The organism is Sphingobium agrisoli (assembly GCF_041877245.1).
Classification (GTDB): Bacteria; Pseudomonadota; Alphaproteobacteria; order Sphingomonadales; family Sphingomonadaceae; genus Sphingobium.
Window position 1 is genome coordinate 1 of record NZ_JBHDJI010000004.1, and the last position, 109,753, is coordinate 109,753.

109 protein-coding genes, 1 tRNA gene, 2 pseudogenes and 1 riboswitch (1 of these 113 cut by a window edge) are annotated in these 109,753 nt (G+C 65.6%); of the genes and pseudogenes, 49 read left to right on the forward strand and 63 right to left on the reverse strand.

Annotated elements, in window-relative coordinates; translation table 11 throughout:
* Nucleotides 1-74: 74 nt before the first annotated feature.
* From ACETPF_RS08250 to rplL, 3 genes and pseudogenes are all read left to right on the forward strand, one after another.
* Nucleotides 75-203 (forward strand): annotated as a pseudogene (locus ACETPF_RS08250) (type II toxin-antitoxin system RelE/ParE family toxin); the annotation flags it as partial.
* Between the two features lie 388 nt (nucleotides 204-591).
* A complete protein-coding gene (rplJ, locus tag ACETPF_RS08255; protein WP_373933982.1) occupies nucleotides 592-1,107 on the forward strand; it encodes a 50S ribosomal protein L10 in 516 nt (171 codons plus the stop codon).
* A gap of 72 nt (nucleotides 1,108-1,179) precedes the next feature.
* Nucleotides 1,180-1,560 (forward strand): 50S ribosomal protein L7/L12, encoded by a 381-nt coding sequence (rplL, locus tag ACETPF_RS08260; RefSeq protein WP_373933983.1) that lies wholly within the window; start codon nucleotides 1,180-1,182, stop codon nucleotides 1,558-1,560.
* Between the two features lie 244 nt (nucleotides 1,561-1,804).
* Here rplL and ACETPF_RS08265 read toward each other — a convergent pair whose 3' ends face one another.
* The gene (locus tag ACETPF_RS08265) at nucleotides 1,805-3,040 is read right to left on the reverse strand and encodes a hypothetical protein (protein WP_373933984.1); all 1,236 of its coding nucleotides are present in this window, start codon (nucleotides 3,038-3,040) and stop codon (nucleotides 1,805-1,807) included.
* 132 nt (nucleotides 3,041-3,172) lie between these two features.
* Here ACETPF_RS08265 and ACETPF_RS08270 point away from each other — a divergent pair, with 132 nt between their 5' ends.
* The 3 genes from ACETPF_RS08270 to ACETPF_RS08280 are packed head-to-tail and all read left to right on the forward strand — an operon-like array spanning nucleotide 3,173 to nucleotide 6,512.
* Nucleotides 3,173-4,558: a carboxylesterase/lipase family protein gene (locus ACETPF_RS08270; protein WP_373933985.1), complete on the forward strand. Its 1,386-nt coding sequence runs from the start codon at nucleotides 3,173-3,175 to the stop codon at nucleotides 4,556-4,558.
* Between the two features lie 41 nt (nucleotides 4,559-4,599).
* The gene (locus tag ACETPF_RS08275) at nucleotides 4,600-6,066 is read left to right on the forward strand and encodes an ABC transporter substrate-binding protein (RefSeq protein WP_373933986.1); all 1,467 of its coding nucleotides are present in this window, start codon (nucleotides 4,600-4,602) and stop codon (nucleotides 6,064-6,066) included.
* Nucleotides 6,067-6,089: 23 nt separating this feature from the next.
* Nucleotides 6,090-6,512, forward strand: coding sequence for a DUF4112 domain-containing protein (locus ACETPF_RS08280; protein WP_373933987.1), 423 nt, complete (start codon nucleotides 6,090-6,092; stop codon nucleotides 6,510-6,512).
* Nucleotides 6,513-6,518: 6 nt separating this feature from the next.
* Here the strand turns inward: ACETPF_RS08280 and ACETPF_RS08285 are convergent, their stop codons facing one another.
* Together ACETPF_RS08285 and nadC are read right to left on the reverse strand one after the other, a co-directional pair.
* Nucleotides 6,519-7,226: a ribonuclease T2 family protein gene (locus tag ACETPF_RS08285; RefSeq protein WP_373933988.1), complete on the reverse strand. Its 708-nt coding sequence runs from the start codon at nucleotides 7,224-7,226 to the stop codon at nucleotides 6,519-6,521.
* The gene (gene nadC / locus ACETPF_RS08290) at nucleotides 7,219-8,067 is read right to left on the reverse strand and encodes a carboxylating nicotinate-nucleotide diphosphorylase (RefSeq protein ID WP_373933989.1); all 849 of its coding nucleotides are present in this window, start codon (nucleotides 8,065-8,067) and stop codon (nucleotides 7,219-7,221) included. The genes ACETPF_RS08285 and nadC overlap by 8 nt, the downstream gene beginning before the upstream one ends.
* An 83-nt stretch (nucleotides 8,068-8,150) precedes the next feature.
* Here nadC and ACETPF_RS08295 point away from each other — a divergent pair, with 83 nt between their 5' ends.
* Together ACETPF_RS08295 and ACETPF_RS08300 are read left to right on the forward strand one after the other, a co-directional pair.
* A complete protein-coding gene (locus tag ACETPF_RS08295; protein ID WP_373933990.1) occupies nucleotides 8,151-8,399 on the forward strand; it encodes a type II toxin-antitoxin system Phd/YefM family antitoxin in 249 nt (82 codons plus the stop codon).
* A complete protein-coding gene (locus ACETPF_RS08300) occupies nucleotides 8,396-8,782 on the forward strand; it encodes a type II toxin-antitoxin system VapC family toxin (RefSeq protein WP_373933991.1) in 387 nt (128 codons plus the stop codon). Before ACETPF_RS08295 ends, ACETPF_RS08300 begins: the two co-directional genes overlap by 4 nt.
* Here the strand turns inward: ACETPF_RS08300 and nadA are convergent.
* The 6 genes from nadA to ACETPF_RS08330 all read right to left on the reverse strand — a co-directional run bounded on the left by nadA (nucleotide 8,779) and on the right by ACETPF_RS08330 (nucleotide 14,787).
* Nucleotides 8,779-9,759 (reverse strand): quinolinate synthase NadA, encoded by a 981-nt coding sequence (nadA, locus tag ACETPF_RS08305; RefSeq protein ID WP_373934283.1) that lies wholly within the window; start codon nucleotides 9,757-9,759, stop codon nucleotides 8,779-8,781. The genes ACETPF_RS08300 and nadA overlap by 4 nt on opposite strands.
* 87 nt (nucleotides 9,760-9,846) lie before the next feature.
* Entirely contained in the window at nucleotides 9,847-10,620 is a 774-nt protein-coding gene (locus ACETPF_RS08310; protein ID WP_373933992.1) for a hypothetical protein, read from the reverse strand.
* 354 nt (nucleotides 10,621-10,974) lie between these two features.
* Nucleotides 10,975-11,757, reverse strand: coding sequence for an MAE_28990/MAE_18760 family HEPN-like nuclease (locus ACETPF_RS08315; RefSeq protein ID WP_373933993.1), 783 nt, complete (start codon nucleotides 11,755-11,757; stop codon nucleotides 10,975-10,977).
* Complete coding sequence (locus tag ACETPF_RS08320) at nucleotides 11,757-12,980, reverse strand: GmrSD restriction endonuclease domain-containing protein (RefSeq protein WP_373933994.1); 1,224 nt, start codon at nucleotides 12,978-12,980, stop codon at nucleotides 11,757-11,759. Before ACETPF_RS08320 ends, ACETPF_RS08315 begins: the two co-directional genes overlap by 1 nt.
* A gap of 233 nt (nucleotides 12,981-13,213) precedes the next feature.
* A complete protein-coding gene (locus ACETPF_RS08325; RefSeq protein WP_373933995.1) occupies nucleotides 13,214-13,924 on the reverse strand; it encodes a DUF4230 domain-containing protein in 711 nt (236 codons plus the stop codon).
* The gene (locus tag ACETPF_RS08330) at nucleotides 13,909-14,787 is read right to left on the reverse strand and encodes an MBL fold metallo-hydrolase (RefSeq protein ID WP_373933996.1); all 879 of its coding nucleotides are present in this window, start codon (nucleotides 14,785-14,787) and stop codon (nucleotides 13,909-13,911) included. The genes ACETPF_RS08325 and ACETPF_RS08330 overlap by 16 nt, the downstream gene beginning before the upstream one ends.
* A 160-nt stretch (nucleotides 14,788-14,947) precedes the next feature.
* On the opposite strand from ACETPF_RS08330, the gene ACETPF_RS08335 reads away from it, so the two are divergent.
* Nucleotides 14,948-15,838, forward strand: coding sequence for a tyrosine recombinase XerC (locus ACETPF_RS08335; protein ID WP_373933997.1), 891 nt, complete (start codon nucleotides 14,948-14,950; stop codon nucleotides 15,836-15,838).
* Here ACETPF_RS08335 and ACETPF_RS08340 read toward each other — a convergent pair.
* The 4 genes from ACETPF_RS08340 to rsmI form a co-directional block, all read right to left on the reverse strand.
* On the reverse strand, nucleotides 15,835-16,434 hold the full coding sequence (locus ACETPF_RS08340) for a DedA family protein (RefSeq protein WP_373933998.1): 600 nt from the start codon (nucleotides 16,432-16,434) through the stop codon (nucleotides 15,835-15,837). The two genes, ACETPF_RS08335 and ACETPF_RS08340, sit on opposite strands and share 4 nt — an antisense overlap.
* Nucleotides 16,435-16,495: 61 nt before the next feature.
* Nucleotides 16,496-17,470 (reverse strand): glutathione synthase, encoded by a 975-nt coding sequence (gene gshB / locus ACETPF_RS08345; RefSeq protein WP_373933999.1) that lies wholly within the window; start codon nucleotides 17,468-17,470, stop codon nucleotides 16,496-16,498.
* 144 nt (nucleotides 17,471-17,614) lie between these two features.
* Nucleotides 17,615-17,968 (reverse strand): YraN family protein, encoded by a 354-nt coding sequence (locus ACETPF_RS08350; RefSeq protein ID WP_373934000.1) that lies wholly within the window; start codon nucleotides 17,966-17,968, stop codon nucleotides 17,615-17,617.
* Nucleotides 17,965-18,801: a 16S rRNA (cytidine(1402)-2'-O)-methyltransferase gene (rsmI, locus tag ACETPF_RS08355; protein ID WP_373934001.1), complete on the reverse strand. Its 837-nt coding sequence runs from the start codon at nucleotides 18,799-18,801 to the stop codon at nucleotides 17,965-17,967. The genes ACETPF_RS08350 and rsmI overlap by 4 nt, the downstream gene beginning before the upstream one ends.
* 11 nt (nucleotides 18,802-18,812) lie before the next feature.
* Between rsmI and ACETPF_RS08360 the strand changes: the two genes are divergently transcribed.
* Nucleotides 18,813-20,018 (forward strand): penicillin-binding protein activator, encoded by a 1,206-nt coding sequence (locus ACETPF_RS08360; RefSeq protein ID WP_373934002.1) that lies wholly within the window; start codon nucleotides 18,813-18,815, stop codon nucleotides 20,016-20,018.
* Here ACETPF_RS08360 and ACETPF_RS08365 read toward each other — a convergent pair.
* Together ACETPF_RS08365 and ACETPF_RS08370 are read right to left on the reverse strand one after the other, a co-directional pair.
* Nucleotides 20,015-20,785, reverse strand: a complete 771-nt coding sequence (locus ACETPF_RS08365) for an ABC transporter ATP-binding protein (protein ID WP_373934003.1) — start codon at nucleotides 20,783-20,785, stop codon at nucleotides 20,015-20,017. The two genes, ACETPF_RS08360 and ACETPF_RS08365, sit on opposite strands and share 4 nt — an antisense overlap.
* On the reverse strand, nucleotides 20,779-21,774 hold the full coding sequence (locus ACETPF_RS08370) for a FecCD family ABC transporter permease (RefSeq protein ID WP_373934004.1): 996 nt from the start codon (nucleotides 21,772-21,774) through the stop codon (nucleotides 20,779-20,781). Before ACETPF_RS08370 ends, ACETPF_RS08365 begins: the two co-directional genes overlap by 7 nt.
* 38 nt (nucleotides 21,775-21,812) lie before the next feature.
* Between ACETPF_RS08370 and ACETPF_RS08375 the strand changes: the two genes are divergently transcribed.
* Nucleotides 21,813-22,619, forward strand: a complete 807-nt coding sequence (locus ACETPF_RS08375; RefSeq protein WP_373934005.1) for an ABC transporter substrate-binding protein — start codon at nucleotides 21,813-21,815, stop codon at nucleotides 22,617-22,619.
* A 37-nt stretch (nucleotides 22,620-22,656) separates the two neighbouring features.
* Here ACETPF_RS08375 and ACETPF_RS08380 read toward each other — a convergent pair whose 3' ends face one another.
* A complete protein-coding gene (locus tag ACETPF_RS08380) occupies nucleotides 22,657-24,501 on the reverse strand; it encodes a TonB-dependent receptor plug domain-containing protein (protein ID WP_373934006.1) in 1,845 nt (614 codons plus the stop codon).
* Between the two features lie 172 nt (nucleotides 24,502-24,673).
* Nucleotides 24,674-24,890: riboswitch (cobalamin riboswitch) on the reverse strand.
* Nucleotides 24,891-24,950: 60 nt separating this feature from the next.
* Nucleotides 24,951-25,751, reverse strand: a complete 801-nt coding sequence (locus ACETPF_RS08385) for a formate dehydrogenase accessory sulfurtransferase FdhD (protein ID WP_373934007.1) — start codon at nucleotides 25,749-25,751, stop codon at nucleotides 24,951-24,953.
* A 59-nt stretch (nucleotides 25,752-25,810) separates the two neighbouring features.
* Between ACETPF_RS08385 and mobA the strand changes: the two genes are divergently transcribed.
* Nucleotides 25,811-26,347: a molybdenum cofactor guanylyltransferase gene (mobA, locus tag ACETPF_RS08390; RefSeq protein ID WP_373934008.1), complete on the forward strand. Its 537-nt coding sequence runs from the start codon at nucleotides 25,811-25,813 to the stop codon at nucleotides 26,345-26,347.
* Here the strand turns inward: mobA and ACETPF_RS08395 are convergent.
* From ACETPF_RS08395 to ACETPF_RS08405, 3 genes are read right to left on the reverse strand one after another with little or no spacing between them, the layout of a single operon-like run.
* Complete coding sequence (locus ACETPF_RS08395) at nucleotides 26,344-27,873, reverse strand: DHA2 family efflux MFS transporter permease subunit (RefSeq protein WP_373934009.1); 1,530 nt, start codon at nucleotides 27,871-27,873, stop codon at nucleotides 26,344-26,346. The two genes, mobA and ACETPF_RS08395, sit on opposite strands and share 4 nt — an antisense overlap.
* A gap of 13 nt (nucleotides 27,874-27,886) precedes the next feature.
* Entirely contained in the window at nucleotides 27,887-29,035 is a 1,149-nt protein-coding gene (locus ACETPF_RS08400) for an EmrA/EmrK family multidrug efflux transporter periplasmic adaptor subunit (protein ID WP_373934010.1), read from the reverse strand.
* Nucleotides 29,028-30,542 carry an efflux transporter outer membrane subunit gene (locus ACETPF_RS08405; protein WP_373934011.1) on the reverse strand — a complete coding sequence of 505 codons (1,515 nt, stop codon included), beginning with the start codon at nucleotides 30,540-30,542 and terminating at the stop codon, nucleotides 29,028-29,030. The genes ACETPF_RS08400 and ACETPF_RS08405 overlap by 8 nt, the downstream gene beginning before the upstream one ends.
* A gap of 156 nt (nucleotides 30,543-30,698) precedes the next feature.
* Between ACETPF_RS08405 and ACETPF_RS08410 the strand changes: the two genes are divergently transcribed.
* The gene (locus ACETPF_RS08410) at nucleotides 30,699-31,280 is read left to right on the forward strand and encodes a TetR/AcrR family transcriptional regulator (RefSeq protein WP_373934012.1); all 582 of its coding nucleotides are present in this window, start codon (nucleotides 30,699-30,701) and stop codon (nucleotides 31,278-31,280) included.
* Here ACETPF_RS08410 and ACETPF_RS08415 read toward each other — a convergent pair.
* From ACETPF_RS08415 to ACETPF_RS08430, 4 genes are read right to left on the reverse strand one after another with little or no spacing between them, the layout of a single operon-like run.
* Nucleotides 31,259-31,855, reverse strand: a complete 597-nt coding sequence (locus ACETPF_RS08415; RefSeq protein ID WP_373934013.1) for a winged helix-turn-helix domain-containing protein — start codon at nucleotides 31,853-31,855, stop codon at nucleotides 31,259-31,261. The genes ACETPF_RS08410 and ACETPF_RS08415 overlap by 22 nt on opposite strands.
* 53 nt (nucleotides 31,856-31,908) lie before the next feature.
* On the reverse strand, nucleotides 31,909-32,847 hold the full coding sequence (locus ACETPF_RS08420; RefSeq protein WP_373934014.1) for a transposase: 939 nt from the start codon (nucleotides 32,845-32,847) through the stop codon (nucleotides 31,909-31,911).
* Nucleotides 32,835-33,632 (reverse strand): hypothetical protein, encoded by a 798-nt coding sequence (locus ACETPF_RS08425; protein ID WP_373934015.1) that lies wholly within the window; start codon nucleotides 33,630-33,632, stop codon nucleotides 32,835-32,837. The genes ACETPF_RS08420 and ACETPF_RS08425 overlap by 13 nt, the downstream gene beginning before the upstream one ends.
* Before the next feature lie 11 nt (nucleotides 33,633-33,643).
* The gene (locus ACETPF_RS08430; protein WP_373934016.1) at nucleotides 33,644-33,781 is read right to left on the reverse strand and encodes a hypothetical protein; all 138 of its coding nucleotides are present in this window, start codon (nucleotides 33,779-33,781) and stop codon (nucleotides 33,644-33,646) included.
* 148 nt (nucleotides 33,782-33,929) lie between these two features.
* Here ACETPF_RS08430 and ACETPF_RS08435 point away from each other — a divergent pair, with 148 nt between their 5' ends.
* Nucleotides 33,930-34,544, forward strand: a complete 615-nt coding sequence (locus ACETPF_RS08435; RefSeq protein WP_373934017.1) for a response regulator — start codon at nucleotides 33,930-33,932, stop codon at nucleotides 34,542-34,544.
* Here ACETPF_RS08435 and ACETPF_RS08440 read toward each other — a convergent pair.
* Genes ACETPF_RS08440 through argH form a run of 4 tightly spaced genes read right to left on the reverse strand, consistent with a single transcriptional unit; the run spans nucleotide 34,530 to nucleotide 38,187 of the window.
* Nucleotides 34,530-35,285, reverse strand: coding sequence for a precorrin-2 dehydrogenase/sirohydrochlorin ferrochelatase family protein (locus ACETPF_RS08440; protein ID WP_373934018.1), 756 nt, complete (start codon nucleotides 35,283-35,285; stop codon nucleotides 34,530-34,532). The genes ACETPF_RS08435 and ACETPF_RS08440 overlap by 15 nt on opposite strands.
* Nucleotides 35,285-36,550, reverse strand: coding sequence for a diaminopimelate decarboxylase (lysA, locus tag ACETPF_RS08445; RefSeq protein ID WP_373934019.1), 1,266 nt, complete (start codon nucleotides 36,548-36,550; stop codon nucleotides 35,285-35,287). Before lysA ends, ACETPF_RS08440 begins: the two co-directional genes overlap by 1 nt.
* A 12-nt stretch (nucleotides 36,551-36,562) precedes the next feature.
* On the reverse strand, nucleotides 36,563-36,820 hold the full coding sequence (locus tag ACETPF_RS08450; protein ID WP_373934020.1) for a hypothetical protein: 258 nt from the start codon (nucleotides 36,818-36,820) through the stop codon (nucleotides 36,563-36,565).
* On the reverse strand, nucleotides 36,817-38,187 hold the full coding sequence (gene argH, locus ACETPF_RS08455) for an argininosuccinate lyase (protein ID WP_373934284.1): 1,371 nt from the start codon (nucleotides 38,185-38,187) through the stop codon (nucleotides 36,817-36,819). Before argH ends, ACETPF_RS08450 begins: the two co-directional genes overlap by 4 nt.
* 19 nt (nucleotides 38,188-38,206) lie before the next feature.
* Between argH and ACETPF_RS08460 the strand changes: the two genes are divergently transcribed.
* Both ACETPF_RS08460 and ACETPF_RS08465 read left to right on the forward strand, forming a co-directional pair.
* Nucleotides 38,207-38,824 carry a TlpA family protein disulfide reductase gene (locus tag ACETPF_RS08460; RefSeq protein WP_483475727.1) on the forward strand — a complete coding sequence of 206 codons (618 nt, stop codon included), beginning with the start codon at nucleotides 38,207-38,209 and terminating at the stop codon, nucleotides 38,822-38,824.
* 78 nt (nucleotides 38,825-38,902) lie between these two features.
* Nucleotides 38,903-39,337, forward strand: coding sequence for a RidA family protein (locus ACETPF_RS08465; protein WP_373934021.1), 435 nt, complete (start codon nucleotides 38,903-38,905; stop codon nucleotides 39,335-39,337).
* Between the two features lie 2 nt (nucleotides 39,338-39,339).
* On the opposite strand, the gene ACETPF_RS08470 is transcribed toward ACETPF_RS08465, so the two are convergent.
* The 8 genes from ACETPF_RS08470 to ACETPF_RS08505 all read right to left on the reverse strand — a co-directional run bounded on the left by ACETPF_RS08470 (nucleotide 39,340) and on the right by ACETPF_RS08505 (nucleotide 46,734).
* Entirely contained in the window at nucleotides 39,340-39,519 is a 180-nt protein-coding gene (locus ACETPF_RS08470) for a Trm112 family protein (RefSeq protein ID WP_373934022.1), read from the reverse strand.
* The gene (locus tag ACETPF_RS08475; protein WP_373934023.1) at nucleotides 39,516-40,130 is read right to left on the reverse strand and encodes an LON peptidase substrate-binding domain-containing protein; all 615 of its coding nucleotides are present in this window, start codon (nucleotides 40,128-40,130) and stop codon (nucleotides 39,516-39,518) included. Before ACETPF_RS08475 ends, ACETPF_RS08470 begins: the two co-directional genes overlap by 4 nt.
* Nucleotides 40,131-40,135: 5 nt before the next feature.
* The gene (locus ACETPF_RS08480; protein ID WP_373934024.1) at nucleotides 40,136-41,047 is read right to left on the reverse strand and encodes a tetratricopeptide repeat protein; all 912 of its coding nucleotides are present in this window, start codon (nucleotides 41,045-41,047) and stop codon (nucleotides 40,136-40,138) included.
* A gap of 230 nt (nucleotides 41,048-41,277) precedes the next feature.
* Entirely contained in the window at nucleotides 41,278-41,715 is a 438-nt protein-coding gene (locus ACETPF_RS08485; protein ID WP_373934025.1) for a DUF2141 domain-containing protein, read from the reverse strand.
* Entirely contained in the window at nucleotides 41,712-42,440 is a 729-nt protein-coding gene (locus tag ACETPF_RS08490) for a sterol desaturase family protein (RefSeq protein WP_373934026.1), read from the reverse strand. Before ACETPF_RS08490 ends, ACETPF_RS08485 begins: the two co-directional genes overlap by 4 nt.
* A 122-nt stretch (nucleotides 42,441-42,562) precedes the next feature.
* Entirely contained in the window at nucleotides 42,563-45,793 is a 3,231-nt protein-coding gene (locus ACETPF_RS08495; RefSeq protein ID WP_373934027.1) for a hypothetical protein, read from the reverse strand.
* A gap of 203 nt (nucleotides 45,794-45,996) precedes the next feature.
* Complete coding sequence (locus tag ACETPF_RS08500; RefSeq protein ID WP_373934028.1) at nucleotides 45,997-46,389, reverse strand: hypothetical protein; 393 nt, start codon at nucleotides 46,387-46,389, stop codon at nucleotides 45,997-45,999.
* 39 nt (nucleotides 46,390-46,428) lie between these two features.
* Nucleotides 46,429-46,734: a hypothetical protein gene (locus tag ACETPF_RS08505; protein WP_373934314.1), complete on the reverse strand. Its 306-nt coding sequence runs from the start codon at nucleotides 46,732-46,734 to the stop codon at nucleotides 46,429-46,431.
* Between ACETPF_RS08505 and ACETPF_RS08510 the strand changes: the two genes are divergently transcribed.
* From ACETPF_RS08510 to ACETPF_RS08525, 4 genes and pseudogenes are all read left to right on the forward strand, one after another.
* Nucleotides 46,651-47,442: a D-amino-acid transaminase gene (locus ACETPF_RS08510; RefSeq protein WP_373934286.1), complete on the forward strand. Its 792-nt coding sequence runs from the start codon at nucleotides 46,651-46,653 to the stop codon at nucleotides 47,440-47,442. The two genes, ACETPF_RS08505 and ACETPF_RS08510, sit on opposite strands and share 84 nt — an antisense overlap.
* A 230-nt stretch (nucleotides 47,443-47,672) precedes the next feature.
* Nucleotides 47,673-48,677, forward strand: coding sequence for a winged helix DNA-binding protein (locus ACETPF_RS08515; protein WP_373934029.1), 1,005 nt, complete (start codon nucleotides 47,673-47,675; stop codon nucleotides 48,675-48,677).
* Nucleotides 48,678-48,726: 49 nt separating this feature from the next.
* A tRNA-Val gene (locus ACETPF_RS08520) sits at nucleotides 48,727-48,802 on the forward strand.
* Nucleotides 48,770-49,132 (forward strand): annotated as a pseudogene (locus tag ACETPF_RS08525) (SPFH domain-containing protein); the annotation flags it as partial. The gene ACETPF_RS08520 and the pseudogene ACETPF_RS08525, both read left to right, overlap by 33 nt.
* A gap of 107 nt (nucleotides 49,133-49,239) precedes the next feature.
* Here the strand turns inward: ACETPF_RS08525 and ACETPF_RS08530 are convergent.
* Nucleotides 49,240-55,980 carry an autotransporter domain-containing protein gene (locus tag ACETPF_RS08530; protein WP_373934030.1) on the reverse strand — a complete coding sequence of 2,247 codons (6,741 nt, stop codon included), beginning with the start codon at nucleotides 55,978-55,980 and terminating at the stop codon, nucleotides 49,240-49,242.
* 501 nt (nucleotides 55,981-56,481) lie between these two features.
* Between ACETPF_RS08530 and ACETPF_RS08535 the strand changes: the two genes are divergently transcribed.
* The 5 genes from ACETPF_RS08535 (at nucleotide 56,482) to ACETPF_RS08555 (ending at nucleotide 60,748) form a co-directional block, all read left to right on the forward strand.
* Complete coding sequence (locus tag ACETPF_RS08535; protein WP_373934031.1) at nucleotides 56,482-56,709, forward strand: zinc-finger domain-containing protein; 228 nt, start codon at nucleotides 56,482-56,484, stop codon at nucleotides 56,707-56,709.
* Nucleotides 56,710-56,753: 44 nt separating this feature from the next.
* The gene (gene tldD, locus ACETPF_RS08540; RefSeq protein WP_373934032.1) at nucleotides 56,754-58,196 is read left to right on the forward strand and encodes a metalloprotease TldD; all 1,443 of its coding nucleotides are present in this window, start codon (nucleotides 56,754-56,756) and stop codon (nucleotides 58,194-58,196) included.
* A gap of 40 nt (nucleotides 58,197-58,236) precedes the next feature.
* Nucleotides 58,237-58,812, forward strand: coding sequence for a DUF924 family protein (locus tag ACETPF_RS08545; protein WP_373934033.1), 576 nt, complete (start codon nucleotides 58,237-58,239; stop codon nucleotides 58,810-58,812).
* Between the two features lie 153 nt (nucleotides 58,813-58,965).
* Nucleotides 58,966-59,304 (forward strand): P-II family nitrogen regulator, encoded by a 339-nt coding sequence (locus tag ACETPF_RS08550; RefSeq protein WP_004209785.1) that lies wholly within the window; start codon nucleotides 58,966-58,968, stop codon nucleotides 59,302-59,304.
* 13 nt (nucleotides 59,305-59,317) lie between these two features.
* Entirely contained in the window at nucleotides 59,318-60,748 is a 1,431-nt protein-coding gene (locus tag ACETPF_RS08555; protein ID WP_373934034.1) for an ammonium transporter, read from the forward strand.
* Between the two features lie 110 nt (nucleotides 60,749-60,858).
* Here ACETPF_RS08555 and ACETPF_RS08560 read toward each other — a convergent pair whose 3' ends face one another.
* The 4 genes from ACETPF_RS08560 to crtY all read right to left on the reverse strand — a co-directional run bounded on the left by ACETPF_RS08560 (nucleotide 60,859) and on the right by crtY (nucleotide 65,147).
* On the reverse strand, nucleotides 60,859-61,806 hold the full coding sequence (locus tag ACETPF_RS08560; protein WP_373934035.1) for a phytoene/squalene synthase family protein: 948 nt from the start codon (nucleotides 61,804-61,806) through the stop codon (nucleotides 60,859-60,861).
* Nucleotides 61,807-61,935: 129 nt separating this feature from the next.
* On the reverse strand, nucleotides 61,936-62,517 hold the full coding sequence (locus ACETPF_RS08565) for an LOG family protein (protein ID WP_373934036.1): 582 nt from the start codon (nucleotides 62,515-62,517) through the stop codon (nucleotides 61,936-61,938).
* Nucleotides 62,518-64,005, reverse strand: a complete 1,488-nt coding sequence (locus tag ACETPF_RS08570) for a phytoene desaturase (RefSeq protein WP_373934037.1) — start codon at nucleotides 64,003-64,005, stop codon at nucleotides 62,518-62,520.
* Nucleotides 64,005-65,147, reverse strand: coding sequence for a lycopene beta-cyclase CrtY (gene crtY, locus ACETPF_RS08575; protein ID WP_373934038.1), 1,143 nt, complete (start codon nucleotides 65,145-65,147; stop codon nucleotides 64,005-64,007). The genes ACETPF_RS08570 and crtY overlap by 1 nt, the downstream gene beginning before the upstream one ends.
* Nucleotides 65,148-65,242: 95 nt before the next feature.
* Here crtY and ACETPF_RS08580 point away from each other — a divergent pair, with 95 nt between their 5' ends.
* A complete protein-coding gene (locus ACETPF_RS08580) occupies nucleotides 65,243-65,515 on the forward strand; it encodes a metal/formaldehyde-sensitive transcriptional repressor (protein WP_373934039.1) in 273 nt (90 codons plus the stop codon).
* Nucleotides 65,512-66,474: a CDF family Co(II)/Ni(II) efflux transporter DmeF gene (gene dmeF, locus ACETPF_RS08585; RefSeq protein ID WP_373934040.1), complete on the forward strand. Its 963-nt coding sequence runs from the start codon at nucleotides 65,512-65,514 to the stop codon at nucleotides 66,472-66,474. Before ACETPF_RS08580 ends, dmeF begins: the two co-directional genes overlap by 4 nt.
* A gap of 169 nt (nucleotides 66,475-66,643) precedes the next feature.
* Here the strand turns inward: dmeF and ACETPF_RS08590 are convergent, their stop codons facing one another.
* From ACETPF_RS08590 to ACETPF_RS08605, 4 genes are all read right to left on the reverse strand, one after another.
* Nucleotides 66,644-67,234 carry a histidine phosphatase family protein gene (locus tag ACETPF_RS08590; protein WP_373934041.1) on the reverse strand — a complete coding sequence of 197 codons (591 nt, stop codon included), beginning with the start codon at nucleotides 67,232-67,234 and terminating at the stop codon, nucleotides 66,644-66,646.
* Nucleotides 67,234-68,043 (reverse strand): 3-deoxy-manno-octulosonate cytidylyltransferase, encoded by an 810-nt coding sequence (locus tag ACETPF_RS08595; protein ID WP_373934287.1) that lies wholly within the window; start codon nucleotides 68,041-68,043, stop codon nucleotides 67,234-67,236. Before ACETPF_RS08595 ends, ACETPF_RS08590 begins: the two co-directional genes overlap by 1 nt.
* Nucleotides 68,040-68,999: a KpsF/GutQ family sugar-phosphate isomerase gene (locus ACETPF_RS08600; protein ID WP_373934288.1), complete on the reverse strand. Its 960-nt coding sequence runs from the start codon at nucleotides 68,997-68,999 to the stop codon at nucleotides 68,040-68,042. Before ACETPF_RS08600 ends, ACETPF_RS08595 begins: the two co-directional genes overlap by 4 nt.
* Before the next feature lie 348 nt (nucleotides 69,000-69,347).
* Entirely contained in the window at nucleotides 69,348-70,346 is a 999-nt protein-coding gene (locus ACETPF_RS08605) for an NAD-dependent epimerase/dehydratase family protein (protein ID WP_373934042.1), read from the reverse strand.
* 139 nt (nucleotides 70,347-70,485) lie between these two features.
* Between ACETPF_RS08605 and ACETPF_RS08610 the strand changes: the two genes are divergently transcribed.
* Together ACETPF_RS08610 and ACETPF_RS08615 are read left to right on the forward strand one after the other, a co-directional pair.
* Entirely contained in the window at nucleotides 70,486-71,610 is a 1,125-nt protein-coding gene (locus ACETPF_RS08610) for a GNAT family N-acetyltransferase (protein ID WP_373934043.1), read from the forward strand.
* Nucleotides 71,607-72,476, forward strand: coding sequence for a cupin-like domain-containing protein (locus ACETPF_RS08615; RefSeq protein WP_373934044.1), 870 nt, complete (start codon nucleotides 71,607-71,609; stop codon nucleotides 72,474-72,476). Before ACETPF_RS08610 ends, ACETPF_RS08615 begins: the two co-directional genes overlap by 4 nt.
* Here the strand turns inward: ACETPF_RS08615 and ACETPF_RS08620 are convergent.
* Genes ACETPF_RS08620 through ACETPF_RS08630 form a run of 3 tightly spaced genes read right to left on the reverse strand, consistent with a single transcriptional unit; the run spans nucleotide 72,454 to nucleotide 75,030 of the window.
* A complete protein-coding gene (locus tag ACETPF_RS08620) occupies nucleotides 72,454-73,521 on the reverse strand; it encodes a GNAT family N-acetyltransferase (protein ID WP_373934045.1) in 1,068 nt (355 codons plus the stop codon). The genes ACETPF_RS08615 and ACETPF_RS08620 overlap by 23 nt on opposite strands.
* Nucleotides 73,522-73,565: 44 nt before the next feature.
* Nucleotides 73,566-73,931 carry an Mpo1-like protein gene (locus tag ACETPF_RS08625; RefSeq protein WP_373934046.1) on the reverse strand — a complete coding sequence of 122 codons (366 nt, stop codon included), beginning with the start codon at nucleotides 73,929-73,931 and terminating at the stop codon, nucleotides 73,566-73,568.
* Between the two features lie 46 nt (nucleotides 73,932-73,977).
* Entirely contained in the window at nucleotides 73,978-75,030 is a 1,053-nt protein-coding gene (locus tag ACETPF_RS08630) for a serine hydrolase (protein ID WP_373934047.1), read from the reverse strand.
* 201 nt (nucleotides 75,031-75,231) lie between these two features.
* Between ACETPF_RS08630 and ung the strand changes: the two genes are divergently transcribed.
* The 4 genes from ung to ACETPF_RS08650 all read left to right on the forward strand — a co-directional run bounded on the left by ung (nucleotide 75,232) and on the right by ACETPF_RS08650 (nucleotide 81,153).
* Nucleotides 75,232-75,921, forward strand: a complete 690-nt coding sequence (gene ung / locus ACETPF_RS08635; protein WP_373934048.1) for a uracil-DNA glycosylase — start codon at nucleotides 75,232-75,234, stop codon at nucleotides 75,919-75,921.
* A gap of 43 nt (nucleotides 75,922-75,964) precedes the next feature.
* Complete coding sequence (locus ACETPF_RS08640; RefSeq protein ID WP_373934049.1) at nucleotides 75,965-76,636, forward strand: queuosine precursor transporter; 672 nt, start codon at nucleotides 75,965-75,967, stop codon at nucleotides 76,634-76,636.
* 46 nt (nucleotides 76,637-76,682) lie between these two features.
* Entirely contained in the window at nucleotides 76,683-78,200 is a 1,518-nt protein-coding gene (cysS, locus tag ACETPF_RS08645) for a cysteine--tRNA ligase (protein ID WP_373934050.1), read from the forward strand.
* 61 nt (nucleotides 78,201-78,261) lie between these two features.
* Nucleotides 78,262-81,153, forward strand: coding sequence for a CHAT domain-containing protein (locus ACETPF_RS08650; RefSeq protein WP_373934052.1), 2,892 nt, complete (start codon nucleotides 78,262-78,264; stop codon nucleotides 81,151-81,153).
* A 1-nt stretch (nucleotide 81,154) separates the two neighbouring features.
* On the opposite strand, the gene ACETPF_RS08655 is transcribed toward ACETPF_RS08650, so the two are convergent.
* The 5 genes from ACETPF_RS08655 to ACETPF_RS08675 form a co-directional block, all read right to left on the reverse strand.
* Nucleotides 81,155-83,023 carry an ABC-F family ATP-binding cassette domain-containing protein gene (locus tag ACETPF_RS08655; protein ID WP_373934053.1) on the reverse strand — a complete coding sequence of 623 codons (1,869 nt, stop codon included), beginning with the start codon at nucleotides 83,021-83,023 and terminating at the stop codon, nucleotides 81,155-81,157.
* A 247-nt stretch (nucleotides 83,024-83,270) separates the two neighbouring features.
* Nucleotides 83,271-84,248, reverse strand: a complete 978-nt coding sequence (locus ACETPF_RS08660) for a fatty acid desaturase family protein (RefSeq protein WP_373934054.1) — start codon at nucleotides 84,246-84,248, stop codon at nucleotides 83,271-83,273.
* Nucleotides 84,249-84,387: 139 nt separating this feature from the next.
* Complete coding sequence (gene mltG / locus ACETPF_RS08665) at nucleotides 84,388-85,386, reverse strand: endolytic transglycosylase MltG (RefSeq protein WP_373934055.1); 999 nt, start codon at nucleotides 85,384-85,386, stop codon at nucleotides 84,388-84,390.
* A gap of 156 nt (nucleotides 85,387-85,542) precedes the next feature.
* Complete coding sequence (gene fabF, locus ACETPF_RS08670) at nucleotides 85,543-86,802, reverse strand: beta-ketoacyl-ACP synthase II (protein ID WP_373934056.1); 1,260 nt, start codon at nucleotides 86,800-86,802, stop codon at nucleotides 85,543-85,545.
* A 177-nt stretch (nucleotides 86,803-86,979) separates the two neighbouring features.
* Nucleotides 86,980-87,213, reverse strand: a complete 234-nt coding sequence (locus tag ACETPF_RS08675; RefSeq protein WP_007689016.1) for an acyl carrier protein — start codon at nucleotides 87,211-87,213, stop codon at nucleotides 86,980-86,982.
* A 206-nt stretch (nucleotides 87,214-87,419) separates the two neighbouring features.
* Between ACETPF_RS08675 and ACETPF_RS08680 the strand changes: the two genes are divergently transcribed.
* Nucleotides 87,420-88,661: a glycosyltransferase family 87 protein gene (locus ACETPF_RS08680; protein WP_373934057.1), complete on the forward strand. Its 1,242-nt coding sequence runs from the start codon at nucleotides 87,420-87,422 to the stop codon at nucleotides 88,659-88,661.
* Here ACETPF_RS08680 and fabG read toward each other — a convergent pair.
* From fabG to fabD, 3 genes are read right to left on the reverse strand one after another with little or no spacing between them, the layout of a single operon-like run.
* Complete coding sequence (fabG, locus tag ACETPF_RS08685; RefSeq protein ID WP_373934058.1) at nucleotides 88,615-89,355, reverse strand: 3-oxoacyl-[acyl-carrier-protein] reductase; 741 nt, start codon at nucleotides 89,353-89,355, stop codon at nucleotides 88,615-88,617. The two genes, ACETPF_RS08680 and fabG, sit on opposite strands and share 47 nt — an antisense overlap.
* A 2-nt stretch (nucleotides 89,356-89,357) precedes the next feature.
* Nucleotides 89,358-89,789 (reverse strand): GxxExxY protein, encoded by a 432-nt coding sequence (locus ACETPF_RS08690; RefSeq protein WP_373934059.1) that lies wholly within the window; start codon nucleotides 89,787-89,789, stop codon nucleotides 89,358-89,360.
* A 37-nt stretch (nucleotides 89,790-89,826) separates the two neighbouring features.
* Nucleotides 89,827-90,762 (reverse strand): ACP S-malonyltransferase, encoded by a 936-nt coding sequence (fabD, locus tag ACETPF_RS08695; protein ID WP_373934060.1) that lies wholly within the window; start codon nucleotides 90,760-90,762, stop codon nucleotides 89,827-89,829.
* A gap of 157 nt (nucleotides 90,763-90,919) precedes the next feature.
* Between fabD and ACETPF_RS08700 the strand changes: the two genes are divergently transcribed.
* The 6 genes from ACETPF_RS08700 (at nucleotide 90,920) to ACETPF_RS08725 (ending at nucleotide 97,078) form a co-directional block, all read left to right on the forward strand.
* Nucleotides 90,920-92,392 carry an efflux transporter outer membrane subunit gene (locus ACETPF_RS08700; RefSeq protein WP_373934061.1) on the forward strand — a complete coding sequence of 491 codons (1,473 nt, stop codon included), beginning with the start codon at nucleotides 90,920-90,922 and terminating at the stop codon, nucleotides 92,390-92,392.
* Nucleotides 92,382-93,905, forward strand: a complete 1,524-nt coding sequence (locus ACETPF_RS08705; protein WP_373934289.1) for an efflux RND transporter periplasmic adaptor subunit — start codon at nucleotides 92,382-92,384, stop codon at nucleotides 93,903-93,905. Before ACETPF_RS08700 ends, ACETPF_RS08705 begins: the two co-directional genes overlap by 11 nt.
* A gap of 4 nt (nucleotides 93,906-93,909) precedes the next feature.
* On the forward strand, nucleotides 93,910-94,608 hold the full coding sequence (locus tag ACETPF_RS08710; RefSeq protein ID WP_373934062.1) for an ABC transporter ATP-binding protein: 699 nt from the start codon (nucleotides 93,910-93,912) through the stop codon (nucleotides 94,606-94,608).
* 190 nt (nucleotides 94,609-94,798) lie between these two features.
* Nucleotides 94,799-96,004 (forward strand): ABC transporter permease, encoded by a 1,206-nt coding sequence (locus ACETPF_RS08715; RefSeq protein ID WP_373934063.1) that lies wholly within the window; start codon nucleotides 94,799-94,801, stop codon nucleotides 96,002-96,004.
* Between the two features lie 155 nt (nucleotides 96,005-96,159).
* Nucleotides 96,160-96,537: an RcnB family protein gene (locus ACETPF_RS08720; protein WP_373934064.1), complete on the forward strand. Its 378-nt coding sequence runs from the start codon at nucleotides 96,160-96,162 to the stop codon at nucleotides 96,535-96,537.
* A gap of 139 nt (nucleotides 96,538-96,676) precedes the next feature.
* Nucleotides 96,677-97,078, forward strand: a complete 402-nt coding sequence (locus ACETPF_RS08725) for a BLUF domain-containing protein (RefSeq protein WP_373934066.1) — start codon at nucleotides 96,677-96,679, stop codon at nucleotides 97,076-97,078.
* Here ACETPF_RS08725 and ACETPF_RS08730 read toward each other — a convergent pair.
* Nucleotides 97,075-98,475 carry a GntP family permease gene (locus ACETPF_RS08730; protein ID WP_373934067.1) on the reverse strand — a complete coding sequence of 467 codons (1,401 nt, stop codon included), beginning with the start codon at nucleotides 98,473-98,475 and terminating at the stop codon, nucleotides 97,075-97,077. The two genes, ACETPF_RS08725 and ACETPF_RS08730, sit on opposite strands and share 4 nt — an antisense overlap.
* 321 nt (nucleotides 98,476-98,796) lie before the next feature.
* On the opposite strand from ACETPF_RS08730, the gene rpsF reads away from it, so the two are divergent.
* The 3 genes from rpsF to rplI are packed head-to-tail and all read left to right on the forward strand — an operon-like array spanning nucleotide 98,797 to nucleotide 100,064.
* Nucleotides 98,797-99,216 carry a 30S ribosomal protein S6 gene (gene rpsF, locus ACETPF_RS08735; RefSeq protein ID WP_373934068.1) on the forward strand — a complete coding sequence of 140 codons (420 nt, stop codon included), beginning with the start codon at nucleotides 98,797-98,799 and terminating at the stop codon, nucleotides 99,214-99,216.
* Nucleotides 99,217-99,229: 13 nt separating this feature from the next.
* A complete protein-coding gene (rpsR, locus tag ACETPF_RS08740; protein WP_004212076.1) occupies nucleotides 99,230-99,454 on the forward strand; it encodes a 30S ribosomal protein S18 in 225 nt (74 codons plus the stop codon).
* A 13-nt stretch (nucleotides 99,455-99,467) separates the two neighbouring features.
* Complete coding sequence (gene rplI, locus ACETPF_RS08745; protein WP_373934069.1) at nucleotides 99,468-100,064, forward strand: 50S ribosomal protein L9; 597 nt, start codon at nucleotides 99,468-99,470, stop codon at nucleotides 100,062-100,064.
* A gap of 1,298 nt (nucleotides 100,065-101,362) precedes the next feature.
* Here rplI and ACETPF_RS08750 read toward each other — a convergent pair.
* The gene (locus tag ACETPF_RS08750; RefSeq protein WP_373934070.1) at nucleotides 101,363-102,124 is read right to left on the reverse strand and encodes a methyltransferase; all 762 of its coding nucleotides are present in this window, start codon (nucleotides 102,122-102,124) and stop codon (nucleotides 101,363-101,365) included.
* Between the two features lie 58 nt (nucleotides 102,125-102,182).
* Between ACETPF_RS08750 and ACETPF_RS08755 the strand changes: the two genes are divergently transcribed.
* The 3 genes from ACETPF_RS08755 (at nucleotide 102,183) to bfr (ending at nucleotide 104,262) form a co-directional block, all read left to right on the forward strand.
* Nucleotides 102,183-103,403, forward strand: a complete 1,221-nt coding sequence (locus ACETPF_RS08755) for a DUF418 domain-containing protein (RefSeq protein ID WP_373934071.1) — start codon at nucleotides 102,183-102,185, stop codon at nucleotides 103,401-103,403.
* A 59-nt stretch (nucleotides 103,404-103,462) separates the two neighbouring features.
* A complete protein-coding gene (locus ACETPF_RS08760; protein WP_373934072.1) occupies nucleotides 103,463-103,633 on the forward strand; it encodes a (2Fe-2S)-binding protein in 171 nt (56 codons plus the stop codon).
* A gap of 149 nt (nucleotides 103,634-103,782) precedes the next feature.
* On the forward strand, nucleotides 103,783-104,262 hold the full coding sequence (gene bfr / locus ACETPF_RS08765; RefSeq protein WP_373934073.1) for a bacterioferritin: 480 nt from the start codon (nucleotides 103,783-103,785) through the stop codon (nucleotides 104,260-104,262).
* A 36-nt stretch (nucleotides 104,263-104,298) separates the two neighbouring features.
* Here bfr and ACETPF_RS08770 read toward each other — a convergent pair whose 3' ends face one another.
* Nucleotides 104,299-104,706, reverse strand: coding sequence for a (deoxy)nucleoside triphosphate pyrophosphohydrolase (locus ACETPF_RS08770; RefSeq protein WP_373934074.1), 408 nt, complete (start codon nucleotides 104,704-104,706; stop codon nucleotides 104,299-104,301).
* 82 nt (nucleotides 104,707-104,788) lie between these two features.
* On the opposite strand from ACETPF_RS08770, the gene ACETPF_RS08775 reads away from it, so the two are divergent.
* Nucleotides 104,789-104,974, forward strand: a complete 186-nt coding sequence (locus ACETPF_RS08775) for a Flp family type IVb pilin (protein WP_373934075.1) — start codon at nucleotides 104,789-104,791, stop codon at nucleotides 104,972-104,974.
* A 140-nt stretch (nucleotides 104,975-105,114) separates the two neighbouring features.
* Nucleotides 105,115-105,273 carry a Flp family type IVb pilin gene (locus ACETPF_RS08780; protein WP_373934076.1) on the forward strand — a complete coding sequence of 53 codons (159 nt, stop codon included), beginning with the start codon at nucleotides 105,115-105,117 and terminating at the stop codon, nucleotides 105,271-105,273.
* Between the two features lie 69 nt (nucleotides 105,274-105,342).
* On the opposite strand, the gene ACETPF_RS08785 is transcribed toward ACETPF_RS08780, so the two are convergent.
* The 3 genes from ACETPF_RS08785 to ACETPF_RS08795 all read right to left on the reverse strand — a co-directional run bounded on the left by ACETPF_RS08785 (nucleotide 105,343) and on the right by ACETPF_RS08795 (nucleotide 107,952).
* Entirely contained in the window at nucleotides 105,343-106,812 is a 1,470-nt protein-coding gene (locus tag ACETPF_RS08785) for a M48 family metalloprotease (RefSeq protein ID WP_373934290.1), read from the reverse strand.
* A 106-nt stretch (nucleotides 106,813-106,918) separates the two neighbouring features.
* Nucleotides 106,919-107,740: a DUF4163 domain-containing protein gene (locus ACETPF_RS08790; protein ID WP_373934077.1), complete on the reverse strand. Its 822-nt coding sequence runs from the start codon at nucleotides 107,738-107,740 to the stop codon at nucleotides 106,919-106,921.
* Nucleotides 107,740-107,952 (reverse strand): hypothetical protein, encoded by a 213-nt coding sequence (locus ACETPF_RS08795; RefSeq protein WP_373934078.1) that lies wholly within the window; start codon nucleotides 107,950-107,952, stop codon nucleotides 107,740-107,742. The genes ACETPF_RS08790 and ACETPF_RS08795 overlap by 1 nt, the downstream gene beginning before the upstream one ends.
* A 144-nt stretch (nucleotides 107,953-108,096) precedes the next feature.
* Between ACETPF_RS08795 and ACETPF_RS08800 the strand changes: the two genes are divergently transcribed.
* The gene (locus ACETPF_RS08800) at nucleotides 108,097-109,497 is read left to right on the forward strand and encodes a leucyl aminopeptidase family protein (protein ID WP_373934079.1); all 1,401 of its coding nucleotides are present in this window, start codon (nucleotides 108,097-108,099) and stop codon (nucleotides 109,495-109,497) included.
* Between the two features lie 4 nt (nucleotides 109,498-109,501).
* Here the strand turns inward: ACETPF_RS08800 and ACETPF_RS08805 are convergent, their stop codons facing one another.
* Nucleotides 109,502-109,753, reverse strand: the 3' end of a protein-coding gene (locus ACETPF_RS08805; protein ID WP_373934080.1) for a gamma carbonic anhydrase family protein. Its footprint extends 336 nt past the window's final position; the window shows 252 of its 588 coding nt (coding positions 337-588); its start codon lies off the right edge, out of view; the stop codon is at nucleotides 109,502-109,504.

Below are 109,753 nucleotides of genomic sequence, written 5' to 3' on the forward strand. Positions count from 1 at the left end.
CGTGCCTGCTACGTCGAATCAGATTTTCACGAGCTTGGGAATCCCCCGCGTGAGTCAGCCTCAACGCACCTTAGTATTACACCCGATACGAGCACCACTATATTTATTGGCGTGTGCTGTCCGATGGCGCGGTGGGTATCGTCACGATCCTGCATGAACGCATGCACCAAATCGACCGCTTTCGTGAAGACATGCTGGGGTGACTGGATGAGCCCGATGCTTCGCGCCATGGCCCGACAAGGATGTGAACGTCGCGGGAGACGCGCGACCGCGATCCTTCGCCCACTTTCCGCGTGACACCGCCCGCCTTTTCCCCTATGCGCCCGCCAGCAGACCGGCGGGCAGCCCCCGCCTGTCTTCCGTCCGAGACAGTTGGTGAAGGGAATCTGCCCTTCTTAATCTCCAGCCTAGACGGGGAAAAGCTCTTTGCCGGACGGGCGGACACGCCCGATTCGGCGTCCGCCTGTTCCTTGGATACGGGCCGGTCGATCTCTCCCCTTCGGACCAAACACCCCGTGCCTTCCGGCGCGGGTTTGAAGCCGTCCGCGCAGGGCCTCACCGCCCCAAGCGGACATGAAGTGGAGTAATGGCATGGATCGTAATCAGAAAGCTGAGGTCGTTTCCGCGCTGAACGCAGAGCTGGCACAGGTTGGCGTGGTCGTCGTGACCCGCAACCTTGGCATGACCGTCGCCCAGTCGACCGTCCTGCGCCAGAAGATGCGGGAAGCCGGCGCGTCCTACAAGGTTACGAAGAACCGCCTCGCCCGCATCGCCCTGGATGGCACCGCCTATACTGGCCTGAGCGACCTGCTCACCGGCCCGGTCGGCCTTGCCACCTCGGCCGATCCGGTCGCCGCCGCCAAGGTTGCGATCGATTTCGCCAAGACCAACGATCGTCTCGAGATCGTCGGCGGCGCGATGGGCGAAGTGCTGCTCGACGCGGAGGGCGTGAAGGCCCTGGCGTCGATGCCGTCGCTGGATGAACTGCGCGCCAAGCTGGTCGGCCTTATCGTCGCCCCGGCTACCAAGCTCGCAACCGTCACCCAGGCGCCGGCCGCGCAGCTTGCGCGTGTCTTCAACGCCTATGCGGAGAAGGAAGCGGCCTAAGTCGCCGCGACCCTCCGGTTTTGTACCCAAATCTGACGGGGCATTTCGCCCCACATTCAAGGAAATAGACAAATGGCAGACATCAACGCTCTGGTCGACCAGCTCTCGGCCCTCACCGTCCTCGAAGCCGCCGAGCTGTCGAAGGCTCTGGAAGAAAAGTGGGGCGTTTCGGCCGCCGCTGCCGTCGCCGTTGCCGGCCCGGCTGCCGGTGGCGCCGCCGCCGCTCCGGCTGCTGAAGAGCAGACCGAATTCGACGTCATCCTGACCGGCGACGGCGGCAAGAAGATCAACGTCATCAAGGAAGTCCGCGCCATCACCGGCCTGGGCCTCACCGAAGCCAAGGCGCTGGTCGAAGGCGCGCCGAAGGCCGTCAAGGAAGGCGTCAGCAAGGACGAGGCCGAGAAGGTCAAGAAGCAGCTTGAAGAAGCCGGCGCGACCGTCGAGCTCAAGTAAGCTGTTTTTCCGGTCCGCCGGATAGACACATGGAAGGCGGCTCCCACCGGGGGCCGCCTTTTCCGTTTCTTGGTGGTTCCGTCTCAAGCCAAAACATTCCGTTCGTGCTGAGTAGGGACTGAGGGAAGTCGAACGCCCGTATCGAAGCATCTATGCCAAGGCCCGGTACTCCGACCGCCCTTTCGACGTTGCTCAAGGGCTACTCAGGACGAACGGATTACACTCAAGACCCAGTGACCTGGAGTCAAAGGCTCACGATCAGCACCGCCCCCGCCAGCGTCATCATCGCCATCGGCACCGCCACGATCCAGGGCGCCGGCCGCCACCGCAGCTCCGCCGCCGTCAACCCCGCCGCGATGCCGAGCGCGACGCCCGGCCAGAGGATGTTGTAATAGCGCGCCTGCGCGATAGTGAGATCGCCGAGCGCCTCGAAACTCCGCCAGCCAAAGATCAGGTGGATGGCGAACAGCATGGCGGTCCCGAAGCCATAGGCCAGCACCGGCAGTCGCGCCACCCGCGCCCGCGCGCCCAGCACCGCCGTCCCCGCCATCAGCGCCAGCACCGCCGCCACCACCCAGACCGGGAACGCCCCCTCCGCCGCCGACCATTTATGCGCCACGGTCCGCAGGAAATACGCCACGAAGCCCGGAAAATCGAGCGCCGCCCGCTCGCCCGGCGGCACATACCAGGTCGCGGCATGGACCCAGACGAGGCTTCCCGTCCGCGCCAGCGTGACCAGATAAGGCACCGCCCCAATTATCACGCCCGCGCCCGCGCACCCGATCAGCGGATCGGACCAGCGCACCTCCCCCCGCACCATCCGCAGCGCCAGCCAGCAGCCCGCAACCGCGCTCAGCGCCACGAAGGCGGTCAGCTTGGTCCAGCCGGCCATCGCAAGTCCCGCCAGCAGCCACCACCCCGCCCCCGGCATCCCCATGACGCCCGCGAACAGGAAGGATGCGGCGAGCATCGCAAGATTGTCGTTGTTGATCGCCCCGCCCACCACGACCGCCTTGGGAAAAGCCGCCGCCGCGAAGCCGAACCAGACCGGCGACACCGCGTCCCCGCACCGCCGCCGCACCGTCACCAGCATCAGCACCAGCGCGCCGGCCGCCATCGCCGCATTGACCAGCCGAAACAGCAGCGGATCGGCGCTGAGAGCGAAGAGCGGCGCGAGCAGCAGATAATAGAGCGCGGGATGATTGATATAATTGGGATCGTCCGACCAGCGCGAAAGGTCCGCGACGTCGAGCATCCGATAGCTGCTCCAGTCAGGGAACAGCGTGGGCGCGTCGACGTGCGCGCGGATCATCGAGAAATGCCCCAGCTCGTCGATCCAGTTGGGAAAGGGCACCGCCAGCGCCACGCCGATCAGCATCGCGGCATAGACGGCGACGATCGCCCAAGCCCCGCCAGGCAGGTCGATCCGCCAGGCGCGCGGCAGGCGGCGCATCGGCGGGGCAAGGGCAACGGTCTCCATCCCGCCCTTATCCCGCAATTCCCTTGATATCCCGTTGCCGGAACATCGGATAAGCCGATGGTCGTAGAACCGTTGCGTTTCACAGGCCAGGCGCCTCTAAAGGCGCGAAGATCAAATGTCGGAGACCCGATCATGTCCTCCACAAAGGCCGCCCTCTTCGCCCTCCTTACCCTCGGCGCGTCCCCCGCCCTCGCGCAAACGCCCACCAGCCCGCTGACCGTCGCCACCGATCGCGGCGCGGTGCGCGGCGTAGCGGGGGACGGGGTCGAAAGCTGGAAGGGCATTCCCTTTGCCGCGCCCCCGGTCGGCGCGCTGCGCTGGCGGATGCCGCAACCCGCGCAGGCGTGGGACGGGGTGCGGGACGCGGCCGCCTATCGCAACGACTGCATGCAGCTTCCCTTCCCCAGCGACGCCGCCCCGCTCGGCACCCCGCCATCGGAGGACTGCCTGTATCTCAACATCTGGAAACCCGCCGGCGCGCCGGCGACGCTGCCCGTGATGGTCTGGATCTATGGCGGCGGCTTCGTCAATGGCGGCTCCTCGCCGCCGACCTATTCGGGCGCGCCGCTGGCGAAGCAGGGCATCATGGTCGTCAGCTTCAACTATCGGCTCGGCCGCTTCGGCACCTTCGCCCATCCCGCGCTGAGCGCCGCCGCAGAGGACAAGGGGTTCACCGGCAATTATGGCCTCATGGATCAGATCGCGGCGCTCCAGTGGGTGAAGCGCAACATCGCCCGCTTCGGCGGCGATCCGGCGCAGGTGACGATCATCGGCGAAAGCGCTGGCGGCATGTCAGTCCATGCGCTGCTCACCTCGCCGCTGGCGCAGGGCCTCTTCGCGCGCGCCGTCATCCTGTCCGGCGGCGACGGGTCGCTCCGCGGCGATGCGGGCAATGCAGCGGCGGAACAGGCGGGACAGGCTTTCGCAACCGGCAAGGGCGTGCCCGCAAACAGCCCCGACGCCCTCGCCCGCCTCCGCGCCCTGCCCGGCGAACAGGTGATCGACAATCTCAATCTCGCCACCCTGTCGCAGCCGCGCGCCGACTATGTCGGCCCCTATGCCGACGGGACGGTCGCGGTGTCGCCCACCGCCGCCTATGCCGCCGGCCGCTTCGCGCAAGTGCCGGTGATGGTCGGCGCAACCAGCGCCGATATCGGCGGCCCGACCGGCTTCATGATCGCCGGCGCGCGGCAGGTCGCCGGCACGCTCGCCGCACGGAAGGTGCCCGTCTATGCCTATTATTTCGATTATGTCGCGCACAGCATCGCCACGCCCGGCGCGCAACATGCCAGCGACATCCCCTATTTCTTCGACACCCAGCATGTGAAATATGGCAACGCCACCACCGCTCGTGACGACGCCATGGGCCGCACGATCAGTACCTATCTCGTCAATTTCGTGAAGTCGGGCGATCCCAACGGATCGGGCCTGCCCGCCTGGCCGCGCTTCGAGAGGGCGGGGGACGCGGTGATGATCTTCGCCCCCGCCGGCAAGGCGATCGCCGCCCCCCATCCTTGATGGTTGGCGGCGCGGGCGGCACGGGCTAAACCTGATCGCCCATGCCCACCGTCTTCGCCCTTGTCCGCTGCCTTGCGCTTGGCGCCACCCTGACGCTTGCCGCCTGCTCGGACGAAGGGCGCGGGCCTGTCGTCGTCAGCGTCATCGGCGACCGCGATGATTTCGCCAAGCCCCTCCCCAACCTCCCCGACCCCGGCGCGAAGCTGATCCTGGAGGCGACCGCGCAGGGGCTTGTCGGGTTCGACGCGAATGGCGAGATATTGCCCGCGCTCGCCCAGCGCTGGATCGTGCAGGACGACGGGCGCAGCTACATCTTCCGCCTGCGCCGCGCCTCCTGGGCGGATGGGTCGCGCGTCACCGCGCCCGATGTCGCGCGGATGCTGATGGCGCGGATCGACATGCTGCGGAAACTCGACCCCAACGGCCCGCTCGATGCGGTACAGGCGGTGGTGCCCATGACCGGCGAAGTGATCGAACTGCGCCTCGCCGCGCCCCGCCCCTTCGTGCTCCAGATGCTGGCCCAGCCGCAGATGGCGATCCTCTCGCGCGACGGCGGCACCGGCCCCTATCGCCCGCTGTCCCAGGGCAAGGCGCTGTTCCTGACCCCCATCGACCGCACCGGCCTGGAGGAGGACGCGGCGATCCCGGCCTGGCAGACCCGCGTGCTGCGCGCCGAACGGGCGGCGCTCGCCATCGTCCGCTTCCGCGAAGGCGACGCCGCACTGGTCCTGGGCGGCCGCTATTCGGACCTGCCGCTGCTGGTGCCGGCGGGGATCGATCGCAAGGATGTGCGGATCGATCCCGTGCAGGGACTGCTCGGCCTCGCGGTCACGGGGACGAGCAAGCTCATGGACGATGGCGGCATCCGCGCCGCGATCAACATGGCGATCGACCGCAGCCAGTTGCCCGCTGTTTTCCCCCTGGGCGGCTGGGCGACCAGCCAGCGCATCCTGCCCGACCAGATGGACCTGCCGCGCCCGCCCACCGATCCCGACTGGGCCGCGCTCCCGCTCGACCAGCGACGCGCGCTCGGCGCGGCCAGCGTCCGGCGCTGGCGCGCCGACAATGGCGATGCGCCGCCGATCCGCATCGCCCTGCCGAAGGGGCCGGGATCGACCTTGCTCTACGCGCTGCTGGCGCGCGACCTGGCGGCCATCGGCCTCGCCACGCAGCGGGTGGACCGCCGCGCGCCGGCAGACCTGCGCCTCGTCGATGAAGTCGCCGCCTATGACAGCGCGATCTGGTATCTGGGCCGCGTCGGCTGTGCCCGGAACGTCCATTGCAGTCCCCTTGCCGACGCGCAGCTCCAGGCCGCCAGCCTCGCCAGCACCCTTGAGGAACGCGCCGCCCGCATGGCGGAGGCCGAAGCGCTGATGGTGGCGCATAACGGCTATATCGCCTTGGGCGCGCCGGTGCGCTGGTCGCTCGTATCCCGCCGCCTCAGCGGCTTCCAGCCCTCGCCCCGCGCGCGCCACCCATTGAACCACCTCTTCCGCAGCACCAACTAGGGGCTTGAAGGAGAAGAGGCATCATGGCGATTTCGCCCAACCAGTTCGACCAGATGGTGCGCGACATGCCCGGTTTCGGCAGCGATCCCGCCTCGGTCCGCCGCCGGATCGAGGCGATGGAGGCGATGCTGGAGGGGCTGTTCGTCATCCCCGGCACGCAGCGCCGCGTCGGCCTCGACAGCCTGATCGGCCTCGTACCCGTCGTAGGCGATCTCGCCACGGCGGCGATGGGCGCCTGGATCGTGTGGGAAGCCCGCAACCTCGGCATGTCGAAATGGCAACTCACGCGCATGGCCGCCAATGTCGGCTTTGACACGCTGGTCGGCGCGATCCCCTTTGCCGGCGATGTGTTCGACTTCTTCTACAAATCGAACACGAAAAACCTCCGCATCATCCGCCGGCATCTCGACCGGCACCACCCCTCGACCGTGACGATCGACGGCTGAGGCGCCTCAGGCCGGCGGTGCGATCATCACTCGCGCGCGATCGCGCACCCCGCCCTGCTGCGGCGGGCAAGCGATGTAGCGATAGCGCTTGTCCATGCAGATCCACACTTCGCTAAGCGCCCCGTCGCGCGTCAGGTTGAGCCGCAGCCCGTCGGCGACCATCCCCTTGTTCTCCGCCGCGAACGCCTGAGCGAAATCGCGCGCCGACAGCGTATCCCGCCGCGCCAGCGCCGCCATGTCGGGGTAGCGCAACGCATGGTAGAGCTTGCGCGACAGCGTAAAGAACTTCGTCGGCGTCGTCGGCATGCAGGTGCCGTGCTTCACCCACTCATGCTGGATCAGCTGGACCGATGGCGTCGCGCACAAATGGTCGCGCACCACTTTGCGCGGCAGCACGCCCGCCGGCTTGCAATATTGCGGCCATTCCTTGCCATAGCCGTCGGGCCAGAGGCCATGCAGGGTGAAGCCGAACCGATTGCCCGACCCGCACTGAAACGCATCGCGCGCCCCGCCGCGCGACGTCCTGCAATATTGCGGGGTCCAGCTGACCGCCAGCGTATAATAGCCGATCGGCAGCACCCGCTTCGGCTCGTCGGCGGTCGGCCCCTCGACATGCGGGCGCGGGATGACCGACGGCAGCCGGCACTGCCCCGCCTGCGCCAAAGCAGGCAGAGGCGCAGCCAGCGCAAGCAGGGCAAGCAGCGCCTTACGCATAGGCGAAATCCAGCCCGATATCGGCGGCCGGCGCCGACTGGGTCAGCCGCCCGACGCTGATATAGGTGACGCCCGTCTCCGCCTTCGCCCGGATCGTTTCCAGCGTCACCCCGCCCGACGCCTCGGTCGGCACCCGCCCATCGACCTGGGTTACCGCCTCGCGCAGCATCGCCGCGTCCATATTGTCGAGCAGCAGATGCGTCGCCCCCGCGCCCAGCGCCGGCTCGATTTGGTCGATCCGGTCCACCTCCACGATGATCCGCGCGACCCCCGCGTCGACCGCGCGGCGCACCGCTTCGCCGACCGACCCGGCGACGGCGACATGATTATCCTTGATCATCGCCGCGTCCCACAGCCCCATGCGATGATTGGTCGCCCCGCCCATCCGCGTGGCATATTTCTCCAGCACCCGCAGCCCCGGTATCGTCTTGCGCGTGTCGAGCAGGGTCGCCCCCGTCCCCGCGATCGCATCGACATAGGCGCGGGTCATCGTCGCGATCCCGGTCAGATGCTGCACCGTGTTGAGCGCCGACCGCTCCGCCGTCAGCATCGCCCTCGCCCGGCCCCGAATACGCAGCAGGTCGGTGCCGGCCGCGACCTGTTCGCCATCCCGATGCAGCATCTCGATCTCGACACCGGGATCGAGCGCGCGAAAGAAAGCCACCGCGATCGGCAACCCTGCCAAAGTCACCGCGTCCCGGCTATCCATCACGCCATCGAACAGCGCATCGGCCGGGATCACCGCCTCACTGGTGAGATCGCGCCCATCGGGCCCTAGGTCTTCGGCAAGCGTGGCGGCAATAAAGGCGTCGAGGTCGAAACCGGGGAGGGAGAAGGTCATGGTGAGGTCTGTAGACGGACAAGCCACGCCACCGCAACCCGCTTCCCATTGACTTAGTCCATGACTTAGTCCACCTTTGCACCATGAACGCGATCATCAACGTCCATGAGGCGAAAACCCATTTCTCCAAGCTGCTCGCGCGTGCTCACGCCGGCGAGGAGATCATTTTGTCAAAAGCGGGCAAACCCTATGCGAAGCTGGTGCCGATCGCCAGTAAACGCCCGGATCGCAAGCCCGGACGTTTCGAGGGGCAGATGGTTTATGACGACTCCGCGTTCTTCGATCCCTTGCCCGAGGAAGAGCTACGCCTTTGGGAGGGGCGAGGCGATTGAACCTGCTGCTCGACAGTCATGTGCTGATTTGGTGGTGGGCAAATGATCGCAAGCGGCTCGGCAAGTCTATAGACCATTTGGTCCGCCCTGCCGGCAAGCTGTTCGTCAGCGCCGCTTCAGGTTGGGAAATCGCCACCAAGCACCGGCTGGGCAAATTGGACCCTGGCGTCGCGATGGACGCCTTTGCGGAAGCGTTGGAAGCAGATGGCTTCGTCGCGCTGGATGTGACCCTGGCGCACGCGCTACGCGCCGGACGCTATACTATGCTCCACGGCGACCCGTTCGACCGCCTTCTCGCTGCGCAGGCGGAAATCGAAGGTCTGACCCTGCTGACCGCCGACCCCGCCTTCTCCGCCTTCCCCTGCATGACGCTCTGGGATTAGGGCCGCGCCCCCAAATCCCCCTGCCCCACGGTCCCGCTCGCCATGTCCAGCATCCGGTCGAGGCTCTTCTTCGCCGCCAGCCGCAGCCCTTCGTCCATCTCGATCCGCGGGGTCAGGTCGCGCAGCGCCAGATACAGCTTCTCCAGCGTATTGAGCGCCATATAGGGGCACACATTGCAGTTGCAGTTGCCGTCCGCCCCCGGCGCCCCGATGAAATTCTTAGTCGGCTCGGATTTCCGCATCTGGTGGATGATATGCGGCTCGGTCGCGACGATCAGCGTGTCGCCCGGCATGGTCCGCGCATAGGTCAATATGCCGCTGGTCGACCCGATATAGTCGGCATGGTCGGCGATATAGGGCGGACATTCGGGGTGAGCGGCGACCGGCGCGCCGGGATGCTGGGCCTTGAGCTTCAGCAATTCGGTCTCGCTGAACGCCTCGTGCACGATGCACACGCCTGGCCACAGCAGCATGTCGCGATTGAGCTTGCGCTTGAGATACCCGCCCAGATGCTTGTCCGGGCCAAAGATGATCTTCTGATCCTTGGGCAGCTGCGCGACGATCTTCTCCGCCGAAGACGACGTGACGATGATGTCGGACAGCGCCTTCACCTCGGTCGAGCAGTTGATGTAGCTGAGCGCAATATGATCCGGGTGCGCCTCGCGGAATGCCTTGAACTGGGCGGGCGGGCAGCTGTCCTCCAGGCTGCATCCCGCGTCCATGTCGGGCAGGATCACGATCTTTTCGGGGCTGAGGATTTTGGCCGTCTCCGCCATGAAGCGCACGCCGCAAAAGGCGATGACGTCCGCATCGGTCTCCGCCGCCTTGCGCGACAGCTCCAGGCTATCGCCGACGAAATCCGACAGATCCTGAATCTCAGGCTTCTGGTAATAATGGCCCAGGATGACGGCGTTGCGCTCCTTGCGGAGGCGGTCGATCTCCGCGCGCAGGTCCAGCCCCTGCAATGATCCGCCCATGCCGCCGCGTGCGTCCACCCTGCTTACTCCGTCTCGCTTCTCTGCCGGCGCAGATAGGCCGGAGCGCCTAAGGGATCAAGGACGCGATCAGGGTTGCTTGGGCCAATCCGCATAGAGCGGCCGCGCCCCGCCCGGCGTGCCGGCGGTCACCGCGTCGCCGATCGCCCGGCCCACGGGGCTGAAGGCGATTCCCTCCGCGACGATCTGCGTCCCCGCGAGCAGGCCCAGCCCCCAGAGATAAGCGGGATGCACCCGCCCGATCCGCCGCTTGTCCCGCACCATCCCCGCGAGGATGAACAGCGCGGGAAACACCACCGCCGACATCACCCAGGCAAGCGGCATCATCAGCGGCAGCGGCAGCAGCCGCCCGAACCCCGGCCCGGTCACGGAGGCCATCGCGCACAGCATCAGCCGGCTATGCCAGTCGGTGCGCCGCCGCAGCCGGATCGCCCAGAACACGGTCCCGGCAAAGGTCAGGATGCCGATCGGGTTGCCGATCAGAAACTCGTCGCGCGCGAAGAAGAAGGGGCCGCCTGTGGAGCGGATGACGGTCAGCGTGATCGCGATGCCCAGCACCACCATCGCCGGCACCCACGCCAGCGCCAGCCAGCCCAGCCGCTTGTGCAAGCCTCGCGATCCGGTCGCGACAAGGCCGGTCTGGAGCAGATACAGCACCACCCAGCCGAAGAAGGTGACGGCATGTATATGGTAAAGCGCCGGCACCGCGAAGCTCGACCGCTGAAACAGGATATTGGTCGAAAATCCCGCCACCAGCACCAGCGCCATGAGACAGGCGCTGACGAAGAAGAAGCGATGCTCGGAGTTAAACACGACCCCCGCCCCCGATACCCGCGTCGCCATGCCGCCCCCGCCTCTATTTGCCTGACGGGAAAATGCTACCATCGCGGGCGACAAACGCCAACATCTTCCTGAAACGGAACCGCTTTGAGGGAGATCGAGTGCCCAACTTCAATTCCCCGTCATCCCAGCGAAGGCTGGGATCACCCTTTTCTTCAAGCGCTCCCCAAGAACAAATATGCCAGCCATCGCCGGCATGACGGAAGGGGTGGATTTGCGGACATTCCGTCAGTCGAAAAGTTAGAGCCGCAACGCGCCAATTGCGGCCATTCGCGCAACATCGTCCAAATCCTAAAACCTGCCCCTACGCACCGGAGACTGGTACAAACAAAAGTTGCTTGCTACCTTGGATCACTTTTACAATGTTTTCGAACGTGCCTTCGCAATCATGGCGCTGCTCAGAACTGTAAGGAATACAGCGGCTTCCTCAACTTGCGAGTCGAGAACTTCCGGATCGCCAGATCCATGCGCGATCTGATTCCGAAGCCGTACGAGTTCGTTTAGGCCGTCGCGCGCTAGCTTATAGGATTCCCGAGCGCCTGCGTTTTTCGCCCATGATTTGATGGTCGAATACCTTCCTAGATCATCATCAAACGCTTTGCCTATGCCTAGAGCTTCAAACAGCGAATCAACACGTTCCGAGGTGCACACGCCTAGCAAGGCAGTAAAGGCATCCGCGCCGAGCCGATATTTCGGGTCATCACTGAAGCATGCCGCTAAATTTAGCTGGAGGTTATCGAAGTTGAATGGAACGCCATTGATGTTTCGATCTTGAAGCTTCGACAGGAGACGCGCTGAGCCGACAGTGTGAGCATTTCGCAAACTTTCGTTCAAGTCGCTATAGCGCGCAGCCTTTCCCTGCAGCACGTTCAGGACTGCTCCCGCCAAATCCGCGACGAACCGCTCAAAGGCGCCATATAGCTGAAGAACAAGACCGCGATAAACTACCGTTTCGGAAGCACCTTTGAGGTTAATGGTGGCTTGCAGCTCGGCCTTAAGATGCGAAGGTATGGTGCTGTATGCAAAAAGCTGGGCGTGATTTCGAACGAAAAAGGCGTGGGATTGGCGAACACGTAGGTTGCCACGGACCTCATCGATCCTAGCGCAGAAGACAGCCTCTACCCGGTCATACCCATCCATCAGAGCTGACTAGTGATCGTTTTTTGAACTAGCGTGATGCGGTCCTTGATCAACGCTGCCGTGTTGCCGCGGCCGACTATTAGGTCATACGTTGTCGCGTTAGGTGAGGCCAACGCCGACACGGCAGCCGCGATTGCTCCACTTTTCGCTAAAATTTCGTCCCGTCGATCGCGAAGTCGAAAGAGCGCCACCATTTGCGCGTCGTAAAGAGGTCTTGAGAGAAGACCCTTCGATCTATTCCCAAGCGGCGGCAGTCGGAAAACAGTATCGCCAAACAATGAGCGAGCCAGCGCGAGCGCCTCGACAAACTCATTTCGCATTGCTGCAATGGATGCATCGTCAGCACCGCGATGCACCTTCATCGTGTTGTCGAGCATCGCGCGAACCGAGCCAGAAATTGATTTATCGTCGCGAAATGCAAAGAAACGGAGGACGATCTCGACATCGAGCATTCGCTTAAATAGGTTATTGTCACGGAGGGCTTGATCGGGAGTGCCGTCACTCGTGGTATGCTCTTCGTGCGACGGAATATCCCATGCACTCGTGAATTCGGGTCGCCTTGCCAGATCAACAATTAACCGATTGAAAGATCCTGAGAAGAGAGAGTTGCGAAGTTCCTGAGGGTTCAATCGCTCGCCGCCAGTATTCAAGCGTTCGAACACCTGGGCGCGGAGATCCATGTCGTCGCCGGTTGACGCGATCGAGTCAGACATAAGCGTGATGGATGATACCTTCGCCCGTTCTAGTCCCCTTCTTACCATTGGAGGCAATCGAGCAAAGGTACGTCCATTCAGGCTCGGCCAGATTTTAAGACCTGTGAGAGCGAACCTTCCCTGTAGGAAGTCAACAATTGCGTTCAGCCTTTGTTGACCGTCCATAACTTCATACGAACCAAGATTTACCTCATATAGAAACACCGGCGGAACCGGCACGTTCATAATGAAACTTTCAATTAAACGCGACTTTTTGGTATCGTCCCAGCGTAGACGTCGCTGATATTCCGGACGAAGGTTGCCCCATTTATCTTTTTCAATGAAGTCCACTACGTGGGGCAAGAAAAGTTCGCTTCGTTCCTGTACAACGCGCAGCCTACCGGTTTCAAAGTGTCGCTCTATGGCCCTATCAGTCCCGTCCGCAGCAGCAAGGACGGGTGCAGCGATGTCCTCCGGTTCGTCGTCAAATCCAACGGGTGCATCAGAATCGGCCACATAACCTCCACTCATCGTCGAAATGCGTTACGCGGGCCGGTGTGCTTCAAGCAATACTCAATCGCAATGCGGGTTAAGGCAGCTATCAAGCGTATGCCGCCATAAACCCGCCATTCCACTATCGGCCAATTTCGGTCACTGCAACGCAGCCTTTTTAGCGTCTCATCCTCGTCGTCTGAGGATATTCCCCTCCCGCCTGCGGAGGGGGAAAAAGCGCGACGCAGACAGGCCACCTTATCAGCCTGCCCCTATCGCTCCCGCGCCAGCACCTCGTTAATAGGCGTCGTCACGTCCCACCGATCGCGCACATCCCCGCGCCGCTCGGGCGGGAAGGTCACCAGCACCCGCGCGTCGCCATAGCCCATCGCCCCCAATGGCGCGGCCATGATCTTCGCGACGGCGGCGCGGCCATATTCGCGCGCCTGCGCCATCCGCTCGGGCGATCGCGCCGATTTCTCGGCCCGCGCCGCAGCATGGGCCGACACCTTGCGGCTGAGTTCCTCCCCTGCCTGCCGCGTCACGAACACGCCATTGGTCCGCACCAAGGTCCGGCGGCTCTCGTCCACATTGGGCCGGTCGGGCGTCACGTCGGGCGCGTTGACGATCAGGGTGCGGCTCTGCGCGTTCCATTCCAGATCGCGCGCGGTCAGCCCCGACAGGTCGACGACATAATCGACCGTATAGGGCATCTTCACCACCTGATCGGACTTGAGCAGGCCAAAACCGCGCACATCCTGCGCCGTGCTCTGGATCGTGCCGGTCAGCCGCGACACCCGCAGCGAAGCGGTGCCTCCGATCTTCTCCGCGATGATCTTCGTCACCGCCGACCCGTCATCCTCCACGCTCACCACATAGTCGCGATTATAGCGCTGCCACCCCACCAGCATCGTCGCCCCGACGATCAGGATCAGCAGCGCGGCGGCAATCTGCCCGGCATAGCGCCTCACGCCATCCGCCATTGCCCGTCCCCGGCGGGCGCGGCGACGCCCCGGCCCGCCAGGTCGATCAGATGCGCCAGCACCGATCGCCCCGCCGCGCCATAGAGGCGCGGGTCCACGCCCTTGTACATCTCGGCCACCATGTCGGGGATCGCACTCACGCCGTTGCGCTCCAGGAAGCGCAGTATCTGCCCCTCGCGCTGCTTGCGATGCCCCATCATGCCGCGCACCAGCCGTTGCGGCTGCTCGACCGGATCGCCATGGGCGGGGTAATAGATCGCGTCGTCGCGCTCCAGCAGCCGCTGCATCGAGGCCATATAGGCGGTCATGTCGCCATCGGGCGGGGAGATGACGCTGGTGGACCAGCCCATCACATGATCGCCGGTGAAAAGCGCGCCCTCCTCGGCCAGCGCGAAGCAGAGATGGTTGGAGGTATGCCCCGGCGTCGCCACCGCCTCCAGCGTCCAGCCTTCGCCGCTCACCCGATCGCCATCGCCCAGCACCCAGTCGGGCCGGTAATCCGCGTCGAAGGCCGCATCGGCGCGCGGCCCGTCATCCTCCAGCGTCAGCGGCGCGCAGCCGATGATCGGCGCGCCGGTCGCTTGCGCCAGGGGCCGCGCCGCCGGGCTGTGATCGCGATGGGTGTGCGTGCACAGGATCGCGACCACCGGACGGCCGGCGATGGCGACGGTCAGCGCCGCCAGATGCGCCGGTTCGGCCGGGCCGGGATCGATGACCGCTACGTCATGAGTGCCCACCAGATAGGTCTGCGTGCCGGAATAGGTGAAGGGCGACGGATTGGGCGCCAGCACCCGGTTCACCAGAGGGGACAGCGGCATCGCTATGCCGGTCGGCAGATCGGCCGGGTCGAAGGGAGTCGCCATCCGTTCCATGTGCCCATATCCGCCGGATTTTCAAGGGGCAGGCTTTCCGCCGGATTTCATTAGTTAGCTACCTAATTAATTTCGATAGCGCGTATAGGTGTCCAGCTCGCTGTACAAATCGCCCTTCCGCGTCACCGTAGCGCCGGCTAAACCTTCGGTCATGACCCACCCGCTCCTCGACCGCTGGCGCCAGCATCTCGCCCTCGACCGGCGGCGCTCGGCGCATACGGTCCGCGCCTATGTCGCCACCGCCGAACGGCTGGTCGGCTTCCTGGAGCAGCATCGGGGCGGCCCGGTCAGCGCCGCCACCCTCGCCACGCTGGAGCAGGCAGACCTGCGCGCCTTCCTGACCCACCGCCGGATGGACGGCATCGGCAACCTGTCGGCCGCCCGCGAGCTATCGGCGGTGCGCGGCTTCCTACGCTTCGCTGGCGGGGAGGAGGCGCGCGTGCCCCAGATGAAGGGACCACGGGTCAAGCGCGGCCTCCCCCGCCCCGTCTCCCCTGACGAAGCCGTCGCGCTGGCCGCCGACATCGCCGAAACCGCCCGCGAAGGCTGGATCGGCGCGCGCGACTGGGCGGTGCTGCTGCTGCTCTACGGCGCCGGGCTCCGCATCGGGGAAGCGATGGCGCTGACCGGCGACGTCCTGCCCTTGGGCGATACCCTCCGCGTCACCGGCAAGCGGGGCAAGACCCGGATCGTCCCGCTCCTGAGCCAAGTGCGCGACGCGATCGACGCCTATCTCGCGGCCTGCCCCTACCCGGCGGCGAAGGGCGAGCCCTTGTTCAGAGGCGCACGCGGCGGCCCGCTCTCGCCCGCCGTGATCCGCCGCGCCGTACAAGGCGCACGCGGCCGGCTCGGCCTCTCGGACCGCACCACCCCCCACGCGCTACGCCACAGCTTCGCCACCCACCTGCTCGGCCGCGGCGCCGACCTGCGGAGCTTGCAGGAACTGCTCGGCCACGCCAGCCTCTCCTCGACCCAGGTCTATACCCAGGTCGACGCCGCCCACCTGCTCGACATCTACCGCAACGCGCACCCCCGCGCCTAACCCTTGGGCCGCCACGTCGCCAGCCGCCAGAGGTAGAGCAGGACCGCCCCTATGACGCAGACCGTGGCGGCCGGCCCGACATAGCGGTCCACCTCATTGAAGTTCCGCCCCAGCAGATAGCCGGCATAGGCGAGGATGACGTTCCAGACCAGCGCCCCTCCCGCCGTCCACAGCAGGAACCGCATATGTCCCATGCGGAAAAGGCCAGCCGGCAGCGAGATCATCGTTCTGAACGCCGGCAGAAAACGGAAGACAAACACCACGATTTGCCCATATTTCCCGAAAAGCCGGTCGAGCGCCTCGACATCGCGCCACTCCAGCGTCGCCCAGCGGCCATAGCGGTCCACCAGCGGCTTGAGCCGGTGAAACCCAAGGATATGCCCCACCAGATACCAGAAATAATTGCCGATGGTCGTCCCGATCGTCCCGGCGAGCAGCAGCCACTCCATCGCCATCCGCCCCTGTCCCACGCGGATGCCGCCGATGCCCATGATCAGTTCGGACGGGATGGGCGGAAAGACATTCTCCAGCACCATCAGCAGCCCGATGCCCCAATAGCCGCCCGCATCGATCAGGCGCAGCACCCAGTCGGTCATGTCAGCGGCTCATTGTCTGGAAAAGTATCACGCCTGCCCAACGCGCGACACGCGCGTCCGTTCAGTCGGCCGCTCGCGCCGCCAGCCGCGCGTCGATCGCGTCCCAGATCAGGCCGCCCGTGTCCGTCCCGTCGAACGCCTCGATCGACACGATGCCAGTGGGGGAGGTGACGTTGATCTCGGTCAGCCACTCGCCCCCGATCACGTCTATCCCCACGAACAGCAGCCCTCGCGCCTTCAGCTCCGGCCCCAGCGCCGCGCAAATCTCCCGCTCCTTGTCGGTCAATTCGGTCTTGGCCGCCGACCCGCCGACCGCCAGGTTCGACCGGATCTCGCCCTTGCCCGGTATCCGGTTCACCGCGCCCATGACCTCGCCGTCCACCAGGACGATGCGCTTGTCGCCTTCCGCGACGCCGGGAATGAACGCCTGCACCATGAAGGGCTCGACCCACTTCTCCTTGAACAGCTCGACCAGCGAGGAGAGGTTCGCCCCGTTTGCGCCGACATGGAACACCGCGACCCCGCCATTGCCGTAGAGCGGCTTCACCACGATCTCGCCATGCTCGGCGAGGAAGGAGCGGACCTCCGCCAGGTCGCGGGTGATCATCGTCGGCGGCATGAAGCGCGCATAGTCGAGCACGAACAGCTTCTCGGGCGCATTCCGCACGCTGGCCGGATCATTGACCACCAAAGTCTCGTTCTGCACCCGCTCCAGCAGATGCGTGGCGGTGATGTAGCTGAGGTCGAACGGCGGGTCTTGCCGCATCAGCACCACGTCCACGTCCCGGCCCAGGTCCAGCATCTCTTCAGGGCCATAGGCGAAATGGTCACCCTCCACCTTCTGCACCTTGACCGGCCGCGCCTTCGCCAGCACCCGCCCATCGCGGAACGTCAGGTCCGGCGCGAGATAATGATAGAGCCGATGCCCCCGCTTCTGCCCCGCCAGCATGATGTGAAAGGTCGAATCGCCCGCGATCTTGATGCCCGCCATCGGGTCCATCTGCACCGCTACGGTCAGGGGGTTGAGGTTGGTCATGCATATTGATCCCATGAACCGTTCGGTTCGAACCGCTTCGAGCCTGTCGAGAAGCGTCGGTCGAGAATGCCTTCTCGACGTCGGTCCTCGGCTTCGCTCGAACCTTCGCTCGAAACGAACGGGATTAACTGATGGGGCAGATCATCACCCCCCATGCCAGACATTCGCCAGATGGCGCGGCATGTGTCCCGGCGCAAGCAGGATCACATCGATTCGCATGTCGTCACCCGGCCGGCCCAGTTCATGCCAGAGGATATCGGCCGCCGCCGCGACCCTTGCCAGCCGCCGTTCGTCGATGGCGAGGTCGAGGTCCGCCGCGCTCCCCCGCGCCTTGACCTCGACAAAGGCGAGCATCGCATCCTTGCGCGCGACCAAATCCACCTCGCCCGCCGGCGTGCGGAGCCGGCGGCCGATAATCTCCCAGCCCTTGAGGCGCAGCCACCAGCCCGCGATCCGCTCCGCCTGCCGCCCGCGTTGCTCGGCACGCTGCTTCTTCACGCCTTGAGTTCCATCGCCCGGTCATAAAGCGCGCGCCGGTCCAGCCCCAGCTTCTTCGCCACCTCCCCCGCCGCCTTGGACACCGGCAGGCGGGTCAGCGCCTCGCGCAGCGCAGCGTCGGCATCCTCGGCGCTGGCCGGCGGCGCGTCGCCCGGCGGGCCAACCGTCACCACGATCTCCCCCTTGGGCGGCGCATCGGCGTAGCGGGCGGAAAGTTCGGACAAGGTGCCGGTCGCCGTCTCCTCGAACGCCTTGCTGATCTCCCGGCTCACCGCCGCCTCGCGGTCGCCCAGATGCGCCGCCATGGCGGACAGGCTCTCGGACAGGCGCGGCCCGCTTTCGTAGAAGACCAGGGTCGCCCGCACCCCCGCCACCTCGTCCAGCGCGTCGCCCCGCGCCTTGGCCTTGGCGGGCAGGAAGCCCATAAACAGGAAGCGATCGGTCGGCAGGCCCGACAGCGTCAGCGCCGCGATCGCCGCGCTCGGCCCCGGCAGCGTCGTGATCGCCCGCCCCGCCGCCCGCGCGTCCCGCACCAGCTTGTAGCCGGGATCGGAGATCAGCGGCGTGCCGGCGTCCGACAGCAAGGCGACCGATTCGCTCGCCATCCGCTCCACCAGCCGCGCGCGCACATGGTCGGCGCTATGGTCGTGATAGGGCAGCATCGGCCGGTCGGACCCGGCATGGCGCAGCAGCCGCGCGCTGACCCGCGTATCCTCCACGGCCACCACGTCCGCCCGGCGCAATATGTCGGCCGCGCGCGGGGTCAGGTCTCCAAGGTTGCCGATTGGCCCTGCGACGATGTAAAGCCCCGGCTCAAGAGGTTCGATTTCCATAAGGACGCCAGATGACAGAGACGGATGCCCCCCGGCAAGCAGATGTGTTCGCCGTCCTGAAACGCGGCGCGCGGATCGCCTTTGCCGCCAGCGCCCTGGCGCTCGCCGCCTGCCAGTCGATCGTGCCCAAGGGCGATGTGCCCACCACGCCCACCGGCCCGGCGCAGCCGACGACGCCCGAAGTGGTGCAGGGCCTGCCGACCGACGCGACCCGCCACCGCGTCGCGCTGCTGGTGCCGATGAGCGGCAGCAATGCGGGCGTCGGCCAGTCGATCGCCAACGCGACGACATTGGCGCTGCTGGATACGAAGACCGACAAGGTCCGCATCACAACCTATGATACGGCGCTCGGCGCTGCGGCTGCGGTCAACCGGGCGCTGGCGGACGGCAACCGCCTGATCCTGGGGCCGCTGCTGGCGGAGGACGCCCGCGTGATCGGCCCGATCGCGGCGCGCGCCAATGTCCCGGTCATCAGCTTTTCCAACGACACCAGCGTCGCGGGTGCGGGCGTCTATGTGATGGGCTATAATCCCGGTCAGTCGATCGAGCGGGTGGTGGAGTTCGCCCGGTCGAAGGGACTGTCCCGCTTCGGCGCGCTGGTGCCGCGCGGCACCTATGGCGAACGCTCGGGCAACGCGCTGCTGCGCGCGGTCGAGCAGGCCGGCGGCACGGTCGTGTCGATGCAGAATTTCGATCGCTCCCCCGCCTCCATCACCGCGGCGGTCAAGAAATTGCAGGCATCCTCCAGCTATGACGCGCTGCTGATCGCCGACAGCGGCCGAGTCGCGCTCCAGGTCGCGCCGGTCGTCCGCAAGAACGGCGGCGCGACCGCGCGGCTGCTCGGCACCGAACTCTGGAACGCAGACACGTCGCTCGCCGCCAGCCCGGTGCTGCGCGGCGCCTGGTTCGCCAGCGTTTCGGACACGCTGTACCGCCAGCTCGCCGGCAAATATCGCGCCCGCTACGGCAGCGCGCCCTTCCGCCTCTCCTCGCTCGGCTACGACGCGGTGCTGCTGACCGTTCGGATCGCGCAGGACTGGCGGCCCGGCACCCCCTTCCCCGCCGCGCGGCTGCGCGACGGGGGCGGCTTTTCCGGCATCGACGGCGCGTTCCGCTTTGGTCGAGGCGGCGTCGCCGAACGCGCGCTGGAGGTGAACGAGGTCGGTGCGGGCGCCTATAATGTGGTCGATCCCGCGCCGCGCGGCTTCGGCAACTAAAGCCGGCCGGTCGGGATCACCAGCGGCGCGCCGCCCTCCTCGATCCGGGCCGTCACGCCATAGACCCGCGCCAGATTGGCATGGGTCAGCACGTCGAGCGGCGCGCCATCGGCAACCAGAGCGCCGCCGTCCATCAGCAGCAGCCGGTCGCACCAGCGCGCGGCGATGTTGAGATCGTGCAGCACCGTCACCACCAGCGCCCCGCCCCGCGCCTGGTCTCGCAGCAGCGTCATGACATCGATCTGATGCCCCGGATCGAGCGCCGCCAGCGGTTCGTCGGCGATCAGCGCCGGCGCGCCCACCGCCAGCGCGCGGGCGAGCAGGACTCGGGCGCGTTCGCCCCCTGACAATTCGGTCGCGATCCGGTTCTTCAGATTTAGCGCGTCGGTCTGCGCCAGGGCAGCGTCGATCGCCGTCGCATCCTCGCTCGACAGGCGCGAGAGCGGACCAAGATGCGGCAACCGCCCCAATGCCACCAGTCGCTCGGCGCTGAGCGGCCAGTGCAGCGTCTGCCCCTGCGGCAGATAGGCGATGGCGCGGGCGACGGCGCGGCGGTCCAGCTTGGCAATATCCGCCCCGTCGATCGTCACCCGCCCCGCCGTCGGCCGCGCCAGCCCCAGCAGCGCGCGCATCAGCGTCGACTTGCCCGCGCCATTGGGGCCGATGATCCCGACCAGTTGGCCCGGCGTCAGGCGCAGGTCGATGCCCGTCACCGCCGGATGCCGCCCCAACCGCACCGACAGCCCCTCCGCCGCGATCGTCACCATAGCCGCCGCGCCCGGATCAGGTGGAAAAGGAAGAAGGGCACGCCCAGCAAGGCCGTCACCACGCCCAGCTTCAGTTCGCTGGTCGTGGGGATGAGCCGAACGCCGATATCAGCCAGCGTCAGCAGGATCGCCCCGCCCAGCAGCGAGGGCAGCAGCACGGCGGACGGCGACCGGTCGGTCAGCGGACGGACGAGATGCGGCACGATCAGCCCGACGAAACCGATCGCCCCCGACACGGCCACCGCGCCGCCGACCCCGATCGCGATGCCCAGCATCATCCGCCACCGCATCCGGCCCGGATCGACGCCCAGCGCCTGCGCGCCCTCTTCCCCCAGCGTCAGCGCATCGAGCGCGCGCCCATCGCTCAGGAGCAACGCACCGCCGATCACGACACACGGAATAGCAACCCACAGATGCGCGCCGCTGCGGTTCTCAAGGCTCCCCATCAGCCAGCTCATGATCTCCATCGCCGCGAAGGGATTGGGCGACAGGTTGAGCGCCAGGCTGATCCCTGCCCCCGCCAGCGTCGCGACGGCGATGCCCGCCAGGATCAGCGTCAATGGACTTTCCGCCGTGCCCGACAACAGGAACAGCGCCCCGGCCGCGACCAGCGCCGCCATGATCGCGAGCAGCGGCAGCATGACGGGATGAAGCTGCGACAGCCCGAAATAGAGCGCGCAAACCGCCCCCAATGCGGCGGCATTGGACAGACCCAGCACCGAAGGCTCCGCCAGCGGATTGCGAAGATAACCCTGGAGCGTCGCTCCTGACAGGCTAAGCATCGCCCCGACTACAAGGCTCAGGACCGTGCGCGGCAGGCGCAGGTCGACGATGATGGTGCGCGCCACCGGATCGCCGCCGCCGGCGAGAACCGCAAGGATGCGATCCGGCGCGATCGGAACGGTGCCGAGCATCAGCGACGCCAGCGACGCGACTATCAGCAACAACATAAGCGCCGGCAGGAGCAGCGGAGAACGGGCGCGCATCATGGCTTGACCCGTCCGCCACGGTTCGCGAAGCAGCAAGCGTGCTCCGCTCTTTGCTCCTTGCGACTTTCGCCCTGCCGCTGCTGACCGGCGCGACAGCGCCATCCGCGCCCCGGCGGATCGTGTCGCTCAATGTCTGCGCCGACCAATATCTGCTGGCCCTCGCCGATCCGGGCCAGATCGCCGCACTCAGCATCAACGCGCGCGATCCCGAATTGTCGGCAGCAGCGGACAAGGCGCGCGCCTTTCGCAGTCTGCGGCGCGGGCCGGAGGAAGTGCTGGCGATCCAGCCCGACCTGCTGATCGGCTATCCCGTCGGCGGCGGCGCGCTGGCGGCAGCGCCGCCGGGCCGCTGGCGGACGCTGGGGGTGGCGGACGCGACCAGCTATGCCGCGATCCTCGGCCAGATACGGCAGGTGGCCCGCGCGGTCGGGCATACCGATCGGGGGGAGGCGCTGATCGCGCAGATGAACCGCGACCTTGCCACGCTGCCCCGCACCCGGCACGGCGGCATCGCCGCTTATTATCAACGGCGCGGCTATCTGACCGGCGCGGGCACTTTGGTGGATGACCTGATGCGCCGGGTGGGACTGACCAATCTCGCAGGAAAGCTCGGCAAGCCGGCGCTGGCGCAACTCTCGCTGGAGGAAATGGTCGCCGCCCGCCCCGACTGGCTGATCGTCGAGCAGGCCACCGACCGGGTGCAGGATCAGGGCACCGAAATGCTGCATCATCCGGCGCTGCGTACCATCAAGCGCATCAGCCTGCCGCAGGCCTGGACCGTGTGCGGCGGCCCGGCCTATGTGCAGGCCGCGCGCGCCATGACCGCGCGCCTGAACACGCGATAGCGGGGCGGGCACAGCGCCCGCCCCTTTCCGTTGTTCGTCAGAAACGGACACGCACGCCGCCATAGGCGGATCGGCCGTAAGTGCTGTAGCCATAGGCGGTGGCGTAGGCTTCGTCGGTCAGATTGTCGATCCGGCCATAGACTTCCAGATGCTCACCGATCGGCAGCGACGCCCGCACACCCAGCAGCGCGTAACCGTCCAGCCGCCGCGTGTTCGCCGCATTGTCGAAGCTGTCGCTGACCATCGTGACGGTCGCACCGGTGGACAGGCCGAACGACCAGTCATAATCGGCCGACACGCTCACCTGATTGGCGGCCCGCCGCGCGAGGCGATTGCCATGGAAGGCCGATCCCGGCGAACGGTCCCGCGCATCGGCATAGGAGTAGCTGCCCGTCACCGTCAGCGCGTCCACCGGCTTCAGCGCCACCGATGCTTCCACGCCCTTGGCGCGGGTGCGGTCGATGTTGCCGTAAGTGAAGGTGGCGCTGTCATAGTTGATCTGGTTGCGCGTATCCCGTCGGAACGCCGTGACCGAGAACACCGCGCGGCCGCCGTCCAGCCGCTGGTCGAAGCCGATGTCATAGCTCTTCGACCGTTCCGGCCGCAGCGCCGCATTGCCGCTGAAGCTGTCATAAAGCTGGTAGAGCGACGGCGCCTTGAATCCCTCGCCATAGCTTAGCCGCACATTGGTCGCGCCGCCATTGGGCGAATAGTTGGCATTCGCGCCGAACGTGGTTGCGCCGCCAAACTGGCTATGGTCGTCATGGCGCACGCCGCCGGTCACCGCCAGACCCTCGAACGGCTTGACGATGGCGAGGCCATAGACGCTGTCGATGTTGATCCGCGCGCTGCTGGTCGATCCGAAGCCGAAGAAATCATAGTCCGGCCGCTCATGCTCATAGCCCAGGATGAACCTGGCCGCATCGACCGGCGCATAGACGCCCTCATATTCGAAGCGCAGGTTCGTGCCCTTGTAGCCATAGTCGGGGTCGGTCCCCCGCACGAAATAATAGTCGCGGTCGTTGCGAAGATAAGTCACCGCCGCCCGGTTGGTGAGCTTTCCGTCGAGCAGCGCCAGGTTGATCCCGGCATAGCCGACATATTGATCAAGCTTCGACACGTCGCTGCTGTCGGCCGGCGCGCCGAAGAAGCTGTCATAGTCGAGATCGGCATGGATATAATAGCCGCGCAGGTCGAGGCTGAGCGCATCGGTGAAGTTGAGCGTCAGCCGGGCATTGGTGGCGATATTCTCCGTCCCGTCCCGCTCGGTGCCACCCGCCGCCGACGATATGCCGTCGGTGCGGAAATAAGCCGCACCGATCCCACCTGCCGCGATGCCGCTGCTGCCGGACACGTCCGCCTTGGCGCTCCAGGTGTCGCTATAGCCATATTCGGCCGAGGCGTTGGCGGCAAAGCCGTCGGCCGGCACGGCGGTCATCAGGTTGACGACGCCGCCGATCGCCTGGCTGCCATAGACGACCGAGTTCGATCCGCGCAGGATTTCGATCCGCCGGATATTGCCGGTCAGCAGCGGGCCGAAATCATAGCCATCGCCGATGCCGCTCGGGTCATTGACCTTGACGCCGTCGATCAGCACCAAGGTCTGCGTCGTCTCCGCCCCGCGCAGCGACACGCCGGTGGTGCTGCCGATCGTGCCGGTGCGGTTGAACCGCACGCCGGGAGTCGTCGCGAGCAGATCGACCACGTCGATCGCCTGCCGCCGCTGGATCGTTTCCGCATCGATGATCGTGACCGCCTGGCCGACCTCGTCGCGCGGCTGGGCGATGCCGACGGCGGTGACGATGATCTGCTGGTCATCCTCCTGCGCCACAGCAGGATGCGCGACCAGAATGGCCGCGAAGGATAGTCCGTACTTCAACATGATGAACCCCAAAGGCGTCGGGTGCGACTTGGGGCCTGGGGCTTCCGCCTTGTCGACGGTCGGATACGCAAGGGGACGACGCCAGATCCCGCCCGCAACCCGATGCGGCCCCGGCCGCATGGCGTCGCTCGACGGAAAACCACCGTGCCCCGGCCATCCCCTGGACCAAAGCAAGAGCGACCAAGCGCCGGCAGGTCTCCTGGCTCGCGGGTCGCAGCATCGATGCACGAGCCTTCCCGGAGCGTTGCTCCAGTGGCCGGTCTTTCGACCCATGTGCATCGCGCTATCCGCTTACAGTTGCAGGGACAGCCGCGGATTTGGGCGACGGATCGCCCGCACCGCATTCCCGATTAAGCCCGTTTCCGGGCACCGGCGCGATCATCACGGATGGGCTATGCGCCCGTCCGCGCTGCGGCCTCTAGGGGAAAGGCGGGCGCTTGCCAAGCACCTCATGCGCCGGCGATGTGGCCCTGCAGCAACAGCGCGTCGCGGCGCGCCAGCACGACGAGCGGCAGGCCGGCGGCGGCGGCGCGGTCGGCGGCGAGCCGGGTCGGCGCGGACATGGTGACGAGCAACGGGCAACCGCTCAGCACCGCTTTCTCCACAAGCTCGAAGGAACAGCGCGATGTAAGCAGGGCAAAGCCGCCGTCCCACCCTTCCCCGGAAGCAGCCATCGCGCCGATGAGCTTGTCGAAGGCATTATGCCGCCCGACATCCTCCCGCACCAGCCGGATCGCACCGTCCGGCCCGGCCCAGGCGGCGGCATGGGCTGCACCGGTCGCCTTGTTAAGCGGCTGATGCGCCGACAGATCGTCGAGGGCGCGAAAGATGGCGGCCGGCGTGGCTGCGGATCGCGCCGTCACGCGCGGCAGAGGCCGGATCGCCTGTTCCAGATTCTCGATCCCGCACAACCCGCAACTCGAATCGGACACGCGATGCCGCACCCGGTCCAGCAGCGCGTCGGTCCGCGCGGGCGGCAGCGTGGCGCGCGCGATCAGTCCTTGGTCGGCCCGATGCACATCGACATCGAGCGGCAGGTCTTGGGGCTCCGCCAGCCGTTCGGCCAGGGCAAAGCCGTTGACGAGATCGCCTATGTCGGCGGGCGTCGCCATCAGCACCGCATAACCGACGCCGTTGAATTCGATCGCGACGGGTACCTCCTCGGCGATCGGCCGATCGATGAAGGAGGACTCGCCATCCGGCGTCAGGCGGTCGAAGCGGAGCGTTGCGAGCGGGTCGGGCTTGTGCATCGCCCGGCTATAGGCAATGCCGGCTTGCCCCGACAGGGGGCGCAGACAAGGACGATGCGATGCAGCCGTCACCGTTATTGGGGGCGATATTGGCCGGCGGGCGGTCGCGCCGTTTCGGCAGCGACAAGGCGGTCGCCCTGCTGCCGGACGGGCGGACCTTGCTCGACCATGCGGTGGCCGGGCTGGCGCCGCATGTCACGCAGGTCGTGATCTGCGGCAGGCCGGGCGGTCTGGCGGATCGACCGCAACCGGACTTGGGGCCATTGGGCGGGCTCAATGCGGCGCTCCATCATGCCCGCACCCACGGATTTGCGGGGGTGCTCAGCAGCGGGTGCGACATGCCGGTCTATCCCGCCGCGATCCCCGCACTGCTGCTGGGGAGCGGCCCCGCTTTCGTCGCCGGGCAGCCGCTGATCGGATGGTGGCCATCGACGCTGGCAGATGAACTGGACGCCCATCTCTCGGAGCCGAACAGCCGCTCGATCCGGGGCTGGGCAGAGCGGATCGGGGCGCGCGCGGTCGCGGCGGATGGCCTCGACCTCCCCAATATCAACCGGGCCGAAGACCTGGCGAGATGGGGATCAGGGAGCGCCTAATGGGCGGCCGATGTGTCCACGTTGGCGCGCGGCTTGGGCGCGATCCACACGACCACCGCGGCGGCGAACAGGATGATCGCCGACAGGAAGAAGACATGATCGACCGCGATGACGATCGCCTCCTGCTCGACGATGTTGGAGATGGTCTGGCGCGCCTGCTCGGCCGACAGCCCGATCCCGGTCAGCGCCGACTGTGTCTGGTCGGGCTGCAAGACCCCCGCCATGTCGTTGCGCGCCACCCGTTGCGAATCGCTCCATGTGGTGAGGACGAGCGAGGTGGCGATCGCAACCGACATCGTGCGGACGAAATTCTGAAGGCCGGCGGCGGACGCCGTTTCGCTCGGAAGCACCGATCCGAGCGTCAGAGTGGTGAGCGGGATGAAGAAGAAGGGGAGCGCAAAGCCCTGAATGAACTGGGGCAACGCCATGGAGCCGAAGTCGACGCCACTGGTCCAATGCGCGCGCCAAAGCGAAATGATGCCGATCCACGCGACCGCGCAGGATATCATCAGTCGTGGATCGACCCTGGTCATGAGGCTGGCTGCGACCGGCGCCGTTAACAGCGCCGCCATCGCCGTCAACGCCGTGACGATCCCCGCCCAGGTCGCCGTGTAGCCCATCGATATCTGCAACCATTGCGGAATGACGACGATGCTGGCGAAATAGGCACCAAAGCAAAGCGACAGGGTGAAGACCCCCGAACTGAAGCCGACATGGCGGAACACCCGCAGATCGACGACCGGATGCTCCTCGGTCAGTTCCCAGATGACGAAGACCAGGAAACCGACCAAAGCCAGGATCGAGAGCGCGATGATCATCGGGTCGGCGAACCAGTCATGGTCACGGCCGATGTCCAGCACGATCTGAAGGCAGCCGATCCAGAAGACAAGCAGAGCCAATCCCACCTTGTCGATCGGAACGCGCGCCGTATCCGTTTCAACCGGGCGCAGCAGCGCCTGGGCGGCGAACACGCACAGCACCGCGATCGGCAGGTTGATGAAGAAAATCCAGTGCCAGCTCCAATTGTCGCTGATATAGCCGCCAACGATCGGACCAAGCGCCGGCCCCATCAGCGTCGTCATGGCCCAAAGCCCCATCGCCCTTCCCCGCGTTTCCGGCGGGAATATCCGTATCAGCAGCGTCTGCGACATGGGCATGATCGGACCGCCGCAAATCCCCTGGCCTACCCGGCACGCCACCAGCATCATCAGCGTGGAGGACAGGCCGCAGAGTACCGAAAAGAGACCGAAGCCCGCCATAGCCAGCGTGAACATCCGCACGACGCCGAACCGCTGGGCGAGCCAACCGGTCAGCGGCACGCAGATCGCCTCCGCCACCGCGTAGGAGGTGATGATCCATGTGCCTTGGTCGGACGATATGCCCAGATTGCCGGCAATGTGCGGCACCGACACGTTGGCGATGGTGAGGTCGAGCACCACCATCAGATTGCTGAGCGCCAGCACCAGTCCCGCCAGGACGCGCACGCGCGGCGAAAGCCGGGAGAAGATGTCGTCGTCGCCGCTCATGCCGGAAGCGTCCTTATCTTTCGGAAAGGTCGAGTTCGACGTCCATCGACAGCCCGACGCGCAACGGATGCGCGGCAAGCTCCTTGGAGTCCAAGGCTATACGGAGCGGCAGGCGCTGCACCACCTTGATCCAGTTGCCGGTCGCGTTCTGCGCCGGGATCAGCGACATGGACGATCCGGTGCCGCCGGAAAAGCCCACCACCCGGCCATGATAGACGACATCGCTGCCATAAAGGTCAGACGTGACCTTTGCCGGCATGCCGATCTTCACGTCGCGCAGCTGGCGCTCCTTGAAGTTGGCGTCGACATAGAGGCGGTTCAGCGGGACGATGGTCATGATCGAGTTGCCCTGCGCCACGCGCTGCCCCACCTGGACCTGCCGGCGCGAAATGACGCCGTCGATCGGCGCGCGGATGATGCTGCGCGCGACATCGAGACGGGCGGATTCGAGCCGCGCCTTGGCGGCCAGCACTGCTGGGTCTGTCTCCACCGTCGCGCCGCGCACCAGCGCTTCATTGGCCTGATATTGGCCGCTGGCGGCGTTGCGGGTCGCCTGCGCGGTGTCGACGCCGGCGCGCGCCTGATCCAGCGCGGCGCGGGCGCTGGCGAACGCCTGCCGCGCCGCCGTCACCTCATCGCCCGACACCGCGCCGTCATCGACCAGCGCTTCGCGCCGCTGGAGATCGACGCGCGCTTTCTCATATTCGGCCTGCGCGGTGGCAAGCTGCGCCCGCGCCTGAACGATGTCGGCACCGCGTGCCGCGACCTGGGCCGACAGCGATTCGCTTGTCGCAGCCGTCTGGCGGAAGCGGCGGCGCGCCTCGGCGAGGTCCGCTTCCGCTTGTGCGACGGCGATCTGTGCGTTGGTCGGGTCGAGCTTGACGAGAATGTCGCCTTTGCGGACCGTCTGCGTGTCGCTGACCAGCACTGCCACGACCTGGGCCGACACGAGCGGCGTGACCTGCGCCATTTCGGCATTCACATAGGCATTGTCGGTGCTGACATGATTGCGGCCGAACAGCAGATACCAGGCGCCCCACAAAAGGCCGATGACCATCACGGCCATCCCCAAACGGATGAGCCAGGTGCGGCGGGCAGAGGCGCGATCGGCCTGCTTGTCCTGCGGGGCCATGTCGGTCGTTTCCAGCGCGGCGTCAGCCATGGGGTGTGTCCTTCGAGATGCTGTCCGGGGCGCCGAACCCGCCGCCCAGCGCCCGCACGAGCGCGATGTCGTTTGAGAATATGCCCGCTTCCAGCCCCGCGAGCGACTGGCGGGCGGCAAGCAACTGGTCCTCGACGGTCAAAACGTCGAGATAGGTAGAGAGGCCGCCGCTATAGCGCTTCTGCGCGACGGCATAGGCGTCCTCCGACGCGGCCACAGCGGCGCGGGCGTCGACTAGACGCTGGTCGAGGGTGCGGCGCATCGTAACGGCGTCGGCCACCTCCTGATAAGCGGCGAGCACGGTACGGTCATAGGTCGCGACGGCTTCGTCATAGGTGGCGCGTGCGCCGCGATACTGGCCTTGCAATGCGCCGCCACGGAAGATCGGCAGGCTGATCGCCGGGCCGACATTGCCGAAGATCGAATCCTTGCTGAACAGATTGTCGAGGAACGGCTTCGGCCCGCCGGCCGCGCCCGTGCCGTTGAAGATGGTTTCATAGCCGAGCGACTGAACGCCGACGAGCGCGCCCAGGCGGATCGCGGGAAAGAAATCGGCGCGGGCAACCTTCATCCGTTTGGCGGCGGCTTGCGTACGAGCGAGCGCCGCAGCGACATCTGGGCGGCGGGCTACAAGATTGGTGGTGACGTCCGCAGGAAGGCCCATGGGCGTCGATATGGGCAGGCTGGGACGGGTGATGGTGAGGCCGCGATCCGGGCCGGCACCAACCAGCGCCGCGATCTGATGCTGGCGCAACTCGATCGCCATCGCCGCAGCGGCGAGCCGGGCGCGGGCCGAAGCAGCAGTGGCGTCCGCCTGGCGCACGCTGCCGCGCGTCTCGAGTCCGTTCTTGCGGCGCTCGGCCACCAGCATCTGGGTGGCAACGCGGATGTCCAAAGTGCGCTTCGCAATATCGGCTTCGTCATGCAGGCGGGCAAGGTCCGCATAAGCGTCGGCGATCGCGGTCGTGAGCGCGAGCCGCGCCTGCTGCGAGTCAATGTCCGCCGCGCGGGCTTCGGATGTCGCGGCAGCGAGCGCCGCCCTGTTCCGTCCCCAAAGGTCGAGGTCGAAGCCGAGATCGAGCGCCACCCGCCCTGTCCCGAGCCAGCCCTGGGGCACGAACTCCTTGGGCAGGCCCATATTATAGCTTTGCCTGACCGCCTGCGCGCTCGCTTCCAGATCGGCCGATGGCAGCAGAGCCGCGCCGGCCTGCTGCGCGGCGGCGGCGGCGCGGCGGAACCGCGCGCCGGCCGCCGCCACGTCTGGCGACGCGCGCAGACCTTCCTCAACCAAGGCGTCAAGCTGCGGGTCGCCATAGGCTTTCCACCAGCCGTCGCCCGGCCAAGCGGCAGGTGCGGCGGCAAGGCTGCGCGCAGAGGCGATCGATTCCGGGCTTCGCGCAGTCGGCTGAGGCCCCAGGTCCGGGACTGCGGCGCAAGCCCCCAAACCGAGCAGGACAGCGATAACTCCACCGATCCGGGCGGCGGGGGTCAAGCGACTCAAGGACATAGTAAACCGTACCACTGAGTATGGAAAATCGCCATTGCGCCTGCCGCTCAACCTTGTCAACTACACAATCATACTATAGGGTACGATTTTATGACGGAGCCCTGCGTCCCTGTAAGTCTGAGCCGACGCGAAGCGCGAAAGCAAGATCGGCGAGACATGATCGTCTCAGTGGCGCAGCGTTACTTCCTTGAGCATGGCTATGCCGCCACGACGATGTCCGGAATTGCCGCGGCGCTCGGCGGGTCCAAGGGCACGTTGTGGACCTATTTCCGGTCCAAGGAGGAGTTGTTCGCGGCGGCTTTGGCGGACAAGGCCGATCGGTATCGGGCGGAATTGTCCCAGTTGCTGGACCCGTCAGTCCCGTTGCCAAGCGCGCTGGAGCGCGCTTGCATGAGTTTGTTCAAACAAATCACGTCGCCAGAGGCGATCGCAATCCACCGACTCGTCATCGCGGAAGGCAGTCGCTTTCCCCAACTCGCCAAGATGTTCTTCGATCTGGCGCCTAAAAACACCAAGACTCTGATGGCGGGATTCATCGGCGTTGCAATGGCGCGCGGGGCGTTGCGGCAGGCAAACCCGGCGGAGGCGGCGCATGCCTTGACGGCATTGCTGATGGCGGGCAGCCACAAGCAATTGCTGATGGGCGGCATAGATCGGGTCGACCCGGAACAGGCAGAGGCCGAGGTGCGCTTTGCGGTCGACTTGTTTCTGCGCGCCTATGCGCCGGTCGCGGAATAAGGGCTGAGAACCGCGGGCTCCCGCCCCTCATCTCTCGGATGCAGCGCATAGCCGCGACCCTTTACGGTTCGCAGCATCTTCGTGGCAAAACCCTGATCCAGCTTACCGCGCAAGCGCGATATGTGCACCTCGACGCTGTTGGTGCCGGGATCGAAATCCAGCCGCCAGACGGCGCGCAGCAATTCGCTGCGGCTGACAGCCTGCCCCGGATGGCGGGCGAGGTGGAGCAGCAGCGCATATTCGCGCGCCAGTAGCGGAACCGGGCGACCAGCCCGCGTCACACTGCGATCCACCAACCGGATCACGAGATCGCCCAGCCGGAGTTCAGGCTGCGCCGCGTCGGCGAGACGGATGATGCGCGCGACTGCCTCCGCCTCATGCATCCACGGCCCGACCACCTCTTGCATGCCCCCTTCCAGCGCACGAGCACGGGCATAGGGATCGTCCTCGTCCTGCCATAGGATCAGGGCATCCCCGGCCTGCACCAGCGGCGCTTGATCCTTGCCCGCCCGGATGGCGAGGTTCACCCCGCGCGCGGCGAGAGCGCGCGCTACAGCGACAAAATCGGCGCCCATGTCATGGCGTTCCAGTCGCCTGCCCACATCCCGCCTTCATGTTTCGATCAGGCTCATCCCACCGCCAGAAGCGCATCGGAACAAGCCCTTTCCTCTCCGATCTGGACCAATCTCGATCGACTGGCGTGCCGGATAAGCGGACTGGAAGACGACGCGCCCCGCTCCAGATGGTCCAATCGGGCCTGTTCGTCAGCCATGGCCCCGCCGATCGCCCGCCAAGCTGTGAGGCGCATCGGATCGACCGGATGGCGCAACGCGAAGTCGTGGGCGAGGTCCAGTGCGTTCCCGTTGCCACTCCCCACCGCCAGTTCAAGCAGCAGTTGCGCGCTCGCAACCGTCATGCACTGGGCGATGAGGCCCTGGGCGGGATCGAAGCGATATTGCCGCCGCCACCCCTGATCGGGCGCGGTGGCGAGAATGTTGAGGCTGACCGACAGCGAAGTCGGCGGCAACTGGGCATGAATATCGCGGTTGGCGCAATAGAGCAGCATCCGCCCCTCGCTCAGATGGCTGCACTCGATGAAACGAAGCGAAACCGGCTCGCCATCCGCGCCGGCGACGTCACTATGGTCATATTCATAATAATCCGATCCATAGCCGGGGCCAAGATAGCCTACCGTCAGGAAATCGAAGCCGTGATCGTGGGGGACGTGGTAAAGAAAGGCCGCTTCGCCGCTCATGCGGACGACATGATCCTGCGCGGCGGGCCAGAAGGCGGCGCGCAGCACATAGCGATCGGTCGGTGGATGCAACAGGACGACCTGCGCCGAATAGGGATTGGTGCCGCGCTGATCGGCGCAGCGCGTCTTGAGTTCGGCAAGCGCGAGGTCGGCCAGGAAATCGCGGTTGCGCGAAAGGGCGTGGAGCATCGGCGCAGCGGCGGCCAGTCCCTCCTCGCAGGTCGGATCGAAGGCAGCGTTTTCGCACCAGTCGATCAGATCATCCAGGTGGATGACGCTGTCGTCCTTTGGCGGTTCGATCAGGCGGGGCATGGCATGGCTTCGATCTGCGTGATCGTCCGGGTGGCGAGGGCGCGGACCGGCGCATCCCCTTCGTCGCGGGCCATACGATGTAGTGCCGGCAACGCGGCGGCGGTGTCGAGCGCCAGAAATTCGCGCATCACGGCCCAACGCTGCGCCGGCAGCGGCGAGTCGAGCGCAGCGGCGAAGGCGGGCGATGCGTCCCGGCGGCCTTGTAACCGCAGCAGTGACAGCAGCATCAGGGCGCGGGCATGGCTTTCGTCCGCCTGGGCGGTTGCAATCGGCGCTCCGCTCGCCCGGTCATGGATACGCGCGGCGACAGGGCCGATCGGCGCGATCTGGGCGCGCAGAAACAGCAGTGGCGCGTCCGAAGGATCAAGGCACAGCGCCTCGCGCCGTTCGTCGAGGGCGATGACTGTCCCGTCGCGCCAGCATCGCCTGCCTGCAGAGACCGCACGGCCTTGCTCCAATCTGTAGAGTTCGCCGCCAACATCGCCGGCCAGCGCACGACATAGCAGCATACGGCCGCAGAAATGGATACGGCTGGGCGGTTGCTCGCCGGAGTCTATGATGGTGGCGGCAACCCATATCCGCTCGGTGCGGGCCAGCACCAGATGGCGCGCCGCGCCTCTGCGGCTAGCTCGCAGGGCGGGCAAATGCAGCGGGTCGGCGGCCATAAGGGAGAGTTCCTCGGTCAGAAGCCGGTCGAACCAGCCCCTGTCCTCAATGAACGGCCGTATGAGCGCGACTGCTTGCGCAAGCGGCGCATCCTCGGCCGCCGCAACGGTGGCCGCCAAGCCCGCCAATGTCACCTGACGATGACCGCGATGACCACGTCCATCAGGCTGATTTCCAGCACATCGCCATCCTCCAGGCCGAACAGGCTTGGGCCGTCGCTGAGGTCTGCGATGTCGTCTATGGCGAGTTGCGTCACTGGATCGGTCATGCGGGCGTCCCTCCTGATGGTGGCGACGTGAAGGCTATGGCGCGCGCATCGGGGCATCCAGTTAAATCAAATTATTCACACGGGTTGCCGTTAACCATTTATTTGGCACGGTTTCCTATCCTCGGTGGCGACCAGGAAGGTGGAACCCATGCCGTTCTTCAAGCGCAGCAGCAGCCGTCATGCCGAACCCGTCCAAGCGCCGCGCCCACCGCGCCGGCTCCGTGTCCTGCTGGTGGATGAAAATCCGACAGCGCGCGCCGTGGTGGCTCGGCGGCTTTCGCACCTTAACTATGATGTGGCGCTGGCGGAAAATGGCTTTGTCGCGCTCAACCTGCTGCTGACCCGTCCGGTCGACATCGTGCTGATCGACATGGATATCACCCTGCTATCGGCGGTGGGCACGCTGCGGAAGATCCGAGCGGCCAATCTAGCGGGCAATGCGTGTTTCGTCATGATCGCGGGACGGCTTGACGGCCAGTCGACGATCGAAGCGCTGGCGGCGCGCGCGGACGACCATATCGTCAAACCTTTCGATTTCGACGTGCTCGACGCGCGGCTGCGGCATCTCTGCCAGCGGGCCGAGCAGATCGGCGCGCTAAGCCGTCACAATGCGGAACTCGACGCGCGGATAGCCCGGCGAGCGGTGGAACTGGGCGAAACGCGCGAAGCGTTGCGCGAAATGCAGGTGGACCGGGCGCGGCTCGTCTCTTCGATTCAGGCGCTGCATGGCGAGATCGAACGGTTGCAGTCAGCCCAGGCTTAGGAACAGCGTCAGGCCATCGCCGGTATCTCCGGGCGGCGCATCCGCGGGGATGCGGACGGCGTCAGCACGTGCACGGTCGAGAATGGCGCTGGGCACATGAGGCATGTGATAGATATGATCCGCCTCCCCCAGCAGGCGCGCGGCGCGTAGCGTCAGGTCGTCGGGATCGGGCGACAGGAGACGGACCGCGACCAGCCCTCGTCCTTTCGACTGCGCCGTTTCAAGCCATGTCGGCACGGCATCGGCGGCATCGTCCCGTAGCGGATCGAGCAGGCCGCCCGGCGCGAGCCCTGCGTCGATGGCGCGGCGGCGGTCGGCGGGGTCGGGCCAGCGCGCGCGGATCGACGCGCGCACCTGCGCCAATGCGCCCGCCAGCGCACCGAGCCGCTGAGGGAGCAGCGTTTCCAGCCGCTGCCGCAAAGCCTTGGCAAGGCCAGCCGACGCGCCGCCGGTGCCGATAGCGATGAGCACGGGATCACGGTCCACGATCGCCGGCAGAGTGAAGTCGCAGAGCGCGGGATTGTCGGTCGCATTGACCAGCAGGCCGCGCGCCCGAAGCCGTATGGCGACCGCCGCGTCACCGTCCGACACGATGGCGATGCGCGCGTGCGGATCATCCTCCGTGACTATCCGCGCACCGGCGCGTTCGAGCAGGCGGCGCTTGGCCTCCACTGCCTCCCCTGCCCCGGTCAAGATGACCGATCGCCCGTCCAGCCGCAGGAAGACGGGCAGGCTGTGCATCAGACGGTGAGCCAGTCGGGAATGATGTCACCGTCGATCAGCGCCTGAACCGGCGGGCGTTCGCGCACCACCGCCCATTTGTCGCCCGACACCAGCACTTCCGGCGTCAACGGACGGCTATTATACGTACCCGCCATCGTCGCGCCATAAGCGCCTGCGGTCATGAAGGCGACGAGATCGCCCGCGCCCACCACATCCATGTCGCGATGCATCGCGAACGTGTCGCCGGTTTCGCAGACCGGGCCAACGACGTTGGCGGTCGCGCGCGCGCCTGTCGGATGGACGGCACGGATATCGTGCCAGGCATCGTACAGGCTGGGACGCATCAGGTCGTTCATCGCCGCATCGACGATGACGAAGGGGGCCTGCGCACCCTGCTTGATGCGTACGACGCGCGAGACGAGCGCGCCGGCATTGCCGACGATCACCCGGCCAGGCTCGAACATCAGGCGCACGTTCCACCCTTGGGTCACGCGCGTCACCATCGCGCCATAATCGGCCGGGCTGGGCGGCAGGGGTTTGGTCGGGTCATATGGGACGCCAAGACCCCCCCCCAGATCGGCGGTGCGGATGTCGTGACCCTCCGCCCGAAGCGCCGCGATCAGCGCGCCGACCTTTATGAAGGCGGCCTCCAGCGGCGCAAGATCGGTGAGTTGGCTGCCGATATGGACGGCGACACCCTGCACGTCCAGGCCAGGTAGAGCGCGCGCGGCGGCATAGCTGGCAATGGCCCGGTCGTAAGGGATGCCGAACTTGTTTTCGGACTTGCCCGTCGAAATCTTGGCATGGGTGCCCGCGTCGACATCGGGATTGATGCGATAGGCGACCGGTGCGCGCTTGCCCGTGGACAACGCGATCTCAGACAGCATCTCGGCTTCCGGCTCGCTTTCCAGATTGAACTGGTAGATGCCATGGTCGAGCGCCAGACGCATTTCCTCCGCCGTCTTGCCCACACCGGAAAAGACGATGCGGTCAGCCGGGATGCCCGCCGCGATGGCGCGCAGCAGTTCGCCGCCGGAAACGACGTCCGCGCCAAGACCCAGTTTTGCGAGCGTAGCGAGGACCGCTGCATTGGGATTGGATTTCACCGCGAACGCGATCAGCGGATCGACGAGCTCGGCCAGGCCAGCGCGGAAGACGCCGACATGCCGCTCCAGCGTCGCGGTCGAATAAACATAGACCGGCGTGCCAACCGCCTTCGCGATGGCATCCAGAGGCACCTGCTCCACCTGCATGGCGCCATTGATGTAGGTGAAATGGTCCAAGAAAAGATCCTGTTACTGCGGGTTCGCTTCGGGCGGCAGGTCGAATTCGTCGTCGTCGCGCTCGCGCGATTGGGTGAGCAGCTCGACATTGCGTCCAGGGCGCGCCTGGATCGAAGGGGTCAGAAGCTGCGTGCTGGTCGGCGCGGTCGCAGCACCAACGGGAACTGCGGGAAGCCGCTGCCCCTTGATAGGTTTCAACGCCGGACGACCGCCGCATCCGGCCAGCGCCAGCGCGACCAAGGCAAGCCCGGCAAGGCGGCGCGTCTTCATGATCCGAGTTCCTTTCTGGCGTCGGCTATGCGCGCGCGAACCTGATCCGGCGCGGTGCCGCCATGGCTCGTGCGGCTGGCGACCGATGCGTCGACCGTCAGCACGGCATAGACACGGTCGTCGATGCGGTCATCGATGCCCTTGAGCGTCTCGATCGGCAGCTTGTCGAGCGGCACGCCCGCCGCTTCCGCCGCCGCGACGGCGCGGCCGGTGATATGATGCGCCTCACGGAAGGGAATGCCGCCTTCGCGCACCAGCCAGTCGGCAAGGTCGGTCGCGGTGGCGAAGCCGCTTTCGGCAAGGCCGCGCATCCGGTCGGTGCGGAAAGTCAACGTTTCCACCATGCCGGTCATCGCCGCGATCGACAGGCCGAGCAGGTCGTGCGCCTCGAACACGGGCGGCTTGTCGTCCTGCATATCCTTCGAATAAGCGAGCGGCAGGCCCTTCATCGTGACGCACAGCGCGGTCATACAGCCCATGATCCGCCCGGCATGGCCACGCACCAGCTCGGCCGCGTCGGGGTTGCGCTTCTGCGGCATGATCGAGCTGCCGGTCGAATAGGCGTCGGGCAGCCTGACGAAGCCGAAGGGCTGGCTTGCCCAGATGATGAACTCCTCGGCCAACCGGGAGAGGTGGAGCGACGCCTGGGTCGCCGCCATCAGATAGTCGAGCGCGAAGTCGCGGTCGCTGACGCTGTCGAGGCTGTTGTCGGTGGGCTTGGCGAAACCCAGTGCCGCCGCCGTCGCATGACGATCGATGGCAAAACCCGTGCCGGCTAGCGCCGCCGCGCCGAGCGGACATTCGTTGAGCCGCGCGCGGGCGTCGGCGAAGCGGCTGCGGTCGCGGCGCACCATCTCATAATATGCCATCAGATGATGGCCGAGCGTCACCGGCTGGGCCGACTGGAGATGGGTGAAGCCCGGCATGACCGCCTCGACATGCTCGTCCGCCCGCGCGACGAGGGCGCGTTGGAGGCCGACAAGGCCCGCCTCCACCTCGTCGATGGCGTCGCGCACCCATAGGCGGAAGTCGGTCGCCACCTGATCGTTGCGGCTGCGCGCGGTGTGGAGGCGGCCGGCAGCGGGGCCGATCAGCTCGGCCAGGCGCGATTCCGTGACCATATGGATGTCTTCCAGGTCAAGATCGACCGGCACGCCATTGGCTTCATAGTCGCGCTCGATCCGCTCCAGCCCGGCACTGATCGCATCGGCGTCGGTCTGCGATACGATGCCCTGACTGCCGAGCATGGCGACATGCGCCTGCGAGCCGGCGATGTCCTGTTTCCACAGACGCTTGTCGAAGGGGATGGAGGCATTTATCTCGCGCATAATCGATGCCGGGCCGGCCGCGAACCGGCCACCCCACATGCTGTTGGAGCCTGAACCCATGGTCTCGTCGTCCCGCGCGCTAATGATGCTGCTCCTGCTTGGCCCGTTGGCGGCCTGCGATAGGCAATCGCAGCCCAAGGAGCAAGCCAATGCGACCGCCAGCGGCGAGGCGCCGGTCGGGTCGGGTGAGGTCAAGGGCGGCGGGTCGAAAGACAGCGCCTTCAGCTATCGGCTGGACCGCAGCAAGGCGGGCACCCCAGCCCCTGCATTCGCCTTCCTCGATCCCGACGGCGGCAAAAAGACGTTGCAGGATTTCGCCGGGCGGCCTCTGCTGGTCAATCTTTGGGCCACATGGTGCACGCCCTGCGTCGCGGAAATGCCGACGCTCGATCGCGTCGCGGCCGCATACGGACCCAAGGGGCTAACGGTTCTGACCATCTCGCAGGACAATCAGGGGCTCGAAGTCGTGAAGCCCTTCTTCGAGAAACATAAGCTGCCGCACCTCAAGGGCTGGGCCGATCCCGAAAATCATCTGGGGTTCGATTATGCGACCGGCTTGCTGCCGACCAGCGTGCTGTACGACGCGCAAGGCAAGGAGATGGTAAGGGTGATCGGCGCGATGGATTGGGAAGGTCCAGAAGCCAAGGCGCTGATCGAGGCAGCGATGGCGAGCTGATGCCGGGCTAAACAGTCAGGGTGCAGATTGATACGTTACGATTTTGAGATTTCCCTCAAGGGAAAAGGAGCTTTGCCGATGAAATCCAGTCTAGCCTTCGCTGCCCTGCTGCTTGGCACCGCCCCTGTCTTAGCCCAGCCCGCGCCCGCTCCGCAAGCGATGCCGGCCAAGCCGCCCTTTTCGCCTGCAGTGCGGGCGGGCGACATTCTGTATATGTCGGGCCAGATCGGGCAGGCGCCGCAAGGGACGGACCGCCATGGCGACGGGTTCGACATGGCGGTGGATGAGGCCATGAATTCGATCGGGCGTATTTTGAAGGACAATGGCCTTAGCTTTCGCGATGTCGTCAAATGCACGGTGATGCTGGACGACATGGCCGACTGGCCGCGCTTCAACAGGGTTTACGTTCGCTTCTTCGAAGGCGGCAGGCTGCCGGCGCGGAGCGCGTTCGGGACCGACGGGCTGGCGCTGGGCGCACCGGTGGAGGTGGAATGCATAGCGGCGTTCAAATGACGCTAAAGCGGCATTGCTTCCCGTGCGATCAGGACCGGAACGCCATCGCGAACCGGGTAAGCCAAACGCGCGCCCTCGGAAATCAGCGCCTGCCGCGCCGCATCCCATCGCAATGGCGTACGGGTGAGCGGGCAGACCAGCTTCGCGAGCAGCCAGGGATCGATGGGCGGCATGTCGCTCATTGCAGGGTCGCACCGCCGTCCCGCTCGATGCGGCCGACGATCTGCATCAACTGAATGATGCGCTCGGACCGCTCGGACAGCGTGTCGGCCTCCAGCAAGGTCTGCTTGGCGGCGGGATCGAAGGGTGCGATCTGGGCGATCCCGTTCACCAGGGCGGTGTCGTCCAGTCGAGACACGGCCGTCCAGTCGACCACATAGCCAAGCGCGTCGGCAAAGCGCCGCGATTCCTGCTCCAGCGCCGCGCGCTCAACGGCCGCGAGCGATTCATCCTCCTGCGGCGCCTGCTCGACATCCGCCTCGATCTGGCGGAACTGGGTGGCGACGGGCAGCTCGCGCACCACGCGAAAGCGGGCAAGGCCGGTCAGGATGATGTTGAAGCGGCCATCGTCCAGCGCCTCGATATGGCTGACATGGCCCAGGCACCCCATGTCGAACAGCGGCGGCACCGGGCCGCCCCCGCGCGGCTGGATCATCCCAATCCGCCGATCGCGCGCCATCGCATCATGGATCAGCGCCCGATAGCGCGGCTCGAAGATGTGCAACGGCAGGTCCATGCCCGGCAGCAGCAGTGCGCCGGACAGGGGAAAGATCGAGACGCGCGCGATCGGCATCGGCGTTAGGAAAAAAGGATCTGCGACAATTTGCGCCGCTGCCCCGCGACCCATGGGTCTTCCAAACCGACCGCCTCGAAAATCTTGAGCAATTGCGCCTTGGCGGCGCCGTCGTTCCAGGCGCGGTCGCGGCGAACGATCTCCAGCAGCGCCGCCGCCGCGCCATCGCGGTCGCCATTCGCCATCAGCCCGCCAGCCAGCTCGAAGCGCGCTTCATGATCGTCAGCATCGGCCGTAACCCGTGCCTCTACGCCCGACAGATCCGCAACGGGCTTCACGTCGCGAGCCAAGGCAATGGCGGCACGCGCCTGGTCGATGGCGGGATGGCGGGCAGCCTCCTCGGCAAGGGCAGCGAGCACCGCTTCTGCGTCATCAATCTGACCCAGGGCCAGAAACGCACGGGCCTGACCCGCCGCGACTTCCGCATTGTCCGGGTCCATCTCCGCAATCTGGGTGAAGACGGACAAAGCGCGATCCGGCTCTCCCCCGGCCAGCAGCTCCTCACCCATGGCGATCAGCGGGGCGATTTCCTGTGCCAGCGCCTTTTCATCGGACTGGACCGGCAACTGCGCCAGAAGTTGGTCGAGATATTGGCGAAGCTGCCCTTCCGTGCGGGCCTGGCTCAGGTCCGCCACCGGCTGGCCCTGAAACACGGCATAGACGGTAGGAATCGACTGCACACGGAACTGGCTGGCAATAAAGCCATTTTCATCGACATTGACCTTGACCAGCGTGACGCCCTTGGCGGCATATTCGGCGCAGACCTTCTCGATCACCGGGGCAAGCTGCTTGCACGGGCCACACCATTCGGCCCAGAAGTCGACGATCACCAACTGGGTGCGCGAAGGCTCCACCACGTCGCGACGAAATGCTTCGACCGCCGCCTTTTCGGTGTCGCTCAATCCCAGGGTCGCCACGCTCATATCTCCTGCTGCCGATACGGGTTGCCCCGCCCATAGACCGCAATATGGGGCGCGTCACCCTCTGGCTGCAAGGGATGAACCTTAGAAGGTATGGCCGAAGCCGATAGGCAGGGCCGCAACGATGGTTGCGCCACGAAGGCGGAGGCAAAGCATGGACGAGACCCTGATTGAGATATGGCGCGGGTCGATCATATTCCGGGCGGGTTGCTGTCGCGCTATTCGTCTTAAAGGAAATATTTGATGCGGATACCCTGCTCGACCGGCGCGCCTGTGACGCGGAAGCTAGCGGCACGGAAGCTCGGCGCACCGAAGCGCAGAGCCGGATTGCGCGAGAAGCCGACGCCTTCTCGGGGGATACCGGCAAAGGTGTCGAGCCGGCCATTGCCATTTTCATCATGAATGATCGCAATCGCATAGCTGCCGGGCGCGAGCATTCCGAGCGACGTTTCGCCGGCGCGCGCGGCAACGGCGAAATGGCGCTTGTCCGGGTCGTTACGACAATCGGGGAAATGATCGGGCAAGCGGGTGAGGCAGACCAGCACCTTGCCCCTGGTTGATCGCAGCCCGGTGAGGTCGATACTGACGGGCTGTGTCAGGTCGGGTGGCGCAGCGCCGCCCAGCGCAATCGCCGCTGCCGCCGCCGCCAAAAACCTGCCCCTCATGCCCTGCCCTTCGTGAAATCGCCAAGGCCCCGGTCGGTCCCGCACAACCGATCCCAGAAACGAAAATAGAGCCCGTAGTTGCACCGATACTGATCATGATGCCGCTGATGATGAGTCGCGGTGATGAGCCAGCCACCGATCGGCCCGCGTACCATCCAGCGCGGGAACATCTCCCAACCCATATGATTGCTGACGCCCATTATCGTCATGATCGTTAGCACCAGCCCCAGCGCGGCGACATGGATCGGAATCAGAAATACGAGGGCGGGAATCACGATCGCCCCGGTCACCGCCTCCCACGGGTGGAAACTCATTGCTGCCCAGGCCGTCGGCGGGCGGCTGGCATGATGGACGGCATGGGCAATGCGGAACAGGCGCGGCTGGTGCATCCAGCGATGGGTCCAGTAGAACCAGGCGTCATGTGCGGCGAGATAGAAAAGAGCAGATAGGGGCAGATACCAGAGCGGCCAGACGTGAACATCGGTGTAGATGCGGGTCCAGCCGTGTGCCTGCCACCCCCATGCGACGATGCCGGCCGGTACGCCGTAGATGATGGCGGACAGCAGAGACCAGGCGATCTCGCGTCGCATTTGCGCATCGAGTCCCTGATACAGGCCCGGCTGCCGCAAACGCGTCGCCAGCGCAAAGCCTCCGCTCGCCACAAGATAGCGCACGGCCACGATCAGGCTCATCGCGAGGGCGGACAGGACAATAGCGGCGACCATGGCCGCGCTATACAGGGCTTGCCGCTCCGGCGGAAGCGGTTGCGACGCTTTGAGGGAAAAGCAAAAAAGGAAAGGGGCCGCCCTGCTGGACGGCCCCTCCTTGCAATACGAGGATGTTCGGATCAGACCACGACGAAATCCGCTGCGGTCAGCGCCAGCCCGGTGGTGAGGGTGGCGAACTGGATCGCCGCGCCCGCGCCATTGCCATCGGCGTCGAACAGCAGCGCGCCGGTCGCGCTGTTGTAGATGATGCGATCGCTCGCGTCATTGGCCGCAGCGCCGATGAAGAAGGCGTTGGCATCGAGCGCGCCTGCCGCCAATCCGGTGAACACCGCATTTTCGAGGCGGATTGTGTCGTCCACCACCACGAAGTCGGTGATGGTGTCGATGTTGGCGGCTCCCAGCGCGGTGGTGAAGGAGAAAATATCCGCTCCTGTGCCGCCCGTCAGCGTGTCTGACCCCGCTTTGCCATCGAGCACATCGTTGCCACCGAGTCCGTTGAGGATATTTATTCCGCTGTTACCGGTGACCGACTGGGCCAGGCTGTTACCCGAACCGTTGATGTTGGCCGAGCCGGTCAGGATCAACGCCTCGATCGCCCGTCCGTTGAGATTGTAATTTACGGAGGAATAAACGACATCGTTGGTGCCGCCGGTCGACGCTTCAACGACATTGTCGGACGAGTTGTCGACATAATATGTGTCGTTACCGTTGCCGCCGTTGAGCACGTCGATACCGGCGTTGCCGTTGAGTACGTCGTCGCCATCGCCACCGTTAAGAGTGTCGTCGCCGTCCCCGCCACGGATGGCATTGCTGCCGGCGTCACCCGTCAGCGTGTCGGCATAAGCAGAACCATCGATATTCTCAAATCCGGCAAGCGTATCGCTGCCAGCGCCACCTGTCGCCTGCACGGTGGCAAGGGCGAGGCTAACGGTCACGCCAGTTGTAGCGCTGGCATAACTGACCGTGTCAACGCCATCGCCACCGTCGAGCACGTCGTCGCCCAGCCCACCGTCGAGGATGTCGTTGCCCGCTAGGCCATAGAGCAGGTCGGTGCCGGCATTGCCCCACAGCTTGTTGGCTTCGCCGGACCCGATCAGCGTATCCGCACCCGTCGAACCGATGACATTCTCCACGCTGGAGAAAGACAGCGGCGCGGAACCACCGGGCGTGTACGTGAAGGTGCCGTCGGTCAGGTTGATAATCGTTGTGGCGACGCCGACCGTCCCGGAAACATCAAACGTGTCGGAGCCGGCGCCACCCACGAAGATTTCACCATATCCGCCGTTCCAGCCGTTGAATATGCGGAACGTGTCATCGCCGTCCTCACCATAGGCAAGGTCGCGGCCGCTGCCGCCATCAAAGATGTCATTACCCGCGCCGCCGATCAGCAGATCGTCGCCGTCGCCGCCGGAAATGCTGTCATTGCCGGCACCGCCATAGACGGTCTCATTGCCCGCGCCCGCATCGATCGTGTCGTCGCCTGCGCCGCCATCGATGGCGTCGACGCCATCGCCGCCGGTGATGGTGTCATTGCCGTCGCCGCCGGTGATGGTGTCATCGCCGCTGCCGGCATTGATGACGTCATTGCCTGTGCCGCCATCGACGGAGTCATTGCCCGCGCCGCTGGAGATCGTATCGTTTCCTGCGCCGCCACTGATGACGTTGTTGCCCGAGCCCGTCGTGATGATATTTGACGCTGTACTGCCGATCACAGTTTCGCTGCCGCTGGCGGTGCCGTTATAGTAATGCTCGAAATTCACCCAGCTTTCGTTGAATGAACCGCCATTGGTGTATGTGCCGGCTCCAAGGTCGAACGTCGCGCCGCCGCCGAAATTGGTGCCGCCGCCGTCAATCGTGTCGAAACCACCGCCGCCGTCGTGATAGCGGACGTCCGAAACCGAGGGAATCGGAGGCGCCCAGTAGATGCGGTCATTGCCTGCGTCACCGTAAACGGTGTCGCTGCCGCCACCGCCGATCAGCGTGTCGTCGCCCGATCCGCCGCGAATCGTGTCGTTGCCCAGGCCGCCATTGATATAGTCGTTGCCGTTGTTGCCGTTCAGGACGTTGTTCGCCTGGTTGCCGGTGATCGTGTCGTTACCCGTGCCGCCATTGGCGTTTTCGATCAACGACCCGGTGTTGCCTTGGTAGAGCAGCGCGTTGAAGATGTTGCCGCGGGCATAGACGTTGCTGCCGTTATTGCCGAGATAGGCGAGCTGCGACTGGCTGAACACCGAATATCCGCCGGGATTGAGGTCCAGCGTCAAGTTCGTTGTGTAGTTGGACAGGTCGTACGTATCGACGCCGCCGCCGTCCCAGATCGTCGCGAAGATGCGGTTGCCGCCCGGATCGATCGCGATGGCGCCGTTGATATATGTTTCGCCGGTCGTCGGGTTCCACGAGTAGGTCGTGTTGCCGGAATTGACCGTATAGTCGGCGCCATACATCGCCTGCAGCGCAGCGATGTCGAGCATCATGTAGGTCTGGGGAGCGCCCCACTGCTCGTAGGAATAGCCGGTGAGCGGCGCCCCGACATAGCTGCGATAGGTCATCACCGTGAATTCGATTGAATCCCAGGCCGCCGGGAGCGCGCCGAACCCGCCGGTCTCCTGACCATGTTTCAGGCCCAGCGAGTGGCCCAGTTCATGGAACATGGTGTGCCAGGCATAGTTGCCGGCGGTCGGCGTCTTCAGCGAATAGACCGTGTTGTCGTAGGCCGCGCCGAAGAAGGTGTCACCGCCATAGATGCTGTTGTTCGGGTAATAAGCATATGCCGTACCCGGATCACTGGAGTTCGCCCCACGGATGGTCGCGGTCGAAGAACCCGCGCCATTATAGGTGATCCCCAGATTGGTGAAGGCTTCCACCGCAAACGCTGTGGCTGCCAACGGCTGCGTGTAGGATGCGTCGTTCAGCGCGGTGTGGAAGGCCACCATCTGCAAGGCGGTGAATTGAGAGAACCCCTCATTCTGCGCGCTGATGCCATCGTTATCGCCGTCGCTGAAATAGCCGGCCTGATAATCGGCGGCGGAATCGGTGTCGGCATAGGTGATCGAGCCGGACCATTTGACGCCGCTCAAAATGCCGTCGATCCGCTGATCGCCGGTGGCCGCCTGGGCGACCGACGTTGATCCGCTGCCATTTTCCTGGGGCTTCGTCAGGTCGTTGGCGCCGCCCGGGCCGGTGTCCGGGGGCAGCATCACATCCTGCGGATAAAGGAGCAGAACCTCGGACCGGACCGCGCTACCCGCGATGGTCCAGGTGGGTGCAGCATCGGCGATGCCGCTGGAATTGGAAGAAAAACCGGAAGCCGATTTCGCTTTGATCGGGCCACTGCCTGTTACTTTGAACATACATCCTCCTAAAGGGACTAGAGGCTGACACGTTCACTGTGTCGGTTGGCGACCGTTCTTATGGGGCGTTTACATGGCAGCAAAATTCGGGACTGCCAAGAAAACTATTCTTTATACAATTCAACATCTTACGGCATATTAAATATTACCACGCTGAAATCACGCAGGATTTTTACTAGTGTACTATATCTTAACCGCATTTTTCATTTATTGGCGACCTGCGATGCGGCAACCCCGCGCTTGATCAAGGCAGCGCGTCGCGCGGCTTCCCGGCCAAGCGGATGGTCGGGATGGCGCTCGGCGAAAAGGGTATAGGCCTCCGCCGTGCCTTTCTGCTCTATGCGTGCAAATTCGGACCGTACCGCCACCTCCGCATCGCCGGGCGGCAGCATGATGCCGCCCGTGCCTGGCGGAGCCTTCGTACCGGACGGAAGGGCAGGAACGCGCGTGTCGGATGCGCGCCGCTCATCGGCCTGCGCGCAGCCAGCGGCCATGCTTACGCATGCCACGGCCAGCGGCACGCCCCAGGTCAATGCAGAATATCGGTCGGCCACAAACCATGCCCCTCCCGGTCCTGGCGGCATCTGGATCAGCATAACGGACCCAGCGCAGACAAAGGAGCGTGCGGCCTTTGGCTAGGCGCTCGGCGGCTCCTCGTCGGCAAATGTTGCCGTATCATGAACGGCGATGGCGGGCAAGGATTGCCTACCCCCGCTCATCGACATGGATAACCGCTTGACCCCGCCATAACGCTGCGGAAAACCGGCCGCTTCACCCGCAAGGAACGCTCCATCCTTATGTCGATCGCCTTTCTGAATGATGTCTTCCTGCCCCTGGATGAGGCCCGCATCTCGCCGCTGGACCGGGGTTTTTTGTTTGCGGACGGAGTTTATGAGGTTGCGGCAGTCGTGGATGGCAAACTGGTCGACAGCGCGAGCCATCTGGCGCGCCTCGAACGATCGACCGCCGCGATCGGCATCACCCTGCCCCTTGACCTTGCCCAGATCGAGGATGTGCAGCGAGAGCTGATCGAACGGAATAATGTTTCCGAAGGGCTGGTCTACCTCCAGATCACGCGCGGCGCTGACAGGAACCGCGACTTCCTGGCGCCGAAGCCGTTGACACCCACCCTCTTCCTGTTTGTTCAGGACCGCCCCGTGATAGACGTGCCGGCCGCGCGTACCGGCATCGCCGTCGCCACCGTGCCCGACCTCCGCTGGAAGCGGCGCGATATCAAGAGCGTCGGACTGCTGGCTCAAGTCATGGCGAAGCAGGCGGCGCAGGAATGTGGGGCGCAGGAAGCATGGATGGTGGAGGACGGGTTCGTGACCGAGGGCGCATCCTCCACCGCCTTCATCGTGACGGACGAGGGGATCGTGACCCGCGCCTATGACGAAAGGGTGCTCGCGGGCTGCACCGGCGCGGCGCTGATGGCGCTGGCGGCCGAAAGCGGAGCACGGATCGTGCGCCGCGCGTTCAATGTCGCCGAAGCGCTGGCGGCGCGGGAAGCCTTCATCACCAGCGCATCGACCTTCTGCCAGCCGGTCGTGCGGATCGACGGACATCCGATCGGCGACGGCCGGCCGGGGCCGATCGCCATGCGGCTCCGCGCCCTCTATATCGATTTCGCGCGGAAATCCGCGACTTGAAACTAGGTCCGTTCTGGCGGCATCTTCACCCTGCTTTGACATTGGCCAAGACGGCTCCGCTTTGGCGAGAAAACTTATCCGATCCCGCGCGGGATCGGATAGGAACCGCCGTGGCTGCCTTCATCTCCTTGAATTTCATCCGGTTTTAAAGTCATAGCGGATGAAGATGCCGCTGAACCGATCCGTTGTTGCTGTATATTGCGGAACGAAGCTAGAACAGGAATCGGACCATGATGGAAGATTTTCCTTACCCCGCTCCGGTTGCGACAGAAGTGATGGCGCCGATCGACGAACGAGCCGGGCTGTTGGTGATCGCGGATAATGCCGATGTTGCCGATCTCAATCCGATCGCAGCCGCCGCGGGCTTGCGTTTGCTGGGTGTCAGCGACCTCCCTGGTGCGGCCGCACGGCTGGACGCCCAGACCCAATGCGATGCGCTGCTCCTGTTCTGTCCCAGCCCGAGCAGCACTCTGGAGCGGCTCCTGGTTCAGATCGAGACGCAGGCGGTGCAGACAGGCATGGCGGTGGTGATCGTCGCGGGTTGGGAGACGGTCGACCTTGCTTATGCCTGTCTTCGCAGCCCGCACAGCCATCTCTTATGCGATCCTGATCGCACCGAACTCGCCGCCGCACTGATCGCCGCCGCCGCGCACGAGCCGGTGACGCGGCAGGTCCATGACATCAATGGCGAGAGCAACCGGTTGCAACTGCTGAGTGAAGAAGTCGGCCGGCTTGCGCGCACCATCGATGCCTTGACCCAAAGGGCGCGTGCCTCCGCTCCACCCAGCTTCGATCTTGGGCCGCGCATTTCCGATCGGCCGACCGACTATATCGGAATGCCGGTGCTTGAACCCCTTACGACCGGACAGCAGAAACCCCGTGTCGATCTGCCCGACGTCACCGCCGCGCAGGTGCGCGACATGCTACGGGCGCGACGGATGCGGGCCGATTTCCTGCCGGGCGACCTGTTCGCCGATCCGGCCTGGGACATGCTGCTCGACCTGCTGGCCGCGCGGCTGGAGCAAGAGCGCGTGTCGGTGTCGAGCCTGTGCATCGCCGCCGCCGTCCCGCCGACGACCGCGCTCCGCTGGATTCGCACGCTGACCGATCAGGGCCTGGTAAAGCGGCAGGCGGACCCGCATGACGGCCGCCGGGTGTTCATCACCCTGGCACAGGACACGGCCGACGCGCTGCTGCGCTGGTTCGGTGCAAGTCGCCGACTGCGCGCCGGCTGAACAGCTTGACCGCCCCGCATTTTCGCCTAGAAGGCGCGAACCCCATCGGGGGCGATTAGCTCAGTTGGTAGAGCGTCTCGTTTACACCGAGAATGTCGGCGGTTCGAGCCCGTCATCGCCCACCAGTTTCGCCAAAGAAGGCGTGCGGGGGGACCATCTTCCGCATCAAGGACGTCGCGCCATTCGCCGCGCGAATCATGGGCGCCCTGCCGGAGGTGAAGGTATCGGATCTCGAACCGCAGCTCCGCACCGCGATCCAGACCGCGCATTCGACCAGCTGCGCGAGCGCTGGCACGTCCTTCCTCGACCTTGCCGCCAGCCAGACTGCGCTGTCCGATATTCTGACTGCGGCAGTAGCGCCTGCCTTCACTCTATGGGGCCTGTCGGTCGAAAGCGTCCTCGTCGAAAGCCCGTCCCTGCCCGAGAACGAGCAGAAGCATTTCTACGAGGCAAGCTCGATGCGCGTGGCTGGTCACGCCGCCATTGACATCGTCCTGCGCGGGGACGGGCATGACAAGACCCAGCGCTTTCCGCCACCTGTCTGCATGCCGCGTCTCGTTGCTCAGAAGCGGAATATGATCCCGCCATTCACTTGGCGCGCGTCGTTGCGGCCATCGAATTCCGCATCGCCGTTGAGGAAGAGCGAGACGTTGCTCGATGCGGCAAAATCGATGCCGGCCCCCAGATGCGGCAAAGTCTTGCGTCGTTCGGCGCCAAGTAGCGTGTAACTGGTCCCGGTTCCAACGAACGATGCGCGCGCGGTGACTGCATCGCTGCTCAGCCGATGCCGCACGCCTGCGGCAACCCAGGACCGAAGTCCTTCTCTGGTTGGGGTCGCGAGCTTCAGGTCGCCGGTCAGGAACGTCGCGTCGTAACGCTGACGCGCGACATCGAGCGCGAATGCCCCACCATTTTCGCGCACCCCGTCGCGCTTCACGCTGACATGCGTCACCCCTATCTGCGGGCCGATCCGCCAATCATTGCCGAAGCTGACGTCATAGGCCAGCCAACCGTCCAGCGTTGTCCCGTGCAGGTCGTAATGACCGCGCGACGTGCCGCCCACCACCGGATTGCGGACCGTATCCGCCTTTGCCCGATCGAACACGACCGAAACGCCGGCCGACAGGCCGCCATTGGCGTAATGCACGCGACCGCCGAAGAAGAGACCATCTGCATCATTGCGCGCGCCCAGGCTCCGCATCTGCTGCTTTGAGTCGCTGCGACCGACGAACAGTGCCGCGCCAAGCGTGCTGTTGCCATAGCCGACCCCGCCCAGATAGCCGCTGCTGTCGATCGCGGCATTGGCAGCGCCACGACGGTCGGCGTCGAAACTGCGCCAATGTCCGTAAGCCTGACCGAAAACGAACAGCCCGCTGCTATCGGCGAGCCCCGCAAGGCGGCTGCCCCTGAGCGCCTGAGATATGGCGAGCCCGTTTTCAATCCCGACCTGAGCGACCGACGCATAGGGCTCGGCACTCAGCGTCGATATCGCAGCCGCGCTGGCATAGCCTTCCGAGTCCACCAGCGCGGGGAAAGCAGCCAATATGGCGGGCGTCGCCCTGTTATCGAGCAACAGCCTGTTGAGCGTGTCGGTAATCGTGCCGACCGGCCCACCCGTATTCGGACGGGTCTGGAACAGGCTGTAGAGGTCGATGCCGCCCGCCGTGTAGCGGACAACACCGGCTGTCCCGCTGCCGAAAGTGACGTTCGAACCGAAACTGCCGTTGACCCCGTCGCTCGCCGTTATGAGGCGGCGGATGCCGGGGATCGCGCGGCCGGTAAGCGTCAGTTTTGCGCCATCCGCAATCGTCAGGCCGCCATTGACGACCAGCGCGTCGCTGACCGTGGGGGTCAGTTCAAACACGCTGTTTGAGCCAGCGTTCAGCATGACGCTGCCGTTGACCGTCATGGTGCCCGGCGATGCGCCTGGCGACAAGGTGCCGCTGACATCGACATTGCCGTTGACGGTTCCGGCGCTGCCGAAAACGGCCCCCTGCTGAACGGTGATGTTGCCGCTGATGGTCGAGCCGGCAAGGCCGATCAGACGACCGTTTCGCACATCGACCGTCGGAAAGACGGCAGTCCCGGACAAGGCGCCGACGCCGCCCAGAACCTGCAACTGCTCAAACGCTTCGATGTTCGAGAGATCGCGCTGCTGCGGCGCGGCGTCGGAGCCGGAGAAGCCGATCTGTACGATGTCGGTTCCCTCGCCCCCGGTCGCCTTTCCGCCGATTGCCCAGGCTGCGTCGAGGACGAGTTCGTCGTCCCCCTCGCCCAGGTCGATGTCGCCGCTCACCGATCCAAGCAGCGTCACCCGGTCCTTGCCCGCGCCCATGGCGACATTGCCGGTAATGGTCGCGCCGGCACCGTTCGTCAGCCGGTCATCGCCGTCGCGCAGATAAATATCGCCCGTCACGGCGCCAAGGTTGACGAAATCATCATCCTTGTCGCCCAGATCGACCGAGCCGATGATTACGCCGGTCTCCCGGTTGATGATGCTGTCGATCGAACCCAGCGTCTGAATGGCGCCGGCAACATAGGTTCCCGGAAGGAGATAGCGATTTTCGCCGATCATGACGCGCGTATCGGCGTCGATCGCTCCCCCCGCAGAGCCATGGATAAGCCCGGCATTATCGAGCGAGAAGCGCTGGGCGGCGACGCCGACCGCGATGGACCCGATCGATGCCAACGACGAAGGCACCTCGTAACCGGGCTGAAACCCATAGACCTCCTGATCGAATTCCGAGATATCCTTGAGCGGCTGCGGAGCCCCGATCGCCGAGATGATTCCGCCAGCCTCGTTCCGGATGGAGACCGTGCCGCCGTCATAGAAGCCTACGTCTTCATACTCGTCAAAGCCGAAATAGGTGGCGTCGATCCCCACGCCGAAGGTCGCGTACAAAGCCGCCGGCTCGTCCGAATAATAATCCGGGAAAAGCGATGTCCGCGCCGGCACATAGACGGCCCCCGCATCGGCGCGGATGGCGCCGCTGTTGACCAGGCTTATGGAGGTGTCCCCACCGTTCCGCGGATCGGCATTGAAATAGGCGTCGACCTCGACCTTACGCACGATGACGCCCGACAGGCCGGCCTGATCGGCTATGATCGACCCGCTGTTGGCGATGTCGATCGCCTGCGTGCCGTAGCTGCTCGCCGCCAGCGACAGTGCGGCTTCTCCATCCACCTTTTCGCTGCGAATCGTGCCGTTGTTCGCGATGCTGATGGTCGCCGCCTGCGCGGACAGCTCAGCACCGCCATTGACGACGCCGCTGTTTGTCAGCGAGAAGCTCTCCTGATCGCCACGATCATAGCTGTAGCCGTAATAACCGAACAACTGCCCGACCTGGTCGATCAACATTCCGTCATATATGTCACCACCGCCAATCGTCCCGCTGTTGACAATGGTCACTCTTTCAGCAGCCAGGGCAGCGCTCAAATATCTGGAAATTGTCCCGCTGTTGGTAAGCGCAACATCCTGGGCATTCACAGCGACGCCTTGGCGCTGATAATAGGATCCCACCCCGAGAAACAGCGTGCCGACATAAGGCTCTACGCCATCGAGTATCTGGCCGCTATTTTCGACCGAGACCTGGCTGGCATCGGAAACCAGGCTGGTGCGTCCGACGATCGTTCCGCTGTTGGCGAAGGCAAAATTATCGGGCTGAGGTTGCGCCGCCTGCCTGATGGACACAGCCCGGCCAATGGACTGTTCTGATCCTGCCGCCGTGATCGTGCCACTGTTTGAAAAGACGAAATCTCCGGTCACGTTCAGCGCGACGGCCGGCAGCGTCACATTTTGGATGACTCCTTTGTTGTGAATGGCGCGCGCATTGCCGCTGATGCCGCCCATGATCGACCCTTCATTCGTCAGCGAAAGGGTGGACCCGATTCCGAACAGGTTCTGCGGGTCAAGCGTGGAACCAAGCGACAGATTGCCGATGATGCTAGCATCGCTGACGACCGAGCCGTCCCCGACGAGCAGCAGTGCGTTGCGATACGGCTGGGTCGACGAGAGCGACAAAACCGTGTCGGCACCATAGATCCCGAAACCGACCCGCTCAAAACCGGCGGGCAAGGCGCCGGGAGACGAGAGGTTCACGGCGTTGCTTCGATCGCTCGCAAAAACAAAGGTGTCGACGCCCGCACCCGTGTCGATCGTTCCGCTGACTCCAACCTCTCCGTTGAGCGCGACGAACAGGTCGTCATAGTCGGTCAGCGTCAGATCGCCGTTGAGCCTTCCGCCGCGATTGATGTAGGCGCTCGCGCTAGAGTAGTAACGATTCAGGCGGACATTGCCGTCGATCGTTCCTGCATTCGAGACGATGCTGCCCGCCCCGACCTGAATTGCGTCGCCGCCCGCTTGGCCAGCAATGAGCCCGCCGCTTTCATTGACGATCCGGGCTGAGTTATAATAACCCACAATCGCCGGCGCTCCGGCGCTCCGGAGCGTTCCCGTGTTCCGGACCGTCGCGCCGTCACTGATATTTATCGCTTCGCCGCCGGTGCTGATGATGCCGGTGTTGACGATATCGCCCCCGCCAATGATGCCGATAGATCGGAGGCCGTTCGCCAATTGGACGATGGAACCATTGTTAGTTATCTTTCCACCGAAATATGTAGTCTGGATGCCCGTCGCGCCATCAAGCTCGATCAATCCGTCGTTGATGACGGTGCCGCTATCGTTCCTGATCGCAACAAAATTATAATAGGGGCCATAGTCGGAATCGGTTAGCGCAGTGATCCGCCCGGCGTTAATGAATGTGCTGCCGGAACTCACGACGACCGCACCCAAGGGGTAACTGGAGTAGTAGGCTGGGTTCAAAGTTACCGTTAGATGCCCCCGGCTCGTGACATTCACTGCATTTTTGAGCGACGATCCGTCGTCCGCGCTCCGCACAGATGTCTCGCCGACGTTGAGAAGAAAGCCTGACCTCCAATTGGAATAATAGGGCTGCGACGGCGGGTTTGTCATGTCGGTGGTCAGGTCCACGCTGCCTTGCCCCGAAAAATCCAGAGCGTAATCCAGCGTCGCCGTCGTCGAAAGCGTCAGTGTCGCGCCATTAGCAACATCATAACCGAGCCTAGAAAATGGACCACGAAGTTCCGCCGTGGCGGTGGTGTCTTCATCCACGAGATAGCGCAGCGCCTGCCTGCCCGTCCCGAGCACCCGGCCGGTGACGCCGTAAAAGTCCCCCGGCCCGTCATTGGTCAGATAGGTCGCGAAAATATCGCCGTCAGTATCGAAAAGGACATCGCCGTTTACGACGCCGCCGAGCGCTGCGATGAACGTGCTTCGGGAGCCAGAGCCGAGATTGCGTAGATCGACATTGCCGTTGATCGTGCCCGCGTTGCTGACCCGATTTCCGCCTGTCTGGTAATAATATGGTGCGAGCGACCGCGTGAAAATGCCTCCGTTCACGATACCGCCGGCGAGATTTTGAAACTTCGCGCCGCTGCCCAGATGAACGCCAGCCTGAGTTCCGCTGATCATGCCACTGTTGCGAAGTTGTGACTGGGTAAGGTACGCACCTGCGACAGCGCCCTCAATGGTGCCGCTATTCTCTGAAAAGCCGGAAGGACTGCCGCGAAGATCAACGGCGGTTCCTAGGACCGATCGGATCGACCCGCTATTGGTGAGTGTAAGGTTGCCGCCCACGGCGATGTAATCCGCCTCGATCGACCCGCTGTTGATGATCGCATCATAGTTGAGGTTGCCGAAAGCATTGCCGCCGCGCGCAACGATAGTGCCGCTATTCTCGAAACTCGCGCCGGTGAAGAGTTGTATCACGCTATCCACAGGATCGGCCAGCGTGGCGGCAATAGTGCCGCTGTTGACGACTTCCAAAGGCGCCCAGGTGCTGCCTACGAACAGCGCTGGCCCGACCGTGTCGATCCGGCCCTTGAGGAGGAAGCGGTTGCCCTCGCTCTGATCGTCGGGGTCACTGCTCAATGTCAGAGCGGTGGTGGATGCGAAATTTTCCGAAAGCGTCAGCGTCGATCCGCCGCTCAGTTGCAATTCGATCTGCTCGAATGTCGGCGAAAGTGAGATAGCGCCATCGATGACCCGATCCTCGCGGAAGGCCAGCAGCAAGGTGTCGTTTCCGCCGCCGGCGTCGACTGCGCCGCTCACCATATGGAACGGGTTGGAGAGATTGGCGCTGTCGCCGACGACCAGGTCATTCCCGTCGCCCAGCAGCAGGCTGCCATTTATCGTACCGCCGGACGTATCAATCATCGATCCCGCATTGCCGGTACGGATGTCGCCCGTGATGCTGCCCGTGTTGGTCAGCGTCAGATAGCCTTGCGAGCGGATCGCATCGCCGACGCCCGAGATCGCGCCGTCGTTAGTCAGGTCCAGCGTGCTGTCGCTGATGATCGCTGTTCCGCCGCTGCGGATCGTGCCTGCCGAGCCATTGGTCAGTTGGAATGCGCGGACGCTGGCGATGGCGGCGCCGGTCCCATCATTGACAATGATACCGTCATTGTCGATCGACGTGTCGTTGAAGTCATAATATTTGGAACCGAGCGCAATCGTCGCCGCGGCAGATGCAGAGCCGATGGTCCCGCTGTTGGATATCCGCGTGTTGCCATAGTAGAAATAGAGTCTCTGAAACGGCTCCGAATAGGCGCTTAGATTTCCCCCGTCGATCACGCCCTCATTGGTCAGGGTGCCGACGTTTGCGCGTATGGCGCCTATCGCCCCGCCGGCGCGATTTGTGATCTGCTCGAACCAGGCCGCCGCGCCATCCGCCGTGCGAACCGCGTAGTTTGATCCCTCGCTGCGTATCGAACCGCTATTGTCCAGCGACGCGGTAGTGACGGAACCGTAGATGTAGGGATTGGGAGGCGCCAATCCGACGGTGATGCCGACCGGGCCTTCTATACGGCCGGTTTCCGAAACAATGATGTGCGACGTCAGCGTGTAACCATAGCCGGAATAGTCCGGCACCACCGCGATCGCCGAACGAGTGCCGCCCCTGACCGTCCCGTCGATTTGAAGCAAGGAGTTACTGCGGCCGACATTGTCGGCCGAAAGGGGCGTCGTCACCAGAATGCTGCTGGTGGCATCCGGCGCGGCGACCGTCGCCCCTGCGGCGACGACGACATCCACCCCGAACCTGTTGACGACGACCTGGCTGGTCTCCGTGTCGGTGCAGCTGGTGGTGCCATCCTGCTGCGCGGGGTTGGGCGTGCAGGCGGCCTGTGCCGCGCCGGGCGCGATCAGGATCGCGGCGATCGCCGACGAGACATAGAGAGACAGGTTGCGACGACCCAGGCCGCGCTTCGCACTATTAGCAGACATGATTCCCCCTGGCCGTTCCCCACGACCTACAAGACATCGATACGGACGATGCAGCCTGCCCCAGTCCCATCCCAAAAACTTGCTGCAATGACAAATGGATGCCTGAAGACGACCGGCGGGACGGTCAAGACGATTCGACTTGATGTGGAGCAATTTATCTTCAGCCGTGCGTAGCGCCTGCTGCTACGTGAAACAAAAATATCCGAATACTCCAGCAGCCAGCGCGTCGCGTCCCGAACATGCTCCGGTTCCGTAACATTCATCCTGCAGCAAGCATCGCTTTGGCATCCCCGCTCCATGTCATTCGCAGCCTCCCTTGCTGGTGCGATCCTGCCCGTGCTGCTGATGCTTTCGCCCTTCGCGGTGATGGCGGCGAGCGATTGCCCCGATTGGGCGCCACCAGCGCACGCGGTTGGCGGCGTCGGCAAAAGCTGCCCTAGGCCCCTGCCCCCGCTCATGTAATATTGCAGCGCGGCAGAGGCGCTGCTAACGCTTTTGGCCATGATCCAGCCGCCTGAAATCATCCGAGTCCCAAAGCCCCGCGTGTCCTGCGACGGATCGGGGGACATTCCCGCCGCGCTCGGCCATCCCCGCGTGTTCCTGGAAATTGACGAGCATGGCTATGTCGATTGCGGCTATTGCGACCGGCGCTTCGTGCTGATCGGCGGGGTCGCCGACACGGCGGACATCGGCTCCAAGCCCGACATCGCATCGGGCGCGAGCCTTTAAGCTTTTCTGTTGGGCATGAGCGGGAGCGCGCCTATATCGGGTACATGACCGATCCCGCTCCCCAATTCACCGACGCCCGCGGCCTCCTTTATCGCCCCGGTCTGCTCGACCCCGACGCCGCCCGCCGCCTGACCGCAGACGCGCTCAAGACCTGCGACGATGGCGAGCTTTACCTGCAATATCGGGCGAGCGAGAGCTTTGGCTTCGACGACGGCCGGCTGAAAACTGCCGATTATTCGACCGACGCGGGGTTCGGCCTGCGCGGCGTATCGGGCGAAATGACCGGCTTCGCGCACGCTAATGATCTGAGCGAAGCGGCAATCCGCAAGGCGGCACAGACGCTAACCCTGCTCGATCCCGCGAAGGGCCAGCCCGCCGCGCCGCCGCAACATACCAACCGCCATCTCTACACCGACGCCAACCCGCTGGAGCTTGTCCCTTTCGCGGAGAAGGTGACGCTCTGCGCCGCGATCGACGCCGCAGCGCGCGCCCGCGACCCGCGCGTGGCCCAGGTTTCGGTCAGCCTCGCCGGCAGCTGGTCCGTCGTTGAGATCGTCCGCGCCGACGGCTTTACCGCCACCGATATCCGCCCACTGGTGCGTCTTAACGTCTCGATCATTCTGGAGGAGAATGGCCGTCGCGAAACCGGCGTGTTCGGGATCGGCGGCCGCTATCTCTACGATCAGGTCATGGACCCCGCCGTCTGGAACCGCGCGATCGACGAAGCGCTGGCGCAGGCGCGCGTCAACCTGTCGTCGGTGGCCGCGCCCGCGGGCGAGATGACCGTGCTGCTCGGCCCCGGCTGGCCCGGCGTGTTGGTGCATGAGGCTATCGGCCATGGCCTGGAGGGTGATTTCAACCGCAAGGGGACCAGCGCCTTTTCCGGCCGCGTCGGCCAGCGGGTCGCCGCGCCCGGCGTCACCGTGGTGGACGACGGCAGCATCATGGACCGGCGCGGATCGCTGTCCATCGACGATGAAGGCACGCCGACTCAGGAAAATGTCCTGATCGAGGACGGCATTTTGCGCGGTTACATGCAGGACCGGCTCAATGCGCGACTGATGGGCGTTGCCCCCACCGGCAACGGGCGGCGGGAAAGCTACGCCCATGCCCCCATGCCGCGCATGACCAACACCTTCATCAAGGGCGGACAAGACGACCCCGAAGAGCTTCTGTCCCGCATGAAATCCGGCATCTTCGCCAAGAGCTTCGGCGGCGGGCAGGTCGACATCGTGTCGGGCAAGTTCGTCTTCTCCTGCACCGAAGCCTACAAGGTCGAGAACGGCAAGCTGGGCGATCCGATCAAGGGCGCGACGCTGATCGGCGACGGGCCGACCGCGCTCACCAAAGTGATCGGCGTCGGCAACGACTGGTCGCTGGACGAAGGCATCGGCATGTGCGGCAAGGGCGGGCAGAGCGTGCCGGCCGGCGTCGGCCAGCCGACGATGCTGATGGAGGGGCTGACGGTCGGGGGGACCGCGGCCTGAGGCGCGCGGAACCGACCGGCGGCTGCGTCATTGGACCTGCATGACCGAACCGACCGACAGCCATGACGCAGTGACCGCCGACTGGGCCGCGAGCCTGCTCGACTTCTGGTTCGGCGAGGTTGGCGAGACGGGCTGGTGGAGCCATGATCCGGCGATCGATCATATGTGCATCCAGCGATTCCAGCATTTGTGGCGGGAAAAGCGCACCCTTTCCGCCGAGACCTTTCTTGAGCGCGCGGACGACGCGCTCGCCGCCGTGCTGCTCTTCGATCAACTGCCCCGCAATATGTTTCGCGGCACGGCCGAAGCCTTCGCCACCGATGCTCTGGCGCGGGATGTGGCGCGGGGCGCCGTAGCGCGCGGCTTTGATACCCAGATCGGCGGAGCGGGTCGGCGTTTCTTCTATATGCCCTTCATGCACAGCGAGGCGATCGAGGATCAGCAACTGTCGCTGACTCTTTTTGAGGGAACCGGCGACGAACCATCGATCGACTTCGCACACAAGCATCATGCAACCATCGCGCGGTTCGGCCGTTTCCCGCATCGGAATGCGGCGCTCGGTCGTGATACGCGGCCCGAAGAAGTCGAAGCCGCGCAACAGGGCGCGGCTTGGTAAAACGCTGCCCAAAAAACAGGCACCCGTTCCATCTTGCCCATTTTTTCGGCGGCGCAGCATGACGCCGGTCCCCGCACCCGCGCGTTAACGCGTCCTTAGCAATTTGGCACGGCTTTTGCTGATGTGTCGTCGCACACCAATAAAGGGGGCGACATGAAACTTGTCATGGCTATCATCAAGCCGTTCAAGCTTGACGATGTTCGCGAGGCTCTGTCCTCGCTTGGCATCGCAGGTATGACGGTCAGCGAAGTGAAGGGCTTTGGTCGCCAGAAGGGCCAGACCGAAATCTATCGCGGCGCGGAATATTCAACCAACATGGTCCCGAAGATCAAGATCGAGGTGGTCTGCGATGACGACCTCGCGCCGCGCGTCGTGGAAGCGACGCAGGCGGCCGCCAATTCGGGCGCCATCGGCGATGGCAAGATCTTCGTCCTCGATGTCGGTCAGGCCGTGCGCATTCGCACCGGCGAGACCGGCGAAACCGCGCTGTAAGAAGGGGGGAATGATGACCTTTTCGAAGAAACTCTGCGGAGTTGCGGGGGCAGTCGGCCTGACCCTGCTCGCCGCTTCGCCGGCCTTCGCCGGCCCGGTGAAGGCGCCCGACGCCGCCGCCATGGCCGGCATGGTCAACAAGGGCGACGTCGCGTGGATGCTGGTTTCGGCCGCTCTCGTGCTGATGATGTCGGTTCCCGGCCTCGCCCTCTTCTACGGCGGCCTGGTCCGCACCAAGAACATGCTGAGCATCCTGATGCAGGTGTTCATGATCGTGTCGGTCGCTGGCTTGGTCTGGGCCTGCTGGGGCTATTCGATGGCCTTCACCTCGACCAACACGCCCTTCCCGGCCATCTTCGGTGGTCTGGACAAGGCGTTCCTGATGAACGTCAGCAGCTCCACCTACGGGGCGACGTTCAGCAACAACGTCTATCTGCCCGAACTGGTGTTCGTGGTGTTCCAGATGACCTTCGCGATGATCACCCCGGCGCTGATCGTCGGCGCTTTCGCCGAGCGCGTGAAGTTCTCGGCGCTGATCGTCTTCGTCGTGCTGTGGCTGACCATCGTCTATTTCCCGATGGCGCACATGGTTTGGTACTGGGCCGGCCCCGACTTCCTGCCTGACGCGCCGACCGACGCCGGTCTGCTCTGGGGCTGGGGCGCGCTCGACTTCGCGGGTGGCACCGTCGTCCACATCAACGCCGGTATCGCTGGCCTGGTCGGCGCGATCATCATCGGCAAGCGCATCGGCTATCCCAAGGAACCCATGCCGCCGCACTCGCTGACCATGACCATGATCGGCGCGAGCCTGCTGTGGGTCGGCTGGTTCGGTTTCAACGCCGGCTCCAACCTGGAAGCCAATGCGGTCACCGGCGTGGCCTTCATCAACACCATGCTTGCCACCTGCGCAGCGGCGGTCAGTTGGGCCCTCGTCGAGCAGTTCCACCATGGCAAGCCTTCGCTGCTGGGCGCGGTGACTGGTGCGGTCGCTGGCCTGGTCGCCATCACCCCGGCTGCGGGCCTCGGCGCACCAATGACCTCGATCGTCCTCGGCCTCGTCGTTTCGCCGATCTGCTACATCTTCGTAGCGTTCGTGAAGGGCAAGGTCGGTTACGACGACAGCCTGGACGTTTTCGGGGTCCACTGCGTTGGCGGCATCGTCGGCGCAATCGGCACCGGCATCGTCGCGGCCCCGTCGCTCGGCGGTCAAGGCGTGTTCGACTACACGGTCTTCCCGGCCGGCTTCAATGCCGACAGCTACTCGATCGCGACCCAGGTCGTCACGCAGATCAAGGCGGTCCTCTTCACCCTCGTCTATTCGGGCGTGCTGAGCGGCATCCTCTATATCGTGATCGACAAGACCATCGGTCTGCGTCCGAGCGCCGACGCCGAGCAGGAGGGTCTCGACCTCTCCAGCCATGGCGAGCGCGCCTACAACTACTGAGTTCGGCAGGGCGGCCCCGCGCGAGGGGCAAAGGGCCGCCCGCCACACGATGTTCCTCCTGCGAACATGCCTTGGGGTCGATGTGCAAACATCGGCCCTATTTTTTTGTTTCAGCGGGGACGGGTCCAGAGGGTGGCGGATCGCGGCTCGGTCGCCGGCCAGCGGCGGGCGCGGCCGATGACCTGGAGGCCGGCGCGGGCGACCCATCCCAGCTTTTCCGATTTGGGCGTCACGACGCGGTGGTCCCACGCCCCCTGCCCCCGTCGCGCGACTTTTCGGGCGATGTCGCCATAGATGCCGGCCGCGGCCAGCACCGCCCAGGCGGCGCGCGACGGCAGCGCGCCGGTGCCGTGACGGGCGCTCTCCTCATAGGCTGACGCCATCGTGGCGAGGCGCTTGCCGAGGCCGGCAAGGCGCGCGCGGGCGACGGACGTCATGAGCGTGGCGGGCGTCAGGTCCAGTTCCGCAAGCCAGTCGGCGGGCAGGTAGCATCGGCCCGCCGCCGCATCCTCGCCGATGTCGCGGGCGATGTTGGCGAGCTGAAAGGCAAGGCCGAGATCGCAGGCCCGGTCGAGCGTCGCTTCGTCGGCGGGATCCACCCCCATCAGGACGGCCATCATGCAACCGACAGCGCCGGCGACATGATAGCAATAGCGCAGCAGGTCGTCCTGGGTCTGCGGCCGCCAATCGGCGGCGTCCAGGGCGAAACCGTCGATCAGATCATGAGCGTAGCGGGCGGGTATGGCGCATTCGCGCATGACGAGGCCGAATCCGTCGAAGGCGGGATCGCCCGTGGGGTCACCGCGCAACGCAGCGTCGGTGCGCGCGCGCATGTCGGCGAGGCGGGCCGGGGCGTCATCGACAGCGCACAGCGCGCCGCCATGGTCCTGTCCGTCGGCGATATCGTCGCATTTGCGACACCAGGCGTAGAGCAGCCAGGCGCGCTCGCGAGTCTGGCGGTCGAACAGCTTCGAGGCCATGGCGAAGCTCTTGGAGCCGCGCGCGATGCTATCGCGGGCGTGGGCGACGAGGGCGGGACGGTCGAAAGCGTCGGGCATATTCACACTCTCATCCCGCGCGACACGCTACTGCCTGAGCAAAGCATGTTCCCCGGCGGAGGCCGGGGTCCAGTCGTGTTGACGCAGCGCCTGCCGCCCTGGACCCCGGCTTTCGCCGGGGACCGGTCCTCACAACCGATCCGCCTTCATGGCGAAGATGGTTTCATGCGGCTGATACGCCGCCATGGCGTCGAGCAGCGCGTCGATCCCGTCCGCGTGGATCAGGATGCCGGCATGTTGGGCGCGGATGAAGCCGGCCTCCACCATCTGCCGGTTGAAGCCGATCAACTGGTCGTAGAAGCCCGCGACATTGAGCAGGCCGACAGGCTTCCCATGATAGCCAAGCTGCGCCCAACTGATCGCTTCCCACAGTTCGTCCATCGTGCCGACACCGCCGGGCAAGGTCACGAACCCATCCGACAGGTCGGTAAAGAGCTGCTTGCGCTGGTGCATCGTCTGGACGACGTGCAATTCGGTACAGCCGCGATGCGCGACTTCGGCACCGACGAGCGCTTCGGGGATCACGCCGATCACCTCGCCGCCAGCCTCCAGCGCGGCGTCCGCCACCGCACCCATAAGGCCGAGCCGCCCGCCGCCATAGACGACGCCGATCCCCCGCTTCGCCAGCGTCCGGCCCACGTGGCGCGCCGCTTCGATATAGCTAAGGTCGGCCGGCGTCGCCGACCCGCAATAGACCGCCAGTCGTTTCATTCATATCCTGCCAAGATCGTCCAGCATCAGCGCCGCGGTCGCCTTGGCGCTGCCCACCACGCCGGGAATGCCCGCGCCGGGATGGGTGCCGGCCCCTACCAGATAGAGGTTGGGAATGACATCGTCGCGGTTATGTGCCCGGAACCAGGCGCTTTGGGTCAGCAGCGGCTCCAGGCTGAACGCGCTGCCCATGTGCGCGGCAAGATCGCGGCCGAAATCGCGCGGGGTGTAGTGGAACTGGGTTACGATGCGCGATCGGATGTCAGGAATCAGACGGTGCTGGATTTCGTCCAGGATACGGTCGGCATAGGCCGGGCCGAACTGATCCCAGTCGATCGGCAGCTTGCCCATGTGCGGCACCGGGGCGAGCGCGTAGAAGGTCGAATGGCCTTCGGGCGCCATCGACGGATCGGTGACGGTCGGGTGATGCAGGTAGAGCGAGAAGTCCTGCGGCAACACGCCATGATCGTAAATGTCGGTCAGCAGCCCTTCATAGCGCGGCCCGAACAGGATCATATGGTGCGGGATGCCCGGCCAGCTGCCCTTGATGCCGAAATGCAGCACGAAAAGGCTCGGCGACCAGCGCTTGGCCGCCAGCTTCTGCCCCTGCTTTGCCCCACGCGGATGATGGCCGAGCAGGTCGCGATAGCTGTGCATCAGGTCGGCATTGGTGGCGACCGCATCCGCCTCCCCGCGCCAGCCCGAGGCGGTGTGCACGGCCGTCGCCCTGTCGCCATAGGTTTCGATCCGCGTCACCGGGTCGCCGAGGCGGAGGACGCCGCCCAACCGCTCGAAATGGGTCGCCATGCCCTGCACCAGCCGGTTGGTCCCGCCCTTCGCAAACCAGACGCCGCCGTCCTTCTCCAGCTTGTGGATGAGGGCGTAGATGGCGCTGGTCTTCATCGGATTGCCGCCGACCAGCAGCGTGTGGAAGCTCAATGCCTCGCGCAGCTTCTCATTCTTCACGAAGCTGCTGACCATCGAATAGACCGATCGCCACGCCTGATGCTTGGCTAGCGCCGGCGCGGCCTTGATCATCGAGGCGAAGTCGAGGAAGGCGACCGCGCCGAGCTTGCGATAGCCCTCCTCGAACACGCCGGCCGAATAGTCGAGAAACCGCTCATAGCCTGCCACGTCGCCGGGATCGAGCTTGGCGATCTCGGCGCGCAGCTGCGCCTCGTTGTTGCTATAGTCGAAGTTCGTGCCGTCGCGCCAGTTGAGGCGGTAGAAGGGGCTGACGGGGACGAGGTCGACATCCTGCGCCATGTCGTGCCCGGACAGCCGCCACAGTTCCGCGAGGCAATCGGGATCGGTGACGACGGTCGGGCCGGCGTCGAAGGTGAAGCCGTCCTTCTGCCACATATAGGCGCGGCCGCCGGGGCGGTCGCGCGCTTCGACCAGGCTGGTCTGGATGCCGGCGGACTGGAGGCGGATGGCGAGCGCGAGGCCGCCGAAGCCCGCGCCGATGACGATGGCGGAGCGGGACATCAGGCGGGCGGATTCAACAAGGTTCGCATGGCGCTCCTTATGGGGACGGGGGGCTTGCCGCACAAGATGCGCAAACGGTCAGCCACGGTCGATCGGCCGGCGTAGAAGCGCTGGATGAGCGCGGGGTCGAGGCGGTAGAAACGCTCGAAGATGCGCCAGCGTTCTTCTGGCGCAGCGGCCCCGAACAGCATCTTGCCCAGCATCCGGTAATAGCCGCCCGCGCGCCAATGCGCCGCGGCATAGGCGCGGGTCGATTGCGCCAGGCCGTCGAGCGGCTGGGAGGCCAGCCAGAGCGCGAAGCGAACGGCGTCGGGCAGCGAATAGCCGGTCATCGGCTGGAACAGGGCGGCGCGCGCACCGGCGCGGGCGACGCGATCGTCGGCGGGCCAGTAGCGGTCGAAGTCGCCGCCATGGACGACGGGGAGCACACCCTGTTCACGGTGGACGATTTCCGTGCGCCAGCCCTTTTCGGCGGCATAGGCGGCAATGCGGGCTTCGATCGCGCGCTCGTCCAGCGCGGGGCTGTCGCTGTAATAAGTGTCCTCAACGAAGATGGTGCGATCGTCCCAGGGCAGCAGATAGACGAAGCGATAGCCGTCGATCTGCGGGACGGTCGCGTCCATGATGACGGGGCGATCGATGCCGTGGGGCGCATTGCAGCGCAAAGCCTGACCGACGAATTTCTGCCAGCCGCAGCGCAGGGCGCTGAGATCGCCGGGACCGCGCGCGTCGATCACGGCGGCGGCGCGCAAGGTCGTGCCGTCGGCGAGGTGGACAGCGTCGGGCGTCAGGCTGGTGACAGGGGCCGTGGTGCGGAGGCGATCGCCGAGATGCTGCCTGATTTGTACAGCGAATTGTACAGCTGTTACGCTGTTATAAGGCGTCGGAAGCCGGCGGGCATGGCCGGGAAAGCGGACCTCATGCCCCTGGGGCCAGCGGTGGGCGACGAGAGGGTCGATGAGCCAGCGATCGGGGGCTGCCACGTCGCCGTCGAAGAAGGACCAGATATGGTTGCCTCCCGGCTCCTCCCCCGCCTCGATGAGCAGCAGCCGCACCTCCGGCCGCAGCGCGGCGAAGGCGAGCGCAATGAGGCCGCCCGACAGGCCGCCGCCGATGATCGCCAGGTCGCAGTCGAGGTCCATGGCCGGGGTGGTAGGCGAAGGACGGGCGGGAGGGAACCTCCCTTGCGGTCAGTCATGCTTGCGGTCCTACATGAAATACTATAGGGGGGTACCCTATGCATATCGTGGCGAACAGGGAAAAATTGCTGGCGCGGGTACGCCGCATCGCGGGCCAGGTGAACGCGGTGGAGCGGCAACTGGCGGGCGACGCCGATTGTTCGGAAACCTTGCAGCTCGTCGCGTCCGTGCGGGGCGCAGTGGGCAGCCTGATGGAGGAACTGATCGAACAGCATATGCGCGAGCATGTCGCCCGCCCCGGCTTGACCGACGAGGCGCGCGCCGCCGCCAGCGAAGAGATGCTGGCGCTGATCCGGCGCTACGGGAAATGACCATGCACAGCCACGAGCATGGGCACGACCATGGGCACGACCATGACCACGGCTTCGCCGCGCCGGGCGCGGCCGAGGAAAGCCATTATTTCGATCACATCTACCTCAGCGCCGGGCACGACCACAACGCCCGCAAGACGATGTGGGTGGTGTGGCTGACCGCCGCGACGATGGTGGTCGAGATCGCGTTCGGCTGGCTCACCGGATCGATGGCGCTGCTGGCCGATGGCTTCCATATGGCGACCCATGCCGGTGCGCTCGCCGTGGCCGCCGCCGCCTATGGCTATGCCAAGCGCCATGCGCGCAACCCGCGTTATACGTTCGGGACCGGCAAGGTCGGCGATCTGGCGGGGTTCGCGTCCGCACTGCTGCTGATGGTGACGGCCCTGTTCATCGCGGTCGAATCGGCGCTGCGTTTCGTCGAGCCAACGGCCGTGGCGTTCGGCGAGGCGATCCTGGTGGCGATCGTCGGCCTGGTCATCAATATCGTCAGCGCGCTGCTGCTGGCGCATGACCATAGTCATGATCATGGCGGGCATGGCCACGGGCACGGCCATGCCGACAATAATCTGCGCGCCGCCTATATCCATGTGCTGACCGACGCACTGACGTCGGTGCTGGCCATCGCGGCCTTGCTCGCCGGCCGCTATCTCGGCTGGTGGTGGATGGACCCGGCGGTGGGACTGCTGGGCGCGGTGGTGATCGCTCGCTGGGCCTGGGGGCTGATGGCGGATACGGCCGCGATCCTGCTCGACACGGCAGAGCCGGCGCTGATGGCGACGGTGCGGCAGGCCGCCGAAGCCGAAGGGGCGATCGTGCGCGACCTGCATGTCTGGCGGATCGGGCCGCACGCCCATGCGGCGATCGTCAGCGTCGCGCAAGGCGCGCCGGGCGCGGCGGTGCGCGACAGGGTGCGCGCGATCCCGAACATGGCGCATGTGACGGTGGAGTGCGTTTAGAGCATGGCGCGTTAAACCCGACCAACTCCGTTCGGTTCAGGTAGCTTTCGAGCATAGCCGAGAAAGCGCATCGAGAATGTCCCCGATGCGCCTCACCTTCTCGACGGGCGGTTCTCGACTTCGCTCGAACCTGCTCGAAGCGAACGGGTCAGAGTAAAAGCTCGGTGCTTTAGGGACGCTCGTCCCAATGAAGCAGGCTGACCCGCCCTCCCCCGTCCACCGCCAGTTCGCCGAACGCGCCAGTGCGAAGCTTGAGCGCCCCAAGCGGCACCCCGGCAGCCAGCAACGCATAGCGGGCCGCACCGTTGCTGGTGACGAGCAGGTCGGCGCCCTCCCCCCCTTCCGCGAAGAAGGCGCGCCAGGCGGCGATGCGCGCGTCGGCGTCGACGATCCAGCCGTCGGGGGCAATGGCGCGTTTGTCCCAGTCGGCGAGCGCCTGCGCGCCGATCCGCGCGAGAACATCGGCTTCGGGGCGGCCTTCGTCGGGACCATGGTCGATCTCGCCGAGCCAGTCGGCGATGCCATCCGGCAGATGGCCGGTGGCGGCGGCGATGCGATCGGCCGTCTCGCGGGCGCGCAGCAGCGGGCTGGACAGGAGGCGGGTGATCTCCGTCCCCTGCCCCGCAAACCATGCCCCCAGGCGATCGGATTGCGCCCGGCCGCTTTCGACCAGCGGAATGTCGGTGCGCGCGCCGATGCGGCGCGCCTGCGCGCTGCTGGCGAAGGTGTTGCCGTGGCGGATGACGAAGATGCGGCGCATCAGAGCGGCGGGGTGGGATCGCCATGGGCGGCGATCAGCGCCTCAACCCGAACGATGTCGGCTTCCGTGTCAATGCCGCTGCTGTCGAACAGCGGCGGATCGACAGCGACGGTCGTGATCGGGATACCGAGTTCGATCAGGCGAAGCTGTTCCAGCCCCTCCAGCTTTTCGAGCGCAGTGGGCGGGCAAGCCTCGAACCGGCGCAGCGCGTCGAGCGCATAGCCATAGAGGCCGACATGCCGCCAGACCGGCGAACGCGGCAGGGCGGCGCGCAGCGTCTCCTCGCCCCGGATCGCGGGGATGATGGTCTTGGAAAACCAGAGCGCGCGTCCGTCCGGCGCGCGGGCGCAGGTCGTGCCGCTGAAGGGCGAGCGGGTCTTGTGGTAGCGCAGCGCGTCGAGCGCGGGCCATTCGAGCGATATGACCGGGGTGGCGACCTGCGCCCCCTGTTCCAGCGCGGCAATCACCGCGCCCAATGCGCCTTCGGGCTGGAAGGGCGAGTCGCCCTGAAGATTGACGACGAACCGCGGCGTATCCGGTTGGGCAAGCGCGGCGGCGAGCGCGCGGCCCGATCCCGTGGCGATGGCGCTGTCGGTCATCACGGCATCGCAGCCAGCCGCGCGGGCATGACCGGCGATTTCGTCATCATCGGTGGCGACCGTCAGCGCCACGCCATCGCGCGATCCGATCGCCGCGCGGGCCATGGCGATGGTGCGGTGGAGCAAGGTCCGTCCGGCGATCGGGCGGAGCGGCTTGCGCGGCAGGCGGGACGACCCCGCGCGCGCGGGAATGACGACGAGAAGGCTCAGGCGACCCCGGCGTGCAGCAGGTCGTGCATGTGGACAGCGCCGATCAGCCGGTTCTGTTCGCAAATGAACAGCAGCATGATGTTCTTTTCATGCATCAGGTGCAGCGCTTCGGACGCCAGCTCATCCGGGCCCAGGGCCTGCGGATTGATCGTCATGAAGCGGCCGACCGATTCGGTCAGGTTCTGCTTGCCGGTGACGGCGCGGCGAAGGTCGCCGTCGGTGAAGGCGCCGATCAGGCGGCCGTTGCGATCGACCACCGCCGTGCCGCCGAGGCGCGCGCGGGTCATTTCGATGGTGGCGTCCAGCAGCGATGCGTCCTCGCGCACGCTGGGTACGTCCTCCCCGGTCGCCATCAATTCGCGCACCTTGACCAGTTGCGCGCCGAGCTTTCCGTTGGGATGGAATTTGTGGAAATCGTCGGCGGAAAAGCCCCGCATTTCCATGAGCGAGATGGCGAGCGCATCGCCGAACGCCATCTGCACCGTGGTCGACGTGGTCGGCGCCAGCGCATTGGGGCAGGCTTCCTCCACTTCCGGCAGGATGAGGCCCATGTCGGCGGCGGCGGCGACCGTGCTGTTCGCACGCGCGGTGACGGCGACGAGCGGAATGGCGAAGCGCTTGCAATAATGGATGATCGGGCCGAGTTCGGTCGACTCGCCCGACTGGGACAGCATCAGCACCACATCGTCCGGGGTTATCATGCCCAGGTCGCCATGCCCGGCATCGGCGGGATGCAGGAAGATGGCGGGGGTGCCGGTGGAGGTGAGCGTGGCCGTCATCTTGCGCGCGACGATGCCGCTCTTGCCGATCCCGGTCACGATGACGCGACCGCGCACCTTCATGATGACACCGATGACGCGCAGGAAAGTGGCCGAAAAATCGCGTTCCGAAAAGCGTGCCTCCAGCGCGCCAACGCCGGCGGCGGCGATGGACAGGCTGCGGCAGGCGCTTTCCACGATGCGGCTGCCAGACCCGAACGGGACGATCTTTGACGCAGATGTCGACACGCGTTTGCCCTTTTTTCCGCCGATCGCGATCGGGATGTCCAATCCAATCGGTGGCGACGCACCATCGTATTCGATGTGTCGTCCTTCCTCTTTTCCGCGACCCAGGACCAATTAGCACTCGGTCCGGGCCTACGGCTTACGCTCTTTCAGCCGCTTCTGGCAATCTATTTTGCAACTGCGAAGGAAACTTTGTTGCGGCGAATCATGGGGTCAACGCACGTCTTTTGGACGAAGCGTTGGTTTAAGTCGATGAATTGCGGAACTTGCGCTGACCTTATGCGTGCAGCGTCGAACGCATCATGATCCATGATATGCGCGATACCAGTCGATGAATTGCGGCACGCCCGACTCGATCCCGGTCGTCGGCGCAAAGCCGATGTCCTGCGCGATGGCGCTGATGTCGGCGTAGGTGGCGTGAACATCGCCAGGCTGCATCGGCTGGAAATCGATCTGTGCCTTTTGCCCCAGCGCATCCTCCAGCACCGCGATCAGGTGCATCAGCTCTTCCGGGCGGTTGTTGCCGATATTGTAGAGCCGGTGGGGCGCGCGGCTGCCGCCGGCCTTGACCGCACCATCATCCGCCGGCGGATGGTCAAGGCACCCGATCACGCCGGTGACGATATCGTCGATATAGGTGAAGTCGCGCTGCATCCGGCCATGGTTGAACACCGGGATTGGCTGGCCGGCGAGAATCTTCGACGTGAAGATCCACATCGCCATGTCGGGGCGGCCCCAGGGACCATAAACGGTGAAGAAGCGCAGGCCGGTCATGGGAATGCGGAAGAGATGGGCATAGGTTTCGCTCATCAACTCATCGGCGCGCTTGGTTGCGGCATAGAGCGAGACGGGATGATCGGCGCGGTCCTCTACACGGAAAGGCAGCACATCGTTGCCACCATAGACCGACGAGGAAGACGCATAGACCAAGTGCCGGACGCGCCGCTCGCGCGCCAGCTCCAGCATGTTGACATGGCCGGCGAGGTTGGAGCGGACATAGGCGTGGGGGTTGATCAGCGAATAGCGCACACCCGCCTGCGCGCCCAGATGCACGATCGATTCGATCGTCTGATCGGCGAGCGCGGCCTGAAGCGCCTCCATATCGGCGAAATCCAGCTCGTGAAAGGTGAACAGGCGGCCATGGGCCTGTCGCAGCGCGGCGATCCGGTCACGCTTCAGGGACACCAGATAATAATCGTTCATATTGTCGATGCCGACCACCGCATGCCCCTGCGCCAGCAGCCGGTCGGCGACATGCATGCCGATGAAGCCGGCCGCGCCGGTAACCAGGATCGTCATTTCGTCTGTCTCCGCACAGAAGCCGCCGACCGTCTGCGATGATCCGGCGACCGATGTAAAGCCCCGGCGCGGGGTCCGTGGTCCGCTTAAGGCGCAAAGTTTAGGCTTTCCCTAATCTTTACCGCCTAAGGCGGGCGGCATGGACATGGCTTCGCATCCGGCGCTTCCAGACCCCCGCATTTCGCGGAACCGCGCCTGCTGGGCGGCGCTGGCGGCGGAGGCGGCGGAGGCCAACGCCTTCTACGCGCCCGACATGCTCTGCGCGGCGATCGACCATCTGGCCGGCGGCGCGGACGTGCGGTTGATCGAGGCGCGCGCGGGCGATCTGCTGATCGGGCTGATGCCGGTGACGGTGCAGCCGCGCCATGGGAGGCTGCCGATCGCCAATGTCGCCAACTGGATGCACGACCATTGTTTCTTCGGCGCGCCGATCATGCGGCAAGGGCATGAGGCGGCGGCGTGGCGGAGCTTCCTGGCGCAGCTGGACGATGCGGACTGGGCGCGCGGCTTCCTGCATCTCGAAGGGATCGACGCCGCCGGGGCGAACGCCGCCGCAATCGAGGCGGTTTGCGTGGAGCAGCGGCGCGGCTGGCGCGAGATTCATCGCTATGCGCGCGCGATGCTGCGGTCGGACCTTAGCGCCGACGCCTACTGGGAAAGCCAGGTGCGGTCGAAGAAGCGCAAGGAGTTGCGGCGGCTGCAAAAAAGGCTGGCGGATTTGGGCACGGTGGAAACGCGGCTGCTGAACGATGCCGCGCCGCTCACGGGCTGGTGCGACGATTTCCTGGCGCTGGAAGCGTCGGGATGGAAGGGACGCGAGGGCACGGCGCTCAATTGCAGACCGGCCGATGCCGCCTTCTTTCGCGCCGCCTGCTCCGCCGCATTCGAGGGTGGGCGGCTGCATATGCTGCGAATGGACCTCGACGGGCGGGCGATCGCGATGCTGGTCAATTTTCGCCACGGCGAGGGCGCCTTCTCCTTCAAGATTGCGATCGACGAGGAACTGGGCCGCTTTTCGCCCGGCGTCCTCATCGAGATCGCCAATCTCCATGCGGTGCAGGACGATCCGGCGATCGGCTGGATGGACAGTTGCGCCGCCGCCGATCATCCGATGATCGACAGCCTGTGGGCCGAGCGGCGGACCATCGTGCAATATCGCATCGCGTTGCGCGGGCGCGGCCTTTCGCGGCTGCGCCGCAGCGCCGCCTTCGCCATCGCCAACGGCGTCGAGAGCGCCGCCAGACTGCTGAAAGGACAGCGATGACCGCCCATAGCCCCATCATACCGGCCGACGGCGCGACCTTCCCCGATGTCGCGCGCGCGCGTTTCGCCGCCCTCTATCCCGACGCGCCGGGCACGTTGACGCATGGGCTGGTCGGCCATCCCTTGCTGAGCCTCGATGCGCTGGCGCTGCTGGCCGAGCGGATGCCGGCGGCGTCGGTCGAATATAATCTGGGCAAGCTGCCCAAGGGCGTGCGGCCTGAGGATACGCCGTCCAACGGCCTGACGCTGGGCGAGACGATCCGCACGATCGAGACCAACGGCAGCTGGGCGGTGCTGAAGAATGTCGAGCGCGATCCGGCCTATGGCGCCTTGCTGGACGGGGCGCTGGCGGAACTCGGGCCGATCGTCGATGCAAAGACCGGGGCGATGCTGCACCGGGAGGCGTTCATCTTCCTGTCCTCGCCAGGGAGCGTGACGCCGTTCCATATGGACCCGGAGCATAATATCCTGCTCCAGATCATGGGGACGAAGACCATGACCGTCTTTCCCGCCCGCGACGAGGCGCTGGTGCCGGCGGAAAAAAGCGAGGAATTCCACAATGGCGGGCATCGCAACCTGGTCTGGCGGGACGGCTTCGAAAGCATGGGCACGGCCTTCCCGCTCGCCCCCGGCGAAGCGATCCATGTCCCGGTCAAGGCACCGCATTTCGTGGAGAACGGCCCCGCCGTATCGGTCAGCCTGTCGGTGACATGGCGGTCTGAGCGCAGCGTCGCCGAGGGCGAACTGCACAGTTTCAACGCGCTGCTGCGGCGGCGCGGGTTGCCGGTGGGGGCGGTGAGCGCGCAGCCCGAGCGGCAGGGGCTGCGCCGTTTCGTCTATCGCGTCATGCGGAAGCTGGGCGCTTAAGGAGCCGGCGAAGCAGCGCTTCGGCTTCGAGGCGCGGGCTGAACCGTTCGAGCAGCCACCATTCGAGCGCCTCCTCGCAGGTCGAAAGGCTCTGCTTGTAGCGGTCCTTGCCGGCGAGCAGCGAATAATGGGCCAGGCCGCGGGCGGCATAGTGGCCGACAGCAGCAGCGTGGCAGAGGAGGCCGGGCTTGTCCTTGGCCGTGCGCGGCTCTGCGAAGGCGGACTGATAGTTCATCGCCTGGCCGCGATGAACGAAGTTGAGAAGCAGACCGACGATCCCGCCCGCATCGGCGAAGCGCAGCAGTTCGACCTCCCCGGTCGGCAGGCCGCGCTTTGCGAGAGTGGCGACGAAGGCGCGGAAGGCCGGGTCGTCCCAGGCATTGTCGGCGTGGCGGCCGCCGTTGAGGGCCGCCATCTCCTCCAGCCAAGGCGCGATGTCGCCCGCCGTCGCGACCGCGATGGACGGCAGCGGGCCGCCATGATCCTTCATCGCGCGGCGGATCTGGCTGCGGGTGTTGGCGCTGAGTAGGGAAAGATAGTCGCCGCTGGCGGCACGGACGCCGTCGAGATCGACCCGATAGACGGGCGAGGCATCGACCCGAACCTTGCGCCGCGCGGGCAGGTTCAGCAGCGGTGATCCGGGCACGATCCCGCTGATCCGCAGCGCGCGCCAGTCGCGGCGGCGGGCGATGGCGGCGAGCGCGGCGGGCACCGCCTCCCCTTCCCGGCCGGAGTCGACCAGCAGGCCATTATATTCGACATAGGGGCGATCGGCGACGGGGTCGCCCGACTGGTTGAGGCTGAGCGTCGCGATGGGGCCGAGCAGGCGCGGCTGCATGGCATGGCCCATCAGCGCGAGCGCGACGTCGCGGCCTTCCTCGTCTGTGACGGCCAGCAGATCGGGCTGGATCGGATAGCTGTCGAGCCAGGAACCCGTCCAGGTCCAGCCGAGGAAGAAGGACGGCTCCGCGCGCGATTCCAGCGCCTGCCAGCGCTGCGCCAGCATCGCCCTGTCGGGTCGCGAGAATGTTGCGGTGAGGGCCATCGCGCTCCTTGTGGCAGAGCGCGAGGCCGGGTCAAGCGGCCACGTCAGCCCGCGATGCGGCGCGCCGGATCGACGGTGCCGTCGGCACGAACCCCGGCGCGGGCGAGATCACGGCCGATATGGCCGGTCAGGAAACGCTGCCACATGACGAAATCGGCGCGCAGCGACCACAGCGGGTAGCGGAAGGTGGCCGGGCGGTTGCGTTCCACCAGCCAATGACCGAGCCAGGCGAAGCCATAGCCGGCGAGCGGCACGGCGGCAGCGATCCAGCCAAGGCGGCCCAGCGGCGCGGCGGCGAGCAGGGCGACGACGATGCTGGTGCCGGCGTAATGGAGCGCGCGCGTGCCGGGGCGCGCATGTTCCTGAAGATAATAGGGCCAGAAGTCGCGGAAGCGGGTCAGGCTGGTCACGGGCATCCTCTTTCGCCCGGCAGCGTAACGATTGCCGGCGCTACTGTTAAGACTTTTGTGGCGAACCGTGCGCGCGATCGGGGGCGTAGAGGAAATAATCATAGGCTGCGCGGGATGCTTCGGCGATGATCCGATCGCGCGACCTGTTGCCCCTGCTGTCCTTCATCACGAAGATGGCGACGGCGAAGCGGCGGCCGTCGGGCAGGCGGACGATGCCGACATCATTGCCGATGCCGTTCAGCGACCCCGTTTTGTGCGCGACCGCGGTGCCGGGCGGCAGCATCCCGACGATCCGCGCCTTCCCTGTCTCGCAATTCGCCATGATGGTGAAGAGGCGCTGCGTGCTGTCGGGTGAAAGGGCGCGGCCCGATTCATATGCGCCCAGCAGGTCGAGCATGGCCGTTGGCGTGGAAGTATCCTCCGGCTCGATCGCGAAGGCGAGGTTGGGAAGGTCGCGTATGTCGCGCACCGCCAGTTGCGGGTCGGCACGGCGGGCGGCTTCCGCATTCTGGCGGAACGTGCCGGTCAGCGGGTGGATGCCCATCGCGCGGTAGAGGAGATGCACCGTATCGCTGTCGACGCGCAGCCCGGTGACGCCAAGCCGACTCACGAAGGCGGTAATCGCCTGCGGCCCGCCGGCGCGGGCGACGAGCACGTCGGTCGCATTATTGTCGCTCTTCTGGAGCATCAGTTCCAGCAGCCGCTGGGTCGAGAGTGTCGCACCGGGCCGAGAGAACATCCATGCGATGCCACCCTCGCTCGCCAGGGCGGGATCGAGCGCCAGCTGGTCGTCGAGGCGCAGTTCGCCCGCGTCGATCAGCGCGAAGATGCGCCCGGCGACCGCGACCTTATAGGCGCTCGCCATAGGGAAGAGGGTGTCGCCATTAAGCGCCTGAGTCTCGCCCGTCTGGAGATCGCGCACGGCGATGCCGACCGTGCCATCCGACAGGGCGGAAAAGCGGGTGAATTCGGCGAGCAGCTTGGCTTCGGCGCTTTGCTGGACGAGCGGCTTGGGGGGTGGCCCGAAAGCGTCGGCGGTGGGCAGGGGCGCACAGAAGAGGCCGAGGGCGGCCAAAGCGGACAGCGAGCGGAACAGCATATCGGGGTTTTCGCGGATCGGCGCGCGGCTGGCAAGAGGCCACGATTCCCGTTCGTCCTGAGTAGGAGACTGAGCCTGTCGAAAGCTCCGTATCGAAGGATCCTTCGATACGCCACTTCGACTTCGCTCAGTGGCTACTCAGGACGAACGGGAAACCGCGATGGATTGACAGTTCCTTGCCGGCCGCGCCATCTGACGGGCATGAGCGACACCATCAGGCTGCACGAAAGCTGGCGCGGACCGTTGGCGGAACAGTTCGGCGCGCCGCACATGCAGGCGCTCAAGACCTTCCTTCAGGCCGAGAAAGCGGCGGGCAAGCGCATCTTTCCCAAGGGGTCCGACTATTTCCGTGCGCTCGACCTGACCCCGCTCGATGCGGTCAAGGTGCTGATATTGGGGCAAGACCCCTATCATGGCGAAGGACAGGCGCATGGGCTCTGCTTTTCGGTGCAGCCCGGCGTGCGGACGCCGCCGTCGCTGGTCAATATCTACAAGGAGATGGAGTCGGACCTGGGCATCACGCGGGCACGGCATGGTTTCCTGGAGCATTGGGCGCGGCAGGGCGTGCTGCTGCTCAACAGCGTGCTGACGGTCGAGATGGGCCGCGCCGCGTCGCATCAGGGCAAGGGGTGGGAGCTGTTCACGGACGCGATCGTGCGGCTGGTCGCGCAGAAGGAAGAGCCGGTCGTGTTCCTGCTGTGGGGCGCCTATGCGCAGCGCAAGGCGGGGTTCGTGGACCAGGGCCGGCATCTGGTGATCAAGTCCGCCCACCCTTCCCCATTGTCGGCGCATAACGGCTTTCTGGGGTCGCGGCCCTTTTCCCGCGCCAACGCCTTTCTGGAGGCGAAGGGGCGCGGGGCGATCGACTGGGCGCTGCCGGAAATCGGGTGAGGGGCGTCTTTTCGCCCCACGCAAATGCCGGTAAGGGCGGGCGATGACTTCGGCTCAGACGCGCATCGCCCCTTCCCTCTTCGCCTTCGCCATCTTTTATGGCGGCATGGTCTGCATCGCCGGCGTGCTGGGGAACAAGCAGGTGACGCTGGGGCCAATGTCGGCGGTGGGGCCGGCGGTGGGATTGGGGCCGCTGGCGGTGGAGGCGGGCATCTTCGCCTTCCTGCTGCTCGTCACGCTGTCCAGCGCGGTCGCCGAACTGCATGGGCGGGCGGTCGCCACGCGGCTGGTGCAGATCGGTTTCGCCCCTCTGATCGCCTCCATCCTTCTGTCGCTGCTGGTGCTGGCCGCCCCGGCGGCGGGCGACATGGACCCGGAACGGGCGAAAGCCTTCGCGCTGATGATGGGCGGCACGCCGCGAATCTGGCTGGGCGGCATTATCGCCTACGGCATTTCGCAGACGCTGAACGTCACCCTGTTCGCGGCGCTGAAAGGAGGGGAGGGTAGCCGGCTGCTGTGGCTGCGCGCGGCGGTGGCGGGGATGCTCTCGCAGATCGTCGATACGCTGCTGTTCGTGACGATCGCCTTCTATGGCGTGTTCCCGATCGGCGAGCTGCTGCTGGGGCAGATGATCGCCAAGGTGCTGCTGTCCGCTATTCTGGTGCCGCCGGTTGTCTATCTGCTCGTGGCGCTGGGACGGCGGCTGGACCGGTGAAGCGAAGGATTGACCCCCGCCCCTTCTGACGACACATGCTTGGCCCATGTCCGACGACCAGCATATCAATGCGCCGCTGCGCCTGTTCAACAGCCTCACTCGCGCGATCGAGCCGTTCGCGCCGATCGAGGACAATCATGCGCGCGTCTATAGCTGCGGACCGACCGTCTATAATTACGCCCATATCGGCAATCTGCGCGCCTATGTGTTCACCGACACGCTGCGGCGGACCTTGCTGTGGAAGGGCCTCGCCGTCACCCACATCATCAACATCACCGATGTCGGCCATCTGACCAGCGACGCCGATGCGGGCGACGACAAGATGGAGGCGGCGGCGCGGGCGTCGGCCAAGAGCATCTGGGACATCGCGGCGCACTATACCCAGGCGTTCAAGCAGAATATCGCCGACCTCAACATCATCGCGCCCAGCGAATGGACGGTCGCGACCGACTATGTGCCGCAGATGATCGCGTTTGCGGAAAAGATCGCGCCGGATCATTGCTACGAGCTGGAGAGCGGGCTCTATTTCGACAGCGCGACCGTGCCCGATTACGGCGCGCTGGCCGGCGGGCGGGACGATGCGGCGCACGCCCGGATCGACCCGGTGGCGGGCAAGCGCAACCCGAGCGACTTCGCGATCTGGCGCAAGTCGCCGCCGGGCGAACAGCGGCAGATGGAATGGGACAGCCCGTGGGGGCGGGGCGCGCCGGGATGGCATCTGGAATGTTCGGTCATGAGCCAAGCCCGGCTCGGCCAGCCGTTCGATATCCACACCGGCGGCATCGACCATCGCGAGATCCATCATCCCAACGAGATTGCACAGAATCAGGCGTTTCATGCCTGCTGCGGGGCGGAGGTCGGCGCGGCAGAGGCGGGGTTCACGGGCGCGCGCTGGTGGATGCACAATAATTTCCTGGTCGACCGGCAGGGGAAGATGTCGAAGTCGAAGGGCGGCTTCACGACGCTCTTCACGCTGATCGACGCGGGCGTGCACCCCCTCGCCTACCGGCTGCTGTGCCTGGGCGCGCATTATCGCAGCGAACTGGAATTCAGCGCGGATAATCTGGCGGCAGCGCTGACTCGGCTGAAGCGGCTGGTGATGGGGGTAGAGGGGCTGAAGGCGCGGGCCGAGGGGATGACATGGCAGTCGCCCCGGATCGATTATCTGCGCGCCAACCTGCATCCCAAGCTGGTGCCGTTGCTGGAGCAGTTTGATGCGGCGATCAGCGACGATCTGATGACGCCGCGCGCGCTGCCGCTGCTGGAGGAGGTTATCGCGCTCAAGAAGGTGCCGGTGGACGAGAAGCTCTGCCTGATCGCGGCGTTCGACCAGGCGTTGGGGCTGAACCTCATGACGCTCACCCGCGCCGATCTGCGCGTGGCGCCCAAGGATGCGACGATCACGCCCGAGGAGATCGACGCGGAAATGGAGCGGCGAGCGTCGGCGCGGGCGGACAAGGATTTCGCTTTGTCTGACGAGATTCGCGATTCGCTGATCGCACGCGGCGTGGAGGTGATGGACGGCGACCCGCTGCGCTGGGACTGGCGGCTGGCGCTCGGCTGATCTTGACGCCCCCCGACGCGCGACCCAAGAGGGGTGCGGGTCGAATCGATGTGGGGGCGAGATGCGACTTTCCACGGCCGTTTCGGCTGTCCTTCTGGCGTTCTGCGCGCCGCCCTTGCTGGGCGCGCCGCCGGCCGGTTTTTCCCCCGACGATCCCCGCCATGCCCGGCTGCGCGCGCTGAGGGACAGCGCGGCGGCCTTGTCCGACAGTGACGATTATGCCCTGTCCATCTCGCAGAAGACGCGCGACGCATGGACCCGGCTGCACGATGCGGCAATGCGGGCGAAGGTGGGCGGGCGGCCGCATCCGCTGGCGGGGGTCGCGTTCATCAACCTGTCGTCGATCGACCAGATCGCGGGCAGGAATCCCGATGCGCTGGCTCATGCGAGCGAGGGGCTCGCGCTGCTGGAGCCATTCGCCGACGCCTATCCGATCGGATGGATGCAAGGCCTGTCGATCAAGGGCTATGTCCAGACCGCGCTGGGCGACGTGGCCGGCGGTGCGGCGACGCTGGCGCAGGCGAGCGCCTATATGGACGGCTACATCGCGCGGACCCCGGCGGAGAAGCTGGACAAGGACGCGCATATGCTGCGGTCCAACATCGCCTTCTCGCACGCGCAGGCGCTGTCCCGGCTGGGGCGCAATGCCGAGGCGGTGACGGCGCAGAAAGCGAGCATGGAGGCGCGGATCGCGGCGGTGGGGCCAGACAGTGCCGACGCGATCGGTTCCTACTACACCTATTCGCAGATGCTGTTGCGCGCCGATCAGGACGCAGAGGCGGAGCGCTATGCGCGGATCGCGGTGGACAAGGCGACCGACCATGTCGACCGCAAGCATCCAAGCTATGCCCGCGCGCTGGAGCAACTGGGCCTGCTGCTGTCGCGCACCGGGCGGCGGGTCGAGAGCCTGGACTATCTGCAACGGTCGATCGCGATCAAGCGCGAGACGGTGGGCACGACCAGCCTCTATTTCCAGTTCGGCCTTCAGAATCTGGGGTCGGTGCTGATGCCGCTGGAGCGCTATGCCGACGCCGAGCCGCTGTTCCTGGAGGCCGAGCGCGGCTTTCGCAAGGCAGAGGGGGAGAACAGCCCGCAGGGCGCGCGGGCGCTCGCCTATGCCGGCGCGGCGGCGCTGGCGGAAGGTCGTCGCGCCGAGGCGATCGACCGGCTGACGACGGCGCTGGCGCGGGTGCGGGCGGGGTCGGACAAGGACCGCGACATGGGGCAGCGCGTCTATCCCTATCTGATCCCCGCGCTGATCGCGGACGGGCGGCGCGATGAAGCGCGGAAGGCGGCGGCCGAGTTCGTGGGAGAGACGCGGGATCTGGACAATGCCCCGCCTTTGCCGCTGGCGCTCGCGGCGACGTTGTCGGTCTGGGCGGCGGACGACCGCATAGCGGCGATGGAGGCTGCGCGGCGGCTGGTCGGGGTGCTGCGCGACGGCGCGACGTTGAACGACAATGGCGAACTGACCGAGGACCAGCGCGCGGGGCTCGATCTGGCGCTTGCGGTGGCGGCGGAGACGCAGGACGGCGCATTGGCGCTGGACGCGATGGCGGTTCTCGCCGGATCGCGAATCGCACAGGCCAACCGGCTGGTGGCGCAGCGGCTGGTGGAAGACCCGGCGCTCGCGGCGCGCGTGCGGGGCTTGCAGGACAAGGTGAAGGCGCTCGGCGCGGCGGACAGCCGGCTGCTCAGGGCGCTGGCGACCGACAGCGGCATTGCGGACGCGCGCGCGGCGCGCGCGGCGCTGGCGGCGGCGGTCGAGGCGGAACGCGCAGGCATCGCGCGGGACTATCCGCGCTGGGTGGAGGCGCAGGGCGGCGAGCGGCCGGACCTGGCGCGGCTGCGCGCGGGATTGGGCAAGGACGAGGCGCTGCTGGCGGTGATGCCGGCGTTCGACGGCGTCTATCTGCTGGCGGTGGGCGCCGGCGGCGTTCGGGTCGAGCGGGCGGCGATGGACCGGGCGCGGCTGGTGGCGCTGGTTGGACGGTTGCGCGGGTCGCTCAGCCCCGCCGGGTTCGACCGGGCGGCGGCGGATACGCTTTACGAACAGATGTTCACGCCGGGCGTGCGGGCGATCCTGGGCAGGGCGCAGGTGCTGCGGATCGTGCCGACCGGCGCCTTCGCCTCGCTGCCCTTCGCCATGCTGCCGCAGCGGCCGCTCGCGGCGGGCCGGCCCGACTGGCTGGTACAGCGTTTCGCCGTCGAGGTGCAGCCGGGCTTTGGCGATGTCGCGGCGCGGCCGGTGCGGGTGGCCGCGCGGACTCAGACGTTCCTGGGCGTGGGCGCGCCGCAGGGATTTGCGAGCGCAGAGGCCACGCCCGCTGTTCCCCGCTTCCGCAACGGTGCGACCGCGCTGGCCGCCCTGCCCCCGCTGCCGGGATCGCTGGCGGAGTTGCAGGCGGTGGCGAAGCGCTATGGTCCGCGCCATGCGACATTGATGGTCGGGGCGGAAGCGAGCGAGGCGGCGCTTCGGACGCGCGACCTGTCGTCTTATGGCGTGATCCTGTTCGCCACCCATGGGCTGGTGAGCGGTGAGATGGAGGGGGTGGGCGAGCCGGCGCTGCTGCTGTCGCCGGGGTCTGGCGACGGCGACGGGCTGCTGACCGCTTCCGAAGTGGCGGGGATGCGGATCGGGGCGGACTGGGTGATCCTGTCGGCGTGCAACACGGCGGCGGGGGACGGGTCGCAGGGAGGGGCGCAGGCGCCGGCCTATTCGGGGCTGGCGCAGGCCTTCCGCTATGCCGGGGCGGGATCGCTGCTGGTGTCGCACTGGCCGGTGCGGGACGATGCCGCGGCGTTCGTCACGCTGGAGACGGTCAAGGGCGCGCGGCGCGGCCTGCCTCGCGCGGTCGCGCTCCAGCGGGCGATGCTGAAGCTGATGCGCTCCGACCGGCCGGATGCGGCGCAACCCTATATCTGGGCGCCGTTCATCCTGATGGAGCGTTAATTCAGGCTTCCTCCAGCGCGGCGCTCGCCTCCATCCAGAGCTGTTCGACGGCTTCCAGCTTCTTTTCGATTTCCGCGCGTTTGACCATCAGCTGGCTGGTGGTCATCTTTGCTTCCGCGCCGGTCGCGGCCTTGGGATCGAACAAAGCCTGGTCGATGCGGCTGCGTTCGCCCGACAGCGCGGTCATCTCGCGCTCGGCCTTGTTGAGGGCGTTTTTCAGGGTCTTCTGCTTTTCGCGCCATTCGGCGGCATTGCGCTTCTCGGCCTTGCGGTCGACCTTAGGCGCGTCGCCCCCGCCTCCGTTGCCGTCCGCCTTCCGCAGGATGATGTCGGTATAATCGTCCAGCGACCCGTCGAAGGGCTGCGCGGTGCCATTGTCGACCAGCACCAGCCGGTCGGCGACCAGTTCGATCATGTGGCGGTCGTGGCTGACGATCACCACCGCGCCCGAATAGTCGTTCAGCGCCTGGACCAGCGCCTCGCGGCTGTCGACGTCGAGGTGGTTGGTCGGCTCGTCGAGGATCAGCAGATGCGGCGCATCGCGGGTGATGAGGGCGAGCGCCAGGCGGGCGCGCTCGCCGCCCGACATGGAGCCGACCTTCTGCGTCGCGCGCTCGCCCGAAAAGCCGAAGCGGCCGAGCTGGGCGCGCACCGCGCCCGGTGTCGCGCCCTTCATGACGCGGGTCATATGTTCGAGCGGGGTGTCGGTCACGTCCAGCTCCTCCACCTGATATTGGGTGAAATAGCCGACATTCATCTTGGGGCTGGCGTTCATCTGCCCCTCCATCGGCTTCAATTGCGCGGCGATGAGACGGGCGAGCGTCGTCTTGCCGTTGCCGTTGCGGCCGAGCAGCGCCAGCCGGTCGTCGGGGTCGATGCGCAGGTTGACGCGCCGCAGGATCGGGGTTTCGGTGTAACCGACTGCCGCCATGTCCATGGTGATGAGCGGGGGCCTCAGTTCGGCGGGGCTGGGGAAGCCGAAATGCAGCGTCGGGTCTTCGATCGCGGCGGCGATCGGCTGCATCTTCGCCAGAGCCTTGGCGCGCGACTGAGCCTGTTTCGCGGTCGAGGCGCGGGCCGAGTTGCGGGCGACATAGTCCTGGAGCTTCTCACGCTCCGCCTGCTGCTTGGCGCGGGCGGCTTCCTGCTGGGCGAGGCGCTCGGCCCGCTGCCGCTCGAAAGCGTCATAGCCGCCGGGATAAAGGGTGACCTTTCCACCTTCGAGGTGGAGGATATAATCGACCACATTGTTAAGCAGGTCGCGTTCATGGCTGATGACGACCACGGTGCCGCGATAGGCCTTCAGGAAATTTTCGAGCCAGAGTGTCGCTTCGAGGTCGAGGTGGTTCGACGGTTCGTCGAGCAGCAGCAGGTCGGGGTTGGAGAAAAGAAGCGCGGCGAGCGCCACGCGCATCTTCCAGCCACCCGAATAGCTGTCGAGCGGGCGGCCCTGCATCTCCTCGTCGAAGCCGAGGCCGACGAGAATGCGGGCGGCGCGGGCCGGGGCGGTATAGGCGTCGATCGCGGTCAGCCGCTCATAGATATGGCCGAGGCGGTCGGGATCTTCGGTATGCTCCGCTTCCGCCATCAGTGCGGCGCGTTCCTTGTCGGCCTCCAGCACCGTGTCGAAGGGTGTGGCGGTGCCCGAAGGGGCTTCCTGCGCGATATAGCCAAGGCGCGTGTCGCGCGGCATGTCGCAACTGCCTTCGTCAGGATCGAGCTGGCCGATCATCACCTTCATGAGGGTCGACTTGCCCGCGCCGTTGCGGCCGATCAGGCCGACGCGGCTGCGCGGCGGCAGCGAGGCGGCGGCGCGGTCGAGAATGGTGCGGCCGCCCAGCCGCACGGTGATGGCATTGAGATTGAGCATGGGGCGGGCCTGTAGCAGAGCCGCGCGGCGCGGTGAAGGCGGTGGCGCGGCGTTTTACAAGGCGCGATGCGGTTGCGAAGTAAACAGCGTCGCCGGCCTTGGCGGTCTGCGGCGAACGGACGGGTGGCGTCGATTTCGCAATAGGAAAATTTTTGCGAAATGGGACGGGGCGCGGTCAGCGCCTATGGATGGACAGTGGGAAAGAGCCGGCGGGCGTCATAGCATCACCCGCAGGGTGTAGGACAGGTCAGGCGGTGGCGCGCGGGGGCATCAGTTCGCGGATAACGCCGCGATAGCCCCGCGTGATATGAGCGTGGGCCGCATAGTCCGGGTCGGCCATCAGGTGCCGGTGCAAGGCCCGAAGATTATGCCACGGCACCGAGGGGAACAGATGATGTTCCAGATGATAGCCGACGTTGAGCGGGCCGATGAAGAAGCGGTCGACCAGGGTCGGGACGACGGTGCGGGTGCCGTTCAGTTCGCATTCGTCGGGAACGCCGACATGTTCGGCCATGGCGCGTAGCCGGTTGAAGACATTGGCCCAGATGAATTGCGGGATCAGGAACAGCCCCGCTATCTGCCAGCGCCACGGCGAGGCGAGGACGAGGCCATAGACCAGCACCGCCCACACGACATAGCGCAGCCGCAGGGCCAGCGGATAGTCGAAGCCGAAGCGGCGCGGATTGTGGAAATTGGCGAGCGGCGACCAGACGCGGGCGGCGCGGGCCACGCGATAATAATTGAGGCCAAAGAGGCTGCGCAGCAGCAGCCGGATCATCTGCCGCCCGGACTTGGGGAAATGCTGGTCCGGGTCTTTCCGCTGGACGCGATAGTCATAGTCGCGCGTCGTGTTGGTGTGGCGGTGATGCACCATATGGGCGACGCGATAGAGATGGATGCTGATCGCCAGCGGATAGGCCACCAATATGTCGCCGATGAAGTCGTTGATACGGCGATTGCTGAACAGGAGGCCGTGGCAGGCCTCGTGCATCAGCACGGCGAGGCACTGGATGCGCGATCCGATGACGAGCCCGGCGAGCAGATAGGCAGGCAGGGTGTCGAGCCGGATCGCGACGATGGTCGCGCCGATCATGACGATCCACTGGAAGGCAAGGACGCACGCGTTGCGGCGATTGTCGATCCGCGACAATGTACGCGCCACCGCGACGCTGGCGTTGCGCGAATAGCGGTATCCGGCCGGGCGATCCTGCGCGATGTCATCCATGAGAGGCTGGTCTCCGCTGGCCGCGTGACGATGCGGGGAGGCTATGGGTGACGGATGGTGAGGTCAAGCGGGTGCCCTTTGCGCTGCGTTTCTTGCACGGGCGGGAGATGGGTTCCCGCTTTTGCGGGAATGACGGGGACTACAGCTCCCCCCGCGCGCGCCTGATCTCGAACCATTTGCGGACATTTTCATTATGCTGCTGGTAGGTGTCGGCGAAGATATGGCCGCCCTTCCCGTCCGCCACGAAGTATAGCGCTTTGGTCTGCGCGGGGTGCAGGACGGCGAGGATCGAGAGGCGGCCGGGGTTGGCGATCGGCCCCTTGGGCAAGCCGGTCATCGCATAGGTGTTGTAGTCGTTCACCGCCGCGATTTCCGACTTGCGGATGCGGCGGCCGAGCGGCTTGCCCTTGGTGATGGGGTAGATGATCGTCGGGTCGGCCTGAAGCATCATGCCCGTCCGAAGGCGGTTGGCATAGACGCCCGCGACCATCGGCCGCTCAGCGGGCACGCCCGTTTCCTTCTCGACGATGCTGGCGAGGATGATCGCCTCGCGCGGGGTTTTGACGACGATGTTGGCGGCGCGCTCGGCCCAGAGTTTCGCCAGCGCCTTGTCCATCGCGTCCTGCATCCGCTTGAGCACCGCCGCGCGGCTTTCGCCCTTGTCGAACGCGTAGCTGTCGGGGAGGACGCTGCCTTCCTCCGGCACCTTTATCGGCCCGGTCAGTTGGTCGTTCGCCATCAGCCGTTCATAGACGAGGATCGAGGGCATGCCTTCGGGAATGGTGACGAGGCGGGTGAGCGTCTTGCCGCCCTGAAGGATCGAGAGGATGTCGCTGTTGCTGGCGCCGGCGGGAATCTCGAACTCGCCGGCCTTGATCGGCTTCGTTCCGCCGAAGACTTTCGCGCGGGTGAGGAAGGCGTCGGCTGATCGCACCGCGCCGGCTTGCTTGAGCAGCACGGCGGCATCGGACAGGGTCGCGCCTTCGGGTACGGTGATGCTGACGTCCTGGGTCGCGGGGCCCTGCTCGGTCCAGCCGGCGACGAAGCGGAAGGCGACGAAGGCCGCGACCGCGAGGCCGAGGAGCAGGATGACGCAGCCGATGCGGCGGGTCGGGGTAGAGCGGGATCGTCTTGGCATGGGTGTCGGTCCGTCCCGCTGTTGTTACTTCATCCTCCCCTGGAAGGGGAGGTGGATGGCCGCAGGCCAGCCGGAGGGGTGTCGCCCTCTCGATAGCGGGACACCCCTCCTTCAGGGCTTCGCCCTGCCACCTCCCCTGCAAGGGGAGGATGAAAGTTAGATCGCCTTCATGATCAGCGAGGCGTTGGTGCCACCGAAGCCGAAGCTGTTGTTCAGCACCGCGCGCACCTTCCGCTCCTTGGCGACGTGCGGCACGAGGTCGACGCCCTTGCAGCTTTCGCTGGGTTCATCGAGGTTGAGCGTGGGCGGCACGATCTGGTCGCGCATGGCGAGGATGCAGAAAATGCTCTCCACCGCGCCCGCGCCGCCCAGCAGATGGCCGATGGCGGACTTGGTGGACGACATGGACATGGTCGCCAGATGCTCGCCGAAGAGGCGCTTGACCGCGCCCAGTTCCAGCTCGTCGCCAAGCGGGGTCGAGGTGCCGTGGGCGTTCACATAGTCGATGTCGGCGAGGCTGAGGCCCGACTTCCTGAGCGCCATTTCCATCGAGCGATAGCCGCCGCTGCCCTCCGGGTGGGGGGCGGTGACATGATAGGCATCGCCCGAGAGGCCATAGCCGACCACCTCGGCATAGATTTTCGCGCCGCGCGCCTTTGCGCGCTCATATTCCTCCAGCACGACGACGCCAGCGCCCTCGCCCATGACGAAGCCGTCGCGGTTCACGTCATAGGGTCGGCTCGCCTTTTCTGGCGTGTCGTTGAAATTGGTGCTGAGCGCGCGCGCCTGGGCAAAGCCGGCGATGCCGATCGGGCAGATCGCGCTTTCCGCGCCGCCGGCCAGCATCACGTCGGCATCGTCCATCGCGATCATCCGCGCCGCGTCGCCGATCGAATGGGCGCCGGTCGAGCAGGCGGTGACGACGGCGTGGTTCGGCCCCATCAGGCCATATTTGATCGAGACCTGGCCCGAAATGAGGTTGATGAGCCGGCCATGGACGAAGTGGGGCGACACGCGGCCCGGCCCCTTGTTCGCCAACACCAGCGATTCGCTTTCGATGCCCGGCAGGCCGCCGATGCCCGACCCGATCGAGCAGCCGGCGCGCAGCCGCTCCTCCTCGCTCATATTGTCGAGGCCGGCGTCGCGCAGCGCCTGGCTGGCGGCGGAGATGCCGAAGACGATGAAGGGATCGACCTGCCGCTGGATCTTGTGATCGACATCGACCGAGGCGTCATAGCCATATTCGTGGGTAGCCGGCTTCACTTCGCAGGCGATGCGGCACTTGTAATCGGTCGCGTCGAAGCGCGTGATCGTCGCCGCGCCGGACTTGGCGGCGATGATGTTTTTCCAGCTGGTTTCCACATCCCCGCCAAGCGGGCTGACCATGCCAAGGCCGGTGACGACGACACGACGCATATTCTAGCTCCGAAATTCCTCTGGGCTGTTGCCGCCCATGTAACCATTTGCGGCACGCTTTCAAATGCGCGCCAGATACGAAAAGGCTCCCCACGTTCCGGGCGGACCGGACAGGAGGAGCCGTCTCTTCCACACATGCCTGGCCCTTCCCCGACGGGGCAAGGGCCGGCCTGCGCCTTACTGCTTGCTGTCGATATAGTCGATCGCATCCTTCACGGTGGCGATCTTCTCGGCAGCGTCGTCGGGGATTTCGACGCCGAACTCTTCCTCGAACGCCATCACCAGCTCAACGATGTCCAGGCTGTCTGCGCCCAGATCGTCGATGAAGCTGGCGTCCTCGGTCACCTTCTCGGCCTCCACGCCCAGATGCTCGACGACGATTTTCTTTACGCGATCCGCGGTCTCACTCATGAGTGGTCCTTCTTGACTGGTATCGTTGGTGGTCTGAACAACCGTTAAGCCCATGCCCTAGAGCCAAGCCCCGATAGAGGCAAGAGGCAAGGCGCGGAAGGGGTTTGATTGGGCCGCAGCAACGAAATGGCAACAATCCGGCGGCCGTTGCGGCGCGATAACCGGCCATTTACCAAAATTTCAGGCGCTTCTGCGAGAGATGCGGCATGAGCCCCCTGCCCTGCCCCGACCGCTTCGTGACGCGCGCGCGCGTGCGGGTGAGCGCCTTCATCCTGCTGGCGGCGACGATCATCGGGCTTGGCTATCTGTTCGCGACCGCGCACGGCACGGTGGATTCGCTGGGGCGGCCGCTCGGCACCGACTTTTCCAACGTCTGGACGGCGGGGCATATGGCCGATCAGGGCCGCGCGGCGCAGGCGTGGGACTGGCCGACGCAGCATCAGGTGCAGAAGGCCGTCCACCATGACGCCCACATCCCCTTCTATGGCTGGCATTATCCGCCGCCCTTCCTGATCATCGCCACGCTGCTGGCGCAGTTGCCCTATATCGCGGCGCTGCTGTTATGGCAGGGGACGACGCTGGCGCTGGCGCTGTGCCTGGTGAAGCGCATCCTGCCGGACGAGCCGGACGCGATGCTGGCGGCGATCGGCGCGCCGGTGGTGATGGTGTGCCTGGGCCATGGGCAGAACGCGTTTTTGACGGCGAGCCTGCTGGGTGGGGGGATGCTTCTGCTCGACCGGCGGCCCTGGGTCGCGGGGATGCTGCTGGGCGCGCTGGTCTATAAGCCGCAGTTCGCGGTGCTGATCCCGGTGCTGATCCTGGCGCGCGGGAATATCCGGGCTTTCATGAGCGCAGGGGCGACGGTGGCGGCTTTGTGCCTGCTGACATACGCCATCTGGGGATGGGCGGTGTGGCAGGCGTTTTTCGATTCGCTGCCGCTGACCCGGCATATCATCATAGAGGCAGGCGCGACGGGTTGGGAGAAGATCCAGAGCCCGTTCGCCGCGATCCGGCAATGGGGCGGATCGATCCCGCTCGCCTATGCGGCGCAGGGGATCGTGACGGCGCTGGCGATCGGCGCGGCGGGCGTGGCGGCGTGGCGCGGATCGATGGCGGTGCGCGGCGCGGCGGCGCTGAGCGCGGCGTTGCTCTGCACGCCCTATGTGCTCGACTATGATTATGTGCTGCTGGGGGTCGCCATCGCCTTCCTAGTGGCGGACATGCGGGCGCGCGGAGCGCTGGCGTGGGAGCCGACCTGGCTCGCCTTCGCCTGGAGCGCGCCCCTGTTCGGGCGGGCGGTGTCGGAGCTGACCCATGTCCCATTGAACATGATTGGCGCGATCGCCGTGCTGGCGCTGGCCGGCCGGCGCGCCATCCTGCTGGATGGCGCGCTCAGGGGCCTCAGATCATCGCCATCCCGCCATTCACATGCAGCGTCTGGCCGGTGACATAACCCGCCTCGCGGCTGGCGAGATAGACCACCGCCGCGCTGATATCGTCGCCGCTGCCAAGGTCGCCGGCGGGGATTTTGGCAAGGATGCCGCCCTTCTGCGCGTCGGTCAGCGCATCGGTCATGGCTGAGCGGATAAAGCCGGGGGCAACGCAATTCACCGTGATGCCGCGGCTGGCGAGCTCCTGCCCCAGCGACTTGGACATGCCGATGATCCCGGCCTTCGACGCGCAATAATTGGCTTGACCCGGATTGCCGGTAACGCCCACGACCGACGTGATCGAGATGATGCGGCCGAAGCGGGCCTTCATCATCGGCTTGGCGGCGGCACGGATCAGGCGGAAGGCGGCCTCCAGATTGACCTGGATGACCTGGCTCCATTCCTCATCCTTCATGCGCAGGATCAGGTTGTCGCGGGTGATGCCGGCATTGTTGACGAGGATGTCGAGCCTGCCGCCCAGCGCTTCCACCGCTTGCGGCACGAGCGCGTCGACGGACGCCGGATCGGAAAGATTGCAGACGATGCTTTTGTGATCGCCGCCCAGTTCGGCCGCGAACGCCTTGAGCTTGTCCTCATTGCTGCCCGAGAGCGCGAGGGTAGCCCCTTGGGCCGCGAGCGATCTTGCGATGGACGAGCCGATGCCCCCGGAAGCGCCGGTCACCAGCGCGGTCATGCCTGTCAGGTCGAACATAGTCAGTCTCCTTGTTCCATTTGATTCACGCGGAGGCGCGGAGACGCGGAGGGGACATAGTCGTTGACTATGCGCTTCACCCCTTCCTTGAGCGTGGCGCCGCCGAAATTGATGAGCAGCCCTACGGGCTGGCGCGTCAGACGAAGATATGTCAGCAATTGTTTGGCGTGTGCAGGATTGAGCCGTTCGGTTGACTTGATTTCGACCAGCAGCATGTTTTCCACAAGCAGGTCGATGCGGAATGCCGCATCGAAGCGCAAACCTTCATATTCGACATCGATGGCCCGTTGGCGCTCGACGACATAACCCATGGCGGCGAGCTTCGCCGCCAGGATCATCTCGTAAACGCTTTCCATAAGTCCCGGCCCCAGGTCGCGATGCACGCGAAGGGCCAGATTCAAAACGTCTCCGCTGATGCGATCAATCTCGACCAAACATTCTCCGCGTCTCCGCGCCTCCGCGTGAACCTATTCAGAAAGACGCCAGCGCCGCCTCTATGTCGTCCATCGTCACCACGCTGCGGACCGTCGCGTCGGGGGCGATGCGTTTGACCATGGGGGCGAGGACTTTGCCGCCCAGTTCCACATAGTCGGTGACGCCCGCATCCCACATCGCCGCGATGGACTCGCGCCAGCGGACGCGGCCGGTGACCTGTTCGACCAGCCGAGCCTTGATCTCTTCGGGGTCGGCGATCGGGGCGGCAAGGACGTTGGCATAGACGGGCAGCAGCGGCGCTGCGATCGTCGCCTTGGCGAGCGCCGCCTCCATCGCGTCCGCCGCCGGCTGCATCAGCGGACAGTGGAAGGGGGCCGAGACGGGAAGCAGCACGCCGCGCTTGATGCCATGGTCCTTGACCATCGCGACCGCGCGCTCGATCGCGCCGCGATGGCCGGAGATGACCACCTGGGTCGGGTCATTGTCGTTGGCGACGGTGCAGACGTCCCCCTGCGCCGCCGCGTCGGCCAGCGCCTGCGCCTTGCCGATGTCGGCGCCCAGCAGCGCGGCCATCGCGCCCTCCCCGACCGGTACGGCCGCCTGCATCGCCTGCCCGCGCAGCTTCAGCAGCCGCGCGGTCGTGGCGATGTCGAACGCTTGCGCCGCGCAGAGCGCGCCATATTCGCCGAGGCTATGGCCCGCGACATAATCGCCCTTTTCAGCGAGGCGGAACCCGCCTTCCTTCTCCATCACCCGCAGCGTCGCGAGCGCGTTCGCCATGATCGCGGGCTGGGCGTTTTCGGTGAGGGTCAGGTCGCTGTCCGGCCCCTCCACCATGATGCGGAACAAATTCTGGGACAGGGCGTCATCGATCTCCTGAAACAATTCCCTGGCCGCCGGGCTGGCATCCGCCAACGCCTTGCCCATGCCGACCGCCTGACTGCCCTGCCCCGGAAAGATAAATGCCCGCATCCTCAAATCCTTATACTCCGCGCTTCCCAAAAGCGCAGGTCGCCAACATCGTTACACTTTGAGACATATTTGACGTTGAGACGTACATATGCCTGCGGCAGTCAGAGACCGAGCGCGCGCGCCTGTCGCCAGGCGAAGTGAGGCGGCCCCTTTAACGATGACGGAGTGCAAGGAAAAGGTGCGATATCGCTTAGCCTGGATCGGCGTCAGCATGGCGATGCTGTCCGCCTGCGCCGTGGGACCGGACTATCGGCCGCTACAGACCGGCGCGCTGGGGGTGCCGGCCGCCTATAGCCAGGGGGCGGTGGCGCCGGTCGACGAAGCGGCGCTCGCGACGTGGTGGACGCGGCTGGGCGATCCGACGCTGAGCGGCCTGATCGACCGCGCGGTCGCCAGCAATCTCGACATCGTGCAGGCGCAGGCGCGGCTGCGGCAGGCGCGCGAAAGTCTGCGCCAGACCGGCGCCGACTTCCTGCCGCAGGTGAGCGGCAGCGCCAATGGCGGGCGCAATTACAGCAGCCAGGACGCGGGCGGGCGGCTGGACGCCAACGGCAATCCGATCGGCGGCGGCGGCGGCAACTGGTCGAGCAGCTATTCGGGCCGGGTCAATGCGAGCTGGCAGATCGACCTGTTCGGCGAACTGTCCCGCAACCGGGAGGCGGCGCGGGCCGATCTTGCCGCGTCGGGATATGATCTTGCCAATGTGCGGATGACGATCATCTCCGAACTCGTCACCAACTATGTGCAGGCGCGCCAGACGCAGGAGCAGCTTCGCATCGCGCGCGAAAGCCAGGCGATCCAGCGGGACAATTTTCAGATCGCGCAATGGCGGTTGCAGGCGGGGCTGGTGTCGTCGCTCGACGAGCGGCAGGCGCAGGCCCAGCTGGCGCAGACCAACGCCACCATCCCGCAGCTGGAGGCGAGCCTGCGCGGGAGCCTGAACCGCATTGCCGTGCTGACGGGAGAGGCGCCGGGCGATGCGACGCGCGCGCTGGAAACCCCTGCCCCGCTGCCCGCGCCGTCCACCGCCATCGCCACCGGCATCCCCGCCGACACGCTGCGCCAGCGGCCCGATGTTCGCAGCGCCGAGCGCGCGCTGGCGGCGGCGACCGCGCGGATCGGCGTGGCGGAGGCGCAGCTTTATCCGGCGCTGGGGATCAGCGGCAATATCGGCACGACCTCCAACGCGTTCAGCGACCTGTTCACCCTGATTACCGGCGGCATCTTCGGCAATATCCAGCAGGTGATCTTCGATGGCGGGCGGCTGCGGTCGCAGGTGCGGTCGCAGCGCGCGGCGACCGACGCCGCCTTTGCCGCTTACAAGCAAAGCGTGCTGACCGCGCTGGAGGATGTCGAGAACGGCATGGCGCAATTGACGAGCGCGCGGGCGCGCAAGGCCGAGTTCGCCGTCGCCTTTGAGGCGTCCAACGACGCCGCCATCCTGGCGCGCAGCCAGTATCAGGCGGGCCTGATCGACTTTCAGACGCTGTCGAATACCGAAACCACCCTGTTGAACGCCCGCAACAGCCTCGCCACCGCGCAGGGCGACGAAGTCCGCGCGGTTGCCCAGCTTTACAATGCGCTGGGCGGCGGCTGGCAGAGCATGGATGACCGCCCCGATGAGCAATGACGTGACCAAGGATCAGGACATCAGCGATTTCCTGGGCGCCAAGCCCGCAAAGCCCTGGCGCAAATGGGCGGTACGCGGCGCGATCGGCGCCGGGCTGCTGATCCTGATCCTGCTGGTCGCGCGCTGCTTCGGCGGCGACGACAAGCCCAACTATGCGACCCGCGAGGTGCGCAAGGGCGACCTGACCGTCAGCGTCAGCGCGACCGGCAATTTGAAGCCGGTCAATCAGGTAGATGTGGGTTCGGAGCAATCGGGCAAGATCACCGCCGTCTATGTCGACGTGAACGACCGCGTGACCAAGGGGCAACGGCTGGCCGAACTCGACACGCGGCGGCTCGTCGATACGGTGAACCAGAACCGGGCGCAGGTCGCATCCTCCCAGGCGAGCGTCGCGCAGGCGCAGGCGCAGGTCGCGCTGGCGAAGGCGACGCTCGACCGGCAGGAAAATGTGTTCCGCCTGTCGGGCGGGCGCGTGCCGGCGCGGACAGAGCTGGATTCGGCGCGGGCGGACTATCAATCGGCGCTGGGATCGCTGCGCGCGGCGCAGGCGCAGGTCAGCGTGTCGCGCGCGCAGCTTTCGAGCGCGCAGACCAACCTTTCGATCGCGCAGATCGTCTCCCCCGTCACCGGCGTGGTCCTCTCCCGCGACATCGAACCGGGCCAGACGGTCGCGGCGTCCTTCAACGCGCCCGTGCTGTTCACCATCGCCGAGGATTTGACCAAGATGGAGGTCGAGGTGTCGGTGGACGAGGCGGATGTCGGCCAGGTGAAGGAAGGCCAGAGCGCGACCTTCGCCGTCGACGCCTTTCCGGGGCGCAGCTTCCCGGCGCGGGTGACGCGGGTCAATGTCGGCTCCAATGCGTCGAGCAGCAGCAGTTCCTCTTCGTCGGGAACCACATCGACCGCCACGACCGGCACCGTGGTCGCCTATACGGCAGTGCTGGCGGTGGATAACAAGGACGAGATTTTGCGGCCCGGCATGACCGCGACCGCCGACATCGTGACGCAGGAACTGCGCGACGTGCTGCTCGTGCCCAACAGCGCGCTGCGCTTCAAGCCGAGCGCGCAGAAGCAGGGCGGCGGTATCACCAGCGTGCTGCCGGGACCGGGCCGGATGCGGCGCGGCGGCGGCAACCGGCAGGTCAGCTTCGGCGCGGGCAGCAGCCAGACCGTCTATGTGCTGGGCGAGGATGGACAGCCCAAGGCGATGCAGGTGGTCGTGGGGGCGAGCGATGGCGCGCGCACGGTCATCACCGGCGGCGACCTCAAGCCCGGAATGCGGGTCATCACCGGGCAGCTCGCGGCGGGCCAGCAGGCGCCGGCGGAAGACCAGAATGGCGCGCCGGGCGGCAGCGGGCGGGACCGCGCTCCGGCCGAACGGCGGCGCAGCGGCGCGACCGACGGCAGCCCCGCGACGGTGGGCGCACTGGGCAATTCGGGCGACCGCGCGCCCGAAACCGCGCCGGTCGCGCCCGCCGCGCCGCGCGGCGCCGGGCGTCCGAGCGGGACTTGAGCCGATGGCCGAGACCATCATCTCGCTGCGCGGCGTCACCAAGGTCTATGGCGAGGGGCCGACCGCATTTCAGGCGCTGAAGGGCATCGACCTCGACATTGCGGCGGGCGATTTCGTGGCGGTCATGGGGCCTTCGGGGTCGGGCAAGTCGACGACGATGAACATATTGGGCTGCCTCGACGTGCCGTCGGGGGGCGAGTTCCTGTTCAAGGGACGGCATGTCGAGACGCTTGACCGCGACCAGCGCGCGCTGCTGCGACGGCGTTACCTGGGCTTCGTATTCCAGGGCTTCAACCTGCTGTCGCGCACCACCGCGCTGGAAAATGTGGAGTTGCCCCTGCTCTATCGCGGCGAGGACAAGAAGCTGCGCTACGAGATGGGGATGGCGGCGCTGGACAAGGTCGGCCTTGCCAAATGGTGGGACCATACGCCTGCCGAGCTTTCGGGCGGGCAACAGCAGCGCGTCGCCATTGCCCGCGCGATCGTGACCCAGCCCGACGTGCTGCTGGCCGACGAACCGACCGGCAACCTCGATTCGGAGCGGTCGGTGGAGATCATGGAACTCCTGACCGACCTCAACCGCAACAGCGGCATCACCGTGCTGATGGTGACGCACGAACCCGACATGGCCGCCTATGCGCGCACGATCGTGCATTTCAAGGACGGGCTGGTGGAGCGGGTCGAGCAGGGGGTGGCGGCGTGATGGCGCGCGCGCGTAAACCTTCTCCCCATGGGGGAGAAGGATACGAAGCCTTGGGAGCGGAGCGACTTAGGCGGAGTTGGATGAGGGGGCAGCGCCTGACCGGCACGCTGCACCCCCCTCTCCAAGCTGCGCTAGCCAGCAAGCTGGCAAGCTGCGCTATCCTCTCCCCCGAGGGGCGAGGAGAAATGGGATGCTAGGCACGACCGTCATCCTCGCCTTCAGGGCGATCAACCGGCACAAGCTCCGCAGTTTCCTGACGACGCTGGGCATCATCATCGGCGTCGCCGCCGTGGTGACGATGGTCACGCTGGGCAATGGCGCGACGGCGGCGGTCAGGGAGCAGATCAGTTCGCTGGGCGCCAATGTGCTGCAATTGCGGCCAGGCCAGGGCTTCGGCCGGGGCGGCGGCGGGCCGCGCCCCCCCGACTTCAAGGAAGCGGACCTGACCGCGATCGAAAATCAGCTGACCGGGGTGCGCGCGGTCGCGCCGGTGGTGCAGTCGAGCGGCACGGCGATCTACGAAGGCAATAACTGGTCGACGACCGTCTATGGGACGACGTCCGCCTATTCGCAGGTCCAGCAATGGAATGTCGCTGACGGGCGGCTGTTCATGCCGCAGGAGGAGGAAGCGGGCAACGCGGTGTGCGTGATCGGCAATACGGTGCGCACCAACCTGTTCCAGGGCAACGACCCGGTCGGCAAGCGGATGCGGATCAAGGGCGTGTCGTGCCAGGTCGTGGGCGTTCTCACCACGCGCGGCCAGGGCGGCTTTGGCGATCAGGACGATGTCGTCGTCATGCCGATCAAGTTCGTGCAGCGCCGCTTCACCGGTGATCGCGACATCAGCCAGATCATGGTCGCGGTCGACGACGCCTATGACAGCGCAGCGGTGCAGAACAGCCTTGAGGAACTGATGCGCGAGCGGCGCAAGATCAACCCGGGCGATCAGGACAATTTCAACGTGTTCGATACCAAGCAGATCAGCGACACGCTGACCGGCACGACCACCATCCTGACCCAGATCGTCGGCGCGGTGGCGGCGATCTCGCTGCTTGTCGGCGGCATCGGCATCATGAACATCATGCTGGTCAGCGTGACCGAGCGGACGCGCGAGATCGGCATCCGCCTCGCCATCGGCGCGGTCGCGCGCGAGGTGCTGATGCAGTTTCTGGTGGAGGCGATCGTGCTGTCGTGCCTCGGCGGCCTCATCGGGCTGTTCCTGGCGCTGGTCGCGTCGGTCGCCATCGCGCCGCTGATGAAGGTGCCCTTCCTGTTCGACCCGCAGGTGAACCTGATCGCCTTCCTCTTTTCCGCGGCGATCGGCGTGGTGTTCGGCTACTTCCCGGCGCGGCGGGCGGCAAGCCTCAACCCGATCGACGCGCTGCGGCACGAGTGAGCGGCGGTTTCTGAACGATTGTTCAGACTAAATCTGCACTTGATACAATTTCCGACACTTATGCCCGCCACTTGGGACAAGTCTGCGACAAGCCTCTCCTATCTCTGTCTTCGACGCCGGGGAACGGCGCCTGACACAAGGTAAGGAGCAAGTCGATGTTTAAAAAGATCCTGATGAGCCTGGCCGCCACCACCATGGTCGCGAGCCCGATGATCGCCGCCCAGGCGCAGGCCGCGCCGCATCGCGAGAGCGTCCGCGTCGTCGAGCGGGGCCCGCACGGCCGCACCGTGGTCAAGCAGAAGACGGTCGTCCGCAACGATTATCGCGGCTATCGCAACGGCCATCGCTGGGCCAAGGGCCAGCGCTTCGACCGCCGCTATGCGACCAACTATCGCGTGATCAATAATTATCGCGACTATCGCCTGGCCCCTCCCCCGCGCGGCTATCAGTATGTCCGTTCGGGCAATGACGCGGTGCTGGTCGCCATCACCAGCGGCATCATCGGCGCGGTGATCGGCAGCGCCATCCGGTAACGCCTTTCTGCAAGGCGTGGCAGATGCCCCGGGGTTCTCTCCCCCCGGGGCATTTTGCATGACCTGGGTTAAATACCTGATTTTAAGGGGTTGGGCGTAGATTCCGATGCTGGCCGAGGGGAGTGAACCGGGAAGCAGCATGTCCATCCATCAGATCATGTATATCAGCAGCGTCACCGACGCGATGACATCGGCACAGTGCGCCGCCATCGCGCGGGGCTCGGCGGAGCGCAATGCGGCGGAGGATGTGACCGGCCTGCTGCTGTTCAACAGCCGGCGCTTCCTTCAGGTACTGGAGGGGCCGAAGGAAGCGGTCGAGCGCATCTATGCCCGCATCGCGCGCGACGGGCGGCACGGCGCGATCGTCAAGCTGCGCGAACAGAGCGTGCCGGCGCGCGAGTTCGGCGCCTGGGACATGGCCTATGACGACCCCGCCCATCCGTCCGAGGCGCTGAAGGACAAGGTAGCCGCGCTGCTGGAGCAGGCGGGCGCATCCACCCGCGCCCACTTCATCGGCACGGCGGAAATGCACCGGGGTTAGACCAGCCCCGTCAGATAATAGACGGCGATCACGATGAAGACGGTCAGCGTCTTGATGAGGGTCAGCGCGAAGATGTCCTTGTAAGCCTGCCGATGCGTCAGGCCCGTCACCGCCAGCAGGGTGATGACCGCGCCATTGTGCGGCAGGCTGTCCATCCCGCCCGACGCCATGGAGGCGACGCGGTGCAGCACCTCGCGCGGGATGCCAGCGGCGTCCCCGGCGGCGGCAAACTGCTCCGCCATCGCCGCCAGCGCGATCGACAGTCCGCCCGACGCCGATCCGGTGATGCCTGCGAGCGAGGTGACGGTGACGGCTTCGTTGAGGAGCGGGTTGGGGATGGATTTGAGGGCCTCCTTCACCATCAGGAAGCCCGGCAGCGCCGCGATCACCGCGCCAAAGCCATATTCGACCGCCGTGTTCATGCCGGCCAGCAGCGCGCCGCCGACCGCCGCCTTCGATCCTTCGGCAAAGCGCCTTGCCACGGGGCGAAAGGCGAAGATCAGGATGGTGGCAATGCCCGCGAGCAGCGCCCCCTCGACCGCCCAGAGCGCGGCCATCTGCCCCACCTTGAGCGTGATCGGTTCGGGCAAACCGGACAGCGAGTGGGACACCTCTTCGCCCGGCATCCAGCGCGGAATGGCGAAGGTGAGCGCGAGATTGCCGAGGCCCACGACCAGCAGCGGCAAGAGGGCGATCAGGGGATGGACGCTCGCTTCCTCGGGCGCGGGCTCAGGCTCGTTCACCAGCGTTTCGGGCGCCCCATAGCCCTCCCCCGCCGCCATCAGCGCGCGCCGCCGCCAGCCCAGATAGGCAAGGCCCATGCCGGCGATGCACGCCGAACCGATCAGGCCCAGCACCGGCGCGGCCCAGGCGGTGGTGCCAAAGAAGCTCGTTGGGATGATATTCTGGATCTGCGGCGTGCCCGGCATCGCGTCCATGGTGAAGGTGATCGCGCCCAGGCCGATCGTGGCGGGGACCAGCCGCTTGGGGATATCGGCCCGCCGGAACATTTCGGCCGCGAAAGGATAGACGGCGAACACCGCGACAAACACCGAAACGCCGCCATAGGTGAGCAAGGCGGTCACGATCATGATCGCGGGGATGGCGCGGCCCGCGCCCACCAGGCCGATGACCGCGGTCACGATGGCGCGGGAAAAGCCCGAAATCTCCACCAGTTTCCCGAATAGCGCGCCCAGCAGGAAGACCGGGAAATAGAGTTTGAGGAAGCTCGCCGCCTTCTCCATGAACAGGCCGGAGAAGGCGACCGGCACGGCGGCGGGATCGGTGAGGAACACGGCCAGCATGGCGAGCAGCGGGGCCATGAGGATGACGCTCATGCCCCGATAGGCGGCGATCATCAGGAGGATGAGAGACAGGGCTGCTATTGCGATTGGCATTTCCTCTCCCCCACTCTCACGCCGTTCGCCCTGAGTAGGGGCTGAGCCTGTCGAAGACCCGTATCGAAGGGTCGCGCGCCAATCTATCCTTCGATACGCCACTTCGACAAGCTCAGTGGCTACTCAGGACGAACGGATATCGGCAGGGCAAGGCTGCATAAACGCACCTTGCCTTTCCCCGCCCTTTCCGCCATAGGCGCGCCTTCGCTCAAGGCGTCGGGGTGACTCGCCGCCTGTGCGAAGCATTTTGAGACGACAGCCGGAGGGGCGCACCACATGGGGTGGGCGTCAGCGATCGGCCAACAGAGAAGGCTTCAAAGCATGGCTCTTTACGAGCATGTGTTCCTTGCGCGCCAGGATCTGGCACAGGCGCAGGTGGACGCTCTGGCGGAAACCGCCACCAAGATCGTCGAGGATAATGAGGGCAAGGTCACCAAGGTCGAGACCTGGGGCCTGCGCAGCCTCGCCTACAAGATCGCCAAGAACCGCAAGGCGCACTATGTGATGCTGAACATCGACGCCCCTGCCGGCGTCGTCGCGGAACTGGAGCGCCAGACCCAGATCAACGAAGACATCATCCGCTACATGACCGTCAAGGTCGATGCGCTGGAAACCGGCCCGTCGGTGATGATGCGCAAGCAGGAGCGGTCCGAGCGTGGCGATCGTGGCCCGCGCGGCGATCGTGGCGACCGGGGTGATCGTGGCCCGCGCCGCGACCGCGAAGAAACCGCTGGCGAGTAAGGAGACCTAAGTCATGGCACGCCCGTTTTTCCGCCGCCGCAAGAGCTGCCCCTTCGCCGCCAAGGATGCGCCGAAGATCGATTACAAGGACGTCCGTCTGCTCCAGGGCTTCGTGTCCGAGCGCGGCAAGATCGTCCCCAGCCGCATCACGGCTGTGTCCGCCAAGAAGCAGCGCGAGCTGGCCCAGGCCATCAAGCGCGCCCGTCACCTGGGCCTGCTGCCCTACATCGTGAAGTAAGGGAGAAAGACCCATGGAAATCATTCTCCTGGAACGCATCGAGAAGCTGGGCGCGATCGGCGACGTCGTGACCGTCAAGGACGGTTACGCCCGCAACTTCCTGCTGCCCAACAAGAAGGCGCTGCGCTCCAACGCCGCCAACAAGAAGGTGTTCGAAGCCAACCGCGCGAAGATCGAGGCCGATAACGCCGCCCGCCGTTCGGACGCCGAAAAGGCCGCCGAGGGCGTCAACGGCAAGCAGATCGTCCTCATCCGCCAGTCGTCCAACGCCGGCCAGCTTTATGGTTCGGTCGCGGTGCGCGACGTGGTCGAGGCGCTGGAAGCCGATGGCGTCAAGGGCGTCAGCAAGGCGATGGTCGTGCTGGAACGCCCGATCAAGACGTTGGGCGTGTTCGACGTGAAGGTCGCGCTGCACCCCGAAGTCGTCACCACGATCACCGTGAACGTCGCCCGCTCGCCCGAGGAAGCCGAGCTTCAGTCGCAGGGCGTCGACGTGATGGCCGAAATGTTCGAAAAGGACGAAGCCGGCTTCACCGAAGACTATGATCCCAACGCGGAACCCGGCGACATCGCCGCCGCGACCGAAGAGGCAAGCGCCGACGAGGCCTGAGCTGTTTGGAACGGATCGAACGAAGGAGCCGCCCTGTTGTGGGGCGGCTTTTTTGTTGGGGGGTGGCGGCGGAAACATCCTCCCCTGGTAGTGGAGGTGGCATGGCGAAGCCCTGACGAAGGGGTGTCAGCCTCTCGATAGCGTTGAGCAGGTCGGTCATGCCCCCGGCATGACCTTCAGATTGCCGGGGGCAATCTGAACCTGCTCAACCCCTCCACCACGCCCTACGGGCGCGATCCCCCTCCCCTTGCAGGGGAGGAGCGGAAACGACCATTTGCGGGCATTGGGTTCGTGCTATGCTATCCCTGAAAGCGGACAGTCATGGTGGCAACTAGTGGGTGAGCGAACAACAAAGTTTGATGAACAAGCAGCATTTGCTGCCATGCGTATTTTCCTTGAGGCCTACTGGGAGAGGGGGGGGGCGCTCATCAGACGACATTGCCGTGCTTTTGGGCTCATTGGAGGTGGACCCCGCTCAGCGGTTGGATTGGATAGACGCGGTCGAACGGAGCCGTGCTTTGAGCCGATAGCGACCAGAAATGGACACTTGGTGCCGCGCTGCCAGCATTTAAAAGCGGCCACGGCGCAGCTTGCGAAGCATCCGCATTACCAAGGGTCTGCGCACCAGCCACGATCATCAAGATAACGAAACGCTTGTTGATGTGTTCTCCAACTCCGGTCAGGATATTCTTGTAAGCGGGTTGCCACAAATCGTCCTGTTATCGAGCATTGCACCTTGTTGCGTTGCTCTCCGTTCCACTCACATTTTAAGTTTTTGACCTGATACTTTCCAGCAGCTCTGTCAGCGCATGGCCCTGTGCCAAGCATACATGCGCAGCTTCTCAACATAGCAGACGCCGCCGAATTCTCCGTGGGAAGATCGGGCGAAGTCGCAGGAACGTGGGGCGAACAAGCACCTAGAACGAGCGACAAAAAGAGGCACTTCGTGCCCTGTTTATCGCGCGTGACGGCATGGCTTTTGGCGCCGACCCCAAATGAGCGAAACCTAGCTAACGACAACCGCCCCCTCCCAAATTTCAGCACTCGAATGTCGGCTTAATGCATTAATTGTGCGTAAGCGGAATGTCGTCTACCCACCCTTGTCCCTTGAGGGAGAAGGATACGAAGCCTTGCCGCGTAGCGGCTAGGCGGAGTTGGATGAGGGGGACTGGGGCGACGTTAGCGCGTTCATGTGACGTTGCTGCCCCCTCACCCAGCTTCGACTAGGCAGCAAGCTGCCAAGTCTTCGCATCCCTCTCCCCCGAGGGGGAGCGGGCATACCTTCTCCGTCATCCCGTTTACCGAGTCACCCTGCCGAACAGTAGTTGGTACGCGTCCCGTCCGCCCGCTGCGTCGTAGGCGGCCATGACCTCGCGCAGGGCGCGCGGAGCCAGCGGCGCGCGGCCCGCGTCGGGGACGACAGCGCCGATCCCCTTGAGGTGCGCCAGGAGCGCGCGCGCGCCCTGCCCTTCCAGCGGGACAGTCTCGTCGAAGGCGAAGGCGTCGTCATAATCCGCCAGCAACGCTTGCAGGTCGGCGAGCGAGGGATAAGCGGGGATGCCCGCCGCCACACCGCTGGCCGCATGGGCCGCGCGCCAAGCGGCAAAGCTGCCTTCCCCCATGGTCGAGAAGAACAGGCCCCCCCCCGGCGTCAGCAGCCCCGCCAGCCGCGCGATCGCGCCCGCCAGATCGTCGAACCACTGGAAGGCGAGGCTGGAGAGGATGAGGTCGAACCAGGGGCCGTCGAAGGCGGGGGCTTCGCCGTCCATGGTGAGGAAGGTGCCGGCGACGAGGCCGCCCGCCGCCGCCCGCTCCACCATGCGCGGCGACAGGTCGGTGACGACCAGGTCCGCGCCGGGCCAGCGCGCCTGGATGTCGCGGGTAAGGAAGCCGGTGCCGCAGCCGATCTCCAGGATGCGGCGCACCCCCGCCGGCTTCTGCCGCTGCGCCAAGTCCGCCACGAGGGACGCGGCGAAGCGCTGCGGCCCGGCATGATCGTCATAGCGGTCCGCCGCCGCGCCGAAGGCGTCGCTGATCCGTTGCTTGCGGGGTTCCTTCATGGGCCATCGCATGGCAAAGCAGCGCGCGCCTGACCAGCCCCCTTTCAAGGAACACCCCATGACGCCAGCCCCCCGCATCCCCGCCATGGACGTGCTGCGCGGCTGCGCGGTGCTGGGGATTTTGTGGATGAACATCACCACCTTCGCGCTGCCGCAGAACGCCTATTTCGATCCGGCGGTGGCGGGGCCGCTCGGGGTCGGCGACGTAGCTTTCTGGGCGGTCAGCCTGATCTTCATCGACGGGAAGATGCGCGCGCTCTTCGCGATGCTGTTCGGCGCGTCGATGCTGCTGCTGATCGACAAGGAGGAGATGGCGGGACGCAACGGGATGCGGGCGCAGACGATCCGCAACTTCTGGCTCTTCGCCATCGGCCTTGCCCATTATCTGCTGCTGTGGTGGGGCGACATATTGATGGTCTATGCGCTGGTCGGCATGATCGCGCTGCGCTTTGCGCAGGGGCAGCCGATGGCGCTGGTGAAGGCGGCATTCCTCTGCTTCCTGCTGCATTTCCTGCTGCTGGCGGGCTTCATCGCCACCATCTACGCCTGGAGCCGCGCACCAGGGGAGGCTGCGAGCTATGGCGCCTTCATCACATCCCTGTCCGACCCGGCGAGCGCCGCCGTGCGGGACGAGATCGGCCTCTATCGCAGCGGCTTTATCACGATCGTCGCGCACAAGCTGGCGCATTATCCGGGCGAGTGGCTGTGGAGCCTGATGTTCACCGCGATCGAGACGCTTGGCTTTATGCTGCTGGGCATGGCGATGCTGAAGGGGGGCTTCCTGACCGGCAATTGGGAGGCGGAGCAATATCGGCGAACGGCGCGGCATTGCTTCCTGATCGGATTGCCGCCGATGATCGCGCTGGCGATCTGGGTATGGGCGAGCGGCTTTGCCCCCCTGCCCGCGTTCGGAACGGCGCTTGCCTGGGCCTTTCCCTTCCGCATTCCGCTGGCCGTTGGGTGGGCGGCGCTGATCCTGTGGATGGCGGCGCGGCACAGGGGGCATTGGCTGGCTGCCCGGCTGGCGGCGGCGGGGCGGATGGCGCTGACCAATTATCTGGGCACCAGCCTCGTCATGACGGCGATCTTCTACGGTTGGGGGCTGGGGCTGTTCGCGTCAGTCCGCCCTGCCCTGCTGCCTCTATTCGTCCTCTGCGGGTGGGCGGCAATGCTGCTGTGGTCGAAGCCCTGGGCCGACCGATTCGCTCTAGGCCCGGTCGAATGGCTGTGGCGCAGCCTGAGCGCGGGCAAGGTGCAAAAGATTCGCAGAAGCAGCTGAAACACTATTGCGACTTATTATCAGGGACGCTATTTCTCCATTGGTACGGAGAGTCGCTCATGGTCGTTTGCGTCTGTAATGCGATAAGGGAAAAGGATCTGCGCGAAGCGGCGCGCAACGGCGCGGATACGCCGTGCAGCGCCTATGCCCAGTTCGGTCGCCGCCCCAAATGCGGCCAGTGCGTGTCCTTCGCCCGCACGATCATCGCCGCCGAACGCGCGGCCGCCTGACACGACTGCAAATCATCCGCAAAGCGCCGGCGCGATCCGCTCGCATTAGCGATCGGAAAAATGGCGGATTTCCAAGAGTTTCAGCTTAACATCGCGGGTCCGCGCCGATATGGTCCGGGCGTTTCCAGTCCATTCGGAGCATCAAGGCCATGAAGGGCGACGCCAAGGTCATCGAATATCTGAACGAGGTGCTCAAGAATGAGCTGACCGCGATCAATCAATATTTTCTCCACTACCGGATGCTCAATCACTGGGGCGTCGCGAAGCTCGCCAAGTTCGAATATGACGAATCGATCGACGAGATGAAGCATGCCGACAAGCTGGCCGAGCGCATCCTCTTCCTCGATGGCCTGCCCAATTTCCAGCTGCTGGGCCGGCTGAAGATCGGCGAGACGGTCGAGGAGATATTGAAGGCCGACCTGGAGCTGGAATATGAGGCGCTGCCGCCGCTCAAGGACGCCATCGCCTATTGCGAATCGATCCGCGACTATGTGAGCCGCGACCTCTTCCAATATATATTGGAGAGCGAGGAAGAGCATATCGACACGCTCGAAACCCAGTTCGAGATGATCGAGCGCATGGGCATCCACAATTATATCCAGCTGCAGAGCAAGCCCGCAGAGGAGTGATGCGACCGGGGGCGTCTCGCACGGCGCCCCTTCCCCCTACAGCAGCGCCTCCAGCAGCCCGATCAACGGCAGGTCGGCCGGCGGCATCGGCAGGCCGTACATCTGCGCGGGGCGGACCCATTTGAGCGCGGTGGCGTGGCGCGGTTCCGCCTGACCGCGCCATTTGCGGCAGACATAGAGCAGCATCAACAGATGCCTCTCGCCGAGCGGCTCGCTGGCGAAGGTCGCGGGCGCAAGGCAGCTTTCGTGCGTCGCGATGCCCAGTTCCTCCTCCAGCTCGCGCACCAGCGCGGCTTCGGGCGTTTCGCCCGGCTCCACCTTTCCCCCCGGAAATTCCCACAGGCCCGCCATCGACTTACCGGGGGGCCGCTGTTGCAGCAACACGCGGCCGTCAGGGTCGATCAGCGCGACAGCAACGACGAATAACGGGGATAATGGCGGCATAACGGTCCTGTTGAGAGGGTTTGTTAACCCTGCCTGCTTTACAAGTTCTGCGGGGACTGTCTGTAGCGAACTGGGGATCATCATGCGCGGGCTTTGGACGATAATCGCCCGATCGGGGCTGGGGCGGTGCGAACGTGGCGCGACGGCGGTCGAATATGCGCTGATCATCGCCATGATCGTGCTGGTGATGGTCGCGGCGCTGACCAGCGTCGCCAACAAGACGATCGGCATGTGGAACAATGTCGCGAACGAAGTAAGCAGTCGTTAACCATCAAAATCTGACAGCTTTGCTTCTGCCATTAAGTATTTCTCAACTGACCTGCTTTAATCCCACCCTTGCTGACCACGAATTATCCAAGCGGGGCGGCCGGGTAGTTTAACGTAGTAGATCCTATCAGGAGACAGAAGATGCAGTATATCCGCAAGATCATGAAGAACGAAAAGGGTGCCACCGCGATCGAATACGGCCTGATCGCCGCTCTGATCGCCGTCGCCGCCATCGCCGCGATGTCGACGCTGGGCACGAAGCTCGGCAGCACCTTCAACAACGTCTCGAACAAGCTCTAATAGCCTCGAAACGCTGTAAGATACGGGGGCGGCGAACTCGAACGAGTTCGCCGCCCCTTGTCGTTTGGTTCACCAGGTGACGATCTTGACCCGCTGTCCCGGCCGCACGCTGGCGTTGGCGGCAAGGGCATTGATCGTCAGGAAGCGTTCGAGCGGATAGTCGCTGTAGGCCATGCGTTTGGCCAGCGACTGGACGGTGTCGCCCGCCTTTACAGTGACCACGGCGACGCGGCGCGGCTTGATGCCGGCCGCCTCCTGCGCGGACAGGCGCTGGACCGATTCCACCATCGGCACGAACGGCCCGACGCCGCGGCCCGCCGGGGTCAGCAGCAGGAAATGATAGGCTTTGCCGCCGCCGAAATCATAGGCGAAGACGGTGGCGTCGACCTGGCTCTGCTGGCTGGTCGCGCGGACCGTGCGATAGGCGGCGGGCAGGCCGTTGATCGTGGTGCGGCTGACCTCCCCTGCCGGAACGCCGCCATTGCCGCCGCCCAGCTTGGCGAAGACGCTGTCGACATAAGCGCTGAGGTTGCCCGAATAGGGGGCAGAGCCGAACTGCGCCTGCCCGCCCGATCCGGTGATGGAGACGGCATCCGCGCCATTTTCCATGCCAAAGCCGCTGGGCGCGGTGAAGGTCAGCCGCAGGTCGGGGTGGCGGAAGCGGTTGCCGTCGATCACGCCCTGTTTCGGGTCGTCGCCATAGAGCACACCATCGAGCGCGTTCAGGAAGGCGTCGCGATTGCGCGCCGTCCCGACCGCGCGGGTGTTGGCGGCAGCGTCGGCGGCGCGCTTGACGCGCGACGCGGGATCGGGGTGGGTGCTTGCCCATTCGGGCATCGACCGGGCGCTGCCGCTCGTCCGCGCGTCGAGATTGCTCTGCGCGGCGAGCGAGGCAAGCATGCCTGACAAGGCGCGCGGATCATAGCCGCCCGAGGCGAGATAGCGGATGCCAAGATCGTCCGCCTCATATTCCTGGGTGCGCGAAAAGCGCAGGGTCAAAAGCTGGCTGCCGGTGCCGATCCCCTTCTGGATCAACCCGGCAAAGCCCGAATCGCCGAGCAGAGCGCCCGTCAGCACCTGAAGCAACGCGCCGCCGATGGCGTTGCGCTGCGCCGCCTGCTGCCGCCGCTGACCATGCTGGGCGGCGACATGGCCGACCTCATGCCCCAGAACGCCGGCCAGCTCCGCCTCGTCATTCATCAGCGCCATAAGCTGGCGCGTCACATAGACATAGCCGCCGGGGATGGCGAAGGCGTTGTTGACGGGCGAATTGAGCAGGGTGACGGTGAAGTCGCTCTGCGCGTTGGACAGGCCCGATTGCACCGCGATGCGCCGACCGACGGTTTCGACATAGCGGGACTGCGGCCCGGCGTAGGGACCGCCAAATTCCTTCAGCAGTTCAGGATGCTGCTTCGCCCCGCTCGCCTTGTCTTGCTGACTGATCGAGGAGACGGTGCGGATCGCGCGCTGCTGCCCGATGACCGCCGGCGCGCCAAAAACCAGCGCCAGCGCCGCGCCCGCGCCCGCGCCGCCGACCATCGCGAATTTCCGGTTCATGCCTCTCCCCATCTGCCGTTACCCCTACGTAACGAGCATCATGGCGGCGCGTTCCACCAAAAGCGAGAGGGACGTGGCACGAACGGCCTCAATCGCCGGCGAAACCGTCCTGATATTCGGTCTTGATCGCCTTTCGCATGGCGGCGTCGACCGGCACGGGAACCTCATATGTTCCTTCGGCATAGGGGCCGGCGCTGTAGGGGCCAACGACCACGGTCATGGCGTCGACCGCCTTGCCGTCTCGGGACGTCGGAACCAGCACCTGCTCCATCGGGTCGATGCACTGCGTGAAATCATCGTCGCCGCGCACCACCGGCGCGCCGCGCTTTTCGGCGCGCTGCTGGTCGAGCGTGGCGCAGAAGCGGTCCTGGATTGCCGTGGCGAAGGCTTGCGGCGACGTCATCAGCGCCTTGACGCTGGTCTCGCGCTTGCGCGCCTTGTCCCACAGGATGACGTCATAGGCGGTCATGCCGTGCGCGCCGCCGGTATAGACATAGGTCTCCGACCGCAGCGCCAGGAAGCGCGGCGTGTCGGCCGCCACGGTCCATTTCGTGTCGAGGCTGTGGGCACGGAAGGGATAGCCCGATTGCTTGGCGGACGCGCTGTCCTCCTTCGCCATCTTCAGCGCATCGGCCTTCGACGCCGCCATCGCCTTGTCGAACTTGGCAACCAGGAAGGGAATGGCGGCCGCCTGCGCCGGATAGGCATAGCCATATTCGAGGAATTCGGTCTTTTCGCTGGTGGCGAACGGCTTGGCCGGGGGCGCGGGCGGCGGCGTGCCGGCCATGCGGTCGGCAAAGCGGCTCGCCGCCGCATTGACCGTCGCATTGCCGGCCGGCTGCTCCGACGATGGCGTGCAGGCGGCTAAGCCAAGCGCCGCCGCGCCCAGCGCTAGTCCCCCGGTCCGCATCAATGCGCGTGCGCCGGAGCGTGCGCTGCGCGGCAGCGTTCGCTGATCGCCTGACGCGCATAATCGCTGTCGAGTGCGCGGGCGGCATTGGACCAGCCCTCCCCGATCAGCGCCCGTTCGACGGCATGGCTGTTGGCGAATTCCCCGCTCTCCGCGAGCGTATAGGCGCGCGCGCGCGCGGCCTGAAGGCTGCGATCGTCACCATGAGTCATCGTCCTGCTCCTTTGTGTCGTTTGGGGTCGCGAATCTAGGCTTCCACCGCCGCTTGTGCAAAGGAAGAAAAGGCCGGTCATGCCGCGACGACGACGAACAAATAGCGCTTTCCTCGAACAGCCGCTTGTCGCTAGATCGTCGGCATGACCGACCTTGCCGACCTCCTCAAAGCCGATAATCAGCAACCCGCGCGGACGATCCATCTGGTCGATGCGGCGGGATATGACGCCTGGCTCGCGGCGCTCCCCACGCCGCTGCGGGCGCTGGCGGCGGCGCAGAAGTTCAAGGGCAAGGCGCATGAATATGCGATTCTGCCGGGAAGCGGCGGCGCGGACGACTGGTGGGTCGCGGCAGGCGTCGCGGACCGCGCGGCGCTTGGCCCCTGGTGCCTTGCAAAGCTGGCCGAGGCACTGCCTGAGGGGAGCTACCGGCTGGCGGAAGGATCGTCGGGCGCGGCGGCGCTGGGCTGGCTGACCGCGCAATATCGCTTCGACCGCTATCGCAAGGAGGACAGCGCGCCCGCGCCGCGCGTGCTGCTGACGGGCGACGTTGCGCGGATCGACCCGACGGTCCAGCTGGGCCGGGCGGTCGCTCTGGTGCGCGATCTGGTCAACACGCCGGCCGCCGACATGGGACCGCCCGAGCTGGAGGCGGCGGTGCTCGCGGTCGGACAGGCGCATGGCGCGAGCGTCACCGTGACGAAGGGCGACGCGCTGGAACAGGGCTATCCGATGATCCACGCGGTGGGGAAGGCAGCGGACAAGGGCTTTGCCCCGCGCCTGATCGAAATGACATGGGGCGATCCGGCGCACCCGCGCATCGCCATCATCGGCAAGGGCATCTGTTTCGACAGCGGCGGGCTGGACATCAAGCCTTCGTCGGGGATGCGCCTGATGAAGAAGGATATGGGCGGGGCGGCGCATGCCCTCGCGCTGGCGCAGCTCGTCATGGGCGCGCGGCTGCCGGTGCGGCTGCACCTGCTCATTCCGGCGGCCGAAAATGCGATCAGCGGCAACGCCTTCCGCCCCGGCGACATATTGCCCACGCGCCAGGGGCTGACGGTCGAGATCGGCAATACCGACGCCGAAGGGCGGCTGGTGCTGGGCGACGCCCTCACCCGCGCGGCCGAGGAGACGCCCGAACTGATCGTGGATTTCGCGACGCTGACCGGAGCCGCGCGCGTGGCGCTGGGGCCGGACCTCCCTGCCCTGTTCGCCAATGACGATGCGCTGGCGGCGGACATGGCGGCGGCGGGCGCGCAGGTCGACGATCCGCTGTGGCGGCTGCCCTTGTGGGATGGCTATGCCGATATGCTCAAATCCGACATCGCCGACATCAACAATGCCGGCGAAGGCGGATTTGCCGGCGCGATCACGGCGGCGCTGTTCCTGAAGCGCTTCGTGCCGGACGGCACGCCCTGGCTGCATCTCGACACCTTCGCCTGGCGACCGGCGGCCAAGCCGGGACGGCCCAAAGGCGGCGAAGCGCTGGGGCTGCGGGCCGTGTTCCGCCTTCTCCAGCAACGCTACGGACGGAGCGGATAGCGCTTCAGTTCTCGCCCAGCGCCTTGACCGCGCCCTTGTGCGCCTTGGCATTGTGGACATAATGGTCGACGCCCTCACGCATGTCGATCAACGCGGCGTCGGACAGGTCGCGCATATATTTGGCGGGCCGCCCGGCCCACAGCTGGCGGTGCGCGACGGTCTTGCCCGATGTCAGCATCGCGCCCGCCGCCAGCATCGCGTCGCTTTCGACCGTGCAGCCGCTCATGACGATCGCGCCCAGCCCGACGAACGCCCG

Excerpts from the sequence above, each read along its gene's own strand:
- rplJ (WP_373933982.1), top strand. The coding sequence starts at position 592 with ATGGATCGTAATCAGAAAGCTGAGGTCGTTTCCGCGCTGAACGCAGAG.
- rplL (WP_373933983.1), top strand. The coding sequence starts at position 1,180 with ATGGCAGACATCAACGCTCTGGTCGACCAGCTCTCGGCCCTCACCGTC.
- ACETPF_RS08265 (WP_373933984.1), bottom strand. The coding sequence starts at position 3,040 with ATGGAGACCGTTGCCCTTGCCCCGCCGATGCGCCGCCTGCCGCGCGCC.
- ACETPF_RS08270 (WP_373933985.1), top strand. The coding sequence starts at position 3,173 with ATGTCCTCCACAAAGGCCGCCCTCTTCGCCCTCCTTACCCTCGGCGCG.
- ACETPF_RS08275 (WP_373933986.1), top strand. The coding sequence starts at position 4,600 with ATGCCCACCGTCTTCGCCCTTGTCCGCTGCCTTGCGCTTGGCGCCACC.
- ACETPF_RS08280 (WP_373933987.1), top strand. The coding sequence starts at position 6,090 with ATGGCGATTTCGCCCAACCAGTTCGACCAGATGGTGCGCGACATGCCC.
- ACETPF_RS08285 (WP_373933988.1), bottom strand. The coding sequence starts at position 7,226 with ATGCGTAAGGCGCTGCTTGCCCTGCTTGCGCTGGCTGCGCCTCTGCCT.
- nadC (WP_373933989.1), bottom strand. The coding sequence starts at position 8,067 with ATGACCTTCTCCCTCCCCGGTTTCGACCTCGACGCCTTTATTGCCGCC.
- ACETPF_RS08295 (WP_373933990.1), top strand. The coding sequence starts at position 8,151 with ATGAACGCGATCATCAACGTCCATGAGGCGAAAACCCATTTCTCCAAG.
- nadA (WP_373934283.1), bottom strand. The coding sequence starts at position 9,759 with ATGGGCGGATCATTGCAGGGGCTGGACCTGCGCGCGGAGATCGACCGC.
- ACETPF_RS08310 (WP_373933992.1), bottom strand. The coding sequence starts at position 10,620 with ATGGCGACGCGGGTATCGGGGGCGGGGGTCGTGTTTAACTCCGAGCAT.
- ACETPF_RS08315 (WP_373933993.1), bottom strand. The coding sequence starts at position 11,757 with ATGGATGGGTATGACCGGGTAGAGGCTGTCTTCTGCGCTAGGATCGAT.
- ACETPF_RS08320 (WP_373933994.1), bottom strand. The coding sequence starts at position 12,980 with ATGAGTGGAGGTTATGTGGCCGATTCTGATGCACCCGTTGGATTTGAC.
- ACETPF_RS08325 (WP_373933995.1), bottom strand. The coding sequence starts at position 13,924 with ATGGCGGATGGCGTGAGGCGCTATGCCGGGCAGATTGCCGCCGCGCTG.
- ACETPF_RS08330 (WP_373933996.1), bottom strand. The coding sequence starts at position 14,787 with ATGGCGACTCCCTTCGACCCGGCCGATCTGCCGACCGGCATAGCGATG.
- ACETPF_RS08335 (WP_373933997.1), top strand. The coding sequence starts at position 14,948 with ATGACCCACCCGCTCCTCGACCGCTGGCGCCAGCATCTCGCCCTCGAC.
- ACETPF_RS08340 (WP_373933998.1), bottom strand. The coding sequence starts at position 16,434 with ATGACCGACTGGGTGCTGCGCCTGATCGATGCGGGCGGCTATTGGGGC.
- gshB (WP_373933999.1), bottom strand. The coding sequence starts at position 17,470 with ATGACCAACCTCAACCCCCTGACCGTAGCGGTGCAGATGGACCCGATG.
- rsmI (WP_373934001.1), bottom strand. The coding sequence starts at position 18,801 with ATGGAAATCGAACCTCTTGAGCCGGGGCTTTACATCGTCGCAGGGCCA.
- ACETPF_RS08360 (WP_373934002.1), top strand. The coding sequence starts at position 18,813 with ATGACAGAGACGGATGCCCCCCGGCAAGCAGATGTGTTCGCCGTCCTG.
- ACETPF_RS08365 (WP_373934003.1), bottom strand. The coding sequence starts at position 20,785 with ATGGTGACGATCGCGGCGGAGGGGCTGTCGGTGCGGTTGGGGCGGCAT.
- ACETPF_RS08370 (WP_373934004.1), bottom strand. The coding sequence starts at position 21,774 with ATGATGCGCGCCCGTTCTCCGCTGCTCCTGCCGGCGCTTATGTTGTTG.
- ACETPF_RS08380 (WP_373934006.1), bottom strand. The coding sequence starts at position 24,501 with ATGTTGAAGTACGGACTATCCTTCGCGGCCATTCTGGTCGCGCATCCT.
- ACETPF_RS08385 (WP_373934007.1), bottom strand. The coding sequence starts at position 25,751 with ATGCACAAGCCCGACCCGCTCGCAACGCTCCGCTTCGACCGCCTGACG.
- mobA (WP_373934008.1), top strand. The coding sequence starts at position 25,811 with ATGCAGCCGTCACCGTTATTGGGGGCGATATTGGCCGGCGGGCGGTCG.
- ACETPF_RS08395 (WP_373934009.1), bottom strand. The coding sequence starts at position 27,873 with ATGAGCGGCGACGACGACATCTTCTCCCGGCTTTCGCCGCGCGTGCGC.
- ACETPF_RS08400 (WP_373934010.1), bottom strand. The coding sequence starts at position 29,035 with ATGGCTGACGCCGCGCTGGAAACGACCGACATGGCCCCGCAGGACAAG.
- ACETPF_RS08405 (WP_373934011.1), bottom strand. The coding sequence starts at position 30,542 with ATGTCCTTGAGTCGCTTGACCCCCGCCGCCCGGATCGGTGGAGTTATC.
- ACETPF_RS08410 (WP_373934012.1), top strand. The coding sequence starts at position 30,699 with ATGATCGTCTCAGTGGCGCAGCGTTACTTCCTTGAGCATGGCTATGCC.
- ACETPF_RS08415 (WP_373934013.1), bottom strand. The coding sequence starts at position 31,855 with ATGGGCGCCGATTTTGTCGCTGTAGCGCGCGCTCTCGCCGCGCGCGGG.
- ACETPF_RS08420 (WP_373934014.1), bottom strand. The coding sequence starts at position 32,847 with ATGCCCCGCCTGATCGAACCGCCAAAGGACGACAGCGTCATCCACCTG.
- ACETPF_RS08430 (WP_373934016.1), bottom strand. The coding sequence starts at position 33,781 with ATGACCGATCCAGTGACGCAACTCGCCATAGACGACATCGCAGACCTC.
- ACETPF_RS08435 (WP_373934017.1), top strand. The coding sequence starts at position 33,930 with ATGCCGTTCTTCAAGCGCAGCAGCAGCCGTCATGCCGAACCCGTCCAA.
- ACETPF_RS08440 (WP_373934018.1), bottom strand. The coding sequence starts at position 35,285 with ATGCACAGCCTGCCCGTCTTCCTGCGGCTGGACGGGCGATCGGTCATC.
- ACETPF_RS08450 (WP_373934020.1), bottom strand. The coding sequence starts at position 36,820 with ATGAAGACGCGCCGCCTTGCCGGGCTTGCCTTGGTCGCGCTGGCGCTG.
- argH (WP_373934284.1), bottom strand. The coding sequence starts at position 38,187 with ATGTGGGGTGGCCGGTTCGCGGCCGGCCCGGCATCGATTATGCGCGAG.
- ACETPF_RS08460 (WP_483475727.1), top strand. The coding sequence starts at position 38,207 with ATGGTCTCGTCGTCCCGCGCGCTAATGATGCTGCTCCTGCTTGGCCCG.
- ACETPF_RS08465 (WP_373934021.1), top strand. The coding sequence starts at position 38,903 with ATGAAATCCAGTCTAGCCTTCGCTGCCCTGCTGCTTGGCACCGCCCCT.
- ACETPF_RS08470 (WP_373934022.1), bottom strand. The coding sequence starts at position 39,519 with ATGAGCGACATGCCGCCCATCGATCCCTGGCTGCTCGCGAAGCTGGTC.
- ACETPF_RS08475 (WP_373934023.1), bottom strand. The coding sequence starts at position 40,130 with ATGCCGATCGCGCGCGTCTCGATCTTTCCCCTGTCCGGCGCACTGCTG.
- ACETPF_RS08485 (WP_373934025.1), bottom strand. The coding sequence starts at position 41,715 with ATGAGGGGCAGGTTTTTGGCGGCGGCGGCAGCGGCGATTGCGCTGGGC.
- ACETPF_RS08490 (WP_373934026.1), bottom strand. The coding sequence starts at position 42,440 with ATGGTCGCCGCTATTGTCCTGTCCGCCCTCGCGATGAGCCTGATCGTG.
- ACETPF_RS08495 (WP_373934027.1), bottom strand. The coding sequence starts at position 45,793 with ATGTTCAAAGTAACAGGCAGTGGCCCGATCAAAGCGAAATCGGCTTCC.
- ACETPF_RS08500 (WP_373934028.1), bottom strand. The coding sequence starts at position 46,389 with ATGCTGATCCAGATGCCGCCAGGACCGGGAGGGGCATGGTTTGTGGCC.
- ACETPF_RS08505 (WP_373934314.1), bottom strand. The coding sequence starts at position 46,734 with ATGGCTCGCGCTGTCGACCAGTTTGCCATCCACGACTGCCGCAACCTC.
- ACETPF_RS08515 (WP_373934029.1), top strand. The coding sequence starts at position 47,673 with ATGATGGAAGATTTTCCTTACCCCGCTCCGGTTGCGACAGAAGTGATG.
- ACETPF_RS08530 (WP_373934030.1), bottom strand. The coding sequence starts at position 55,980 with ATGTCTGCTAATAGTGCGAAGCGCGGCCTGGGTCGTCGCAACCTGTCT.
- ACETPF_RS08535 (WP_373934031.1), top strand. The coding sequence starts at position 56,482 with ATGATCCAGCCGCCTGAAATCATCCGAGTCCCAAAGCCCCGCGTGTCC.
- tldD (WP_373934032.1), top strand. The coding sequence starts at position 56,754 with ATGACCGATCCCGCTCCCCAATTCACCGACGCCCGCGGCCTCCTTTAT.
- ACETPF_RS08545 (WP_373934033.1), top strand. The coding sequence starts at position 58,237 with ATGACCGAACCGACCGACAGCCATGACGCAGTGACCGCCGACTGGGCC.
- ACETPF_RS08550 (WP_004209785.1), top strand. The coding sequence starts at position 58,966 with ATGAAACTTGTCATGGCTATCATCAAGCCGTTCAAGCTTGACGATGTT.
- ACETPF_RS08555 (WP_373934034.1), top strand. The coding sequence starts at position 59,318 with ATGACCTTTTCGAAGAAACTCTGCGGAGTTGCGGGGGCAGTCGGCCTG.
- ACETPF_RS08560 (WP_373934035.1), bottom strand. The coding sequence starts at position 61,806 with ATGCCCGACGCTTTCGACCGTCCCGCCCTCGTCGCCCACGCCCGCGAT.
- ACETPF_RS08565 (WP_373934036.1), bottom strand. The coding sequence starts at position 62,517 with ATGAAACGACTGGCGGTCTATTGCGGGTCGGCGACGCCGGCCGACCTT.
- ACETPF_RS08570 (WP_373934037.1), bottom strand. The coding sequence starts at position 64,005 with ATGTCCCGCTCCGCCATCGTCATCGGCGCGGGCTTCGGCGGCCTCGCG.
- crtY (WP_373934038.1), bottom strand. The coding sequence starts at position 65,147 with ATGGACCTCGACTGCGACCTGGCGATCATCGGCGGCGGCCTGTCGGGC.
- ACETPF_RS08580 (WP_373934039.1), top strand. The coding sequence starts at position 65,243 with ATGCATATCGTGGCGAACAGGGAAAAATTGCTGGCGCGGGTACGCCGC.
- dmeF (WP_373934040.1), top strand. The coding sequence starts at position 65,512 with ATGACCATGCACAGCCACGAGCATGGGCACGACCATGGGCACGACCAT.
- ACETPF_RS08590 (WP_373934041.1), bottom strand. The coding sequence starts at position 67,234 with ATGCGCCGCATCTTCGTCATCCGCCACGGCAACACCTTCGCCAGCAGC.
- ACETPF_RS08605 (WP_373934042.1), bottom strand. The coding sequence starts at position 70,346 with ATGACGATCCTGGTTACCGGCGCGGCCGGCTTCATCGGCATGCATGTC.
- ACETPF_RS08610 (WP_373934043.1), top strand. The coding sequence starts at position 70,486 with ATGGACATGGCTTCGCATCCGGCGCTTCCAGACCCCCGCATTTCGCGG.
- ACETPF_RS08615 (WP_373934044.1), top strand. The coding sequence starts at position 71,607 with ATGACCGCCCATAGCCCCATCATACCGGCCGACGGCGCGACCTTCCCC.
- ACETPF_RS08620 (WP_373934045.1), bottom strand. The coding sequence starts at position 73,521 with ATGGCCCTCACCGCAACATTCTCGCGACCCGACAGGGCGATGCTGGCG.
- ACETPF_RS08630 (WP_373934047.1), bottom strand. The coding sequence starts at position 75,030 with ATGCTGTTCCGCTCGCTGTCCGCTTTGGCCGCCCTCGGCCTCTTCTGT.
- ung (WP_373934048.1), top strand. The coding sequence starts at position 75,232 with ATGAGCGACACCATCAGGCTGCACGAAAGCTGGCGCGGACCGTTGGCG.
- ACETPF_RS08640 (WP_373934049.1), top strand. The coding sequence starts at position 75,965 with ATGACTTCGGCTCAGACGCGCATCGCCCCTTCCCTCTTCGCCTTCGCC.
- cysS (WP_373934050.1), top strand. The coding sequence starts at position 76,683 with ATGTCCGACGACCAGCATATCAATGCGCCGCTGCGCCTGTTCAACAGC.
- ACETPF_RS08650 (WP_373934052.1), top strand. The coding sequence starts at position 78,262 with ATGCGACTTTCCACGGCCGTTTCGGCTGTCCTTCTGGCGTTCTGCGCG.
- ACETPF_RS08655 (WP_373934053.1), bottom strand. The coding sequence starts at position 83,023 with ATGCTCAATCTCAATGCCATCACCGTGCGGCTGGGCGGCCGCACCATT.
- ACETPF_RS08660 (WP_373934054.1), bottom strand. The coding sequence starts at position 84,248 with ATGGATGACATCGCGCAGGATCGCCCGGCCGGATACCGCTATTCGCGC.
- mltG (WP_373934055.1), bottom strand. The coding sequence starts at position 85,386 with ATGCCAAGACGATCCCGCTCTACCCCGACCCGCCGCATCGGCTGCGTC.
- fabF (WP_373934056.1), bottom strand. The coding sequence starts at position 86,802 with ATGCGTCGTGTCGTCGTCACCGGCCTTGGCATGGTCAGCCCGCTTGGC.
- ACETPF_RS08675 (WP_007689016.1), bottom strand. The coding sequence starts at position 87,213 with ATGAGTGAGACCGCGGATCGCGTAAAGAAAATCGTCGTCGAGCATCTG.
- ACETPF_RS08680 (WP_373934057.1), top strand. The coding sequence starts at position 87,420 with ATGAGCCCCCTGCCCTGCCCCGACCGCTTCGTGACGCGCGCGCGCGTG.
- fabG (WP_373934058.1), bottom strand. The coding sequence starts at position 89,355 with ATGTTCGACCTGACAGGCATGACCGCGCTGGTGACCGGCGCTTCCGGG.
- fabD (WP_373934060.1), bottom strand. The coding sequence starts at position 90,762 with ATGCGGGCATTTATCTTTCCGGGGCAGGGCAGTCAGGCGGTCGGCATG.
- ACETPF_RS08700 (WP_373934061.1), top strand. The coding sequence starts at position 90,920 with ATGACGGAGTGCAAGGAAAAGGTGCGATATCGCTTAGCCTGGATCGGC.
- ACETPF_RS08705 (WP_373934289.1), top strand. The coding sequence starts at position 92,382 with ATGAGCAATGACGTGACCAAGGATCAGGACATCAGCGATTTCCTGGGC.
- ACETPF_RS08710 (WP_373934062.1), top strand. The coding sequence starts at position 93,910 with ATGGCCGAGACCATCATCTCGCTGCGCGGCGTCACCAAGGTCTATGGC.
- ACETPF_RS08715 (WP_373934063.1), top strand. The coding sequence starts at position 94,799 with ATGCTAGGCACGACCGTCATCCTCGCCTTCAGGGCGATCAACCGGCAC.
- ACETPF_RS08720 (WP_373934064.1), top strand. The coding sequence starts at position 96,160 with ATGTTTAAAAAGATCCTGATGAGCCTGGCCGCCACCACCATGGTCGCG.
- ACETPF_RS08725 (WP_373934066.1), top strand. The coding sequence starts at position 96,677 with ATGTCCATCCATCAGATCATGTATATCAGCAGCGTCACCGACGCGATG.
- ACETPF_RS08730 (WP_373934067.1), bottom strand. The coding sequence starts at position 98,475 with ATGCCAATCGCAATAGCAGCCCTGTCTCTCATCCTCCTGATGATCGCC.
- rpsF (WP_373934068.1), top strand. The coding sequence starts at position 98,797 with ATGGCTCTTTACGAGCATGTGTTCCTTGCGCGCCAGGATCTGGCACAG.
- rpsR (WP_004212076.1), top strand. The coding sequence starts at position 99,230 with ATGGCACGCCCGTTTTTCCGCCGCCGCAAGAGCTGCCCCTTCGCCGCC.
- rplI (WP_373934069.1), top strand. The coding sequence starts at position 99,468 with ATGGAAATCATTCTCCTGGAACGCATCGAGAAGCTGGGCGCGATCGGC.
- ACETPF_RS08750 (WP_373934070.1), bottom strand. The coding sequence starts at position 102,124 with ATGAAGGAACCCCGCAAGCAACGGATCAGCGACGCCTTCGGCGCGGCG.
- ACETPF_RS08755 (WP_373934071.1), top strand. The coding sequence starts at position 102,183 with ATGACGCCAGCCCCCCGCATCCCCGCCATGGACGTGCTGCGCGGCTGC.
- ACETPF_RS08760 (WP_373934072.1), top strand. The coding sequence starts at position 103,463 with ATGGTCGTTTGCGTCTGTAATGCGATAAGGGAAAAGGATCTGCGCGAA.
- bfr (WP_373934073.1), top strand. The coding sequence starts at position 103,783 with ATGAAGGGCGACGCCAAGGTCATCGAATATCTGAACGAGGTGCTCAAG.
- ACETPF_RS08770 (WP_373934074.1), bottom strand. The coding sequence starts at position 104,706 with ATGCCGCCATTATCCCCGTTATTCGTCGTTGCTGTCGCGCTGATCGAC.
- ACETPF_RS08775 (WP_373934075.1), top strand. The coding sequence starts at position 104,789 with ATGCGCGGGCTTTGGACGATAATCGCCCGATCGGGGCTGGGGCGGTGC.
- ACETPF_RS08780 (WP_373934076.1), top strand. The coding sequence starts at position 105,115 with ATGCAGTATATCCGCAAGATCATGAAGAACGAAAAGGGTGCCACCGCG.
- ACETPF_RS08785 (WP_373934290.1), bottom strand. The coding sequence starts at position 106,812 with ATGGTCGGCGGCGCGGGCGCGGGCGCGGCGCTGGCGCTGGTTTTTGGC.
- ACETPF_RS08790 (WP_373934077.1), bottom strand. The coding sequence starts at position 107,740 with ATGCGGACCGGGGGACTAGCGCTGGGCGCGGCGGCGCTTGGCTTAGCC.
- ACETPF_RS08795 (WP_373934078.1), bottom strand. The coding sequence starts at position 107,952 with ATGACTCATGGTGACGATCGCAGCCTTCAGGCCGCGCGCGCGCGCGCC.
- ACETPF_RS08800 (WP_373934079.1), top strand. The coding sequence starts at position 108,097 with ATGACCGACCTTGCCGACCTCCTCAAAGCCGATAATCAGCAACCCGCG.